At 37.4% G+C, this 115343-nt stretch carries 77 protein-coding genes (1 of these 77 only partly in view); 36 read left to right on the forward strand and 41 right to left on the reverse strand.

All coding sequences use genetic code 11. From position 1 onward, the window contains the following. On the forward strand, window positions 1–933 hold the 3' portion of the coding sequence (locus tag NDQ75_RS13715) for a hypothetical protein (protein ID WP_202029168.1). Its footprint begins 519 nt before the window's first position; only the last 933 of its 1452 coding nucleotides appear in the window; its start codon lies off the left edge, out of view; the stop codon is at window positions 931–933. A 15-nt stretch (window positions 934–948) separates the two neighbouring features. Beyond that, window positions 949–3819, forward strand: a complete 2871-nt coding sequence (locus NDQ75_RS13720; RefSeq protein WP_202029169.1) for a glycoside hydrolase family 2 protein — start codon at window positions 949–951, stop codon at window positions 3817–3819. A 147-nt stretch (window positions 3820–3966) separates the two neighbouring features. On the opposite strand, the gene NDQ75_RS13725 is transcribed toward NDQ75_RS13720, so the two are convergent. Beyond that, on the reverse strand, window positions 3967–5898 hold the full coding sequence (locus tag NDQ75_RS13725; RefSeq protein ID WP_202029170.1) for a sulfatase family protein: 1932 nt from the start codon (window positions 5896–5898) through the stop codon (window positions 3967–3969). A 757-nt stretch (window positions 5899–6655) separates the two neighbouring features. Here NDQ75_RS13725 and NDQ75_RS13730 point away from each other — a divergent pair. The 7 genes from NDQ75_RS13730 to NDQ75_RS13755 all read left to right on the forward strand — a co-directional run bounded on the left by NDQ75_RS13730 (window position 6656) and on the right by NDQ75_RS13755 (window position 17767). Continuing rightward, complete coding sequence (locus tag NDQ75_RS13730; RefSeq protein ID WP_202029171.1) at window positions 6656–9847, forward strand: SusC/RagA family TonB-linked outer membrane protein; 3192 nt, start codon at window positions 6656–6658, stop codon at window positions 9845–9847. A gap of 12 nt (window positions 9848–9859) precedes the next feature. Continuing rightward, window positions 9860–11611 (forward strand): RagB/SusD family nutrient uptake outer membrane protein, encoded by a 1752-nt coding sequence (locus NDQ75_RS13735; RefSeq protein WP_202029172.1) that lies wholly within the window; start codon window positions 9860–9862, stop codon window positions 11609–11611. Between the two features lie 56 nt (window positions 11612–11667). Continuing rightward, complete coding sequence (locus NDQ75_RS13740) at window positions 11668–14490, forward strand: SusC/RagA family TonB-linked outer membrane protein (protein ID WP_202029173.1); 2823 nt, start codon at window positions 11668–11670, stop codon at window positions 14488–14490. A gap of 125 nt (window positions 14491–14615) precedes the next feature. Further along, window positions 14616–16265: a RagB/SusD family nutrient uptake outer membrane protein gene (locus tag NDQ75_RS13745; RefSeq protein ID WP_202029174.1), complete on the forward strand. Its 1650-nt coding sequence runs from the start codon at window positions 14616–14618 to the stop codon at window positions 16263–16265. 388 nt (window positions 16266–16653) lie between these two features. Further along, window positions 16654–16911, forward strand: coding sequence for a Gfo/Idh/MocA family oxidoreductase (locus NDQ75_RS13750; RefSeq protein WP_242513702.1), 258 nt, complete (start codon window positions 16654–16656; stop codon window positions 16909–16911). 162 nt (window positions 16912–17073) lie between these two features. Next, on the forward strand, window positions 17074–17205 hold the full coding sequence (locus NDQ75_RS15935) for a hypothetical protein (RefSeq protein ID WP_262895555.1): 132 nt from the start codon (window positions 17074–17076) through the stop codon (window positions 17203–17205). A gap of 142 nt (window positions 17206–17347) precedes the next feature. Beyond that, a complete protein-coding gene (locus NDQ75_RS13755) occupies window positions 17348–17767 on the forward strand; it encodes a hypothetical protein (protein WP_242513703.1) in 420 nt (139 codons plus the stop codon). On the opposite strand, the gene NDQ75_RS13760 is transcribed toward NDQ75_RS13755, so the two are convergent. After that, complete coding sequence (locus NDQ75_RS13760; RefSeq protein ID WP_202029175.1) at window positions 17666–19255, reverse strand: sulfatase family protein; 1590 nt, start codon at window positions 19253–19255, stop codon at window positions 17666–17668. The genes NDQ75_RS13755 and NDQ75_RS13760 overlap by 102 nt on opposite strands. 329 nt (window positions 19256–19584) lie before the next feature. Here NDQ75_RS13760 and NDQ75_RS13765 point away from each other — a divergent pair, with 329 nt between their 5' ends. The 3 genes from NDQ75_RS13765 to NDQ75_RS13775 all read left to right on the forward strand — a co-directional run bounded on the left by NDQ75_RS13765 (window position 19585) and on the right by NDQ75_RS13775 (window position 27975). Then, window positions 19585–22227 (forward strand): discoidin domain-containing protein, encoded by a 2643-nt coding sequence (locus NDQ75_RS13765; protein ID WP_202029176.1) that lies wholly within the window; start codon window positions 19585–19587, stop codon window positions 22225–22227. A gap of 129 nt (window positions 22228–22356) precedes the next feature. Then, complete coding sequence (locus NDQ75_RS13770; RefSeq protein ID WP_251762033.1) at window positions 22357–24744, forward strand: GH92 family glycosyl hydrolase; 2388 nt, start codon at window positions 22357–22359, stop codon at window positions 24742–24744. A 447-nt stretch (window positions 24745–25191) separates the two neighbouring features. After that, complete coding sequence (locus tag NDQ75_RS13775) at window positions 25192–27975, forward strand: LamG-like jellyroll fold domain-containing protein (RefSeq protein ID WP_202029178.1); 2784 nt, start codon at window positions 25192–25194, stop codon at window positions 27973–27975. A gap of 60 nt (window positions 27976–28035) precedes the next feature. On the opposite strand, the gene tnpA is transcribed toward NDQ75_RS13775, so the two are convergent. From tnpA to NDQ75_RS13810, 7 genes are all read right to left on the reverse strand, one after another. Then, window positions 28036–28497 carry an IS200/IS605 family transposase gene (gene tnpA / locus NDQ75_RS13780; protein WP_202029179.1) on the reverse strand — a complete coding sequence of 154 codons (462 nt, stop codon included), beginning with the start codon at window positions 28495–28497 and terminating at the stop codon, window positions 28036–28038. A 120-nt stretch (window positions 28498–28617) separates the two neighbouring features. Further along, window positions 28618–30075, reverse strand: coding sequence for a sulfatase-like hydrolase/transferase (locus tag NDQ75_RS13785; RefSeq protein ID WP_202029180.1), 1458 nt, complete (start codon window positions 30073–30075; stop codon window positions 28618–28620). Window positions 30076–30097: 22 nt separating this feature from the next. Further along, window positions 30098–31552 (reverse strand): sulfatase, encoded by a 1455-nt coding sequence (locus NDQ75_RS13790; RefSeq protein WP_202029181.1) that lies wholly within the window; start codon window positions 31550–31552, stop codon window positions 30098–30100. 27 nt (window positions 31553–31579) lie between these two features. Then, complete coding sequence (locus NDQ75_RS13795; RefSeq protein ID WP_202029182.1) at window positions 31580–33112, reverse strand: sulfatase family protein; 1533 nt, start codon at window positions 33110–33112, stop codon at window positions 31580–31582. Window positions 33113–33121: 9 nt separating this feature from the next. Then, window positions 33122–34264 (reverse strand): glycoside hydrolase family 43 protein, encoded by a 1143-nt coding sequence (locus tag NDQ75_RS13800; RefSeq protein WP_242513704.1) that lies wholly within the window; start codon window positions 34262–34264, stop codon window positions 33122–33124. A 6-nt stretch (window positions 34265–34270) separates the two neighbouring features. Beyond that, complete coding sequence (locus NDQ75_RS13805) at window positions 34271–37480, reverse strand: glycoside hydrolase family 2 TIM barrel-domain containing protein (protein ID WP_202029183.1); 3210 nt, start codon at window positions 37478–37480, stop codon at window positions 34271–34273. A gap of 38 nt (window positions 37481–37518) precedes the next feature. Then, window positions 37519–39126, reverse strand: coding sequence for a sulfatase (locus NDQ75_RS13810; protein ID WP_242513705.1), 1608 nt, complete (start codon window positions 39124–39126; stop codon window positions 37519–37521). 537 nt (window positions 39127–39663) lie between these two features. Between NDQ75_RS13810 and NDQ75_RS13815 the strand changes: the two genes are divergently transcribed. Beyond that, on the forward strand, window positions 39664–41694 hold the full coding sequence (locus NDQ75_RS13815; RefSeq protein WP_202029184.1) for a sulfatase-like hydrolase/transferase: 2031 nt from the start codon (window positions 39664–39666) through the stop codon (window positions 41692–41694). Window positions 41695–41783: 89 nt separating this feature from the next. Here NDQ75_RS13815 and NDQ75_RS13820 read toward each other — a convergent pair whose 3' ends face one another. From NDQ75_RS13820 to NDQ75_RS13850, 7 genes are all read right to left on the reverse strand, one after another. Next, on the reverse strand, window positions 41784–44612 hold the full coding sequence (locus NDQ75_RS13820) for a sugar-binding domain-containing protein (RefSeq protein ID WP_202029185.1): 2829 nt from the start codon (window positions 44610–44612) through the stop codon (window positions 41784–41786). Window positions 44613–44652: 40 nt separating this feature from the next. Further along, window positions 44653–46650 carry a sulfatase family protein gene (locus NDQ75_RS13825; protein WP_202029186.1) on the reverse strand — a complete coding sequence of 666 codons (1998 nt, stop codon included), beginning with the start codon at window positions 46648–46650 and terminating at the stop codon, window positions 44653–44655. An 8-nt stretch (window positions 46651–46658) separates the two neighbouring features. Continuing rightward, the gene (locus NDQ75_RS13830; RefSeq protein ID WP_202029187.1) at window positions 46659–49973 is read right to left on the reverse strand and encodes a DUF5107 domain-containing protein; all 3315 of its coding nucleotides are present in this window, start codon (window positions 49971–49973) and stop codon (window positions 46659–46661) included. 69 nt (window positions 49974–50042) lie between these two features. Next, window positions 50043–52895 (reverse strand): sugar-binding domain-containing protein, encoded by a 2853-nt coding sequence (locus NDQ75_RS13835; RefSeq protein WP_202029188.1) that lies wholly within the window; start codon window positions 52893–52895, stop codon window positions 50043–50045. 31 nt (window positions 52896–52926) lie between these two features. Beyond that, window positions 52927–53676 carry an SGNH/GDSL hydrolase family protein gene (locus NDQ75_RS13840; protein ID WP_202029189.1) on the reverse strand — a complete coding sequence of 250 codons (750 nt, stop codon included), beginning with the start codon at window positions 53674–53676 and terminating at the stop codon, window positions 52927–52929. A 1-nt stretch (window position 53677) separates the two neighbouring features. After that, window positions 53678–55075, reverse strand: a complete 1398-nt coding sequence (locus NDQ75_RS13845) for a sugar porter family MFS transporter (protein WP_202029190.1) — start codon at window positions 55073–55075, stop codon at window positions 53678–53680. Window positions 55076–55093: 18 nt separating this feature from the next. Then, window positions 55094–56737, reverse strand: a complete 1644-nt coding sequence (locus NDQ75_RS13850) for a glycoside hydrolase (RefSeq protein ID WP_202029191.1) — start codon at window positions 56735–56737, stop codon at window positions 55094–55096. A 711-nt stretch (window positions 56738–57448) separates the two neighbouring features. Here NDQ75_RS13850 and NDQ75_RS13855 point away from each other — a divergent pair. Then, window positions 57449–58333: an AraC family transcriptional regulator gene (locus NDQ75_RS13855; protein WP_202029192.1), complete on the forward strand. Its 885-nt coding sequence runs from the start codon at window positions 57449–57451 to the stop codon at window positions 58331–58333. Between the two features lie 422 nt (window positions 58334–58755). Here the strand turns inward: NDQ75_RS13855 and NDQ75_RS13860 are convergent, their stop codons facing one another. Then, window positions 58756–60309, reverse strand: coding sequence for a RagB/SusD family nutrient uptake outer membrane protein (locus NDQ75_RS13860; protein ID WP_202029193.1), 1554 nt, complete (start codon window positions 60307–60309; stop codon window positions 58756–58758). Between the two features lie 15 nt (window positions 60310–60324). Further along, on the reverse strand, window positions 60325–63396 hold the full coding sequence (locus NDQ75_RS13865; RefSeq protein WP_202029194.1) for a SusC/RagA family TonB-linked outer membrane protein: 3072 nt from the start codon (window positions 63394–63396) through the stop codon (window positions 60325–60327). Between the two features lie 1165 nt (window positions 63397–64561). Here NDQ75_RS13865 and NDQ75_RS13870 point away from each other — a divergent pair. Beyond that, window positions 64562–64738 (forward strand): histone H1, encoded by a 177-nt coding sequence (locus NDQ75_RS13870; protein ID WP_202029157.1) that lies wholly within the window; start codon window positions 64562–64564, stop codon window positions 64736–64738. 241 nt (window positions 64739–64979) lie between these two features. Further along, on the forward strand, window positions 64980–65453 hold the full coding sequence (rlmH, locus tag NDQ75_RS13875; protein ID WP_202029195.1) for a 23S rRNA (pseudouridine(1915)-N(3))-methyltransferase RlmH: 474 nt from the start codon (window positions 64980–64982) through the stop codon (window positions 65451–65453). A 91-nt stretch (window positions 65454–65544) separates the two neighbouring features. Here the strand turns inward: rlmH and NDQ75_RS13880 are convergent, their stop codons facing one another. The 5 genes from NDQ75_RS13880 to NDQ75_RS13900 all read right to left on the reverse strand — a co-directional run bounded on the left by NDQ75_RS13880 (window position 65545) and on the right by NDQ75_RS13900 (window position 72037). After that, complete coding sequence (locus NDQ75_RS13880) at window positions 65545–66516, reverse strand: alpha/beta hydrolase (RefSeq protein WP_202029196.1); 972 nt, start codon at window positions 66514–66516, stop codon at window positions 65545–65547. Between the two features lie 22 nt (window positions 66517–66538). Further along, the gene (locus NDQ75_RS13885; protein WP_202029197.1) at window positions 66539–66943 is read right to left on the reverse strand and encodes an OsmC family protein; all 405 of its coding nucleotides are present in this window, start codon (window positions 66941–66943) and stop codon (window positions 66539–66541) included. Next, complete coding sequence (locus NDQ75_RS13890; RefSeq protein ID WP_202029198.1) at window positions 66900–68867, reverse strand: PBP1 and LysM peptidoglycan-binding domain-containing protein; 1968 nt, start codon at window positions 68865–68867, stop codon at window positions 66900–66902. The genes NDQ75_RS13885 and NDQ75_RS13890 overlap by 44 nt, the downstream gene beginning before the upstream one ends. Before the next feature lie 116 nt (window positions 68868–68983). Next, on the reverse strand, window positions 68984–70513 hold the full coding sequence (gene guaA, locus NDQ75_RS13895) for a glutamine-hydrolyzing GMP synthase (protein WP_202029199.1): 1530 nt from the start codon (window positions 70511–70513) through the stop codon (window positions 68984–68986). A gap of 153 nt (window positions 70514–70666) precedes the next feature. After that, window positions 70667–72037, reverse strand: a complete 1371-nt coding sequence (locus NDQ75_RS13900; protein ID WP_202029200.1) for a pyridoxal phosphate-dependent decarboxylase family protein — start codon at window positions 72035–72037, stop codon at window positions 70667–70669. 79 nt (window positions 72038–72116) lie between these two features. On the opposite strand from NDQ75_RS13900, the gene NDQ75_RS13905 reads away from it, so the two are divergent. The 5 genes from NDQ75_RS13905 (at window position 72117) to miaA (ending at window position 76224) form a co-directional block, all read left to right on the forward strand. Further along, the gene (locus NDQ75_RS13905; protein WP_202029201.1) at window positions 72117–72662 is read left to right on the forward strand and encodes a pyridoxamine 5'-phosphate oxidase family protein; all 546 of its coding nucleotides are present in this window, start codon (window positions 72117–72119) and stop codon (window positions 72660–72662) included. A gap of 105 nt (window positions 72663–72767) precedes the next feature. Continuing rightward, window positions 72768–73052: a 4a-hydroxytetrahydrobiopterin dehydratase gene (locus NDQ75_RS13910; RefSeq protein WP_202029202.1), complete on the forward strand. Its 285-nt coding sequence runs from the start codon at window positions 72768–72770 to the stop codon at window positions 73050–73052. Window positions 73053–73088: 36 nt separating this feature from the next. Then, window positions 73089–74450 carry an exonuclease domain-containing protein gene (locus NDQ75_RS13915; protein ID WP_202029203.1) on the forward strand — a complete coding sequence of 454 codons (1362 nt, stop codon included), beginning with the start codon at window positions 73089–73091 and terminating at the stop codon, window positions 74448–74450. Between the two features lie 78 nt (window positions 74451–74528). Continuing rightward, entirely contained in the window at window positions 74529–75320 is a 792-nt protein-coding gene (locus tag NDQ75_RS13920; RefSeq protein ID WP_202029322.1) for an ion transporter, read from the forward strand. Further along, window positions 75310–76224 (forward strand): tRNA (adenosine(37)-N6)-dimethylallyltransferase MiaA, encoded by a 915-nt coding sequence (gene miaA, locus NDQ75_RS13925; RefSeq protein WP_202029204.1) that lies wholly within the window; start codon window positions 75310–75312, stop codon window positions 76222–76224. The genes NDQ75_RS13920 and miaA overlap by 11 nt, the downstream gene beginning before the upstream one ends. A 54-nt stretch (window positions 76225–76278) precedes the next feature. On the opposite strand, the gene ychF is transcribed toward miaA, so the two are convergent. Further along, complete coding sequence (gene ychF, locus NDQ75_RS13930) at window positions 76279–77370, reverse strand: redox-regulated ATPase YchF (protein WP_202029205.1); 1092 nt, start codon at window positions 77368–77370, stop codon at window positions 76279–76281. Window positions 77371–77772: 402 nt separating this feature from the next. On the opposite strand from ychF, the gene NDQ75_RS13935 reads away from it, so the two are divergent. Then, window positions 77773–78759 carry a YitT family protein gene (locus tag NDQ75_RS13935; protein ID WP_202029206.1) on the forward strand — a complete coding sequence of 329 codons (987 nt, stop codon included), beginning with the start codon at window positions 77773–77775 and terminating at the stop codon, window positions 78757–78759. Window positions 78760–78809: 50 nt separating this feature from the next. Here NDQ75_RS13935 and NDQ75_RS13940 read toward each other — a convergent pair whose 3' ends face one another. From NDQ75_RS13940 to NDQ75_RS13950, 3 genes are all read right to left on the reverse strand, one after another. Continuing rightward, entirely contained in the window at window positions 78810–79232 is a 423-nt protein-coding gene (locus NDQ75_RS13940) for a GreA/GreB family elongation factor (RefSeq protein ID WP_202029207.1), read from the reverse strand. Between the two features lie 16 nt (window positions 79233–79248). Next, window positions 79249–80553 (reverse strand): Glu/Leu/Phe/Val family dehydrogenase, encoded by a 1305-nt coding sequence (locus NDQ75_RS13945; RefSeq protein WP_202029208.1) that lies wholly within the window; start codon window positions 80551–80553, stop codon window positions 79249–79251. Window positions 80554–81015: 462 nt separating this feature from the next. Continuing rightward, window positions 81016–81366 (reverse strand): hypothetical protein, encoded by a 351-nt coding sequence (locus tag NDQ75_RS13950; RefSeq protein WP_242513707.1) that lies wholly within the window; start codon window positions 81364–81366, stop codon window positions 81016–81018. Window positions 81367–82061: 695 nt separating this feature from the next. On the opposite strand from NDQ75_RS13950, the gene NDQ75_RS13955 reads away from it, so the two are divergent. Then, window positions 82062–82361, forward strand: a complete 300-nt coding sequence (locus tag NDQ75_RS13955) for a hypothetical protein (RefSeq protein WP_202029209.1) — start codon at window positions 82062–82064, stop codon at window positions 82359–82361. Window positions 82362–82588: 227 nt separating this feature from the next. On the opposite strand, the gene NDQ75_RS13960 is transcribed toward NDQ75_RS13955, so the two are convergent. The 5 genes from NDQ75_RS13960 to NDQ75_RS13980 all read right to left on the reverse strand — a co-directional run bounded on the left by NDQ75_RS13960 (window position 82589) and on the right by NDQ75_RS13980 (window position 87385). Continuing rightward, window positions 82589–83935, reverse strand: a complete 1347-nt coding sequence (locus tag NDQ75_RS13960; protein ID WP_202029210.1) for a sigma-54-dependent transcriptional regulator — start codon at window positions 83933–83935, stop codon at window positions 82589–82591. A gap of 1 nt (window position 83936) precedes the next feature. After that, the gene (locus tag NDQ75_RS13965; protein WP_202029211.1) at window positions 83937–85013 is read right to left on the reverse strand and encodes a sensor histidine kinase; all 1077 of its coding nucleotides are present in this window, start codon (window positions 85011–85013) and stop codon (window positions 83937–83939) included. 241 nt (window positions 85014–85254) lie between these two features. Beyond that, window positions 85255–85887, reverse strand: coding sequence for an MCP four helix bundle domain-containing protein (locus NDQ75_RS13970; protein WP_202029212.1), 633 nt, complete (start codon window positions 85885–85887; stop codon window positions 85255–85257). Between the two features lie 331 nt (window positions 85888–86218). Continuing rightward, window positions 86219–86767, reverse strand: a complete 549-nt coding sequence (locus tag NDQ75_RS13975; RefSeq protein WP_202029324.1) for a type 1 glutamine amidotransferase domain-containing protein — start codon at window positions 86765–86767, stop codon at window positions 86219–86221. An 87-nt stretch (window positions 86768–86854) separates the two neighbouring features. Further along, window positions 86855–87385, reverse strand: coding sequence for a DinB family protein (locus NDQ75_RS13980; RefSeq protein ID WP_202029213.1), 531 nt, complete (start codon window positions 87383–87385; stop codon window positions 86855–86857). 282 nt (window positions 87386–87667) lie between these two features. On the opposite strand from NDQ75_RS13980, the gene NDQ75_RS13985 reads away from it, so the two are divergent. The 4 genes from NDQ75_RS13985 (at window position 87668) to NDQ75_RS14000 (ending at window position 94571) form a co-directional block, all read left to right on the forward strand. After that, on the forward strand, window positions 87668–90487 hold the full coding sequence (locus NDQ75_RS13985) for a gluzincin family metallopeptidase (RefSeq protein ID WP_242513708.1): 2820 nt from the start codon (window positions 87668–87670) through the stop codon (window positions 90485–90487). 94 nt (window positions 90488–90581) lie between these two features. After that, window positions 90582–92657: a M1 family metallopeptidase gene (locus tag NDQ75_RS13990; protein ID WP_202029214.1), complete on the forward strand. Its 2076-nt coding sequence runs from the start codon at window positions 90582–90584 to the stop codon at window positions 92655–92657. Window positions 92658–92676: 19 nt separating this feature from the next. Further along, a complete protein-coding gene (locus NDQ75_RS13995; protein ID WP_202029215.1) occupies window positions 92677–93573 on the forward strand; it encodes a patatin-like phospholipase family protein in 897 nt (298 codons plus the stop codon). A gap of 80 nt (window positions 93574–93653) precedes the next feature. Further along, on the forward strand, window positions 93654–94571 hold the full coding sequence (locus NDQ75_RS14000; protein WP_202029216.1) for a patatin-like phospholipase family protein: 918 nt from the start codon (window positions 93654–93656) through the stop codon (window positions 94569–94571). A 778-nt stretch (window positions 94572–95349) separates the two neighbouring features. On the opposite strand, the gene NDQ75_RS14005 is transcribed toward NDQ75_RS14000, so the two are convergent. Continuing rightward, the gene (locus NDQ75_RS14005; protein ID WP_242513709.1) at window positions 95350–95781 is read right to left on the reverse strand and encodes a TerB family tellurite resistance protein; all 432 of its coding nucleotides are present in this window, start codon (window positions 95779–95781) and stop codon (window positions 95350–95352) included. Between the two features lie 130 nt (window positions 95782–95911). Between NDQ75_RS14005 and NDQ75_RS14010 the strand changes: the two genes are divergently transcribed. Next, window positions 95912–96598, forward strand: a complete 687-nt coding sequence (locus NDQ75_RS14010) for a phosphoadenylyl-sulfate reductase (protein ID WP_202029217.1) — start codon at window positions 95912–95914, stop codon at window positions 96596–96598. 2 nt (window positions 96599–96600) lie between these two features. Here NDQ75_RS14010 and NDQ75_RS14015 read toward each other — a convergent pair whose 3' ends face one another. Then, entirely contained in the window at window positions 96601–98202 is a 1602-nt protein-coding gene (locus NDQ75_RS14015; protein ID WP_202029218.1) for a DUF5060 domain-containing protein, read from the reverse strand. A 225-nt stretch (window positions 98203–98427) separates the two neighbouring features. On the opposite strand from NDQ75_RS14015, the gene NDQ75_RS14020 reads away from it, so the two are divergent. The 8 genes from NDQ75_RS14020 (at window position 98428) to NDQ75_RS14055 (ending at window position 106618) form a co-directional block, all read left to right on the forward strand. Continuing rightward, a complete protein-coding gene (locus NDQ75_RS14020; protein ID WP_202029219.1) occupies window positions 98428–98613 on the forward strand; it encodes a CsbD family protein in 186 nt (61 codons plus the stop codon). A gap of 297 nt (window positions 98614–98910) precedes the next feature. After that, window positions 98911–99567, forward strand: coding sequence for a TetR family transcriptional regulator C-terminal domain-containing protein (locus NDQ75_RS14025; RefSeq protein ID WP_202029220.1), 657 nt, complete (start codon window positions 98911–98913; stop codon window positions 99565–99567). Between the two features lie 11 nt (window positions 99568–99578). Then, on the forward strand, window positions 99579–100892 hold the full coding sequence (locus NDQ75_RS14030) for an ABC1 kinase family protein (protein ID WP_202029221.1): 1314 nt from the start codon (window positions 99579–99581) through the stop codon (window positions 100890–100892). A 15-nt stretch (window positions 100893–100907) separates the two neighbouring features. Then, entirely contained in the window at window positions 100908–102383 is a 1476-nt protein-coding gene (locus tag NDQ75_RS14035; RefSeq protein ID WP_202029222.1) for a cryptochrome/photolyase family protein, read from the forward strand. After that, window positions 102380–102658, forward strand: a complete 279-nt coding sequence (locus NDQ75_RS14040) for a TIGR03643 family protein (protein ID WP_202029223.1) — start codon at window positions 102380–102382, stop codon at window positions 102656–102658. Before NDQ75_RS14035 ends, NDQ75_RS14040 begins: the two co-directional genes overlap by 4 nt. A gap of 292 nt (window positions 102659–102950) precedes the next feature. Next, a complete protein-coding gene (locus NDQ75_RS14045) occupies window positions 102951–104903 on the forward strand; it encodes a hypothetical protein (protein WP_202029224.1) in 1953 nt (650 codons plus the stop codon). A 1-nt stretch (window position 104904) separates the two neighbouring features. Then, the gene (locus tag NDQ75_RS14050; protein WP_202029225.1) at window positions 104905–105735 is read left to right on the forward strand and encodes a DUF2490 domain-containing protein; all 831 of its coding nucleotides are present in this window, start codon (window positions 104905–104907) and stop codon (window positions 105733–105735) included. A gap of 40 nt (window positions 105736–105775) precedes the next feature. Next, on the forward strand, window positions 105776–106618 hold the full coding sequence (locus NDQ75_RS14055; RefSeq protein WP_202029226.1) for a hypothetical protein: 843 nt from the start codon (window positions 105776–105778) through the stop codon (window positions 106616–106618). Between the two features lie 84 nt (window positions 106619–106702). On the opposite strand, the gene NDQ75_RS14060 is transcribed toward NDQ75_RS14055, so the two are convergent. From NDQ75_RS14060 to NDQ75_RS14090, 7 genes are all read right to left on the reverse strand, one after another. After that, window positions 106703–108991, reverse strand: coding sequence for a xanthine dehydrogenase family protein molybdopterin-binding subunit (locus NDQ75_RS14060; protein ID WP_202029227.1), 2289 nt, complete (start codon window positions 108989–108991; stop codon window positions 106703–106705). Window positions 108992–109012: 21 nt separating this feature from the next. Beyond that, window positions 109013–109480: a (2Fe-2S)-binding protein gene (locus tag NDQ75_RS14065; protein ID WP_202029228.1), complete on the reverse strand. Its 468-nt coding sequence runs from the start codon at window positions 109478–109480 to the stop codon at window positions 109013–109015. 291 nt (window positions 109481–109771) lie between these two features. Further along, a complete protein-coding gene (locus NDQ75_RS14070; RefSeq protein ID WP_202029229.1) occupies window positions 109772–111076 on the reverse strand; it encodes a BatD family protein in 1305 nt (434 codons plus the stop codon). Further along, the gene (locus tag NDQ75_RS14075) at window positions 111060–112781 is read right to left on the reverse strand and encodes a vWA domain-containing protein (RefSeq protein ID WP_202029230.1); all 1722 of its coding nucleotides are present in this window, start codon (window positions 112779–112781) and stop codon (window positions 111060–111062) included. The genes NDQ75_RS14070 and NDQ75_RS14075 overlap by 17 nt, the downstream gene beginning before the upstream one ends. Then, window positions 112774–113781 (reverse strand): VWA domain-containing protein, encoded by a 1008-nt coding sequence (locus NDQ75_RS14080; protein WP_202029231.1) that lies wholly within the window; start codon window positions 113779–113781, stop codon window positions 112774–112776. The genes NDQ75_RS14075 and NDQ75_RS14080 overlap by 8 nt, the downstream gene beginning before the upstream one ends. After that, entirely contained in the window at window positions 113771–114265 is a 495-nt protein-coding gene (locus NDQ75_RS14085) for a DUF4381 domain-containing protein (RefSeq protein WP_202029232.1), read from the reverse strand. The genes NDQ75_RS14080 and NDQ75_RS14085 overlap by 11 nt, the downstream gene beginning before the upstream one ends. Window positions 114266–114345: 80 nt before the next feature. Continuing rightward, a complete protein-coding gene (locus NDQ75_RS14090; protein WP_202029233.1) occupies window positions 114346–115284 on the reverse strand; it encodes a DUF58 domain-containing protein in 939 nt (312 codons plus the stop codon). Window positions 115285–115343 lie beyond the last annotated feature (59 nt).

The raw sequence follows: 115343 nt of genomic DNA on the forward strand, positions 1-115343 counted from the left end.
TGGGTAAAATATGCCAAAAAGAAAAATTATAAGGTAGCCTATTGGCAAATAGGAAACGAGATAGACCACCATAAAGATTTGTTGAGCATGGATGCCTATGTGAATCTATATCAGGATTTTGCAAAGGCAATGAAAGAGGAAGATGCAACAATTAAGGTAGGGCCTGGAATACTTAGTAGCGTTGACTATTACAATACGATTGTACAAAAATACCCCGACTTAATAGACTTTACCTCTTGCCATCAATACGCATGGAAATACATTAAAAGCTGTTCCAATTATGAGGAATGGAAAAACCATGTCAATCTATATACCCCTAACGTATTGCCTATGCAGGAAGCGGTAAGCAATTCTACTAAACCCAATATGGATATTGTAATTACAGAAAACGGGGTAACACCTGTAGGTAAAGGGATGGGTGACTTTAGCAACACCTACAAAGCCCTATGGTTCTTTGAAATGTTAATGAACGAAGCTTCCTTACCCAATGTAGCCTACTCTTATTTTTGGGGCACACACTCTCCTTGGTCCGGTTTAAAAGATAGCGATAGGGATTTGGGGCTGCTCTTTAGGCTGGATGATAACTCCCGAAAACCCATTGCAGATGGCATAAAACTGGTTAACGACCACATTTTAGACCATTTGGTGGCTACCAAGCAAACCTCAGGATATATTAGAACCTATGCCAGTAAAAATAAGGCTAGTGACAAGTATAATATATTTTTGATGAACAGGAATGATAAAGCAGAAAAAGTAACGCTTCAGCTAGACAAGCTTCCCAAAAAAACAAAAACTTTTAAACGCACCGAGTTCAAAGGAAAATTTCCTGAGAGCAGAAAAGTGCAAATCACAAAACAAAAAGTAGTTGCTGTAGAGAACAACTCTATTGACATCATTTTACCGCCATTGTCAATTACCGTACTGCAAAATTAAAAAAAACATGAAGACATGGTTCAACTTAAAAAAAACAACATCACCCTAATAAAGTCCATATTTCTGCTTTTATTCTTTACAAGTTTCAATTCTTATTCGCAAGAAAGAATTTATCTATCTGGAAAAGATTCAGATGATGCCGTTTTATGGGATTTCAAGTGCAGTACGGGGCGAAACAGTGGGTATTGGACAACCATTCCGGTTCCTTCAAATTGGGAGACCAAAGGCTTTGGGAATTATACCTATTTTAAAGATGATAAGGGCTATAAAACCAATCCAGATATTGGTTACTATAAGCATACATTTACCTTGCCCACTATTTCCAAAAAACATTTTAGGCTGGTTTTTCAAGGGGCTATGACCGATACCCAGGTTAAAATCAACGGAAAGTTGGCCGGAAAAGAACACCAGGGAGGGTTTACGCAATTTTCATACAATATTTCAAACTTGGTTCAAGAAGGGGAAAACACCATTGAAGTAAAGGTGAGCAAACAATCTAAAAATGCTTCCGTACAGCGCGCAGAACGTTTTGCAGACTTTTGGTTGTTTGGAGGGATTTTTAGACCGGTTTATATAGATATTTTACCCACGACCCATATCAAACGCATGGCTTTAGATGCGAAGATGGACGGTTCGCTTAAAGTTGATGCTTTTCTGGAAAATGTTTCAGAAAACCAAACCATTTTAGCACAGGTCTACACCTCAAAAGGGGTACCCATTGGGAAACCATTTAGCGAAACGGTAAAACAGAATTCAGTAAAAATAAGACTTGAAAGTAAAATCCAAGAAGTACAACCCTGGTCACACGAAATTCCAAATTTGTACACCTTAAAAATGACTCTGAAACAAGGGAAAGTAACCGTGCATAGCCTAAACCAACGTTTTGGATTTAGAACTTTTGAAGTGCGGGACCATGATGGGTTTTACCTTAACGGAAAACGCATTCTTCTAAAGGGAGCCAGCATGCACAGCTTTAGACCGGGCAAAGGGCGAAGTCTAAGCAGAAAAGATAATTTGGCGGATTTAAAATTGATGAAAGATTTAAATTTTAATACAGTCCGTACTCCCTGTTACCCACCCGATGAATATTTCTTGGATTTATGCGACTCGCTCGGACTCCTAGTACTAAATGAGCTTCCTGGCTGGTCAAAACCCCTAAACACAGAAATTGGAAGCAAGTTGGTAAAAGAGCTTGTTGTTCGCGATGTTAACCACCCTTCTATCTTAATGTGGGGAAATGGAAACCATAAAGCTCATAATGCCGAGTTGGAAGATGCTTTTTTAAAATGGGATATACAGCAACGTAGACCTTATAAGAATGCTGCAAAAACCGAAGCTTGGCCCGGGAAAAACCCTGGAAGGTTTCCGCTAATCAACACTCAATATTATCCAACTTACGAAGAGTTGATACAACGGCTTAACGGCAATCAAATCGTTATGCCCAATGAAACCTTGCATGGTTTGTACGATGGTGGTGCAGGGGCAGGTCTTGAAGATTACTGGAACGCTATAGAAAAATCTAAAATAGGTGGTGGTTTAATTATTTGGGCTTTGTATGATGAAGGTTTAATACGCACGGATCAAGGTTATAGAATAGACAATCAACTTAACAAAGCGCCTGACGGTATTGTTGGTCCAAATCAAGAAAAAAAAGGTAGTTATAATGCCGTAAAAGAAATTTGGTCACCGGTACAAGTGGTGTCTAAAAACTTTTCTAAAAATTTTGATGGTCGTATTGAAGTTGAAAATAAATTTACATTCACGAATTTGAATCAATGCACTTTTCGGTGGAAATACATTCAATTTACATCTCCCATAGAAGCGTCCAGTGGTTATCATACTTTAAAACAAGGAGAACTAAAAGGGCCAAATATAATGCCGGAAGCAAAAGGCAACCTAAAGATCCCTACATTTTTAAACAACCTAAACGCCGATGCTATAGAGTTGACTGCTTTTGATCCTTATGGTCAATCTTTATGGACTTGGCGGATGGTAGATGAAAACAATTTAGGTTTTATGAAAAAGTTTTTGCCGCAAGGGAATTTCTTACCAGTAAACCAAGATACTTCAAACCCTTATTTATTTTATTCTGGAAATACAGTCTTTCATTTCGATAAAAATAAACCAGGTTTACAATCCATCCAAACAGATAGTATAAAAATGCCTATTTCTGGAATCCCAAGAATAGTAGCCAAAACAGCATCCGGACGTTATAATGCTTCAGAAAAGCGAGAAACAAAAGTGACTTTTCAGAAAAAGAAAAACGAATATATAATCCGCTATAAAAATACAAACGGATTTGAATATGTGGAATGGACCATTATGGCGAAAGGGGTTTTGAAAATGGATTACCAATACAAAATACCCAAAGGTGAATATTATTTTGCAGGAATAGGGTTTCACCTTTCTGCGGATAAAGTGTTGAACAAACGCTGGCTGGGAGAAGGGCCTTATCGAGTTTACAAGAATAGGCGAAAAGGAACAACCATGAATGTGTGGCAAGTGAACAAACAAGAGAATGTTCCCGGTGAAATCTATAATTTTCCCGAGTTTGAAGGGTATTTTGGCAAATGGCACTGGGCACAGCTTAACCTTAGCAACCATAAAACCATTGGTTTGGCTACTTTAGAAAATCTTTACTTAGGTTTACTGAAGCCAAATGCTGGCAAGGATCCTAAAAATGCGGCTATTTTTTACCCTGATCAAAGTGGAATCTACTTCTTTAACTACATATCTCCTATTGGGGAAAAATGGAAAATACCACAAGACATCGGTCCAGCAGCCCAACTTAATGAAATAAATAAACCACTTTCAGGTACCGTTTATTTCAACTTTTATGGTGGTATAGGTAGTGAAATAAAGTTTGAAAATATTGAGATTGAATGAACTCTTCAATGGTATTAAGAAATAAAAAAACATTTAGGTCATGAGAAATCGCCAAGTTTGTTTTGCTATGAAATGTTACTATAAAACTTAGATAGCCAATAGACCATCTAAGTTTTATTAAAATATCCTCTAACTTAATCCATAATATTATGGCGTATTTTGCATATAGTTGGAGACTCTATTTCGATAATTTTTGTATCTGGCTTCAATGGTTTTAGCTTCGTATAGCTCATCGATGCTCATCTCCCCTAATTTAATGAGTAAGCTTCTAGCATAGGTTCGGGCTTCTTCATTTTTTGCGTTGGCGGCCATCAATTCTAAATCCTCTTTTGCCGGGGCCGTTAAATCCCATAGATTTTCTAATGATGAATATACAAAAGGATTGTCTTCGAAATGATCCATAAGAAAATCCAATCCTTTTTTAGATTCGCCCATTCTAACCAAAATTTCTGCCGCTAGTGCGGAGATATCCTTGTCTTCATTTTCAGACATTTTTGAATAAACCTCTTTTGGAACCTCCTTCAAAGCATCGGTGCACGCTAAATTTAAAATTCCTGAAACAGCCCAAAACCGAAATGAAGATCTTTTATTTTCGAGATTTTCCAAGAATAACGGCAAGTATTCTCGATTTCCACTGGACGCTTTTTCTGCTAAAGAAATCAAATCTGTTAAGGGATAGTTTGTCTCCCGAACCCAACTGTATAGATCTATCCCCTTATCTGTTAATTCGGCACGTTTCTCCCATGATAAAAACCCTAAATCTTTTACCTCTCTAATATAAGTTGAATTTACTTCCCGAAGTTCTTCCAATTTATCCTTAAATTTTGGATCGGCGGCCAAATTCTTTGCTTCCCAAGGATCGGTTTTTAAATCGTATAAAGCCTCGACAGGATGTGGTTCGTAATACTGACTGTGAAACTCTGAAGCCTTCCCAGACATATAATACTCGTCCCAAGCCAGCTGCGAAGGCATTTGCCATTGAAAAGTTTGTGTTAAAGCATGTCTTTTGTGTGGAGTGTAGTATTTTATATACTGAAAACGTTTGTCGAATACACTTCTAGAGGCGTCAAAATGGCTTCCCGTATTGGTACGGAATGTTTCTACATATTCCCTTGGAGTCTCTTCATATTTGCCCATAAATGGCTTTCCGGTAACATAAGCTGGTTTCTTTAAACCGGCAATACTCATTACCGTAGGAATAAAATCATCAAAACTCACCATTCTATCCGTTCTTTCACCAGGTCTGGTTGGTAACATATTTTTATACTTTTCTGGAGCGTAAACCACAAGCGGAACCCTATAACCAGTATCAAAAGGAAATGCTTTTCCCCTAGGCAAACAGCCTCCGTGGTCTGAAAAGAAAAATATAATGGTATCCTCCAGCAGTGAACGGTCTTTTAAATCCTTTAAAAAAAAACCGACCCATTTATCTATATCTTGGACCCCTTCCAAATGCAATGCATAGTCTGCACGCATCTCTGGAAGGTCTGGAACATGGGGAGGTAGTTCTATAGTTTCAGGGTTTACCTTGCACTCCAAGCGTTTATCTATAGTTACCGTAGTTATTCTACTCATGTGGGTGGAAAGATTGTTAAATTGACCAAAAAATGGCTTTCCGTTTCGGGAAGCATCATTATAAGTTGCATCCTTACCGTTCATGGACCATGTTTTATCGACTAATTCCTTACTTTCTTTTCCTGTTATGTTGTAATCTGTTTTTGTTTTATTCACAGTAAAATATCCGGTATCCCTTAACTTCTTAACTAAAAAATACTGTTCTTTCTGTATGTGCTTTTGTCTATGAATATCGTTCCCATACACAGTAGCTTGTGTTCCACTTATTAAAGTTGATCGCGCAGGAGAACAATAGGGAGCATTAGCGAAAGCATTGTCAAAAACTACCCCGTTTTCTGCCAACCAATCTAAATTTGGAGTATGTATAGATTCATTACCATACATAGGAAATAGATAATTTGATGTATCCTCTATAACCAAAAATAACACATTTGGTTTTTTCTCCTGAGCACAGGAAAGTGAAACTTTTAAAAGAAATAAAAAAAATAGAGCGTTTTTCTTCATAATAATTTGATTTGATATTTTTAAGAGCAATAAAGGTGAAATTTACATTTTTTATGAAATTTTATGGATGTACCTAAAATTGAGAGTTTTTTAATACTTAAATCAACCATCGATTTCAAATACTTTTGAGTGAGGAATTAAATAGAATAACGAATCTATTTAACGCTTCTCCCAAAAAATACCATTATAAATTTTTCATTTTCAATCGATATAATCCAAAATTTCAAATCCCTTCAAAAGGAAATTTCTTTTCGATTGAAAATTCATAAAAAAGCAAAAATCTAACTTTTATTTTACCAAAAATATTTAAAGTATGCCAATATATTTTAAAATCATCAAAAGAAAAGCAAAATCATCCATATATATAGTTATTATATCCATTGATACCATATTCTCTAAACCATATATTTGGGAATAAATTAACATTACTAACCAAATTGCTTCCTTCGGATCAATCAACTGCTAATTAAATTATACTTAAAATGGACAGAAACAATTTAAAAATGACCACAACAAAAACATCTGCGAATCTCATTTTTTTAATGTAGAAACTATAACGTTTGCGTATCAAAAGAACTCATCCAATTTTTAAAATGTAAAATCAAAGAGTGAAACTAAATTGTTTAAAATGCTATTCTATAGATTTTTTTTGCAATAAAAAATAATAGTTAAAAGTACTTTTAATTTTTAATTGATTGAAGTTTTCAAAACGCGTAAACTCCGGAAATTAAACAATGATTATAATAAACTTAAACATATGAATATAAAGTATTACAAAAGACTTTCACCAGAAAGAAGTTTTTACATTGTAATAGGCTTATTGTTGTTATTTGGAACCAAAATGATTGCTAAACCTATAAGCAATTCAACAATTTCCAAAAAAACAAATTATTCCTTTTCCCTTGTAGAATTTCAAACTCAAGAATTAACAATTACTGGAACGGTAAAAGATGAGAACGGAGTGACCATCCCCGGGGTAAACGTGTACGAAGACGGAAATGGTGGAAATGGGGTTATGACGGATATGAACGGTAACTATTCCATTAAAATGAAAAACCGAGAGGGTGAACTGGTTTTTTCATTTATTGGTTTTGCTGAAGTTAAAGCATCAATAAATGGAAGGACCGAAATAAACATAACACTTCAAGAACAAACCACAGATCTCGAAGAGGTGGTTGTAGTAGGGTATGGTAAACAGAAAAAAGTTACCGTAACAGGAGCCATTTCTTCTGTAAGCACAGAGGAGTTAACAAGTTCCCCTAGTTCAAGCGTAGCCAATGCCCTTGCAGGTAAAGTCACTGGCTTAAGTTCCATTCAGTATTCAGGGCAACCGGGTGCAGACAACGCCAATCTATTAATACGCGGTGTGGGTACACTCTCGCAAGGCAACTCTTCCCCTCTCATTATGGTAGATGGTGTAGAACGGGATTTTACACAAATAGACCCTGAAGAAATTGATAATATAACCATTCTAAAAGATGCATCTGCTACAGCGGTTTATGGTATCCGTGGTGCAAATGGGGTGATTTTGGTAACTACTAAACGAGGTAAAATAGGCGAAGCCAGAATATCCGCCAGTTTTAATTACGGTATACAAGAACCAGTGAGGCTGCCCGATTTTGCAGATAGTTATACCTATGCTACTGCCTTTAACCGTGCTCAAATTAGTGATGGCGTACCAGAAGATCAGGTACGTTTTACGCCAGATGTGGTAGAAGCTTTTAGGACAGGTTCCGATCCGATCTTATTTCCAGATATTGATTGGATGGATTATCTCATTCGGTCATCCGCACCGCAGACCAGAGCCAACTTCAACGTTAATGGGGGTACAGAACGGATAAAGTACTTTTTGTCTTTCAGCCATTTAAATCAAGAAGGAATGTTTAAAACCTTTGATACGGGCACTGGTGAAAACTTTAACTACGAAAGGTATAACTACCGCTCGAATATAGATATTGACGTTACCAAATCTACACAACTTTCCATGACTCTAGGCGGTAGAAGCGAAATAAGACAAGAGCCAAATGTAAGGGAAACCCAAGATCAATTTTTCAGATTTTTATACCGAGCCACTCCCTTCGCATCTCCGGGTATTGTAGATGGTCGCTATATTGTAGACAATGGGGAGTATATTCCCGGCCCTGAGATAATAGATGGTTTGCGGCCGTATTATGGTCGCGGTGGTTTTGTTAGCACAAACACAGTTTATAATTTCGATGCCTCCCTAACACAAAAACTGGATGTAATTACAAAAGGATTGGAGTTTAGTGTAAAAGGGTCCTATAACCGTAATGCACGTCAAACCAAAATACGTAATGCATCGCCAGATACATATACCGCATTCTACCTAAAGGATTTTGACGATACTTTACCCGAAGACGATAAAACACTTGTTTTTCCACTGGTATCCAAAGGCGGTAGGTTAAACTACAACGAAACGTATGGAAAAAACAGAAGCTGGTATTTTGAAGCCGCTTTTAATTACAACCGCAGGTTTGGAAAACATGAGTTTAGTGGCCTTTTAATGTACAACCAACGTTCTAATTACTATCCTGGAGGAAGCTTTAATTATTTGCCAACTGGTTACGTTGGAACAGCTGCAAGGGTTACCTATAACTACGATCGTAGATATTTATTGGAGGCCAATTTTGGTTACAATGGTTCAGAGAATTTTGCTGAAGAAAACCGATATGGTTTATTCCCAGCTTTTTCCTTTGGTTGGGTAATCAGTGAAGAGCAATTCATGAAAAACAACCCGGTAATAGACTATTTTAAACTAAGGGGATCCTATGGTAAAGTGGGAAGCGATAGGCAGGGAAACAATAGGTTTTTGTATTTACCCGATGGCTACGGAAGAGGTGATGGTTACAGTTTTGGTATAGATGTACCGTCAGACCAACCTGGGTTCGTAGAAACAAAACTTGGAAACCCCAATGTAACTTGGGAAACCGCTATTAAGCAAAATTATGGTATGGATATAAGAATCCTTAATAATCAATTAGAGTTTAACGTAGATTATTTCTGGGATAAAAGGCGGGATATCTTAACCACTAGAAACACCGTTCCAGGTTATGTGGCAGCCGTACTGCCCGCAGTAAACATTGGTGCCGTAGACAATAGCGGTTATGAATTGAATGTTACCTGGACCCAAAACTTCACCAATTTCAACTATTGGATAAACCCTAATATCTCTTACGCCAAAAACGAAATTGTATTTATGGATGAAGTAAAACAGGAATACGATTATCAGTATAGAACCGGAGGAAGGGTAGGCCAGCCTTTTGGTTTTGTTTCTCAAGGTTTTTTTAGCAAAGACGATTTTAATGCCGACGGAACCCTTAAAGATGGTTTTCCAGAATACGCAGGTAATGTACAGCCCGGAGATGCCATGTATGAAGATATTAATGAAGATGGAGTAGTAAATGACCTCGATCAAAGAGCTATTGGATTTCCGGAATATCCAGAATACACCATAGGTATCAATGCCGGTTTTAAATATAAAAACTTCGACTTTAGGATGTCTTGGGCCGGAGCAAAAAACACATCGAGGATGCTGGAGGGAGAATTGAGGGTGCCGTTTGGATCCAAAGACGATTTTGGCTTATTAAGTTATTTTGCTGAAGACACCTGGACACCTGAAACAGCGGAAACTGCCCGATTCCCAAGACTGACCTTTTCCAACAAAGACAATAATTTTTCCAAAGCTTCCACTATTTATCAATTGGATGCTTCCTACTTGCGATTAAAGACCTTAGAAATGGGATATAACCTTAAATCCAAATTTATACGTAAAGCTGGTATTAAAACCCTAAGGTTTTTCTTCAGCGGTTACAATCTACTCACCTTCGATAAGTTAGATGGTATGGTAGACCCGGAATCGAAGATAGGTAACAGACCCACACATCCGGCCATGAAGATTTACAATTTTGGAGTGAAGTTTAATTTTTAAAAAATTAAGAAAATGAAAAAGTATACATTTTTATTAGGCACAATAGCATTCTTTTCTTTATTGATAGGATGTGAAGAAATGAGACTGGGTGATGAGTTTTTATCGAAACCTCCTGGAGGGGATATTACAATCGATACTGTTTATGCCAACATAGAAAATGCTCAAGATGCCTTAACAGCTGCCTACAATACGTTACCTTATGGATTACCTACGGGATGGGGCATCGAAGATTCCCAGATGAACATCGATATTCAAGAAAGCTTAACGGACCTTACCCAGAGTTATCTTGATTGGGGTGGGGCTGTTGCAGCCTATTACAATGGTACATACACCGCTTTTTTGGAGCAAGAAGGTGTTTTAGGGCAGAAACGACCTAAATATAAATTTATTGCTGAAAGAGCTTGGGAAGGTATTAGACGATCCTACTCTTTTATTAATAATATAGACCAGGTACCCGATGCAAACCAAGCTACCAAAGACCGTTTAAAAGGTGAAGCTATGATGGTCGTGGCAACACACTATTGCGAAATGTTCAGAAATTACGGAGGTATGCCATGGATCAATAAAACCTTCTCTCCTTCAGATGATACCAGCTCTCCCCGTTTAACTGCAGAAGCTACTATGGATTCTATTGTGGCGCTTTGCGATCGAGCTGCAAAATTGTTGCCTTGGCAAGTGCAGGATATTAGCAACAATGAAGGCCGTTTTTCCCGTGCAGCTGCCAAAGCTTTAAAAATAAGAGTACTGCTTTTTGGGGCAAGCCCCTTATTTAACTCCAGTGCTCCATACCGAGCTGGGGAGGCTTCCGATTTAAAAATGACGTGGTTCGGTGGATACGATGCCAGTATATGGAGGGACGTGGTAACGGCCTGTGAGGATTTTTTAAACGAACTAGCTGCCAATGGAGGGTATTCATTGGTAAATACGGGAAATCCCAGAACAGATTTTACCACCGCTTATTATGAAAGAGGTAGTAGCGAACTGCTTATTTCAACCCGAAAAAGGTACAGAACACATAACTTATTCTTTAGATTGGCAAATGAAGGGGCCGCAAGACCATCTCAAGAACTTGTGGATATGTACCCCATGGTAAACGGAATGCCCATTGACGATCCTTCCTCGGGATACGACCCCAACAATCCTTATGCCAATAGAGATCCTCGTCTATATGAAACAGCGATTGTGAATGGGGATGCCTACAGAGGGCGTACGGCAGAACTTTACTTAGGCGGACGTGAAAGAAGGGACAAAAACGTTAAAATCTCAGCAACAGGATACATGCAGCGTAAGTTTTATCTAGATGGAGATAATGCTACATCTAGGGGTTCTATCGTACAGTGGCCTTATTTACGTTTACCGGAAGTGTTTTTAAGTTATGCTGAAGCTTTGAATGAAGTTAATGGCGGGCCCACAGCCAAAGCCTACGAATACCTTAATAAAACACGTGAACGTGTGGGTGTGGGCGGTACACCAGAGGGAATGTCGCAAAAAGAATTTAGGGAAGAAGTTCTTACTGAACGCGCCCGTGAATTTGCTTACGAAGAAATACGCTGGTACGACCTAGTACGATGGAAAATACCTTTTATACAGCCGCACGGCACGAATATAATTGGTAATAAAAATCAAGTTACCGATCGTGAACTTTTTGAAACCACACCGAGAAGATATTGGATAGACAACTGGGACCCTAAATGGTATTTAAGTGCATTCCCTCCCAACGAGATCAATAAAGATTATGGTTTGGTTCAAAACCCAGGCTGGTAGCACTATAGCAGTGCTTAGAAATATAGAACTTTTAAGCTAATAGAAAAAAACACATAATGAATACGAATTCGAGAATAAAATACATCGCTTTTTGGTGTTTGTTCGTAGCGCTACCATGCCTTACATATAATTCTGTGGCGCAAACTACAAATACCGTTAAACAATACTTCTCAGAGGAAGGAAACAAGTTGATAGAACAATTATCTTCCGATACAATCTATTTGGGTAATAACAACCAATTAAAAAAACAGGAAGTAACAGGTGCTATAGATAAAGTTTCGGGTAAAGAGTTACAAAAAACCAACTCTTTTAATCCAGCCAATTCCTTGTACGGACTTTTACCGGGATTAACTGTTTTACAAAATCAGGGCGTTACCGGTTCTAGAAACCCATCTATTTTTATCAGGGGACTAAACACATTAAACAACAATGTCCCACTTGTTTTAGTAGATGGTGTCGAAACAGACATTACATACTTAAATACCCTCTCCATAGAAAGTGTAGAGGTTTTAAAAGATGCGGCAGCCTTAGCAATTTACGGTCAGAGAGGGGCCAATGGTGTTCTCCTTGTAACTACCAAAACTGGTATAAAGCAAAAAATGGATGTTAATATATGGTTTGAAAACGGCCTTACATCAGCCACCCAATTACCCGACTTTTTAAATGCAGGAGACTATGCCAATGCAGTAAACACGGCTAGAAAATACGATGGCCTACAGCCTTTATATTCCGCTGTAGATATACAAGGTTACAGAAACGGAGGGTCAAACGATTTTTACCCTAATGTAGACTGGCTTGGTGAAACCCTAAGAAGTACAGGCACCAAAACAAACTTTAACGCTTCTTTTCGTGGTGGTAGCGACAAATTATTGTACTATGCCGCCCTGGGATACCAAGCAGAAGATGGCTTGTTTGACGATAAAGGTATGGAACCCTATGCTACTAATGTTAAGTACGACAGGGTAAACTTTCGCACAAACTTAGATGTAGACCTTACCCCTACTACCCTACTTAAAATGGGTGTCTTTGGTGCTATTGATGAACTCTACACCCCCGGAAGTGGTGCCGGTGCTGTAATGAATGCTATTTACAATACTCCATCCAACGCATTTCCGGTTATAAACTCCAATGGAAATTGGGGAGGAACCAATATTTATGGCAATAATCCAGTAGCAATGGTAAACTCAACAGGATATTCTAAAGATCAAGGAACTATCATAGGGGTAAACGGTTTGTTGAATCAAAATTTAGATGGCATTTTAAAAGGCCTTTCGGCCGAGCTTAGCATTGGGCACAACAACCGAGCTACTTCTTTTGATGGGCAACGCAAAAGTTATCGTTATGAAGACCTTGATTATAATGAAATGACTATGGACACCATTTCCCAGATTTTTGATGAAGACTCAAACCTTGAACCATATTCTGGCAATGGCTATACGGCCAAATTTACACGCTTTTATGGAAAAGTAAAATACGATCGGCAAACTGATACGCATAGTTTTAACACTTTTGCAATGTACTCACAAGAAAAATTTGTAGGTCGTGGTCAATACACCACCTTTCTTCGACAAAATATAGCAGGGAATTTCCATTACGATTTTAAAGATAAATACATTGCAGAGGTTACTTTATCGTATGCCGGTTCCAGTGTGCTTCCAGAAGATCGTTTTGAATTCTATCCTGCAGTATCTGCTGGGTGGGTAATTTCAGAAGAAGACTTTGTAAAAAACGATGGATGGCTACAATACCTTAAGCTTCGTGGTTCCTTTGGTTATGCTGGGAGCGATCGTATTGTTTTAAACACAGAGGACCAAAGTTATAGTGGTGTAGGCGGTTACAACTTTACCGCTAACAATAACACGCAATGGAGCGTGGGTGAAGGCCGTTTGGCAGGAAACCCAAAAATGGAAAAAGCAATGATGGGAAATATTGGCTTAGACCTAAATTTGTTTAAAAAACTAAACCTTGTGGTTGATGGTTTTTACAACAAACGTACCAATATTTTGGTGTCTACAGACGGACAATTAACAAGCTTAATTGGTGTTGCCCCACCAATTCTTCCTAATGGAGAAGTGAGCAACAGAGGTGTTGAAGCTACCTTAACATGGCAGGATAATATTAAAGACTTTAATTACTCGGCAACGGGAATGTTCTCTTATGCCAAAAATACGATTGAAGAAATGGGCGAAGTGCAGCGCCCATACGATTACTTGGAAAGAACAGGAAATTCCATTGGGCAAGCCTTTGGATTGGTAACCGATGGCTTTTTTGACAGTCAAGAAGAAATAGACAATAGCAACCAACAATTGTTTTCTACAGTTTCCCCTGGGGATGTAAAATATGTAGATCAAAATGGAGACAACCTAATAGATGAATTTGATGAAGTAGCCCTTGGCCATAGCACTAGAATTCCAGAGATATACTATTCTTTTAACCTGCATGCAGAATATAAAGGCATAGGTGTTAATGCAATTTTTCAAGGAACAGCAAACCATACCGTTTATTTAAACACACAAAATGTGTATCGGCCGTTAATAAACAATAACAATATTACGAGCTTCTCTAATAATACGTGGACAGAAAACAATATGGATACCGCTACCCTACCAAGGCTCACTACGTTGGATAATGATAATAATTACAGAAGTAACGATATTTGGTTAAAAGACGGTGATTATTTAAAACTCCGTACACTCGAAGTTTATTACGCAATACCAACAGGAGTAACCAAGAAGTTTGGAATTGAATATTCCAGATTGTTTTTTAGAGGAACTAACCTTGCATCTTGGGATAGTTTGGATCAATTGGATCCAGAGGCACTTTCAAACAGTTATCCGCTTTTAAAAACCATGAGCTTGGGCCTTGAGTTTACATTTTAAGCCTATTTTATAACAATGAACAAAAAATTTACAATATGAAATGCCTATTAACAAATTGTAAACCCATCGATATAATTAACGGGGCATTCCATGTGACATATATAACAAACAATAAATAAAAACACATGAAATATTCAACAATATTAATTCTTATTATAACCCTGTCGCTAGGCTCTTGCGATTATACAGACTATAATGAGAAAGATTATCTTTTGAAAGATGATATCTATTCTGATTTAGACCGGGTTAAATCAGCTCTTACAGGAGTTTATACAGATCTTCCCGCCGGGTTTACCCAAGTGGGACAAGCAATGATTGCTTCCGCTAGTGATGATGCTGTTTTTGCCAACGATGCAGATCCAATACATAGATATTTTAATGGAGCTTGGAGTACGTCCAGACCATTGGATTCCAAATGGAATTTTTATTATCCCATAAGAAGGGCCAATCAACTCTTGGATGAGGTTGAAAACTACACCTACGAAGAGCGTTTGTATGATAAAGACCCAACCTATGAGGTATTAATGCAAGAACTGGAACGCTACAAATATGAAGCGAGGACATTGCGCGCTTTTTATTATTTTGAATTGGCAAAGCGTTACGGCGATATCCCTTTTTACACATCTGTTCTAACGGAGGAAGAAGCAAATACCATTGAAAGAACCCCTTTTGAAGAAATTATTGATTTTATTGTGCAGGAGTGTGATTCTGCCGCTGCAGTTCTACCAGATTCTTATATTGACCAACGTGACAAAGAAACCGGTAGGGTAACCAAAGGAGCGGCAATGGCCATAAAAGCCAAGGCATTGTTGTATGCCGCCAGCCCACTACACAACGAAAGCAGAAGCACAGAAGCTTGGGAAAAAGCGGCCGAAGCAGCTTATGATATTATCAACTCTGGAACATATTCACTACTAAATAACTATTCTGATGTTTTTAATAACTACAGCAATGGAAATTCAGAATTAATATTGGAGCGCAGACAGGGAAATAGTAATAATTTCGAACGCATCAATTTCCCCGTGGGTTATGTGGGAGGTAGCTCTGGAAACACTCCAACCCAAAACTTGGTAGACGCTTATGAAATGAAAGATTCTGGAATGAATATTAACGATGCAGGCTCTGGTTACGACGCCGCCAACCCCTACCAAGGAAGGGATCCCCGATTTGAAGCTTCCATACTCTATAATGGAGCAACTTTTAAAGGACAAACCATTGAAGTATTTAATGGTGGAACTAATGGTGCCCCACAGCGCTACGCAACTCCTACGGGGTACTACCTTAAAAAATATCTAATTGAAAGTATTAATTTAGAAGCTCCCAATGTTACCGAAAAAGAGCACACTTGGGTATTGTTCCGTTATGCGGAAGTATTGCTGAATTACGCAGAAGCGATGAATGAAGCTTATGGTCCTGAAAGCCCGGGTAGTTTTGGTATGACAGCGCTTCAGGCAGTAAATATGGTAAGAGCGAGGTCGGGTATGCCAGATTTTCCCTCAGGATTGTCTAAAGACGCTTTTCGAACTAAATTGAGAAACGAAAGACGTGTGGAGCTCGCTTTCGAAGGACACCGTTTTTGGGATATTCGCCGATGGGAAATTGGGGAACAAACCAACCAAATATACAAAATGGAAGTAACACAGGAAGGCAATAATTTTTCTTACAGCAAAGAATTATTGACCACGAGAAACTTTGAACCTAAAATGTACCTGTACCCAATTCCTTTCAACGAAACGGTAATTAATACCAACCTTACTCAAAATCCAGGTTGGTAAGTTTAATATTAACTTGACTACACCAAAACGCATCTAATTACCAACTATTAATTAGATGCGTTTTTTTATTAATTTAATCACACATTAACAATTTCCAAATAAATACATTATGGCAAAATCCAGAAGAAAATTTTTAACTTCCATTAGCCTACTGGGAGCAATTAAGACCATCCCTCTTTCTGTTTTAGCTTTAGCATCAAAAAAGAAAAGCTAAAAATTGTATTGTTAGGCACTGGTAATAGGGGAACCTGTTTTTGGGAAAAAGACTTGTAGATGAATATTCCAACATCCTAGAATTTGTTGGCTTATGCGAAATTAATCCTGGAAAATTGGCGTCCGGCAAAAAATATATTGAACCTCCTTCCCTACTTTTACCAATTTTGATAAAATGATTAACAAAACCAAGTCAGATCCTATAATTGATACTATAAAAGAATCCACACACCACGAATTTATTATTAAGGACTCGAATCACGGTAGTGATGTACTTACAGAAAAACTCCTAACGACAGATGAAAACAAATATCAAAAAATAATTGATGCAGAAAGAAGGTCCAAAAAAAACCTAATTACTGGGTTTAATTATAGATGGAGCCCATACATTAAAGAATTATTGGTAAATAACACTGTAGGGATAATCACCTAAGTAGATTCTCACTGGTACTTAAACACTTACCATGACGCTTCCTATTTTCGAACATCCCCTGGACTGAGCGAAACAGGAGAAACGTTTGGGTTTCATAAAGCTACCCATCATTTTGATTTGTTGAACTTGTGGGTAGACTCAGACCCCATTAAGTGTTTGCTTATGAAGCCTTGGAAAACGAATGTAAAAATGGACGTTTTCGAGGAAATAATTATCGTGATTGTAATTATAAGTCCGAGTGCGACTTCCACAATAGACAAAAGGTCTATGGATCTAATTGTTGCCTTTGAATAGTACGATGGTTAGATAAGGGACAATTGTTTGTTTAGAAAAGAAATCAAAATATACGATAAAATGTCTGCCCAAGTAAAATATAAGAACAACGTTTCCTTGAATTATTCCCTATGATAAAGATTTAGATATTAATCAAGCAGAAATGCACGCTAATGTAGCCCAAACCTCTAAAGATGCAGATAAACATAAACCCATTTATGTACACAATCTTTGGAAAGATTACCAAGTAATGAAGATTACCTTTTCCAATGCAGACCATGGAGGTGACAATGCCACCCTACACCATAAAATATTTAAAAATCCAGACGCTACCGATCCTTACGTCCATTTCGCAGGGATAAGGCAATGGGGTAATGCTTATTTTTATGGCATAGCAGCTAGAAAAAGCATTGAATCTGGAGACCCAATAAACATCGCTGAGTTAACCGATTGGAACCTAGGGAAAAAAGAATATAAGTTGTTATTTCGGTTTTGGAAAATATCGCATCTTACTATACCTAGGATATTCATCAAAGTTCTCAGGGTTCTCATCTCCTACTCTAGCATCCTTGGTTTGCTTTAATTCATTTACCAATTGTTCGTGCAATTGCTTTGAAATTTCAATATGCTCTTTATCTTCATATAGATTATCTATACAGTCTGGATCTTCCTTAACATTATACAGTTCGAATTCCGGTCTATAATCAAATGAGAAATCGAAAAATGGTACTATCGAAGGATTGGAATAGTTCTCTATTAAAAACGTCTTGGAAGGCGAATCGTCTACATCGGCAAAAATGGTTCCCTGTGTATATTTTCCATTTTCATCAAGGGAATACCTATTTAAAAGCGTGCCATCTTTTTTGTCATATCGTTGTGGTGCCCCTGCCGGCCACCGGTTGGGTTTTACGTTCCAAATAAGTAAATAGTCTCCTTCTATCACTGCCCGTTGCGGATATCCCCAATTTTTGTAGCGGGAGGAAGAGTGTCTTTCCCGGGAGGAAAAAACAGGTACTCTAGATACTTTTCCTTCCAGTTGGGAAACCAGAGAGCTATTAGATATGGGTAGCATCCCTTTTGAACTTACATTGGTAAGCTCCAAAACTGTTGGTGCTAGCTGAGCAAGACTCACATTTCCACGATACTCCATTTTATTAAGATTAGAATTTTTAGGGAACTTAATAGCCAAGGGAACATGTATTCCGTATTCATAACAATTGGCCTTGGTTCGGGGGAAAGGCATTCCGTTATCGGAAGTAACTATAATTATTGTATTGTCGTACTCGCCTATCTTTTTTAGATAAGAGACCATACGATCTAAATGACTATCAAACCATTCTATTTCTACGGCGTAATCCAATAAATCACCTTTAACCAAATCGTTATCCGGTAGAAACTTTGGCACCTTTGCATTTTTTAGGCTTTTATTATTTCTTTTCCAAGAGTCTAATTCATACCCTCTATGTGGTTCTCGTGCTCCATACCAAAAGAAAAATGGTTTTTCACTGGTTTTGTTTTTAGAAACAAACGCTTTAAATTCCTCCGCATAGTTGATACTACTTATTCCATACGCACTACGATCGTCCTTACTGTCATAATTGATCTTTGCAGTTACAGGCCCAGCCGGGTTATCCATCCTCAGGGAATCATTTTCACTATCTGCAAACTTAAATGGGTCTACTCCCTTTCCCGTTCTTCCAACGAGATATCCAGCATTTTTTAGAAGATCTACAAAGGAGATATATTTTTTTGGCCACCAAGAAGCGTGTTGCCCTGCCTGTTCGTTCTGCCAAGGATATCGTCCTGTTACTATAGCACTTCTGGAAGGTGCACAGCCAGGGGATGCCGCATAGGCCTTTGGGAAATAAACACCTTCTTTGGCAATCCTATCAAAAGCGGGGGTTTTTACAAAGCTACAGCCAGCATAAGAAGTATGCGCAAAAGACTGATCGTCGCTAATGGCAAATAAAATGTTGGGTTGTTTTTGTGCCGATAAAGAAACGTTGTATAGCAAGGCAAAGCATATCATTAAAACCTTGTATGTATGGTAGTATGGATTTACTTTTTTCATAAAGATGTTTAATTATGGCTACAAGATACTTACAAAAAAGATACTTTTCTCAACAGAGCTATTTATGCCATTTAAAAGAATTCACCTCTATTAAGTACATAAGAAATTAAAAACCAACAATATAAGATTTCTAAAAATAACCTTCAAAAGCTAAAAATATCCATATCAAAAGCAATAACATCCATTTTTTCAACCTCATTTCCATCGTAAATTTGATAGGCTCTATGAAATACGCTAACAATATATTTCATTGAAAACCAATTGAATTACACCGGACATAGCTAAACGGTCTGGTTCAGAAAAATATACAAACCAAAAACTCAAAATCCATGTTAAAAAAATTACTTTTTGTTGCAATATGCTTTTCGCTGTTACAACAATCCTATGCACAAAAACAATCCATACGAAATGGTATTCTGTGGAAAGACACTAATGGGCTTGATATACAAGCACATTCAGGGGACATCATGACGCACAATGGTCGTTTTTATTGGATTGGCCTTGACCGATCGCAAAACTTCAATTATGAAGGAATTAACCTTTACGTTTCAGATGATTTGACCAATTGGGAGTTCTTGAATAAAGTAGTTGATAAAAACACCAACGACCAAATGGGAAATCCGAACCTTCCTCGGGAAGAAAAACGCTTTACCGAACGACCAAATTTGGTATATAATGAAATGACAGGACTATTTGTAATTTGGGCCAAATACCAAAACCCTGGATACACTGCTGGGGAAGTGGCCATCTTTACAAGTCCTACTATAGATGGTGATTACACCTTTGTAAAAGCGTTTCAACCTGCCGGATTCGACTCAAATGATTGCAGCTTTTTTAAAGATGAAGATGGTAAAGTTTATTTTATCTCGAACCATAAAGGGGTAAACACCCCAGACGACCCTACCGATAATGAATCTTTAAACCTATATCAATTAACAGATGATTATATGGATGTGATAGGAGATCCGGTACATTTATTTGCTGGGCAGAAAAAGGAAGCTCCCGCCATTTTTAAACAAGATGGCACCTATTACCTTATTTCTTCCGGGAAAACAGGCTGGAGACCCAACCAATGTGCTTACACCTGGTCTAAATCCTTAACAGGAGGATGGGCCAATTGGAAAGCATTGGGTAATAAGGTTACATACGACACCCAGGCTAATGATGTAATTACCCTCACAGATGATGATGGGAACCCATCTTACTACTATGTCGGCGACAGACACAAAGATCCAGAACTCCCAGAATCCAAATACCTATTCTTGCCACTTACTTTAGGGACTAATAATAATCTGGATCTGGAATATGTGCACGAATTTAAAATTGACATGGAAACAGGGCGTTGGGAAGCTTTCGACGATAATATCTATGTTCCACAGAACGATTGGAGTTTGGTATCCGTTTCCAGTGAAGAGACCTCTGCCGCCGATAGACCAGCCACCAATGCGTTCGATAATGACATCAATACTTTTTGGCACACTAAATATAGTGACGGTAGCGATCCCTACCCACATGAAATTGTAATCAATTTAGGTGCCGAATACGAAGTGTCTGGCTTTACCTATATTCCCAGACTTGATAGAAGCAACAACGGTCTCGTTGCTGAATTTCAATTATTTCTTAGTTCAGATGGGGAGAATTGGGGCGCACCGACTGCTTCCGGTAATCTAGGGTATTGGACAGAGCTCTACTTCGAGACCACTTCTGCCCATTATATGAAATTCGTAGCAATTGCACCCATGGAAAAAACAGCCGAAAATCTCGCTACGGCTACAGAGTTAAGACTTATAAAAAGTTCAGAATACACAAAAACCGACGTTATTTTGCCTTACAACAACCCAGACCAAAGAGGATGGAACAGCAATACTTCCATTACAGTATCTAAAGGAGGAGAGATTTTTTTCGGCCCACAAACACAATACCACGAAGGGCAAACAAAGTTTTTTGGCTTTTACAGCTGGCATGGTCCCAACGATTTTTACGCTACGGGTAGATCGGTGAAAATCACCGACATTCAAGAGGAGCAATTAGGGGAGTACACCTTAAACTTTTTGGATGACAACTTTAATGTTCAAAAGCAAACCTTTCAAATTGCTTTTAATATGGAGGTTACTTCCGTGGAAAAATTGGACGAAGCTTGTAATGGTGCCAACAACGGAGAGGCCACCGTAACCGTTACCAACGGTATCCCTCCTTACTCCTATGCTTGGGATGATGGCCAAACCACACAAACCGCTACCAATTTAACTCCGGGAATCCATACTGTAACCATTAGCGATGCTGCCGGTTATTCCTTAACCCAAGAGATAACCATAGAAGAAGCCAGTGAAGTAACTGCAACACTAACCGAAAACCAAACCGTATTCCTTGGTTATGGCAAAGAAAATTGTACTGCTTTGGAGGTGTTAAGCGTTCAAGGAGGTTCAGGTGATTATACTTATAGCTGGAATACTGGTGATTCCACCCCAAAAATTGATATTTGCCCGGAAAGCACCACCGTTTATACCGTAACCATTACCGATACTGAAACTGGATGCAATATTGATAAAGAAGTTGTGGTGGAGGTAATAGACATTAACTGTGGGAACAGCAGCTGGATTGAAAAAGTGGAAGTATGCTTTAAAGGAAGAAGTTTGTGCGTGAGCAAACATGCCGTAGCTGCATTGCTTAGAAATGGAGGCGTATTGGGCAACTGCAACGATAACAATAGTATTGTATTTACTGAAGTTAAAGTGGCTCCAAACCCTGTTACCAATTATGCAAACGTATACATACAAAGCAAATCTCAGGCAACGGTAAACTTAGAACTATTTGATTTTAGAGCACAAAAAGTATTCTCCCAAGAAGCATCCATTAATGAAGGGGACAATCAAATACAGTTGGACCTCAGCAATTTGCCAAGGGGAATCTATATACTGAAGCCCCTCGTAAATGGCGTGGAACAAAAAACAAGACTGCTTATTAAAAAATAAGAGCTCTTGTAAAATACTGCTATATTTTGTGGTTTTATATAGCAAGCCCATGAGGCTGTTTTAAAAGTGTTTGCTTTTGAACAGCCTCATTTTAATAAAGCAGTCCCTTTATGTTATGCTAAATTTAAAATGATTTCAAGAACCCTAAATTTTAATATTTACGCTGTGATACAGTCTGAAGGAAAAAACATGTCTACTTTTATGTTCCCATTAATTTGGGCGCTAATGTTTGTGGCACTCCCTTTAAAAGCTCAACTTTCTAAAGAAACATTGGAAAATGCAGCAGAACGCTGTATCGTCACAAATGATCCTGTAAGTTTGGTATATCCTTTTTTAGACACCGAACATTCTCGATGGTTCTATTTTTCATCCGCTAGTAGGCCTTTTGGCATGGTAAATTTAAGTCCAGACACAGCAACAGATGGTGCTTGGAATAGTGGTTACCGCTACCAGATAGATACCATACAGGGATTTAGTCATGTACATGCATGGCAATTATCGGCGCTTTCTGTAATGCCGGTACAAGTATCAAAAAACAACGAGACAAATATATTTACCGACTATTATTCCCAATTTTCACATGAAAAAGAAATCGCTTCACCAGGCTTTCATTCTGTTTATTTAGAACGTTACGGTGTTCATACTGACTTAACAAGTACCAAGCGAGTGGGCTTCCACCGATACCGCTTCCCAAATGGCACTGTGCCAACGGTACTTTTCAATCTCAACAAACAATTGGGTCCATGTAAAAATATGGCAGGGCGTTTACAACAGTCTGGAGACAAAAGTCTTTCTGGAGAACTTACAATGTCGGCAACCTCACGTCGTCCTAAGCCTATAAAAGTTTATTTTCAAATTGACTTTAATGTGGAAATTGATTCTTTACATCGGGATAAAACTACAGGAAATTACCTTGCATTCACCAAGAAGGAAAGCCAAGAAACACTAATGAAAGTAGGAATTTCTTACACATCCCTTGACAATGCGCGAACCAATATATCCAAAGAACTTCCAGGGTGGGATTTTGAGGCTGCAGTGTGCCAATCCCTTCAAGATTGGAACAAAATGTTAAGCCGAATTAAAGTATTTGGAAACAGTAAAACACACCAACGTAGGTTTTATACTGACCTTTGGCACGCTTTACAAGGACGTAGAATTATTAGCGATGCCAATGGAGCATATCCAGACTATACAGGAACTGCTTTTAGAATTGGCCAAATTCCACTTGATAAATTCGGTACACCAACGTTTAACCACTACAACTCCGATGCTTTTTGGGGTGCGCAGTGGACTATTCAAACTTTATGGGGGCTCGTTTACCCTTCAATAATGAAAAATTTTTCACTTTCTTTGCTCCAATATCAAAAAGACGGAGGTTTGGTGCCCCGTGGGCCTTCTGGCGGAAACTACACAAATGTAATGACTGGAGCATCTTCTACCCCATTCATCGTGGGCGCAGTACAACGAGAAATCCTAAAAGAAAATCTAGATCAAGTTTATACAGCTCTTAAAAAAAACCATGTCATGAATGGAATGATGTCCAAAGCCGGTTATGAACATAACACTGCTATTGGAGGTGGATTAGAATATTATCTCGAAAAAGGATATGTACCATATCCTTTGCCCGAAAAAGTGAAGGCCCATCATAAAAATGGAGCATCCATGACGCTTGAATATTCTTATCAAGATTGGGCATTGGCACAATTCGCCAAAAAATTGAACTTACAAAAAGACTATCGTATTTATAAAAAACGTTCCGAAAATTGGAAAAATGTTTTTGACGCTTCCGTGGGTTGGATTCGACCTAAAAATAGAGATGGAGTTTGGAAAAAAGAGTACGACCTCTACCAAATAGGCCATGGTTTTACAGAAGCAAATGGTGCACAAAACACTTGGTTTGTACCCCACGATCTTCCAGAGCTGGCAAAACTTATGGGTGGTAACGAAAAAGCCAGTGAAAAACTCAATGAACAATTTAAAACAGCAGAAAAATCAGGTTTTACGGCAGGTGATTCCCATGGGCAAGAAAAAAACCCAAAATACAGCCGAATTCCCGTCAATTATGGAAACGAACCTTCTATGCAAACGGCTTTTATTTTCAATCATTTAGGCAGACCGGATCTTACACAATACTGGTCGCGAAAGGTCATAGACAGTGTTTTTAGTGGGTTGTCACCTGAAACCGGCTATAGTGGCGATGAAGATCAAGGTATTTTGGGAAGTCTAGCTGTATTAATGAAAATTGGACTTTTTCAAATGAACGGTGGTGTAGAATCGAATCCAAAGTATGAATTTGGAAGTCCGATTTTTGATAAAATTGTTATTACCCTTGAAAATAATAAAAAACTGATAATCAAAGCTCTTGGATCAGCGTCGGGAAAAAAATACATCGAAACCGTGAAATGGAACGGAAAACCTTTACAATCGGATTCGGAACAAAAACACATTCAGCATAAAGAAATTATACAGGGCGGAACCTTAGAATTTATAATGAAATCTTCTAATCCCGTAAAATAGCCAGTTTAATATGGTATTGTATTTCTACTACCCTATGCGAGGAAATACTTTTTTAATTTACATCGGCCGGCCTTCTGTCTGTTTAGAATCTTTGGGGTACCGCTCAGAGTTTTATTGTCGCTACTGACCATCGCTCCACTTTCTCGCTCTCAATATTCTTAAAATCCTACGTTTTGGGACTCCTGTCCATTTTATTGGCCTTGTTCCAGGCTTACTTCCCCAGCTCTTACTGTTGTTAAATCATTTTCTCCTCACTTATCTTGATGATACTTATCCAAAAGTTATTAATTCGATACTTTAATGAAACGAATGTAATTGAAGAAAATGTAGTTGTACTACCTGAGATACTTAAATAGCCCCTTGGGATGAATTATATAACCCCTCCCATTACGTTAAACCTAGCTAAATTTAAGTATTTAATAATTTATCAACTAAAACTTATCCATTATGAAGTACTATTTACGTAAAGTTATTTTTTCATTCATGGCCATATTATGGTTTATTACTGTTAAAGGACAAACAAATCCCTATACCGTCAGGGTAAATGCAGACGGCTACAAACACATCTTTGAAGGGGCTGGTGCTTCCTTTAGCAAATGGGTCGGCGACCATAATAATATGAGTGCAGCAGACCAAGATAGTGTTATGAGGTGGGCTGGAAAAGACTTGAATATGCAATATTTGCAAGATTATACAGGTATATATCCATCTGATGATCCTTCATACTACGATGCTAATGCTAATTATATAAAGACAATGAGAGCCTACAGGCCAGAGTTGAAAATGTCTTTGGTAGTTAACAATCTTCCCGATAACCTATGTACTACCATAGATGTAAACGGGACTCCAACGAAAGCATTGGATTATACTAGAACCGGTATTTATGATGAGGTAGCCGACTGGTACTTTAAGGCTTTAGAGGGGTATTTTGTTCGTGGAGTACCCGTAGATATTCTTAATATTGTAAATGAACCCGATCATAACAAAGACAATAAATTTTACTTGTACGGCCATGGTAACAATAAAGAAAAAGGTGTGGCTTTTTTGTTAAAGGAAGCCATACCCCGGCTCCGAACGATGGTCAACAATCCATCGATAAATGTTCATGGGATACCTATGCCAGAAATAATGGCCTTCAGTGCGTTGAGCGCAAGGAGAACCCCAGAATGGGTGGATGAGGTGAAGAACAATTATCCAGATGCTTGGAATGAAGTTGATATCTTAAGTACACACCAGTACGCTCAAGGATCAAATAACGCTTATTTCGATCAGATGAGAAACCAATTGGAAGGCAGAAGATTTATTCAGTCAGAAATGCATGCAGGTCGAGGGGAAGATATAGGCTACTTGGAAGATATTTTGGGACAGCGGCATTACACAGCTATGTCGGCAGCAAATCTAGTTATTTGTGGTGTCAATGCAGGGTTGAATTCATGGTGGTACTTTTTCGTAGCCGCATCGGGAAACTACAAAAAAAGTTCCTTAATAATTATGCCCGATGATGGTCAAAACCCATATAGAACTCATCAATATTACGCATTTAAGCAAGTGACTTCCTTACAGCCACCTAATTCGCATGTAATGGAACGTACAATCGATGGCAATGAAACAGATGATGAAGTTATTGTCTTTAGGAAACAAGGGGATAACCATGCTTACGTAACCATTGTGAATTATTCCGATCAGCCTTCTCCTGCGGAAGTGATCATCGAAAATGATAATGGAGACATATTAAAAATAAAATCCATAGAACTCCATACCACTGATGCCCAGTTGAAAGATGTAATTACGGATTCGCAAAATTTCACTAATCAGGTTGATGAATATACATTTACAATGCCTCCATACAGCGTAAATACGTTGAAAGTTGAATTTATGGAACTAAACAGTGCTTCTAAAATCCCTCAGTCTGCATGGAGTCTGCACTCGGTAGATAGTGAGGCCGGTAGTGATCCAGCAATAAATGCTTTTGATGGGAATCCCAATACGATTTGGCATACTCCATGGGGAGAGAATGAAACAACATTTCCTCATCAAATATCCATTAATTTAGGGGCGACCTATAATATTTCTGAGTTTCGTTATTTGCCACGGCAAAATGCTTCCCAAAATGGAACCATTTCGCAATATGAAATTTACCTTAGTACAGATGGTTCCAATTGGGGGAGTCCCGTAGCAAATGGAACTTGGGCCAATTCAAAAACTGAAAAATCCTTAAATTTTACAACCACAATAGCAAAATATGTTAGACTGGTCGCCCTCAGTGAAGTGAACAATAAAGCATGGGCTTCAGCCGCTGAAATTAATCTCTACGGAACAGCAACATCTGCTTTGGAAGCCAAATATCTGTTTAATGGCGATGCCAACGATGCAACTGGAAATGGATATGATGGAGCAATTAATGGTACAACTTTTACTACAGATGCCGTTCGTGGTCAGGTTGCTAGTTTTAATGATACCTATATACAAGTAAATAATCACGAAGGAGTTATCGGTACTAATTCCCGTACTATATCGGCATGGATAAAAACAACCGAAAATAATAGTGCTATAGTATGTTGGGGACCCAATACAAACGGAAACAAGTGGCTGTTTCGTATATATCAAGGGAAACTGCGAGTGGAAGTGAAAGGCGGACATACAATAGGTAGTACTACCATTAATGACGGTCAATGGCACCATGTGGCCTGCACTTTTGAAGATGATGGTACACCGAATGTAACCGATACCAAGCTATATGTAGATGGTCTATTTGATAATGTTTCATCATCCTCTGGACAAATTATCAACACTTTAGGAGGAAGGGCATTACAAATTGGACAAGATCATGATAACCGCAAGTTTAGTGGGTATATGGATAATGTACATATTTATGAAAGAGTTCTCAGTGCTTCTGAAATAGCAAATGAATTTCAACAAACGCTGAGCAGTTCTTCCCAACTAAAACAGTCAAATGAATTGAAACTATCCACCTCGAGCGCAGTTGACGAAATTGGTGATTTTGAAGTTTATCCTAACCCGACCAAATCTGAATTCAACTTAAATTTTAAGAATATAAATAATGCCAAAGTGTTCGTTTATGATTTTAACGGTAGGTTAGTTCACACTGCCAACACAAGTAAACAATCAATTCATTTATCAAACCCTTTCTTATTTAAATCTGGCATGTATGTAATTAAAGTTATTGATGATAAAAATAAAGTTTACTATAAAAAAATATTGATTGAATAGAAATAAGTTTTCAAACAAAAAAAAGTTAATAATCCTCGGGGCAAGCCCCGAGGCATTAGTTTAGAAAAGATTCAATTGAATGTCATTGTCTTTGTGTAAAATCTGATAATCCTTCTCGGTTCCTTGATTTTTTACATATGCAGCTATTACTTTCTCACTACTATGCCTTCCCACTGTATTAATGTAGAATCCACTGCCCCAAAAGGCTCCACCCCATAATGCTCGTTTAACACCAGGGGCTTGGGAAAAAATTTCCCTAGCAGTAATGCTTTTTATTGTTCTTGCAATCTTTGTGGGGCTATAGGTGGGAACACTTTGTAGCAGAAAATGAACGTGATTCCTGTCAGAACCTATTTCCAGAATGTGAATTTCATATCTTTTCTCGATTTCAATACAGGTCCTTTTTAGTATGCGATCAACTTTTCGACTCAATACAAATCGACGATACTTTGCAGAACATACCAAATGGTAAAGCAACAAAGATACATTATGACTTTTATGAAAATGCTTACTTGAGCTCACGCTCAAAGATTACTATTTTTTTCGTACGAGGCAAGCCTCGGGGTATTTACCCTCCTAGAATAAAAAAGCCTACTTAGCAATTTGCTAAGTAGGCTTTCTAACCTCAAAATAGTAAACAAATTATTTACGCACTCGGCGTTCGTTTTCGGGTCTGTTTTTAAAAGCAGGGTCCCAAACGCCTTTATAGCGTACTTTTTCATTTAACATAAGTTGCTTATGAATGTGGTAGGTAACATCCATCCATTGGTTTCCTTCGTCCCACAAAGGTTGTATTAATTCGGACTTCCAAGAATTATAAGTATTTAAAAGCTCTTCAAATTCCTCAGGTTTTTTCTTCGATAAGTCGGTAGTTTCCCCAAGGTCATCTTTTAAATTATACATTACCGAGCCAAAACCATCAAGGTTGATAAGTTTGTAATCCCCTATTCTAGCCGCAGAATTTTCAAGTTTTTTCCAAAATAATTTATCGTGCGGGTCACCTTGTTTTTTACCAGTGACATAGGGCAGTAAATTGGCTCCATCCAATTGTAAATCTGCTGAAGGTTCAATACCTGCCGCTGCTAAAGAGGTGGTAAAAATATCAAGGGAAGAAGATAATCCGTCAAAAGTTTGTCCACCTTTTATAGCCTTAGGCCAGCTAACCACAAAAGGTACCCGGTGCCCACCTTCAAATTCATTACCTTTCCATCCTTTTAGCGGGCCTTCTTTAGATTGATTGTTATGAGCACCACCGTTATCGCTTAAAAAATAAATAAGAGTATTATCCAATTCGTTCAATGCTTCCAACTTATCTACTAGCTTCCCCACATTCTCATCCAAAGACCATGTCATAGCCGCCAATTCCTTTCGGGGATGCTCTTTAAACTTCTCCAGATCCTCTTCTTTAGCATGCATAGGCGTATGAACCGCGTTATAGGCCAAATACATAAAGAATGGTTTATCGCCACTTTCTTCTGCAAATTTCACTGATTGATCCCCCAGAACATCGGTCATATATCCTTCAAAAACCACCCTCTCCCCATTGTGCTGTAGCATTTTATCTTCAGAAGGGTTTTTAATAGGAAAATAAGAACGGCTTCCAGTTAAAAAGCCATAAAACTCATCAAAACCTCTCTGGTTGGGTTGGTCGGATTTATCGTTCCCCAAATGCCATTTACCCAAAGCATAAGTATTATAACCATTATCTTTAAAAACATCTGCCATGGTTTGTACATCATCGCTTAAGCCTATCCCTCCAGTTCCGTTGGCCTCAAAACCAAAACGCTGTTGGTATTTCCCGGTCATTAATCCAGCCCTGGAAGGCGCGCATACCGTAGAACTCACGTGAGCGTCGGTAAATGTAACCCCACGAGCTGCCAAAGCATCTAAATTGGGGGTCTGCAAGTCTTCGCTACCCATAAAACCAAAATCAATATAGCCAGCATCATCTGCCAATATTATAATTATATTTGGTTGGTTGGATGATTCTATTATAGAAGTACTTTCCGCTACGTCTTTATCCTTTTTTGGATTCTCTTTACAAGAGAAAAGAATGCTCACTATGCAAGGTAAAACCCACTTAGTATATTTATTTTTCATCTTTTTAGTATTATTTAGTTTATTAATTATTTTTAATTTGCTTTCTATATTCTAAGCGTTTTTTGATGTCGAATTTTTCATCATACTCTGGATTTTTTTCCTTCGGAATAGGGGCATTCATTTCAATACGCCACTCATTAAGCTCCTGCAATAATTCTGAAGTTTTTTCGGGATGTTGTTGTACCAAATTATTTCGCTCCCCTATATCGTCATTAAGATTATACAACTCTACGGAATTATCTTCAAAATATTGATGAAGTTTCCAATTCCCGCGGATAATTACCGAACCCGGCCGCGTTCTAAACAAAGGGTCCCGACCATCATCTTTTACAGGATTATAGGCCTGAAGGTAAATGGGAAAGTGAAAAAATAACGGTCTCTTTGAAAGTTTCTCCCCATTAAAAATAGGCATTAGGGAAACTCCATCCAGCTTAAAATCCTTAACAGGAATTCCTGCTACTTCCAGTAAGGTAGGAAAAATATCTAAGTTGGAAATAGGGGTTTCATTTCTAGTATTTGGCGCAACCACCCCATCCCATCTTACGATATACGGCACCCTAATTCCACCTTCATAATAAGAACCTTTACCGCCTCGTAATGGTTTTTGACTACTGGTATCTGCAATACCTCCGTTGTCTGAAGTAAAAATTATTAGTGTATTTGCAAGCAATCCGCTTTCTTTGAGATAGTTTAATATCTTACAGATATTGGTATCTACGGTTTCTATCATCCCTGCATATACCGCATCATTCTGAAAAGGGTTACCTTTTTTACTGGTATATTTATCCTTTAACTCCGGAAATGTTGCTAATGGGTTGTGCACTGCATAGTACGGAAGGTAAACAAAGAAAGGTTCTCCAGAAGTGTTTTTCATAAAATTGATGGCTTCATCTGTTAACCTATTGGTAAGGTTTTCGCCTTTCGGGCCATATTCCATATTTGGCACATTGTAGGGAGAAAAATAACCATTTTTACCTGGTCCTCCATTTTTACCTCCTGCTACATTTACATCGAAACCCTGTGTTTTCGGATCTTCCCCCAAATGCCACTTTCCAAAAGTGGCCGTAGTATACCCTTTATTTTTCAAAGCTTCTGCAATGGTTATAATAGAATCTGGTAACACCGTTTTATTAGGTGTTGGAACAAGCTTTCGAAAACGCTTGTTCCCCCTATCTGAATTTCCTACAGTGTAAATTTCATGTCTAGGTGTATTTAAACCGCTCATTAAGCAAGCCCTGCTGGGGGCACAGTTAGCAGCCCCTGCATACCCTCTTGTAAGAGTGAGCCCATTGGCTGCGAGTTCTTTAATATGTGGAGTTTCATAAAACTCACTCCCATATGCTTCGGTGTCTTTATAGCCTAAATCGTCTACGTTAATAAAAACTATATTGGGCGTTTTTTCTTCCTGTGCCGATAATCCCGAAGAAAAAAAAAATACGATAATAAAACTACTAAACAGGCGGCTGGTTTTAATCATAATCCAAACAATTACAATATTTAAAATTTACTTTCTTGTAGGTTTCTCTAAAACTTTTTCTAAATATGCTGCCATCTCTTTGACCATTTCAGGGTGGGATTCTGCAATATTTTGAGTTTCCCCAGGATCTTTATCCAAATTAAAAAGCATGGGAACCGTACTATACCCAGGGTCTACAAACTTATTTTTAATCCATTCAGGTAGTTTGTCGGATTTCTTAGGGTGGATGTATTTGTAGTTTCCTTTTCGTATTCCGTAGGCATAGGCTTGCTCAAACAACATTTCCCTTCCTTTTTGAGATTTCCCCAACCACGCGTCTAGCAAGTTTTCACTGTCGGGGGCATCTGCCTTTTTCAGTTTTTGCCCTACCAATGCTGCTAGGGAGGCATACAAATCTACTTGCGATAAAAGCGCATTGCTTGTACCCGGTTGTATTCCTGCTGGCCAAGAGATCACCGTTGGCATTCGGGTACCAGCTTCGTATACCGAATATTTAGAACCTCTATATGGCCCGCCCGGATTGTGCTCCCCAAGCAATTCAATAGCATAATCTAGATATCCATCATCTAAAATAGGCCCATTATCACTACTGAAAATAATCATGGTGTTTTCTTTAATACCATTCTTATCTAATTGTTTCATAATCTCCCCAACACACCAATCCATTTGTGTAATAACATCGCCACGAGGTCCCATTTCACTGGACTCTACAAACTTTTTATTGGGTGTTCTTGGTTGATGAATGTCATGTAACGAGAAAAACAGGAAAAAAGGATTTTCTTTATGTTTATCTATAAAATGAGTAGCCTTATCCGTTAATACAAAAGGAATGTTTTCATCTATCCACAAGGCATTCTCTCCCCCTTTCATATACCCAATTCTACTAATTCCATTGGTAACCGAAGAAGCGTGTTGATCATCTGCATGCTGCTTTAACAATTCAGGATGCTCTCTCCCTACAGGATATCCTCCGGGAATATTTTTCTTATAATCTACCGTTATTGGGTCTTCCTTTTCCAAACCAACTACTTCTTGATTTTCCATAAATACCGTTGGCACCCTGTCTCCAGTGGCGGGTATTAAAAAGCTATAATCAAAACCTACTTCTTTTGGTCCTGGGGTTACTTTAGTGTTCCAGTTTACATTACCATCACCTAACCCCAAATGCCATTTTCCCACAACACCTGTTTTGTAGCCAGCATCTTTTAGCATATCTGGTAGCGTTCTCATTTCAGTATCTATAATTAGCGGGGCATCTCCTGCCAAAATAGCCGCTTTACCACGAAAAGCATAACTTCCTGTAAGCAACGAATAGCGTGAAGGTGTACAGGTAGCTGCTGAAGAATGTGCATCGGTAAAATTAATACCGTTGGCCGCCAGGGCATCTACATTTGGGGTCTTTACCCCTACAGCACCGTTTACCCCAAGATCGCCAAACCCTAAATCGTCTACGTAAATAATCACGATGTTTGGGTTCTTCTTCTTTTGAGCATTAACACTTGCAAAACATATCGTTATTAATAGTACCCATGCTATTTTATGCAGTATCGAATTTTTCATTCTGTTTACTTATTTATCAAAAAAATCCAGTTTCCACTCGTTGTACCATTTCAAAATAGGTTTGCCATCTTCAAATTGTACGGGTAACCAAATGTATCTTCCATCGATTGGGTTTTTAGGCGTCCATCTATCCGCCATAAAAATAAAAGCATCTTTTTTTCCTACAACGGGCAGCACATAAGTACTCTGACTTCTGAAAGTGGTTTCCTTTTCTTCTTCTGAACCCCGAACAGGATTCCCTAAGGATTTCCAAGGCCCCAACATACTATCTGCCATTGCAGATCTAGCTGGGTTGGGATCCCATCCTGTTAAACCAGAACTAAACATATAGTATTTGCCGTCCTTTTTAAAAATAGCTGGAGCCTCGTTGTTCCCTCCTGGAAACACTCTTACATATTCATTGGATAAGGAAAGGTAATCATCGGTTAATTTGGAAATAATCAGTGTCCCATTCTCTTCTGATGCCGTGATATGATAAGCTGATCCATCCTCGTCTTTGAACAAAGTCATATCCCTAGACATCTGTCCGCCTTCAAAATCCCTCAAGAAGTACACCCCGTGCTTAGACCTTTGTCCCCATTTTAAATCTTCTTTTTTTGCATACGTTTCTGCATGGGCTTTTTCTTCTTCTGAAAAGTTTTTGGGCCATACCCCTGGATGCATACGGAAGCTATCTATATATTCATAAGGCCCCGTAATGTTGTCTGAGACCGCAACACCCGTAAGTGCTGCTTTATAACCTTGCCCCTTCAGTTCATGATGAAACCATAGGACATACTTATTGGTTTTATCATTATAAATTACTTTTGGGCGCTCTAATACCGAGCCTTTTTGCAATTTAGACGAAGTGTCTTCCTTCATTTTAAGGGCTACACCTTCATCTTTCCAATTGTAAAGATCTTTAGAGGAATACACATGCACTCCCACAAGCGCTTGGTTGTTGTTTCCTTTGTGTTCACCAAACCAATAATAGGTATCGTTAACAACAGTAATCCCCCCACCGTGAGCGTTAATGTGTACTCCGTTATTGTCTTCCCAAATTTCCCCAGGTTGAAAACTTTTATAATCAGTTTGTGCGAAAGTTAAGGTTACACAACACATGGTAAGGAGTTGGAATAATCTTCTGCTTAGCTTCATTTGTTTTATATTCATCCTACCTTATTTTTTAGTCCCGATTGGCAAAATATAGTAAGAGTACTCTTTTTGCTCTGGTTTTATTTGATATTGTTCATGCGGCTGTGCACCCCAACTGGTATCGCCTCCAACGCCCATTTGCTCTGCATCTATATTTACATTTACCAATTCTCTTTTGGTAATATCAGACATGTGCCTTTGTTTCTTTTCCTTCCCTGCATCAAAATCAGAATTGTACTGATGGTGCGCACTAAAACCAAGTAAATCGGTACCTATTACTTTAATTCCATTCCCAGTTGCATCTGTAAAAGACACCCAGCGTACATCTGTTTTATAACCGTTTTCTTGTGGGCGCGCGTAGGCAAAGTACAAGTCTTCTACTTTGGACTTATATTTACCAACAAAGGCAGCTGTATTTCTATCTTGGTAATTTTCGTGCGGACCTCTACCGTACCAATTCACAATATTATATGAATTATTCAGGATGAAATTATTCCCGAATCGAGGCATATTAAACAGTCCGTCTTTCACATCTGTAAGTATATTATCTACTTTTACAATCCCAGTAGCGCTTAAGGTGTATATAACTTTAATTTTAGCCATCTCGTTTGGCAACTGATAAACCGTTTCTACGCTTACTTCTTTGCCTAAATCTTGCTTTGTAATATCTTCCAGCTTCCACTCTTTTTTTCCAGATTTAATTTGAAGCGAAAGTAAACTTTGATTATCCGATGCTTCTTTCCATGCTCCAAACTTCTTAGGCATATTAAACCCAAAATCGTTATCGGTAGTTGGTCTCCAGAAATTAGGCGTAATGCCTTGCTTAAGTACATTTCCGTTACCGTAGTTTACACTACTTAAAGTTCCTTTTTCAACATTAAAAGTAAATTCAGCAGCCTTGGATTTTAGCTTTAAGAGTCCGTCTTCCTGAGTTGCTGCAAGAATGTCATCAGAAGTTTTCTTAATGGAAGGTTTATATGTTCCAAATACAAATTCTTCACTAGCCAATTGCTCCCCTTTTTCAATTAATGGAAAAGTTTTATTGGTTGTAGCATACCACTGAATATTATATTCATTAGAAGCTGTTTCCAGCTTTGGCAGTTTAATGGTTACCATTTTTGATTCCTGTGGACCTAAGTTTATAGCGTCTAGCTTCCCTTTTGCCAAGGACTCGCCTTCTTTAAAGAGCTCCCAACTAAAATCAAACCCATCTAAACTGGTAAAGTAATAGCCATTTTTAATGGTTACTTTTCCTGTGGTAGGATTAAAGTCTTTAAACTTTATATGCTGGTACACTTTTTTAAGCTCTGCCAATGCCGGGTGTGGCGTACGATCTGGATTTATAACTCCATTCATACAGAAATTGGCATCGTTTTGAAGATTTTCAGCACCAAAATCACCTCCGTAACCCCAATATTCTTTGCCATCTTCGGTTTTCCCAAGCAATCCTTGGTCTACCCAATCCCAAATAAATCCACCTTGCATAATGTCATACTTCTCAATAACATCCCAATAATCCTGAAAGTTCCCCAAGCTATTTCCCATGGCATGTGCATATTCACATTGTATCAATGGACGCTTAGGATTGTTTTCAGCATAATTTATCATTTTAGGGATTTTCCAATACATGGGTGCCTGTATGTCTGTATTTTCATATTGGGTAGCTCCTTCGTATTGTGTAGGCCTTGTAGTATCTTGTTTCTTCAACCAATCGTATGTAGCGAAGAAATTTTCCCCGTTGCCAGCTTCATTCCCTAAAGACCAAGTTACAATAGATGGATGATTTTTATCCCTTTCAAACATACGCACTGTTCTATCCATATGCATCCCTTTCCATTCTGGAAGATATGCCGGATGTATTTTTTGCGCTTTTTTATTGTTGTTCAAACCTTGATTGGTAGTTCCCATTCCATGGGTTTCTATGTTTGCTTCATCAACTACATAAAAACCATATTGGTCGCACATGCTATAGAAAAATGGATTTTTAGGATAATGGCTGCAACGAATAGCATTTACATTGTTTGCCTTCATCAACTTTAAGTCTTTTAAAGTTAATTCCTCATTTATAACATGCCCAGTAGACTCGTCGTGATCGTGAAGGTTAACCCCTTTTATAAGTATAGGCTGCCCATTCACCAAAAATTGGTTGTTTTCTATTTTTATATTTCTAAATCCAACTTTTACAGCAGTTGCTTGTGTTTGCTCAGCTCCATCTAAACTTATGGTTGTCGTGTATAGGTTTGGCGTCTCTGCTGTCCACGGTTTAGCATTTTCTACAGTTCCTTCAAAAGAAATTTTTTCTTCGCCAGGCGATACCGTTACACTTTTGCTGAAATTAAGAATCGCTTCTTTTCCATCTAGCAATTGAACCTTTACGGTACGCTCTTCTTTTTTTTCTGAAGTATTTTTTAATACTACATCGATACTAAATGCACCGTCTTTATAATTGTTCACTAAGTCGCTACCAACCCGAAAATCATCGATGGAAGTTTTATTTTGGGCAATTAAATATACGTCGCGCTCTATACCGCTGAGTCTCCAAAAGTCTTGATCTTCCATATAACTGGCATCAGACCATCTTAATATCTGTACAGCCAATTGGTTTTCTCCTTTCTGTAGATATTCAGTAATATTGTATTCAGCTGGTGTTTTGCTTCCTTCGTTGTACCCCACTTTCTTTCCGTTTACATACACATAAGTTGCGCCACTTACCCCTGCAAAATGAAGGTAAATATCTTTTCCGTTCCATTCATTCGGCACATTAAAATTACGTTTATAGCTCCCTACATTATTCATGTTATGTGGAATAAAAGGAGGATTTTTAGGGAACACATATTTTACATTAGTATAAATTGGAACACCGAAACCTTGCATTTCCCAATTGGAGGGAACTTCTATTTTGTCCCATCCGCTAATATCGAAATCAGTTTTAAAGAAATCTGCCGGTCTTGCCTGTACACTATCGGCATAATAGAAATCCCATGTTCCATTTAATGATTTATAGAAAGGTGATTTCTTCCAATCTGCATTGCTTATTGCCTCTTGGACCGTAGGGTAATTATAAAAAGTAGCGGTAGGTTTCTCTCTATTTATTTGATAGATTTCTGGATTTTCCCACTCTGGATTTTCCCAAGTTTCGGCAACATATACCGGCTTAGTATTTTTTTGTTCATTACACCCTAAAGCAACCAAGGCAAGCGTCATTGCACAAAAACTTTTTGTTAGTAACTTCATTATATTTTCGTTTCGTTTAAAATAGATGTTAGTAAGTTTCAATCTTTGGTAATTTTACTATCCCACCAAGTTTCATTGGGTTGATAGTCTTTTGATAGCATTTCTTCGCGTTCTTTTTCAAGTCTTGGCATTAGCACCTCTTCTCTATTTTTTTGAATTTTCTTTGCCAATTCATTATCAAATTTTGGATCTTTTGAAGGCATATTGGCATTAACGCTTTTTAAATACTCCATGAGTTCTTTTTCAAGCTTCAGTAGAAGTTCTTTTTCCAAGCTGGAAATATCATTTTGCTCACTTGGGTCTTTCGCAAGGTTGTAAAGCTCATTTCTATCATCTTCATAATAATGAATCAATTTATAATCGCCTTTACGAATAATGGAAGAGGGTTCTCCTCCTTGATTTCCGTAGTGCGGATAATGCCAAAATAATGGCCTTTCTGCTATTTTACCATTTTCAATAAGAGGTTTTAAACTCACTCCATCTTGTGTTTGATTAGGCATAGGTGCTAAACCTGCAAAATCAATAAGTGTTGGGAAAAAATCTGCTCCAGTAACAGGTGTATCTATTGTTTTAGGAGCGTTGTTAACAAAAGGAACTTTTATAAAATAAGGCTCTCGAATACCGCCTTCCCACTGGTAACCTTTACCGCCACGTAAAGGAAGATTGGTTGTAGAAAATGCATCTCCAGAGGCTACACCTCCATTATCTGATGTAAATACCACAATGGTATTGTCTTCTAGCCCTAACTCTTTAAGCTTATTAAGAACTAAACCAACAGCGTCATCCATCTGCTCTATAAGTCCTGCATAAACTGGGTTGTCCTGTTGTGTACGAATGGGCAACACTCGCTCCATTTTAAAGCCAGACTCCTTAATTCCCTGTAATTCTGCTTTATCCCTATATTTTTTCCATTTTCCTTCAGAAGTTTGTATTGGGCCATGCACCGCATAAAATGAAAGCATTGCAAAGAAAGGCTTGCTTTTATTACTTTCAATAAACATATTGGTTTCTTCTGCTAAACGCATAGATAGGTTTTCACCGGCCTTTTTGTTAGGAAGCTTTGGATTGCTCCAAGGTGAAAAATACCCTCCTTTTGGACTGCCAACTTCCCAGCCTCCTTTATTAACATCATACCCGTTACTTTCAGGATTATTTGGCTCGTCTCCTAAATGCCATTTTCCTGCAAAAAAAGTTGCATACCCGCCTGCTTTTAAGGCTTCTGGTAATGTAGTATCGGTTTCGGGTAACGCATGAACATACGCTGCCGGCAACAGTTTATCATTTCTTTTATGCTTTCTCCAGTTCTCGCCAGAGGCGGCTCCAATCCAATCTGTAATACCATGCCTCGCCGTAGATTTCCCTAACATTATGGTAGCCCTGGAAGGACTGCACACCCTACTGCCAGCGTACCCCTGAGTAAAAACAGTGCCTTCTGTTGCTATTTTATCAATATTCGGTGTTTCATAATAATTACTTCCGGTAATTCCTAAATCGTGTGCCCCTAAATCATCGGCAAGTATAAAAACAATATTCGGCTTTTTTATTTCCTCTTTAACTTCTTCAGGAACTTTGTTTTTACAGCCACTCATAAGAATGGCCGTAAAACAAAGAAAGCTAACTAATCTAAACAAGTCCGGTTGATTCATTAATTTGTAATTTGTTGTTTAATTGAAGGGTGAATATAGTTTTTCTTTCGCAGTCATGATTTATTGTATACAAAAAGAACCGATTTCCACCCTAAGTAGAACTATATGCCCTATTCGGACATGGATCATCTAAAGACTTAAATAATGTTTTATAAAATGAACCATCTGGCTATAATTTGTATTTAGCATATCATTCATAGACTATATTTTAATACTTCCAATTAAGAACAAGTTTTAATGGGGTTTTTCAAATATATAGATTTGCCAATAGCCAAAAAATAGACAAAAGCTTTAAAAACATGGACAATAATCCTATCTGCATTTATTTCATAACTGTGTTAATTGAATCATATATTATTCAGTACATATCCATATAAAATAAAAACCTCCAATGCTATTAAATAACCTTAATTGTTTAAAAGTATATTTGACTTTTAATTTATTTTTGTACCTTTTGCCATCACTTAGACTTAACTATAAAAGTAAGATGCATTTACAATTAATAAAATTTAAATAGACTGAAACTCCAACTATATTATGAAAGAAATACTATTGAAATATAAGGTTGTATATATGATAACTTTAGCCTTTTTGATCAATCTAAACGTTACTATTGCCCAAGACCAGGAAATAGGAAAACCAAATATCCTTTTCATTTTAACGGATGATTTAGGATATGGAGATGTAGGCGTTTTCTATCAACAGTTAAGGGCAAAAACCCCCGGACTGCCCTCCATTTCTACACCGAATCTCGATGCTTTAGCTGGAGAGGGAGCCATGCTTACAAATCATTATGCGGGCGCTCCTGTTTGTGCACCTTCACGAGCCTCTTTGTTTTCTGGCAAAAATCAAGGGCAAGCCAATGTACGGGATAACCAGTTTGATAAAGCCATTGAGGAAAACTACACCTTGGGATCTGTACTACAACAAAATGGATATAAAACCGCACTCATTGGTAAATGGGGGTTACAAGGTCAAGGTAAAGGTCCCGATTGGCCTGCACATCCTTTAAAAAGGGGTTTTGATTATTACTTGGGTTATATAAGGCACGGCGATGGTCATGAACATTATCCAAAAGAAGGAATTTACCGTGGCACTAAAGAAGTTTATGAGAACAACAAAGTCATCACTCCTTCATTAGACAAAGCCTACACTGGCGATTTGTTTACTGCAAAAGCAAAAAATTGGATTATGGAACAAAATACTGAAAATAAAAACCAGCCTTTTTTCCTATTCCTTTCTCTTGACACTCCGCATGCTGTTTTGGAATTACCAACACAAGCCTACCCAAACGGGAAAGGTTTAAAAGGTGGCTTGCAATGGCTAGACACATCAGGAAAAATAATCAACACAGCATCTGGAAAACCAGACTCTTTTGTTAATCCGCTTTATAAAGACGCAACATACGATCATGACAAAAATCCAAATACAGCAGAAATTGCTTGGCCAGACACGTATAAGCGATATGCCACCGTTGTAACAAGAATTGATAATCAAGTTGGGGATTTAGTAGCATTATTAAAAGACCTTAATGTGTTTGAAGATACTATGATTGTTTTTACTTCTGATAATGGTCCTTCCAAAGAATCGTACCTACCAAAAGAATATGTTGAAAACAATCCAGAATTCTTTCAAAGCTTTGGTCCTTTTGAAGGAATTAAAAGAGACCTATGGGAAGGCGGCATGCGTGAACCCACATTAATAAGTTGGCCAGCCCGAATTAAAGAGAATTCTATAAATGAAACACCTAGTGCCTTTTACGATTGGCTGGCAACATTTTGTGACGCAATAGAGGTACTTCCTCCTGCTGGAACTAATGGAAAATCGATACTGCCTACATTTACAAATTCAGACTTGAATAACGAAAGAACCGTCTATTCTGAATATTTCCAAAAATGGAATACCCCCAATTATGATTCTTTTGCTGAAAATAAAAGAGGTAGCGCAAGAAAACAAATGCAATTAATACGTATTGGAGATACTTTGGGAGTTCGTTATAATATTCAAAATGCGAATGATGACTTTCTCATTTTTGATATAAAAAACGATCCCGCGCAACGAAATCCGCTTACGCTCACCGATATGGAGTCTCTTCAAAAAAAGCTAAAACAACAAGCTCTAAAAATGCGTTTTAGAAACACATCGGCCCCTCGACCTTATGATGATGTTGCTATTTCTTCAAGCACAATTAAAGAAGATAATTGGGCATTTTATGAAGGTGAATTCCCTTGGGTTGCTGATGTTTCTTCAATTTCTCCTTCTAAAAACGGAAAGAAATTCAGCTTTAAAAAACCAAACTCTTTCGAAGAAGGAATTGTAAAAATCACCAAAACCATTACCATTGAAAAAGCTGGAAGGTATGAGTTCTCACTTAATACTGATGCGCCAACGGTTCTAAAATTTTACGAAATAAACCTTATTGATGCAGATTACAACTTTGCCGCTTCCAAAGTATACACCAATAGCTTAGTACTAGACGAAGGAAAACACAGCTATACACTTTATTACAAAAATTCTGATACAAAAGCACCTAAAATAGATTTGTCATGGAAGCTTATTGAAAAATAACACTTCGGAATATTCCATTAAAAAACCGGTAGCGAGGTAAATTTCACTACCGGTTTTTAATTAAACAAATAATTATCAACTTACCTCTATCAATTATAAATATCTTCGGTAGAGAACCCATCACCTTTGGCGGCAAGCCTCAATCGTTTCAATTTTTCTAAATCTATTTCTTCTGAAGGGTTAAAATCTTTACTTTCCATATATTCCAACAAACTATGCCTAAGCTGTCTGGCTACAGGTCTATTTTCCATATCTGAAATAAGATCCATGGAAGAGAAAACCAGTTTTCCTTTTCCCACATTTGCTTCAAAAAGATTAGACAATTTATGATTGGTCACAAAATTATCAACAACCCTTACCAAAGGTGTAACATTTAATGAATCTATTACCACAGATTTTGAACGAATACACAAATCCCACCACTGCCAGTTGGTGTATCCGTCCGTTGGAAAACTTCGGAATACTTCGTGGTTTTCGTCCATTAACAATCCCATAGTAGCGGGTTGGTCTGGAAAATGCACAGGACTCCAAAATACGGGAACAAACCTTCCTTCAATACCTTTAAGCTCGGCATAATCTGGATTTAAAAGCACGTTCTTACCCTGCTCAAGTGCTTTACTAGCATCTGCAAAGGAACTGGTTATCAAAACATTTTCAGAATTTGTTTTAACCTCACTTGGATAAATCCAAATTGGCCAACTATTTTTGTATTTTGTGCCTCTTAATTTCACCGTAATAGCTAATTTTTGAGCAGTCTCGGTAGCAACAGAATATACAATCTCTCCAAGATCGTTATTATTACCAATTTGTAATTCTACATTATTTATAGTCCCTTTTTTAAGCTGTTCTCCATCACTGTTGGTAATTTCCCAATCAATGATTTGATCTTTTAACGGTTTATAGAAATTGGCGATTTCTATATTCGCATTCAATGTATCCCCATGTTCAAGAACTGCCTTTTCAAAACGAATGAGCGGCACCAATTCACTATTGAATTCCCTAAATTCTTCAGCAGAAACCACACCTTTAGATTCCCAAAAAGCGTTTAACAATCCTACCAATGCCGTTCCTTGTCCAGGAAAATCTTGTAATTGCAACAATTGGAATCCATCAAAACTCGGTGTTTTCAGGGCCCTTTCTATTTCTTCTTTATAAAGAATAGTAGCCAATTTTCCAGATGCATGTGTAAAATCATCTGCTAAGGACAGCATTCCTTTTTTCTCCAAATCATTTTTAATTGCTTTAAAATTTAATGGATCCAGAACACCTGTGTATTTTGAAATTTCACTCATATCGGGATACACAGAATATTGACCTATTTCATGGGAAATAAGCGGTGTATTTATATGGGCACTGTTTTTAGAATAATCTTTGTTAAAATTTGGATACTGGCTATTAAAAATCCCTTGTCCGCGTATCCAGCCTTTATCCGTCCATTGCGTCACAAAAAAATCATCTTGCGGTTCGGGCACAGTTCCAGTTGGCTTTTGAAATGAAAAAGCAGTTGTGGCATACAAATGTCTGTTGTCTTTTTCTTTTAAATCTTTCACCAAGGCATTCAATAATTCTATGTCGCCTTGAATTTCGTTACCCATTGCCATTAAAACAAACGAAGGATGGTTTCCGTAGTCTTTCAGCAGTTTATATGCTTCTTGCTTTAAAAACTGAACCGCTTCTTTATCTTTTCCGAAGTGCAAACTCCAATGTGGAAGTTCTACCTGAAAATAAAAACCTGCTTCATCGGCCGCTTCAAAAGCTGCTTTTGGAGGACACCAAGAATGGAAGCGAAGATGATTTAATCCATAATCTTTAGCTTGCTGAATGAGTTTTCCCCAAGCCTCTTTTTCCAAAGGAGGGTGACCGGTTAAAGGGAAAATAGAACACTCTAAATTTCCCCTTAAAAAAATACGGTTACCATTAAGCGTTAAAACTCCTTCGTTTTTAGCTATTTCCCGATAACCAAACCTCGTTTCTACAGCCCCTGCCGATGTGGTTACTTTTATAGTGTATAGGTTAGGATTAAATTCATCCCACAAAAATACATTAGTTGGTTTTTCCAAATGAAAGCTCACTTTACCTTCTTTTGAAGTAAATTCTGACATGGTACCTTGAAATACACTTTTTCCATCTTTATCGGTAATCTGGACTTGAAAATTCTCCGATGGTGAAACTGAAGCATCAAATTCCACGGCTATTCTATTCGCATCCAATTCTGGATAAACTTGAATGTTGTTGGGAGCTTTACTACTTGTTGCCTTTAATTCAATATTCCCCAAAATACCATTCCATTTTATTTGTGTATGGTTGGTGTATGCATGTGCCATATCTTGATTAATACTATCTGGATACCTTTTCCCTTTTACATTTATTCCAGCGAATTTATTGGCGTTATCGATAAGTATTGTTAATACATGTTTTCCTGGGCTTAAATAATTAGAAAGGTTATAGACATGCGCTCCTATTAAACTGTTTTGTGAGTTTACTTTCTCTCCGTCTACAAAAACAGTAGATTCCCAAATAACACGTTCTAGAGTAAGCTGAACTTCCTTATCTTTCCAATTAGAAGGAATTTCAACTGTTCTTTGGTACCATGCTTTGCCTATGTATTGATGCTTTCTTGTTAAGTTGGAAAGCACGTAGTTATTTAGTGCTGGCTTTAAAGTATTGGGTTTTCCTATTTGGGCATCATCCAACGTACCAGGTAACTTCACGGCAAACGGCTCAAAATTTTCATTGGCCCAATTTTCCTGTAAACCAAGGTTAAGGGAATCCAATTTCACATTCCAACCCCCCGCTAAGGAAATAGTATTATTTTGTTCTTCTGAACAACTACTAACTAAAATTATTAGGGCAAAAATATACCCAAACTTTAGTAACAGTTTTATTGTTGTAGAAAAATGGTGGTTAATCTTCGTCATTTTAATGTATTCTGATTTTTAGTTTGTTTGAGACGTTATACTAACTTTGTTTAAAATCTGAAACCAGTCCTTCCAAGTCCATAAAATCTACACAAGCTGCTTTTACTTTATAATCATTATCTTTTTCGTACGCCTTCTTTATCGTACTGGTAAAAGCCTCCCGATTCTTAAAATAAAGTGTGTAATTAATAGCACTCAACGCTAAACTAGGACTCGCATCCAGCATAAATTCTTTTAACACTATTTCTGCCTTTTTATTCTGATTGGAGGCATACAAAGTAGCTGCTAAATTAAGACGAACAGGCGCATAACTATCATCCAAGTTTTTCTGTATCGTTTTTAGTTCAGATGGGCTTAATTTATTGCTAATAGCATACAAACCGATAGAAGCCCAATAGCGTACAAATTTATTTGAAGACTCCAAGCTTTTAAACAACTCCTTTTTTGTGTCATCTTTGCCTACCAAATTTGCCACTTCAAAAATTTCATTCAAAGGATAATTTTCATCATTCAATCTATACTCATAAGGTGTTCCCGTTTTGGAAATCTGTTCCAGCTCATATTCTGGAGCAAAAAGAATGTCTTTATTCGCAAGTACTTTCTCTTCAAGTAATGCCCGCATTTTTTGAGCTATTGCAGAATAATCTTCCTTTTCAATAAGGTTTTCAGTCTCCCATGGATCGTTTTGCAGATTGTATAAAACTTCTGTAGGACGTGGCTCTAATAAAGATTTTTGTAACGAATCGAGTTTTCCTTCTTCATAGTCTTTATGCATTTGTTGTGTTATCTCCCCTATTTCTACATACCTTAAGTATTTAACTTCAGGAAAAAATGGTAAGAAATTTCTAGAATAAATAAATTCTCCATCTGTAATGGTTCGAACCAAATCAATTCCATTATCTGCCCGATCTGAAGATAACAACTTATATTCTGGTGCATTCTCCCTTTTATCTCCCAAGAATGGTCTTCCTTTTAGGTAATCGGGAATTTTTGTTGCTGTTAAACTTAGCATGGTTGGCGCAAGGTCTTCAAAATTAATTAACTCATCGGTAACTACGCCTGTTCCCCACGGAGATAAGTGTTTGTATTTTTCCGGAAACCAAACCATAAACGGAATTCTGTATCCAAGGCCAATTCCATTGGTTTTGGCTCGAGGTATTCCTTCACCGTGATCGGAAAAAATAAAAACAATGGTATTTTCCATAAGTCCGTCATTCTTTAACCGCTGAAGCAATCTACCCATTTTCATGTCGGCGAGTTTTAAAGAATTGTAGACCCTTGCCATCTGTTTGCGCATCTGCGGACTATCTTTATAAAATGGAGGCATTTTAAAAGCATCTTCAGAAATCCAATGTTTTTTATGCAATCCTATAAATCCCGATTTTTCGGGATCCAGTGTAGAAAGATTGGTGTTTTTATAATCGTAGACTTCATTGGAAATAGGTTGTGCGTTATTGGATTCTCTTGGTAAATAGGCAAGAACATTTTTTTCGTACCATTCGTATGTCATACTCATCGTTCGGGATTGGTGGGAGTCTTCCACATTAAACACCGAAAAGAATGGTCTATCCTCTTTTTTATTCCACCAACCAGCAGTTTTGGAGCTTTCATCCCAAGTATTTTTAATGAACTCCTGTGCATTTTCTACGTTGTAGTCAGTTTTTTTATTGTTGGTTGCGTAATATCCGTTTTCCTTCAAATACTTTGGAAATCCTTTTACAAAATCAGGAATTGCATAGTTGCTTCTATGGTTTCCCGTGCCTAATTTATAAGTAGGGATTCCAGTAATAATGGTACTTCTACTGGCGGAACATACAGTTCCTGTAGAAAATGCATTGGTAAAACGTACCCCTTCACTGGCCATTTTATCCATCACCGGAGTTTCTGCAACGGTGTTTCCGTAACAGCCGATAAATTGCGGTGAGGTATCTTCAAAAGTAATCCAAAGAATATTTGGTCGGTCTTGAGCTATAAGTAACTTTGAAAAAAATAATAACACAAAAACACCAATACATTTAATAATTGAAAGTCCTTTCATTTTACTTTTTATTTTTCTGCTTTAACTAGTGCTGATGCCATTTTTAAATGAATGGTAGCCGGTAAATGGTATAAATCTTTGTCCAGCACTTTTCGAAAACTATCACAGGCTTTTTCTATATTTTGAAGACCAAAATTACCTAACCCAATTAAGAATTCACAATGGATTTTATTACGCTCATTTAAATCCTCTTCCCAAATCAATAAATCGGGTAGGGAAACCGCAAAGTAATCCAGCTTTACTTCATCGTTTATATGGCTCTCTCCATAGTTCTTCAAGTTTTCAAAACGCTCATTGGCTTCGTTTTCTCTTCCCAATTTAACCAGCGCCAAACCTTGGTAAAAAATCTTGTCGGGCTGCTGATCATTATAAAAAATAGCTTGTACGGGCTCACTTAATCCTTCAGAAGCTCTTTCCCAATATTGTATAGCTTTTTCGGTATCCCCTAATTCATTATGAGCACAGCCTAACCAATATAAAATATCGTTTTCTTGGGCTCCATGAAGTTTTCCTTCACCTAAATTATGTGGATACTTTTGCGCTTCCTCCAAGCATTTAATAGCTTCTTTAAAGCTTCCAATTTTCATTAAATCTTTAGCCAACTCTACATTATTGGCAATATGTTGGGCGGGAACTTTACCTTCGCCACCTTCCCACGGATGAAATTGACGTTCACTCAACAATTCCAAAGCCTCTTTGTGCTTTCCTAGAAAACCATAAATACTAAGGCGTTCTAAGTATAAATCGTCTCGCTTTAAAACCAATGGCAAGTTTTTTTCTAAAATATGCAACCTTTTGGTTAATGAAACGTTTTCCTTTTTATTGAATTGATCCAACTCCATTAACAACCTCGGATTTTGACTGTCTATTAAAAAAGCCTTTTCTAAATGCTCTCGTGACAAGTCTTTCTGCGATTTTTTATTGTAATAATATAAGGCTAGATTACGGTGGCAAATAGCATTTTCAGTATCATGCTTTAATGCTTGTTTCCAGCAGTTTTCAGCCAATTCGTATTGTTTATGTGCATACCAAAAATTCCCTAAGAAGTAATTTGCATTGGCATCTGAAGGATTGAGTCGAATAGCTGATTGTAATACCACAACTTCTTCAAGCCTGTTAGGAAAACAATAATCCAACGGCATTTCTTGTGCCCTTCCATAATATTTCTTGGTTTGTGCAACATTTCCTTTCTGCTCGTAATACCACCCTATAAAATATGGAACCATAGGGTATGATTTCATTTTACCATCATCAAAAGCTTTTAGTAAAGCAATTGCTTCATCGTAAAAACCGGCCTGTGCATAATCTAATGAAAACTCAATATAATTATGCTCATAATCGCGAATTACCGCTTGGAAATTAGCAAGTTCTACCTCTTTTTTGTTCAACAGATATTTTTCAAACAAGATTCCAAAACTAAATCCATCTATAGCTAAGGATTCTTCTATTAACTGTTTGCAGGCTTCATTACGGTTTAATTTTCTTAACAGAATACACTTTAAGTGGCGTGCTTTATGGTTATGCCAGTTTTTAATAAGGGATTTATTCACCAACTCCAGTGCTTTTTCAAAATCGCCTCTTATGCAATCAATTTGTGCCAAATTAAAATATCCCGCGTCTTGCCAGGCGGCATTCCAACATCCTTTAAAAAAAGCATCATACGCTTCATCTATTCTACCGAGAAACTTTAAACTCAATCCTTTGTTGAAATAAGGTTCGCCATCGTACGGATTCGGATTGTGCTGTGTTAGAGTTTCTATGGCCGTTTCAAAATAAGGCAACGCTTTTTCAAACCTTCCTTTTCTCAAAAGCCAAAGCCCTAACGCATTGTTATTACGCACATCTTTGGGCTCTCTAGATAACGCTTCAAGGTAGTAAACTGTTGGGTCGTAAGTAGCATGCCTATATTGTTCTAAATGCAGGCCACGAAGGTATAATTGTTCTACTGTTTCTATTTCTTTGGGAGGTTTGGCTGCTTTTGCTGCCTCGGGTATTTCTTCAGAAACAACTTTGGTATTGCTCCACCAAACCAAAAGTTTTCCTTTTTGATTAAAAACCTTTACGGTAAGGTCGTACCTTTTTTCAGGTTCTATTGAAATCTCTTTTTCAAAAACAGTTGAAGGATCCATGTCTAAAGTCTCCTCAAAAACGGCACTCCCTTTTGTTTCCAAGACTATTTTTATGCCTTTAAAAATACCGGTAGTATAAACTTTTAATACCGCGCTTTCTTCAGAAGTTTCTAAATTTAGTAGTACATCTTTTGTAGCATTTTTTACCACCCCTACGTTGTAATACGGCATAAAATACTGTGTAAAACTTTTCTCTTCGTAAGGATGCATCCATGCAAAATCTGGTTGGTTATCGGTATAAACTCCACACATCAACTCTATGTAGGGACCATCTTTGTCGGTAAGGTTTCTATCCCAAGCTTGCCCAAAATCACCATTACCCCATGTCCATTGTTTCTTTCCGGGGGAAACATGATGATCGGCAACGTGAAGTAGCCCCCCTTTGCTATCATTTTCGTAACCCCCAACAAAGTCATATTCAGAAGTAATGGCCATGTAAGAAGTCGGTACAGGAATATTCTTATATCTTGAAATATCTGTTCCAGGGGAATAATCAACTTTGTAATATTCTCCTTTAGCGATGGGAAATTCTGAAACATCACGCTTTCCGTGGTCAAACACTGCATTCACATCGGGAGGAAAAACCGATTGGTAATGATCGTTTACCGCTACAGCTGGATTTGCCCACCATAAAAAGGTTTGTGGGTGCGGACTTCTATTGTACAATTGCGCTTTTATCTCTAAATAGGCTTTATCTGGATGAAGCGTAAAACCGGCCATTCCTTTGGTACGGAACATTCGCTCTACCTCACTTACCCAAACCGTAACGCTTCCATCTTTATTTTCTTGAATGATGGAATCTACAGGATCGTAAGTACTTGGTCTATGATGCTGCGGCCAATTAAACTCTATCCCCCCAGAAATCCATGGACCTGTTAAACCTACAAGTGCAGGTTTTATTACGTGGTTGTAATATACAAAATGACGTTCCCTTATTTTGTCGTAAGCCATTTGTATTCTTCCCCCTAGTGCCGGAAGAACCATTATTTTTATAAAGTCGTTTTCAATATAAATTACGTCCCACTCTTTATCGATTTTTGTGTCACTAATTTCTTCGATTACTGGATGGGGATAAACAGCTCCACTACTGGCTTGATAAACCCTTTTTTCTAGAAAAACTGGATATTTTTCCGGTTTACCAACCTCATATGTAGGAATTATTATACGTTCCCTCCAAGCTTTAACATTTGCCATATTGATACTTTTAAGAGAACTCATTGTAGAGTTCTTTTTATTATTTTTTTAGTTGATATTTTGCTGTCTCTATAGAAAAAGACCTTTTATTTTCTCCTCGCTCAAGGTCACTTTAGGGTTGAATTGACTTTTAGACATATATTTTTTTATGCTGTACAACAATTGCTGTGCCTCTAACCTATCTTCTAGATTGCTATGTAAATCTACTCCTGAAACAAAAAGCTTCCCTCCACCCACTTTGGCTTCAAAAAGTAGCGCAGCTCTTCTGTTTTCAAACCAATCGTCTATAATTCTCACCACAGGAGTTAACGCTGGGGAAAATTCATCTAAAACAATAGCATTGGCGTTGCTCATGGCATCCCACCATTGCCAATTGGAATGATATTCTGTAGGAAATTCTTTTAATGCGGGATGATTAGGATCACATAGGATTCCCAATGTATGAGGTTTCTGACCTTTTGTCCATGAAGTATTCCAGAAAATGCTTGAAAAACCTACCCCAATACTGCCTCCCTTTTCTGGTTTTACATCTCCTTTGTTAATGTTCAATAAAACACTACCACCATCACGTAAATATTTCAATGTTATGGGGTCGAGCTTATCCGTTACTTTTATTTTATCTTCATCTTCGATTTTACCTTTTTCTCTTGGATAAACCCAAACATCCCAAGTGTTTTTGGCATCTGCTACATTAACGGTTAAGGTTAATTTTTCCGCTTTTGTTATGTTGTTAAGGTCTACATTAATTTCTCCTAACGGAATTCCATTACCAATTGGAATATCTTTTTTATTAAATTTTCCTTCTGAAAAAATGCTGCCTTCTTTGTTGGTTAACTTCCAAGAAGGAGTTGTATTTTTTAGTGGAGCAGCCGCAAAGTGAGCAATTTCAATTGATGCTTTAAAACTTTCTGTATTATAAAAAACATGCTTTTTCAACCGAGCCAAAGGAACCGTTTCACTACAAAATTCTCGGTATTCTTCAGGAGAAACATACCCCTTTTCTTCCCAAAATGCATCTAAAACACCCACTAATGCTGTTCCTTGACCTGGAAAGTCATGTAAATCCAATAATTGAAATCCAGCGAAATTTTTTGTCCGTAATGCCGCTTCGATATCTGCTTTGTAGCATAATGTTTGTAATTTTCCAGAAGCGAATAGTAAGCTATCGGCTAAAGCACCCATTTGATTTTCTTCAAGGGTTTCTTTAAAAATCTCGAAGTTTTTCGGTTTTAAAACTCCAGTGTATTTTTTCATTTCCTTAAAGTTTGGATACACACACCATTGTCCTATTTCATGTGCTACGTGCGGCATAGGAGTTTTTTTAACTATTTCGCTGTAATCGAAAGTAGTTTGCGGGGGTTTGCTGTTAATGATACTTTTTAACTGTTGATTCCAATGCTGAATTCTAGGTGCGGCACTATTATAAAAATCTGCATTTTCAATATACGGCCACCCAGCCCCACTGGTGTATACTTTTGTGCTATCAACCGCTTTAAAATGATTTACGAAGTCTACCAAATACTCTTTATGGTGATCCCCGCTAGGCTCATTACCATAAGCCATCATAACAAAAGATGGATGGTTACCATATGTATCGATAATATGCTGTGCTTCTTTATACAACCATGTGTCAATTGGTTTTCCATCACCTATTTTAGCCCAAGCAGAAGCTTCCACCTGCAAATAAACTCCAGAGGCATCGGCAGCTTTAAATGCAGCTTCTGGCGGACAATAAGAATGAAAACGCATATGGTTTAACCCATGGTTTTTTATGGTTTTCATAATCTTCTGCCAAGAACCAACATCTGTAGGGACGTATCCTGTAAGGGGAAAAATAGCACACTCCAATGTCCCTCTTAAAAACACAGGTCTCCCATTAATAGTAAATTGGGTGCCTTCGGCTTTAAATTCCCGCATTCCAAATTCTACCTTTTTTACATCGGTGCCAGCTTCAGTTTCTAAAACCAATTCCATTTGGTATAGATTCGTATTAAACTCATCCCAAAGTGCAGGATCATCACCCATAGGATATACCAAACTGAAATCGTTTATCCCTTTTTCAAACTGAACCTTCTCCTTAAGGGAACTTATTTTATCAGTTAGATTTCCCATTCCTTTTGCGGTGATTAATAATTTTGCCGCTCCAGTCTTTTCAGAAGGATTATTTATTTTGCCTGTTACAGTAACTTGTTTGCCATTAATATCAGGGATAACTTTAATCTTTTCCAGATGAATTTTGGCCGTAGCTTCCAGCTTAATTTCCCCAACGACTCCGTTCCAATTGGTTTGGGTATTATCGGAAATACTGTGTGCGTCTTCCCCTACATTGATTTCTTTTATCCGGTTATCTATTCTTAAAGTAAGTGTGTGTTCCCCTGTTGTTAGTGGCTCACTAACGGTATAGATATGTGGCGTTCCTAATGTATTTTGCATCCCTACTTTTTTATCATCTACCCAGAGCGTAGTTTCCCAATGCGCCCTTTCAAGAGATAAAGTGATATGCTTATCTTGCCATTCTTCGGGTATGGTTATCTTTTTTTGATACCATGCAGCTCCTTTGTAAGTTTTATCAGGCTGAAGCCAAAAAGAAACTTTTAAATTATTTGGCTTCCGGTATTTGGCCATTTCAGGACTTTTGTACCACAAACTATCGTTCCACATATTTCCTGTCCAATGTGTTTGTAAGCTTATATCGTTGCCTTTGCCGTTTTCCGCCATTGAGCCTGGTAGGGATATCGAATCATTCAAATCCATAGAAAACCACTTTTCTTCCATTCCCTTGTCTAACGAGTCTATTTGAAAACTCCATTTTCCGGAAAGATCAATTACAGAAGTTTTACTTCCTCTCTCACAGGATAACAGTACGAATATCCAAGAAAAGTAAATGATAATTTTAAACAGTCTATCAGAAAAAAACTTCATAGCATTTTTAAATTTTAAAACTTCTTAATAACTAGTAATTGAAGTATGCGTCAAAAATGGCGTCTGCCACAAGTTGATGTCCTTTTTGATTGACATGATTGTTTTGAGCCATAAAACCAGGCAAATGTTCTGTCTTGGCCAATGATTTAAAAAGCGCATAACTGTCTACCAACCCAACTTTATACTTTGCAGATAATTCCCTTATTTGTTCACTATATTTTGCCAGGTCTGCTGTTTCAGAAGAAATATCTTCCCGCAAATCCGGTGTGGGTGTTAGTAAAATAACCTTTGTCCCGTAAGCCAATGCTTCCTCAATCATCTTTTCCCAAGCAACTTTTGCTCTATCTAATCCTATGGAGCGGTCGTTAAGTGCATAATCAATAAAAAGAACGTCTGGCTTATGCACAAAAACATCTTCCTGCATACGTTTAGCCCCTTGTTCAGACTGTTCTCCGCCAATTGAAGTAGTTATAGTGTTTACCACCGAATAAGGATAAGCATCATTAACTTTTTTTAGTGTTAGGTAAGGATAAGAATTTAGCCTATCCGTAACACCCTTGGTTAAAGAACCGGTAGGCACCGAGTGCCCATGAAAAACAAGGTTAATAGTTCTATGTTTGGGCCATGCTACCCGAAGTTCCTTTTTAAGGGAATCCAAATATTTTGAATTGGCTTTTTGGGCCTTTAATGTTGTGAGACTAGCAAATAACATTACGACCATTAAAATTGTAAAAGACTTCTTCATTATCATTTGCATAGTTTTCTTGATATTAATTTTCATATTATTTTAAATCATTGAGTTCCATTTCTATTTCTTCCAAACTTTTCCCTTTTGTCTCTGGGAGTTTATTTCTGATGAAAAAATATCCCAAAACACAAATCCCACTATAAACCCAAAACGTTCCGTAAGCCCCCAATAAATCGTTTAGTATGGGAAAAGTGAATGTAAGAATAAAGGATGCCACCCAGAGAGAAAAGGTTGCAATGGACATCGCCACCCCACGCAAACGGTTGGGAAAGATCTCTGAAAGTACCACCCAAGTAATGGGTGCCAAAGACATAGCATATATGGCTATCGCAACAATAACCAGTAACAACACAGGCCATCCGTTAAATTCAAAATAATATGCTCCACCTAAAATGGCATACACCACCGCCAAGCCAATAGCGCCAAAAAGCATTAGTTTTCTTCGACCCCAGCTATCAACTGTTCGCATTGCTACAAAAGTGAAAATAAGATTTACACTTCCAGTAATAATTATATTAAACAGCATATCCCCTACACTGTAACCTGCCGCAGTGAAAATTTCTTGGGCATAATTGAAAATTATGTTAATTCCACACCATTGTTGGAAAAATGCCAATACAACACCTATGATTAAAATGGGAAGAATAGATGGCTTGGTAAGTTCTGAAAGTTTCATCCTACCTGTATCTTTTTTCAAAGTTGCTTCCATACTGGCGTATTCCTCTACAGCATACTTATTTCCACCTATTTTTGAAAGCACATCTGTAGCCTTGTTTTTATCTTGTATTTTTGCTAAAAACCGCGGACTTTCGGGAACTGAAAACATCAGCATAAAAAATAGAATTGCTGGAATTAGTTCTCCCCAAAACATCCATCTCCACCCCCATTGTCCGTTCCAAGAATTTAGAATTTCTTGATTCCCAAAACTATCTGGGATAGGTTCCGCAATGGCATAATTCGCAATTTGGGCAGCCAAAATACCCACAACAATGGTCAATTGATTAATCGCCACAAACTGTCCGCGATACTTTGCCGGTGCAATTTCTGCTATGTACATTGGCGATAAAGTGGAAGCAAGCCCAATACCAAGTCCGCCAACCAGCCTGTACAAGATAAACGGAGTGAAGTTATCTACGTATCCTGTTCCGAAAGCCGAAACCGTAAAAAGAAATGCAGCCAACAATAACGGTTTTTTTCTGCCATATTTATCGGCTACCATTCCAGAAAGCACAGCTCCCAACACACACCCAACCAAGGCGCTACTCATTGCCCAGCCTTGTAAAGATGGTAACTCCGTAATATCAAAATACAATTCGTAAAATGGCTTGGCCCCTCCTATAACTACCCAATCGTAACCAAAGAGAAAACCGCCCATGGCAGATACAAGTGCTAAAAAAAGTAAGTAAGTAAAGTTGAAATTTTTGTTTTGCATAGAATAAGTATGTTTCGATTAGGGATTTATGGCACCAACAAGTGTAGTAATACTTCTTGGTTGAAGATAAATTTTTTGATTCTCCACAGCTTCAAATCCTAAATTCTTATCTTCTGAAGTAGTATAAGATTTCTCAATTGTAATATTTTCATTTTCAAGATCAATACTTTTCTCTTCATCAGAATAATTGATGGCAACTAATACGATTTGATTGTTTTTAGGATTTTTATAAGCCGATACCAATACATCTAAATATTGCTCCTTGAGTGATTTTTCAGTTAATAATACTGAGGGAACCCTCACCATACCGGGCCGTACAAACCTAGAGTAATTACCCAAAGCCCACAGTAGTTTAGAATCGTGGAATTCACCATCGTATTTAAGGGACTCTTTATTGTACATATTATTTTTGTCGCCCGTGTCCAAATAGATAAGTCCATCCTTAAAATCGGCAATTGTAATTGCTGTCCACCATTGCCATGACTTTGCGTTGGCCAAGGTTAAGTCTGCATGGATAACACGTGCTACATACAAAGCTGTTTTTATACCCAAATCCCTTTTTTGCCCTTTTCCAATATCCTCCGTATTTTCAAGGATGCAGAATTCACTCTGCCAAAAATCAATTTGATGCTTCCCTAAACTTTTATTCAATTCTTTTCTGATGGAAATTAAGCTATCCACCGGCCAGGTCGTAAAATAGCTGTGACCTGAAACTTTTCTAGGCACTTTCGCATAATTCCCTACATAAGATTTATCATCTTTGAATGATTCCCCAAAAAACGATTCTATTTGATTTGCTCTTGGAGCTCTGCCATGATTGGAATAAAGAAAACGTAAATCGGCGGCTTCAGGAATTACAATTTCTGTTGCTAAAGATTTGTTCTCGATTCCATCATTCAGCATTCCCACTAATTTTGCAATATTCTCGTTGGTAGCAGGAGTTCCTTCTTGACTTGGTTTTTGCCAATCCCATTGCGGCTCGTTAATAGGACTCAAATAATCGAATGCAATACCTTCGTTTTCAAAATGGTCCAAAATTTCAACCATAAAATCGGCATAGTCTTGATAATGTTCCTCCTTTAAATTCAAAAACTTTTTATTAGCCTTGTTATACCCCGTACCGGTATTTGACCAAAATGTTGGGACCGCAATCGAAAACGCTAAAAACTTCTCAACGCCAGCCGCTTTAGCTTTCTTTAAAAACCACTGTTGCCCAGCTTGCTTAGACCAATCATAAGTCTCATTGTTATCTATAAAAGATTCTGCCCTCCTCCACTCGTTCCTTATCTGGGAAGTATCGCCCTGCTCCGCAGTTCCCGCACCGATATAAAAACGCCATAAAGAAATTCCTATCCCTAAAGGATTTCCATCAGTATCAAAATCTTTACTGAAAAGCCATTTAGCCATCCTTTCTTTTTTGTGCTGAGGCCAATTTGCACCCACAAACTGGCAACGCCAAGCATCTGAAGCACCGAAACCATCAATGGTTTGCATATTTTTATCGGTATCTATTTTCAAAGAGATGGATTGGGAAAATACATTGCCCGTTAGAAACCAAAACGCTAATACCAAAAAGTAATTTATGCCACAAAGAATACTCCCTGAGCTATATCCTCTAGTAACCATAATTGATAGATTCTTTCTTAGTGTCTGAAAATCCATTATTTTTCGGTTTAATCTGTAATATTATTGCTGATAAACTTTGATAGCAACTTTGTTTTCAGCCACTTTAAAAAAGTGACTGAAAACAAAGTTGCTAACTAATCTAATTAAACTAAATTGGCAATTCCACTGTCTATAATAGGTTCAAATATCCTCTAATCTTTTTCTTTTCGATGAAAAATAACTAAACATTTAAAACATAGATTATTAAATTCATCTTTAGCTAAAACAGTCTATCACTTAAAGAATATTCAAAACAAAAGTTTATTGTCAAATTCACAATTTTAAATACTGTTTCTTACACAAGAAGAATATCTAAATATGATTTTTTCAAAAATATATATTTATAAATGTTAAAAAAATAGACATAAACTTCTTAAATATGGATGATATTACTTCAGTCAAAAAATAATTATTTAAATCTAATTTTTCGCGAAAATTTTAAAAGTCACAGTATTCATTAAATAGCAAAACAGGATGATTCTATGCCATTCAACAACCTCAAAATAACACTTGCTTTATTAACGACTGGTTGAAGACTCTACTTAATAGAAAGTAGTTTTATATAAAAAAATGATTTTTAATCAAAAAACACATTTAAAATTACTGATATTTGCAAACAAACATATATTTTTTTAAATATAATACAAGTGTAATATACTTTTAATATATTTACACTCTAAATCAAACTTATATCACCTAAGACATTATATGGATAATCTAGCTTTAAAAGAAGGTTTTTTAGGACAACGAATGATTGCTTTTCCCAAATCAATCGTTACCATGATGAAAACCAACCCTATTACGCGATACTTTTATGTGAGCGACTTAGGTTTCTATCCTCGAGCAAACCATCACCATCGAATCAGGAAAAAAGGTTCCAATGAATACATTTTTATTTATTGTACTAATGGCAAAGGTGAAGTTAAAGTAAATAATAAAAAAGTAACCATTCATCCCAATCATTTTTTTATTATTCCAAAAAACACCATGCACGAGTACAAAGCTGATGAGGAAGACCCTTGGAGTATATATTGGTTCCATTTTAAAGGCTTCCTAGCAGATGAGCTTTACGATAGATATATGCAACATGTAGAACGCTCTATAAACATACCATTCTCCGGTGATCGAATTGAAGAATTCAACAAAATATTCAATCTGTTCAATACCAACTATAGAGAAAAACAAATAGAACATGCCAATATATTAAGCCTTCATTTTATCAGTTCATTCCTTTATCAACATGCAGAAGATTATCTGGGGAATGAACAGGGGGAAACTGTTATAGAATCGGTAAAAGAGTTCTTACTTGAAAATCTAGACAAAAACTATATGCTGGATGATATTGCAGAAAAATTCAATTATTCTGCTTCTTACCTTCACAGCAAGTTTAAAAAAGAAACCGGCTATCCAATTTTAGTGTTTTTCAATCTAAAAAAAATTCAGAAATCTTGTGAATATCTTAACTATACAGATTTGAGTATTAAAGAGATAAGTTTTAAAATGGGATTTAAAGACCCATTGTATTTTTCAAGAATTTTTAAAAAATACATGGATTATTCCCCAAGACAATATAAAAAGACCCAACGTAAATAAACCCTGTTATTAAGAATACATAAAATATTATTCGTTTAATTTTCTACTATTCAACCCTTAAAAACTACCTTTTATAACTAATTAAAGCTATCTTAAAGACCTGGCAAGAAAGTATTTTGACACTTCCAAGATCTTAGAATATTGAAACCCATTACAGGTAACTATTAAAAAAACAAAAAAGAAGCCGTTTCAATTAGTTTGAAACAGCCTCTCTATTTACAAAATTCAATCTAAAACAAATAATTATATTACACTAAAAAAAGTAACTTAATCGAAGGTAAAAACCTCTGAGGGACTTTGTGCCCCTTTAAAATAAGCTCTATTTCTTTCACAGCTTCAAGGTTCCCTCCTACTACGTTCTCTATTTTCCCAAAATCTGTAGAAAAGTTTTTACTTGATTATCGGCCAATAGTTCTTCGATTCTAGCGATACCCATTGTTAGTAGGATCAGTATTCAACAGATTAGGGTTCAATTGAATTTCCTCTAAAGGAACTGGTAATAGCACATGGTACGGCTGAATATTGTCTGCCGGATTGTTCCAAGGCCTATGCTCTGTGTTTTTAACGACATCCAGTAAAATCCCCCATCGTATCAGATCCATTTTACGGTGCCCTTCGGCAGCTAATTCAAACTTACGCTCGTCGTACATCGCTTCCCTAAAAGAGGTTTGAGTCATTCCGCTCCACGGCTTGTCCGGTTCAAAAGCCCTCGCTCTTACCGAGTTCACATAGGTATATGCGGCTCCAGGACCATTGAGCTCATTCTCAGCTTCCGCAGCCATAAGATAAACATCCGCCAAACGGAATACTATATAATTCTCTGGGTGATTATTACGTGGTGAATTTTCTTGGTCGAGATTCCAGTTTTTCCTGTAGTATGGAAAATTTAATTCAAAACCTAAATGTTCTTTTACGATAGTGGCATCGTAACGTAAATCCCCTTCTTCCCAATTGGCTTGGTCTGCAATTTCCGGCAACGGTATTGCCCACCCAAAGCCTGTCATATCTTCATTTTGCTCGGCCATGGCTGCTTGTAAAAGTTGAAAATTTTGAGGTGTACCAGGTCCACCGGGACGCGCATTCCTGTTTTTTGGTTCATCGCGAATACGAGGATTATAATCATCTGTCCTAGAAGTGTTTCCATCCCCAAACACAGGATCTTTGGTGAAATCTACGGCAAAAATAATTTCATCGTTGTATTGATTTGCAGGATCAGCTTGGTTGAAAACCTCAGCATAATCATCCAACAAACGGTGCGGTGAGTCATCTATTACGGTTTTACATTCATCCAGCGCCAATTGCCATTCTTGATCGAACAAGTGGAGTTTTGCTTTTAAAGTAGCTGCCGCCCATTTACTGGCACGCCCTAAATCACTATTGGGATAAGAAGCAGGTAATAATGTAAAAGCTCTTTCCAAATCTTCTTTCATATCGGTGCGGATCAAGTTTTTATCCACCCTTTCCAAGTTACCCAGCTCCTCTAAAGAAAGTAACTCCCTAAAATAAGGCACATCCCCCCAAAGGTTTGTAAGATGATAATAGGCCAATGCCCTAATAAACAACGCCTCCCCTAAAGTTTGGTTTCTTGTACTCTCGCTCAACGTTTCGTTGCCCTCTATATTTTCTATATGGAGGTTAGCGTTTCTCACAATTTCGTACAGAGCTGCCCAAGTACCATTTCCATCGGCAACACCTTCCGCAATTAGATAATTGTGTATTTGACCATTAACATTCCTGCTTGGGCCTACTTCATCGGCCCCGCTCAGGTAATAGTCATCCAATCCACGAGTCCTGTACAAAGAACCTCTGTGCAAAATCCTGTAAAGTCCGTTTACAGCCAACAGTGCTTCTTCATCGTTTTGATAAAAATTATCGGTGGTTATTTGATTTCTTAAATCTTCTTCCAAAAAATCATCGCAACTTACTATAACTAGTAAAATCAGTAACAGCGGTAGTAATTTATTATATGTTTTCATTTTCATCGCTTTTAATTAAAAGTCCATTTTAATTCCTGCCGTGATGGTGGTTGCATACGGATATTGCCCTGAAGCAAATCCTTGTGAGACCGACCCAAAGCCACTTCCCGCAGTAAAATTATTAACTTCTGGGTCCCCCAATCTGAAATCGGAAAACAATAGGAGGTTGTTCCCTGACATGTACACGTTCAACCGTTTGAAAATATGGTCAATCCCAGCCTTCTCTACTGGGATATCATATCCCAAACTCACTTGTTTAAGCCTCAAAAAAGATCCATCTTCAATATTGACGGTACTGTTTGGGTTAAACAAACTCGTCGAGGTACCAGCCCTAGGAATATCTGAAGTCTCGTTAACCCCTTCCTGCCATCTATCCAGAACGATTGGGTCTAAATTTTGATCCCCTCTTCCGTAAAATGAAGTTTGCGATAGCACATTGAATATTTCACTACCATATTGACCTTGAAAGAAAATATCAAGGTTAATACCTTTGTACCTAAATGTATTCCTGAACCCTCCATAAAAATCCGGTTGTGGACTACCAAGTACTTGATAATCTTCTTGATTAATGGTGCCATTGCCATCTAGATCCTCAAACCTGGGACTTCCTATAAAAGATTGCCCAACACGGTCATCCTCTAAAATCTCTTCAGCGGTTTTATAAGTACCTAAATACTTTGCCCCAATAAACACCGGAACTGCCTCCCCAACAATCAACCTAGCAGAAGGACCGCCTTGGCTTCCTGTTGACTGTATGTTTATAAAAGGTTCTCCTCCAAGATCCAAAACTTTACTTTTGTTGGTCGTTAGATTCAGCGATGTTTCCCACGAAAAGTCCTTAGACCTAATATTGACCGTTGTTAAAGAAAATTCAAATCCTTTGTTTTCAATAGATCCTACATTCTTTAATTGTCTGCTCCCAGCGGTATTAGGCAAATCTGAGAACAACAGCAAATCTTCCGTTGTTTTGTTGTAGTAATCGGCTTCAAATATCACGCGGTTCTGGAACATGCCCAGTTCAAAACCAATATCCAATTGTTTGGTAGTTTCCCACTTTAAACCATCTGATCCAGGTCTGTCTAAAATAACTGCACCAACTAAATTTTCATTAAAATAGTTGTTCTGCGGATTAAATACATCGAAAGAATTATAAGGAGCAACCCCTTCTTCCCCAATAACACCATAGCTTGCCCTGAACTTTAAGGCATTAACAGCTTCCACATTGCCCATAAAACTTTCCTGATCAACATTCCAAGCACCACCGATGGATGGGAAAAAGGCGTATTTATTACCTTCTTCAAATACTGAAGAGCCATCCTTTCTTCCCACTAAGGTCAAAATATATCGATCGTCGAAACCGTAAGTAACTCTTCCCAAAAAGGAAACCAAAGTTCTTTGGCTATATCCTGAAGATATTTGATAGGTTGTAGCATCTGACCCCGTTTGTAGCGAATTGAATTTCACGGCATCATTGGGGAAACCCTGCGCCTCTGCACTTGATCCCTGGGAGGTAGATTTTTGCCATGTAAACCCTCCTAAGAATTTCAATGAATGTTTCCCAAGTTCTTTATCATAAGTAAACGTATTTTCATTCAGCAAGCTTTGCGACTGGTTTTGGTCAACACTGGCCAGACCTCCATTCGCACTATTTGCCAGCCTTTCGGGAGCGAATGCCGAAATATAAAAATTATTCTTAAAGTAATTCAGTTCTGCACCAAAGGTAGTTTTTAAAGTAAAGTCCTTGAATAATTCATACTCAAGGTACGCATTGGAAACAAAGTTGGTCACCAAGTCATGATCCTCCCTGAGCTCAATATCTGCAACGGGGTTTCTTTGTGCATTACCGCTTATCGGGTCTGTACCCGTATAATCACCTTCTTCATCGTAAACTGCCCTTACCGGCAAAACTTGGGAAATAATGTTGCCAAAAGCCACTTTATTATTTTCCCTTCTGAACCGGGCTAGGTTTAACCGTACTCCTGTCTTCAGTCTATCGGATATTTTTACATCTAGGTTATTACGAAATGATACCCTTTCCAGTCCGGAACCTTTTAGTATTCCTTTTTGGTTAAAATAGTTCATCGATATGTAATAGTTGGTGTTCTCCCCTCTACCGGTAACCGATAGATCAGTATTGTTGATGGTCCCAAGCTGTTCCACCAACCCTAACCAATCTGTATCCGGGGATTCCCCTTCATCGTATTGCAATGGTAAGGAAGGGTCTGTCATACCAATCGGTACGTTGACTCCGTTTACATCCACACCGGGTCCTGGGACGAATTGTCCCGCTTCATTTACATAATCGATATAGCCCTGTCCCCTTAAAATATTAATCTCGTTGGCAATATTCTGGGTACTGGCATATTGGTTTATTGAAATGGTAGGTTTACCGGGCGGTAGCTTTGTACCGCTTTTTGTAGTAATCAATATTACCCCTGCGGCACCTCGAGTACCATAAATAGCAAGGGCGGTGGCATCCTTTAAAACTTCCACCGATTCTATATCGTTCACGTTCAGATTATTCAAATTAAAATTGGTCCCAGCGATAAATCCATCCACCACGTAAAGCGGATTGTTGTTTCCCTGAATGGAACTTGCCCCCCTAATACGGATAGTGGAAGCAGCCCCTGGCGCACCATTGTTAGAGGTTACTTCTACCCCTGCGGCTCGACCCTGTAGGGCCTGGTCCAATCTCGCCACCGGTTGATTTTCCAAAACATCGGATTTTACCGAAGCAACCGATGAGACTAAATCCTTTTTGGTGGAAGTACCATAACCAATTACAACAACTTCATCCAGTTGTTGTGAATCTTCTTTAAGTTGAACATTGATTTGGGACTGATTGCCCACCAATACTTCCTGCGCCTGGAAGCCTAGATAGGTAAACTCCAGTACATCCTTTGGCGAAGCCTGTATGGAAAAATTGCCATCAAAATCTGTGGAAACACCTTGAGAGGTGCCTTTAACCACTACATTGACCCCGGGCAACGGCTGCCCAAGGTTGTCTGAAACCGTTCCTGTTATGGTACTTTGCGCAAAAGCTCCATAAAGAAAAAACATTAAAAAGGTTGTTAGCGTTAATTTCATTATTTTTTAATTAAAATTTAAAAAAACTATGTTTTAAAATTACTTTTTTAAAAAAACAATTAAAAAATTATTATATGGATGAAAAAAGTGATTATATGGACGAAAATTAATATCCTATTTAACTTTCTTACTTATCAGACAATTAATACAAATAGGCCTAGAGTATAAAGAAAAATAGGGCTTCAAGCTTTATTACAAAAATTGTTATATCTAGTTATTTGATTTTAGGCCAAACTGGTATATTAAATAAGCAGCACATAATTAATGGTCTCTTTTTTCTGCTTTAATTTTGTTGGTGACGTAAAGCTATACGTCCAGTGAACTAACATGCTTATTTTGAAACTTCAAAAATCGTAACACAAATTTTTAATTTATAATAACGATACTTTCTCCAGTTTAAAACTGCCGCTTTAATAGTTAATGCGTTCTAAGAATAGACTTTCTGATGGTTTACTGAAATCGCAGATAACGAAACCGCCACTTGAATCTAGAGCCATATGTAACAACATTCATTTATTTGGTCTGGCAAATCTTTTAGATCACTACAGAGGTTCATTCGCCCTTTCGGAAAACTGCTTTTTTAGGCTTGAACCATAGAGACATCTCTAAACCGATCTGTATATATTCTTCTTACACATAAACACCTATAAACTTACTAGAATAATTTCCTTTGGTCAAAATTCAGCGATCTTTCAAATTAAGTTTTGTAGATTGTCTTTGACCAAAAAGGTTTAAGGTCTTAACTCTGTTCAATCAATCGCATTTAACCCCATCCAAACCTTAAAAGTTAAAAAATGTTAAATGTTTTCTAATTCGGTGTCAGTGTTTTTTTGATTATCTGTGAGCTACTATAAACACTCAAAATATAAACTTAAAAATAGTTCCTCTTTCTCCGCTGAGAAAACCCATAACGAAAGTTGTGGGTTTTTTGTTTTTTGCAAATAACTATTTACTACATCAGAACTCGAATCATGGATTATAGCTAATTGCTACGTTTATAACAAGAATTGATTAGTTTATAAAAGAAAAATAGCTGTTTAACAATTCGTGAACTGACTAACCACTAAAAATCCAACCATTATCAAATAAAAAATCAAACACAACATATTTTTACTCCCGTACTTTAAAATTATTGGGTATCTTGCCCTTAAAATATATTCATCTTATGAAAGACTTAATCAATAAAATCGAAGCTGAATTTGAAGCTTTTCAAAAAGATTCCAATGCACAATTGGAAAGTGGAAACAAAGCGGCCGGAACTCGTGCCCGCAAATCCTCTTTAGAACTTACTAAACTTTTCAAAGAATTTAGAAAAGAATCTTTAGAAGCTTCTAAAAAGTAATTTGCAACAGGCTACTTCATAAGTAGCCTGCTGTTTTAAACCTATCCTTGTTTGCCTTTTCTTGGGAAATCGCAATACCTCTTCACAATCACACTTTCTCAAGATATTTAAGGTCTAAACCTATCTTGTTTTTATCTTCACTATTTTTTAGTATAAGTACTGAAAAGAGTTTCTTCTGTTTGATATTCAATTTGAAAGAATCAATCATGCTTAAGTAGTAATAAAACTTTATTTTTACAGCATGAACATCAAACTTATTGCGGTTGGCAAAACCGACGACAAAGATCTCGTTACTTTAATCGACAATTATGTAAAACGGTTAGGGTTCTATGTGAATTTTGATTTTGAAATCCTCCCAGACATTAAAAACGTTAAGAATCTTTCTGAAACACAACAGAAAGAGAAAGAGGGCGAATTAATCTTAAAAAAATTAAACCCCACCGATGTTTTAATTCTTTTGGATGAAAACGGAAAACAATTTTCTTCGGAAGGGTTTTCAGATTATCTTCAAAAGCACATGAATAGCGGAGTTAAGCAGTTGATTTTTGTAATTGGTGGTCCTTATGGTTTTTCTGATGGAGTCTATCAAAAATCAAGAGGAAAACTATCCTTATCTAAAATGACTTTTTCCCACCAAATGATACGGCTTTTCTTTGTGGAACAACTCTACCGCGGATTTACTATTCTTCGAAACGAGCCTTACCATCATAGGTGATTTACGAATTACGAGTTAGGAATTACGAGTTGTGAGTTAGGAGTATGTTTAAAAAATGTATTTATCCTTTGTTTTGAGGTCTAAAGCGAAATTACTTAATTGACTTGGCCATCAGTAAAATTTCTTCATTTATTTTTTCAGCATTTTCTCTTTTCGTAAGGATTGAGCCGTGATTTGCATCTATATAAAAATGCTTTCCTTCAGAAGAAAGTGCTTTCAATTCTTTTTGCATTTCAAACCATATTTTAGAGTCCCCAAACTGCTCGGTTGCCGTAAAGACCAAAACAGGTAATGAATCGAGTTTATTTACTTTAGCTGCCCGCAAAAGAATATTATCATTTATCTGGGATTCTTTTAACATTCTCCTATAAACCTCCCCAGAATATGTAAGCAGTTCCATTTTTCGTTTTTTACTATCCCCTGGTAAATTCTTGTCCATAGAATTTGGATTCATCATGGCATTATATATTCCCAACATTCCCATATCGGCCAGTATCGCCATAAACTTTATTGAACCAATTTGGCTTTCATTTAATAAGCCGTTCTCTTCTAATCTTTCCCATTGCTCTGGATGGCTAGAATCTAGAAAGACCATTCCACTAACTTCATTAGGGTAAAGATCTCTGTATATCAAATTATAAGGACCTCCCATGGAGTGTCCTCCTAGAATATAAGGCGGTTTTTCGCCACTTTTTTCAAGTAATTTATGTAACTGACGAGCATAAAGTTCAGGTGTAAAATTGTCTTTACTTGATTCACTAAACCATTTCCCTTCCCTATCATATCGAACAATCCTAAAATGTTCTTTCAACCCCGCTACCATCCAATGGAAAACATCTGTATCTCCACCTGCGCCAGATTCAAGAACAAGGGTCGGTAAATTATTTTTTTCACCATCTACCCTTATATGGAGTTTAGTTCCATCCACATCTACCAATTTACCGGGAGGAAATGGCTTTGAACTGAATAAACGGAAAAAAGCTCCTGAAATCAGTAATAAAACAAAAAGACCGGCGAAAATTATACCGATCCATTTAAATATTTTCAAAATTATTTTTAACATTCCTCTACTAATATTTCAAAAATCAGCCCCAATTAAAGGTTATGTTCTTTTCAATATCAGGGTGTAAGCTATAGTGAACTGGACAAGTATTTGCTGTGCGCTCCAAAATTTTCTTTGTTTTATCATCTACACTCACGGGTATATCAAAAATAATATCGATTTTGGAGATTCGCCTTGGTTCAGCAGCCATTGTTTTGGTTACAGTAGCAGTGGTTTCCGTAAGGTCTACTTCCAAATCCCTCGCTTTTATCCCCATAACTGTTAGCATACAACTTGCCAAAGCAGTGGCCACAGTATCTGTTGGAGAAAACGCCTCCCCTTTTCCATTGTTATCGGTTGGTGCGTCGGTAATAAAAGAATTGCTACTTTTTAAATGAACACATTTAGTTCTCAGTGCTCCCAAGTATGTTACTATCGAGGTTGGCATCGTTTTTTGCTTCTTTAATTTCTAGGTTATCGTATTTTACAATATAAAGTGCTTGGTTATAATAACCTCCTGTAAGCTCTTTCTTGTAATCGAATTTGTTTTCTATGTACTCGGTTTCACTCACATGAGCGGATACATAATCCATGTTTTTATTATATCCGAGCCTCAAAATCACATCCATAGTTAAGTCAAATCCTCGAATAGCGTACCTATTAGGTGTAGTACCGTATTTTGACTCGTATTTTTTACTGAAACTCGTTTTTACATCAGATAATTTATCGACCGTAGGAAAGTGAAAATTAAGGTTAGACAAATGCATGTTTGAGATGTTGTCGCTATCGTATGCACTGCCCTTCAGCGTTGTTAACATTGTTATTTGATGTTCTTTTGTTTTTGCTGAATTAACAACCCCCGTAATATTGGTTAACAAAGGGATGCTATTAGTTTCTACGATTACCCAATTGTCTTTTTCAGAAGAAAGAAACGGATTGATTTCATCCAAACGGATAAACTTATCATCAATAGGATTAATGACTTTTGCTCCTGGAAACAAAGATTGCAATCTCGATTTTATAGGCGCACTCTTTGCATCAGCTACAATAATGATATTCTTGTTTACGCCGTGTTTCTTTAAATAAACCAGCATTTTCTCCCTAAGCAGCTCGTCTGGAGGTAAGGTTTGAAAAACATTTCCATACAATTGCAGTCCTTTATTGGAAAAAGGCGCAAAAATAGGTGTATTTGATGATCGTACATCGCTAGCCATTCTGTTGAAAGTATTGGGCATTACCGGCCCAATGATGGCATTCACTCCATTTAATTTCCCGCTAGTGGTTAGCTGACTTACTTTACTTGGGTTCGCACCGCTATCAAAAACTTTAACATCTAAAGACAGACCTATTTGTTTGGCAGAATCGATAGCCATTAAGGCACCGGTATAAAAATCCAATGAAACACTTAAAAGCTTATCTTTTTCAATTTTTGTTTTATTGGTACTTAAATCGTTAAAATCCAGTTCGTCCAGTTTAAATGGCAGCACCAATGCCAACGTAGCCTTTTCGTTATAATTTAGACTATCCAACAACGAAATTTTTTCGATAAGCTGTCCGTTGCTCACCGCCATTTCCCCCATTTTATCCTTAGGAAGTTTCAGCACCATTCCCGCTTTAAGTCCACCGTCTTTTACCTCTGGGTTTAATGCTTCGATTTCCTCTTGCGTAACGCCTAACTTAACTTTAAGTCTATAAAACCCTTCTTTAGGAAGTACCGTGTAATAATTGTAATTATCTACTTCAACTGGTTTTTTGTTATTCCCGGCCACGAAAGGAACCCATAAGGTATCTCCTTCTTTAAGCACTTCTTGCATATCCGGATTTAGAACTTTCAAGGAATCTACCGTAATGCCGTGCTCGTAGGCTATACGCCAAGGTCCTTCTTTTGGAGCTACTTTGTGCGCAACCAAGCCATCTTTTACTGGCAATGAACCTACAGAAACTTTTTTATAAACTGGGATTTGAATAACTTCATTCTTATTCAGTTGTCTGCTATACAAATCTTTATTATACCGCTTTAAATCTTCAATTGAAACATCATATTCTTTTGAAATGCTGTATAACGTTTCTTTTCTTTTCACTTTATGTTCTTCAAAGCGCTCCACCTGATTCCGATCCACAACCATATTTTCTTGGCCGCTTTGCGGATCTGATCTCTGTTCCGAAAGCGGAATAACCACAATAGTATTTGCCTTAACCCCATTTTTCACCTCAGGATTCAACTTAAGTATTGCGTACGGTGTAACCTTGTACTTTCGTGCAATACTTTCTAAAGTTTCTCCCTGCTTTACGGCATGTGTTTCAAATTTTTGCGCTTGCAACGTAACACAAAACAAAAAGGCAAGGATTAAGACTATTTTATTGTGGTTCATATTTCTATTTGGTTTCAGGTTTTTGTTCAAAGCTAAAGGTAACCGATTATACCAATTCAAAAATAATTAAGATGATAAAGTTTACCGGAATGAGTAAGCTTATTTCACTTTACTATTTATTCCCACTCGATAGTTGCTGGTGGTTTTGAACTAATATCGTACACTACTCTATTAACGCCTTTAACTTTGTTTATTATATCATTAGACGTTTTTTGCAAAAATTCATATGGTAAATTCACCCAGTCGGCTGTCATCCCATCTGTACTTTCCACGGCACGTAAAGCTACACATTTTTCGTAAGTACGCTCATCTCCCATCACTCCTACAGAATTTACGGGCAATAAAATTGCTCCTGCCTGCCAAACTTTATTATAAAGTCCCCATTCTTTGAGTCCGTTAATAAAAATAGCATCTACTTCCTGTAAAATACGTACTTTCTCGGCGGTAATATCTCCTAAAATACGAATTGCCAATCCTGGTCCTGGGAAAGGATGTCTTCCCAACAATTCGGGATGAATTCCCATAGAAGCCCCTACTCTTCTTACTTCGTCTTTAAACAACATTTTAAGTGGCTCCACCACTTTCAATTTCATGAAATCTGGTAATCCGCCTACGTTATGGTGACTTTTAATTGTTGCTGAAGGTCCGTTTACCGAAATAGATTCAATAACATCTGGATAAATAGTTCCTTGTCCTAACCACTTTACATCATTAATTTCATGAGCTTCATCATCAAATACTTCAATAAAGACACGACCGATGGCTTTTCGTTTCAATTCAGGGTCGCTTACCCCAGCCAAAGCATCCAAGAAGCGTGCCGAAGAATCGACTCCTTTAACATTAAGTCCCATACCCTCGTATTGCTTCAATACACTTTCAAACTCATTCTTACGTAAGAGTCCGTTGTTCACGAAGATACAGTAAAGATTATCCCCAATTGCTTTGTTTAGAAGAACAGCAGCAACCGTAGAATCTACTCCTCCAGAAAGTCCTAACACTACACGGTCGTTTCCAAGCTTTTCTTTTAGCTCGGCAACCGTCATATCTACAAAATTATCTGGAGTCCATGATTGTTCTACACCCGCTATTTTTACCAAGAAGTTTTCCAAAAGCTGCTTTCCATCCGTAGAATGATATACCTCTGGATGAAACTGAATAGCATACGTTTCTTCACCATCAATTTTGTAAGCTGCATTTTGAACATCGTTAGTACTAGCCAAAACTTTTCCTGATGTAGGTAATTTTTTGATGGTATCACTATGACTCATCCAAACCTGACTTCCAACGGAAATATCTTCAAAAAAAGTTTCTCCTTCAGCAATAAAAGAAAGATTAGCACGGCCGTACTCCCTAGTGTTGGACGGTGCTACTTCCCCACCGCCGAAATGCGCCAAGTATTGGGCTCCGTAGCAAACGGCTAGCATTGGTACTTTACTACGAATTTGAGACAAATCAGGATGCGGTGCATCTTCTGCTCTCACTGAGAATGGACTTCCGGATAGAATAACCGCTTTGTAGCTGGAAAGGTCTTCCGGTGGATTGTTGTATGGAAATATTTCGCAGAAGATATTTAACTCTCTTACACGTCTCGCAATTAATTGCGTGTACTGCGAACCGAAATCTAAAATAAGTACGTTGTTTTGCATGCGCAAAAATACTATTTAATAAGAAAATGAAAAGGGTTGATGGAAGTTTTTTGTGAAGGAAATGTCACAGTTTATTCAAAACCAAAATTGGGAAAACCTACGAGGTTGTAAAAAACCTCGCAGGTTGGTATATTTCTCAATGAAAAATTAAGATTATTTCATTGAGTCCAAGATTGCAATAATATCTGCTTCCGTAGTATCTGGATTGATAAAACACATTCGGGAAACGGTTTCATAAGTATCTCCCGAGCGCCATTTGGTAGGTGTAACAAGCGCAAATCCGTCCCGATGGTTTTTATACGTCCAATTGCGGTAGTCATCTGGCGACCATCCTTTTCTTCGGAAAACCACACAAGAAAGACTAGGCGCACGCACCAGTTCTACATGCTCTGTTTCTGAAATAAGCCTTCCTGCCAAATTCGCTAAATTAATACCTTCTTCAACGGCCCATTTGTATTTATCGGTACCGTGCATCGCCAAAGAAAACCATAAAGGTAAACCACGAACGCGCCTTGTTAATTGTATTTGATAATCTGACGGATTGAAACCTTGCGCTCCTTCATCTTTAAAAATATCGAGATAAGAGCCTTCTTGTGCATGCGCTTCTTTTGCCAATTCCGGATTTTTATAAATAATCGCACCGCAATCGTACGGAGAAAACAACCATTTGTGCGGATCGATAGTTATACTATCTGCTCGCTCAATTCCATTAAAAAGATGTCTAACTGAGTCGGCTGCCAGCGCTCCACCGCCATAAGCTGCATCTACGTGAAACCAAAGGTTTTCTTTCTCACAAGCATCAGCAATTCCACTTAAATCGTCTATAATTCCAGCATTGGTAGTACCGCCTGTTGCTACTACGGCAAATAATCTTTTCCTTTCATGTGGGGTAAGTGAAATTATCTTTGCTTCCAAATCGGCTTTCGTCATGCAATCTTCGGTTTCGATAAGCAATACGTCGGCATCGATCACTTTAGCCATAGACTTCACAGAAGAATGCGCCCCAATAGACGTAATAATTAAACCTTTTTCACCTACGTTATTTTCATCTTTACGCCAATTCTCACGTGCAGTTACCATAGCAGAAAGGTTAGCAGCTGTTCCTCCACTGGTAAAAACTCCGAAAGCACCTTTTGGGAGTCCGGTTAGTGAAACCAACCATTTCATGGCTTCATTTTCGCAAAAAATACCGCCAGCACCTTCCATCCAATACGCCCCGTGAATACTGGAGGCCGAAGTAACCAAATCGAACATAATGGAAGCTCTTGTTGGTGAAGCAGGTACAAAAGCCAAATGTCTTGGGTGATCGATAGGAACAGTGGCTTTTATCAATACATCTTTGAAAAGTTGAAACGCTTTTTCGCCTCCAATACCTTTTGGTGTAACCGTTTCGCCAACCAAAGCTTTTAGTTCCTCTTCCTTTTTAGGTTTCCCCAGTTCCGGGGATATCATGGTGATTCTGTTTAAAGCGTATTTCATGACATCCAATGTCATTTCTACGGAATCCATGTCTATATTGTGCATAAGATTTTTAGTTTTTTGCAAAGGTAATCTTTTGTTCTGTTTTCCCTAGAAATTGCTATCTTTATACAAAGATGCAACCGTGACCAAAGAACTTTTTAATACTGCCAAAGAAGCCTTATTGGCCGCAAAAAAAGATGTAAAACACCCTTTTCGGTATTTTACAATGGCAACTATTGGTATCAATAATAGTCCGAGATTGAGAACGGTGGTTCTTAGGGATGTGAAAGAAGACCTTACTATTTCACTCTTCACCGACAGACGTTCTAAAAAGGTGACGCACTTGAAAGAAAACAACAATGTGTGTCTGCTATTTTTCAATCATAACGATATGCTTCAGCTTAAAGTTGACGGAAAAGCCTTTCTGGAAGAAGACGATAAAGTCTTGAAAAAAGCTTGGAAGAAGATGAAAGAAAGCGGGAAAAAGGACTATCGTTCTGCCCAAGATCCCGGAAGTAAAGTTAAAGATCCTGAAATGATAGAGTATTTAGACACTTCCCACCATTTTGCCATTATTCACATCATTCCATCAAAAATAGAATATTTGGAGCTGAAAAAAGAACAGCACGTTCGTGCCCTGTTTTCAAAAGAGGACGGCGTTTGGGAAGGAAGTTTTATTGTTCCTTAACTGCTGCCTTTTTGATTAAATAATCCCCTCCATTTAAATTAACGTAAAAGCATTGCCTTATTGCTTTTGAACTTCCTATCTTTACAATAATAAACAAAACAGTATATGAAAACATTCAACGAGACGGAAATAAAAGAGCGTATTGAAAAATTGGAATACTGGGATTATGAAGAAGGTTTTCTAGTTACTTCTCTTGATTTTAAAGATTTTGCTGATGCCTTTGCCATGATGACGCGTATTGCATTTGAAGCAGAAGCCTTAAACCATCACCCCGAATGGAGCAATGTTTATAATAATCTCACCATTCGACTAAATACTCACGATGCTGATGGTATTACCGAAAAAGATTTTAATTTGGCAACACGCATTGAAGAAATTATAAAGGGCTAAATTTGCGCCTTCCATTTTAAATATTGTGCTAAATTAATGTACGCAATACTCGATATAGAAACTACCGGCGGGAAATACAATGAAGAAGGGATTACGGAAATTGCTATCTATAGATTTGATGGGCACAAAGTTGTAGATCGTTTTATTAGCTTGGTAAATCCGGAAAAAGAAATTCAACCTTTTGTAGTAAAACTTACCGGTATTAATAACAGTATGTTGCAGACCGCTCCTAAGTTTCACGAAGTAGCTAAGCGGATTGTGGAAATTACAGAGGATGCGACTTTAGTGGCCCATAACGCCCAATTTGATTACAGGATTTTACAAACTGAATTTCGAAGATTAGGATACGATTATCAACGAAAATCGCTTTGCACAGTAGAACTGGCTAAAGAGCTAATGCCCGAACAGCCTTCTTACAGTTTAGGCAAACTTGTACGCTCTTTAGGCATCCCTGTTAGCGATAGACATCGAGCCAGCGGCGATGCGCAAGCAACGGTAAAGCTTTTTAAAATGCTTTTGGCTAAAGACACCACCAAAAAAATTGTGCAAAATAATGTGCGTGCAGAAAATCTGGGTCAGCTTAATCCCAAGTTAATTGATATTGTAGAACAACTGCCCACCACCGTTGGGGTTTTCTATATACACAATAGCGATGGGGAAATTGTTTACCTAGCTAAAAGTCAGAATATTAAAAAAAGGGTGAATAAAATTTTTGCCTCTTCATCAAAAAATAGTAAAAAGCTTCAAAAGGAAGTTAAAGCTGTAACTTATGAAGAAACTGGAAATGAACTTATAGCACAATTGAAAGAGTTTTCCGAAGTAAAAAAAAACAAGCCTCGATATAACGCGAAAACCAAACGTCTTTTCTCCCATGTTCTTTATACGAAAGAAAATAAAGACGGTTATTTGGCGCTGAAAATTGGAAAAGCAGACAATAGAAAAAGTTATATCACCTCCTTTTCAAGTTACGAACAAGCTTATAATTCGTTGCAAGCAATTACGGAGGAATTTACACTCTGCACTAAAGTTAACGGACTTTCAGAAGCGAAAAAAAACTGTTATAATTATAGCATTGAAAAGTGCAATGGCGCCTGCATTGAAAAAGAAGATGTGAAAACCTATAACAAAAGGGTGAAAAAGGCGATGTACAAGTATGGATTTGGCGATGAAAGCAGTTTTATAATTTCTGACCGCGGTAGAAATGTAAACGAAAGGAGCGGTATTTTTATAAAAAAGGGTGAAATAAAAGGTCTTGGTTTTTACGAACTCAATCATCAAATTCAAAATGAATCGATTTTACAAACCTTTTTAACGCCAATAGAAAACTCCCGAGACAACAAACATTTAATTCAGCTTTACCTCAGAAAGAAAAAAACTGTAAAAATTATACCTGTGTAAGTATTGAACGAGAAACAACAGAAATCAGCAGCTTGGAAACATAAACTTCATGAGATAATTTATGAGGCAGATACCCCTATGGGTAAATGGTTCGACATTCTTTTGTTCATCATTATTATTCTAAGTATCATCTTAGTGATGCTGGAGAGTATAAAATCTTTTGATGCTAAATACCACACCTATCTTTTAACTGCCGAATGGATTATCACCATCTTTTTCTCCATTGAATACATTGCACGAATCATTTCCATAAAAAAGCCTCATAAGTACATTTTCAGCTTTTATGGAATTGTAGATTTCCTTTCTACTATCCCACTTTATTTATCCTTTTTTCTTGCTGGTTCGCAAGTTTTATTGGCGGTAAGGGCACTACGTTTGTTACGTGTTTTCAGGATTTTAAAACTGGTTCGCTTTATGGGGGAAGCATCGCAACTTAAGGAGGCCATAAAATCCAGTCGCGCAAAAATTGCTGTATTTATTTACACTGTTCTAATTTTATCGGTTATAATGGGTACGGTAATGTATTTGATTGAAGGTGCCGAAGCTGGCTTTACGAGCATCCCAAGAAGTATTTATTGGACAATTGTAACGCTTACCACGGTTGGTTACGGAGACATTGCCCCTGTTACCGATGTTGGTCAGATTATCGCTGCGATTATTATGATTCTGGGTTATGGCATCATTGCCGTTCCTACTGGCATTGTAACCGTAGAATTTGCAAAACAAGGCGCCAAAAACACAGGAGAAAAAACAAACAGTATTCAGGAAATTCATACCAATACGCAAGTTTGTAGACATTGCAATGCCGATAGACATAAAGATGATGCAATATTTTGCTATAATTGTGGAAACCTTTTAAATGAACAATAAGTACCTTATAACCGTTGTTGGCCCTACAGCAATTGGAAAAACTGCCCTTGCCATAGATTTAGCGAATGCTTTTTCTACGGAAATAATTTCTTCTGATTCACGACAGTTTTTCAAAGAGATGAAAATAGGTACTGCCGTGCCCGATGAAGCGGAGTTGTCAGCGGCAAAACATCATTTCATTCAACATAAAAGCATTTTTGAGAATTATTCCGTTGGAGATTTTGAAAGGGAAGCTTTGGAATTGCTCAGCGAATTATTTAAAAAACACGATGTTGTCATCATGGCTGGTGGAAGTGGTCTATACAACAAGGCCGTAATGGATGGTTTGGATGATTTTCCCGAAGTGGATTCTTCAATTAGAGAAGGATTGAATAAAAGACTGCAAGAAGAGGGAATTGAAGGACTTCAACTGCAATTAAAGAATTTAGACCCTTCACATTATAAAAATATCGATTCCCAAAATCCGCACCGACTTATTCGAGCGTTGGAAATTTGTTTGGGCACCGGTAAACCGTATTCTTCTTTTCTTCAGCAAAAAAAATCAAATCGAGCTTTCAAATCTATACAAATTGGCCTAACGGCGGATCGTGATGTTATTTATGACAGGATAAACCGTCGCGTTGATATCATGATGGAAAACGGTTTGCTGGAAGAAGCGGAAAAACTTTACCCCAACCGCGAACTAAATGCATTACAAACTGTTGGTTACCGCGAACTTTTTGAATATTTTGATGGTAACTGGACACTTGATTTTGCCATTTCTGAAATCAAAAAAAATACCCGTCGATTTGCCAAAAGACAATTGACTTGGCTTCGGAAAGATGAGAGTGTATTGTGGTTTGATTATGAAACGGATACTGGGGAAATCATTGACAAGATCAATAGCATTCTTTCAAAAAAATAAAACCCTGGCAAAAGCCAAGGTTTTAAAAAAATTATGGAAATAATTTTTAGTTAGTTACACATTAAATCTAAAATGCATCACATCTCCATCTTTTACGATGTACTCCTTCCCTTCTACTCGCATTTTACCAGCCTCTTTCACTTTGGCTTCGCTTCCATAGTTTACGTAATCTTCGTATCCAATAACCTCAGCACGGATAAATCCTTTTTCGAAATCGGTATGGATTACACCAGCGGCCTGAGGAGCTGTTGATCCAACCGGGATTGTCCAAGCGCGTACTTCTTTTTCACCCGCCGTAAAATAAGTTTGTAAATCCAACAACTTATAGGCTGCACGAATTAGTTTGGAGGCACCTGGCTCATCCAAACCTATATCTTCCAAAAACATTCGGCGTTCTTCATAATCTTCCAACTCTGCGATATCCGCTTCAATAGCCACTGCCAATACAATTACTTCTGCATTTTCATCTTTTACAGCTTCCTTTACTTTCTCTACGTAAGCATTTCCTTCTTTGGCAGCACTTTCATCTACATTACAAACGTATAAAATTGGCTTTGCCGTAAGCAATTGAAAACTTTGCATAAATTCTTCTTCATCTTCATTCACTTCTACCGCACGTGCAGAAATACCACTTTCCAAAGCAGTTTTAAAACGAACTAATAATGCTTCCTCTTTTTGAGCATCTTTATCCCCTGTTTTAGAAGCTCTTTTTACTTTTTCCAGCCTTTTATCTACCGTTTCTAAGTCTTTCAGCTGTAACTCAATATCGATGGTCTCTTTATCGCGAATCGGATTTACACTTCCGTCAACATGGACGATATTATCGTTTTCAAAGCAACGCAGTACGTGTATAATGGCATTACATTCCCTAATATTCCCTAAAAACTGGTTCCCCAATCCTTCACCTTTACTGGCTCCTTTTACCAATCCAGCGATATCTACAATCTCCACGGTTGCAGGCATTACACGTTCTGGATTTACCAACGACTCCAACTTCCCAATACGGGTATCTGGTACGTTTACCACTCCTAAATTGGGTTCTATGGTACAAAAAGGAAAATTGGCACTTTGCGCTTTTGCATTCGACAAACAGTTAAACAAAGTTGATTTTCCTACGTTCGGTAACCCTACAATTCCAGCTTTCATTCGTTGTATTTTGAAAAAATTTGAGTGCAAATATAATTAATACCAGTTCTTGTTTGAAATTACTGAAAAAGAAAATGAACATTTTTTTCTTAATAGGAAGAAGAAAACTAAGACATAGCCATAGCTACGTTTTCTTTTTATTCTGAAATAGAAAGGAAAAAAGGGCGTTTTATTGCAGTTCATTTTAAATAGGAAATGGTATGATAACCGTAACCAAATAAAACCACAGCGTAAAATAGTTTAGAAGCTATTTATTTAAAGTGTTTAATAACATATGGTCGAAACTTTTCGATCCCTAGCTAGGACAAATATTGATATCAAAAGATAGCAAGCACAAGAACTGAGCAGCATCATATATTCCTATGGGAAAATGGTTATCTTTAGCCAAGTAATTAAATGCCTATGAATTCTTTTTTCAAGAAGATTATTGTCGACCGTGTTCGAAGAAAATACCGTCAATCCCTTGGTGAATCCAATAAAGACCAACGTAGCTTTAAAAAACAGGTGACTGACCTAGAAGTAGAAATATCCCATGAAATCCACGATGTTTTCTACATTTTTATTGGAGTACTTGCTGCTGCCTTCGGCCTAAACGGCTTTTTACTACCAAGTTCTTTTATAGATGGCGGAGTTACAGGTATTTCATTAATCGTAAGAGAGCTAACAAACATACCTCTTTCCATATTAATCTTTGTTCTAAATTTACCTTTTGTTATTTTGGCGTATTATGCCATTAGTAAAAAGTTTGCCATAAGCAGTGCCGTGGGTATTTTTTTACTGGCTTTAGCAGTACATTTTATTCCTTTCCCTACCATTACCAACGATAAAATCTTAATTGCTGCTTTTGGAGGTTTCTTTTTAGGACTCGGAATTGGAATGGCCATTCGCGGCGGTGCCATTATCGACGGAACAGAAGTACTCGCTATTTACATAAGTAGGAAATCCAGTTTAACGGTTGGAAATGTTATCCTTCTTTTTAACATCCTAATATTTTTAACCGCGGTCTATATTTTTTCTACTGAAATTGCGCTGTATGCCATCCTTACCTATTTTTCAGCTTCCAAAACGGTTGATTTCGTAATTGACGGTATTGAAGAGTTCATTGGGGTTACCATTATTTCTGAAAAAAATGAAGATGTACGAAAGGCTATCATCCACAAAATGGGACGGGGATGTACTATTCTTAAAGGGCAAAGAGGTTATAGCCCTGATAATTCACCTTTAAAAAATATTGATGTAGTTTATACGGTAATCACTCGTTTGGAAATGTCGGCTCTTAAAACCGAAATTGATAAGATTGATCAAACCGCATTTATAATAATGAATTCGGTAAAAGACACTAAAGGGGGAATGATAAAAAAGAAACCCTTAACCAAGATAAAATCTTGATAAAGGGTTCTTCAGACCGAACTCAAAATTAACATTTACATAGTTTTCTTTTAGTATATCGACAAATCCAGTCCTTTTTTAATGCCCTTTTGAAGCACTTTTTTAATGAATAATTTATGTCCACCAAGAAGGTATTCCCACTTAACTGCATCTCCTTCGGAATGACCAAAAATAGCCGCTCCCATGGGAGTTAAAATGGATATTTTATTTTGCTTACAATCTCTCTCCGATGGAATGACCAGTTGAACGTTTCGTTCCCAATTGTTATCAGAAGCTATGGAAACCAAACTGTTAAGACGAATAATACTTGGAGGCATGTCTTTTTCATCCAACACCACAGCGGTTGCCAACCCTGACTCTAAAATTTTTAAAGACTGCAGCACATCCTGATCTTCCGTATAACCGGAAATACTAAGCATCCGTTTCAAGAAAACATATTCCCGTTTCTCCACTGTTAAACATTTCCTTTCCATACTCGTTCTTTTTTCATTAAGGGAAAATACCTCTTTGAGTATACGCCATCTCAATTCTTTTTATGGCGATGCAAAAAGCCGCTTTACGCATCGAAATGGACTCTTCCTGTGAGTATTTGTATACCTTTTCAAAAGATTCGGTGAGCTTTTTAGTCAGCTTTTCCATAACCTCATCCAGTTGCCACAATTCACCATTGCGGTTTTGCAACCATTCAAAATAACTTGCCGTTACCCCTCCAGAATTACAAAGGATATCAGGAATAATGGTTACCCCTCTATTTTCCAATATTTTTTCTGCATCTCCATTCGTTGGTCCATTGGCTCCTTCAGCTATTACGAATGCTTTTATCTTATCTGCATTCTCTTGGGTTATTTGGTTCCCCAGTGCTGCAGGAATACATACCTCACAATCTACTCCAAAGAAATCTTCGGTAGCAATTTCATTCGCAGGTATAAAATTCGCAATAGCATTTGCGTTGGATTGTGTGTATTGGAATAAATCGGCAACAGAAATTCCGTCCTGATTTTCCAAAGTTGTTTGGGCATCTTGCACAGCAACCATTTTAGCACCCTCATTTTCCATAAAATGAGCCGCCCAATAACCTACATTACCAAATCCTTGCACGATAAAGCGTTTTCCTTCTAAAGTTTCGCCCCGCTTTTCCAGCTGAAGCTTCACCGTTAAAAACACTCCGTAACCCGTAGCACGGTCTCTTCCTTCCAAACCGCCACTTCCTGCTGGCTTTCCGGTAACCACATGTTGATTGGCCGAACGTTCCGCTGGTGGTCTGGTACTCATATAAGTATCGGACATCCAAGCCATGGTCTGACTGTTTGTGTTAACATCGGGTGCTGGAATATCGTGCTCCGGACCAATATTATCTGCCAAAGCGTAGGTGAACCTTCTAGTAATTCTTTCCAATTCATTCTTGGAGTATAACTTAGGGTTCAACTTTATACCTCCCTTTGCACCTCCATAAGGCAATCCAGCCAAGGATGTTTTCCACGTCATCCACATAGCCAGCGCTCTTGCGGCATCGATATCTACCGTTGGGTGATAACGAAGCCCCCCTTTGTAAGGACCAAGTGCATTATTGTGCTGAACACGGTAACCTGTGAAGATTTCTACTTCGCCATTGTCCATTCTTACAGGAAACTTCACCACAATCTCGTTATTGGTGATGGCCAAAATTTTTCGAATATTGTTATTTAAATCAATATAATCTGCAGCCGAATAGAATTGCTCCATTACATTTTCCATCATTCCCTGAACGGGAATTTTACTGCTTCGCGCATTGCTTTTTTTAACCGTTGCAATCATTCTTAAATATTGTTTTTGTTAGAATTTTTTCTTTTAAATTTTCAAGCTTGTGAAACTTTGTGCTAATTAAGTTGATTGCTGAAAATTTGATTTACATCTGGTGCGTGTTCGCTACACGACCAAACACTGTTTTTTTGCTTAGTGAGGACACAGGAAATCTGGTTAGCACACGAAGAACAAAGAGTAAACTGAATAGGTTTCATATTTATATTTTTTAATAAAAAGAGCAATCTACATGCCGCAAAACCTAAAAATCCAGCCATCGCGCATAGATTATTGATATACAGCGACTTGAATTACAAAATATATTTTAGGAAAATATTTCACTGGTAACAATATATCCACTTGGGAGAAAATGTTCCAGTCCTAGGTTGTGCTAAACTTCATTTATAGAACTAGGAAATCCCTCGAGCTAAATAGTGCCACAAGGGATTTCAATCTACCAACCAATTAAAAATAATCTTAACTTCTAAGTTCGCCTGTTTCCATAGCTTGTTCGTAATCTACAGAAACACTTGGGATAGCATTATAAAATCTACCACCATCTACAGGCTTTATTTGTATTTCAGTACTACCATCTTTTTTAGTACTTACTTTTGTTACTACTACTTTCTCTCCGTACACAAGCTTATCGCTAGCAACACCACCTCTTTTTATGATGAAGTTTTTCTTTGGAAAATTGATGTGTCTAAATTCTTGTCCAGACGGACTTGCAACTTCAAATACATCTCCTTCTTTAACTGTTGTTGCATCTTGTGCGTGTAAACCCATTGCACATAAAACAAATAATCCTGCTAGTATTACATTTTTCATTTTTAAATAATTTAAAATTAAACTTATGATTTGTGTTGTACTATTTAAATACACCATACCAAAGGCAATACCCTTGCCAAAAAAAATGAAAAAATGAAATAAATTTTTTAATTATTTGATTTTCAGTTGATTAAATTTAAATCTCATAATTCTTGTAAATAGCATATCGGGTAAAAAATAACCGATTCGAGTAAAAAGGGACCGGTGATTTTATTGAGTTGTTTGTTGATCGTTAATAGTTTTTCGTTAAACGTTGGTAATTTTTCGATGTGGAACCAGAAACTTCATACCAGAAATCTTTCAACCATCCAGCATCTAGCATCCAACTTCTATTCTTAATTTGTTGAGTCGTTGAGTCGCAAAGTGGCAAAGATTCAAAGTGGTAGAGTTATTAGTTAATCATTATTAGTTGTTCGTGGCTTGTTGGACGATAAAAAACCAGCAATAAGCTATTCGTCATATGCGTTAAGTGAGGTTCGGAATTTCCAGCGTAGAGCTTAAAGCTTAGGGCAATTTTCGTAAATCCGCTACGAAACCAGAAACTTCAAACTAGAAACGCTTTTAATAGACACTGGCAACTAAATACTAACCACGGACCACATCTTTTCAGTTTACGTCTTCGGACTTCGGTTCCCTCCTTTTTTAGTTATTTAATGAAATTTTTATCCTAAAGAACCTTCTTTTTAGGTTAAATCATGAACTTTTTGGGTATTACACCCAAACGTTTAGGTGGAATAGTTAAAGTTTTAGCTGTCTTAACTAAAGTTTTAGGTGTTTTACCTAAAGTTTTAGCCTCACAACCTAAAGTTTTAGGCTTACAACCTAAAGTTTTAGCCTCGAGACCTAAAATTTTAGCTTCAGGACCTAAAACTTTAGCTTCAAGACCTAAAAATTATCCGATTTCGCCTAAAAACTCTGATGTAAAGCTTAAGTGGAACATAATTGTACCTAAACAATTGGTTTATAGACCTAGAAGGAGGGTTGCCGAATCGTAAAGTTGTAAAGATGCAAAGGGACAAAGCGGCAGAGTTATTAGTTGTTCGTGGCTCGTTGGTTGATGAAAAACCAGTAATAAGCTATACGCCATATGCTTTAAGCGGGGTTCGTAATTTCCAAGCGTAGAGCTTAAAGCTTAGGGCAATTTTCGTGAATCCGCTACGAAACCAAAAACTTCAAGCCAAAAACCCTTCAAGCCTCTGGCATCTAGCCTCCAACAACATAGTTACTCCTCAAGCTTTTGCCGCAATGTTTTACGAGTAATTCCTAAAATTTCTGCGGCTTTGGTTTTGTTGTTCTGAGTGTAATTTAAAACTTTCCGTATATATTTTCTTTCCATTTCCCGAAGCGACATGAGGTCATCCTCTGGAAAGTCAATAGAATATTTGAGTGTGTCCGGTAAATGGTTAACTTCAATAGTTTTGTCGCACATTATTACGGCGCGCTGAACAATGTTTTCCAGTTCCCGTATATTTCCGGGCCAATCGTATCTCTGAAAAATCTGCATTGATTCCGGGGAAATTGTTACAAAACGGTCTTTGTATTCAATTCCGTATTTAAAAAGAAATTTGTCCACCAATTTAGGAATGTCTTCCTTTCGCTCCCTTAGAGGTGGTAGTTTAATTTCAACCACCGTCAACCTATAAAACAAATCTTCGCGGAAAGTCTGTTTGGAAATCATATCCTTTAAATCACTATTTGTTGCAGCGATTATCCGGACATCAATTTTTTCTGATTTCTGTGCCCCTACTTTCACAACTTCTTTTTCCTGAAGCACCCGTAAAAGTCGGTTTTGAACAGCCAAGGAAGCATTTCCTATTTCATCTAAAAAAATAGTACCTCCGTTAGCAGCTTGAAAAAACCCATTCCTATCTTTTTCGGCTCCCGTAAAGGCGCCCTTTACATACCCGAACAATTCGGCTTCCAAAAGGTTCTCTGGAATACCACCGCAATTCACGGCAATAAAAGGTGCTTTAGAAAACTTACCTTCGTAGTGCACAGCCCGTGCTACCAGCTCTTTACCAGTACCACTTTCCCCCTTAATAAAAACGGTTGCTTTATTATCTTTAATTCTATCGATAATCTGAAAAACATCATTCATTTTTTCAGAAATACCAATAATATTACCGTACGCTTCTTTCTCGTTTGAAGGAGCTGGATTGGTACTCTTCGTTGAAATGGGTGTAATTGGCTTTTCCAAATCATCACCTAATGATTTCTTAATGGCAGCCCCCAATTCGTCACGCGTAAAAGGTTTGGTTAAATAATCCACCACCCCAGATTGGATGGCTTTTAAAGAATCTTGAACAGAAGGGTACCCAGTTACTATTAAAGTTGGAAGCGAAGGATAATGCTCCGATGTGAATTTGATTAATTCAAATCCGTCCACTTCTGGCATATTCAAATCGGTAATCAACAAATCAATGCGGGTATCACGCAAAATAGACACCGCTTCTTTTACAGAAATAGCTTTGTACGTATGAAAATTCCATGATTTTAAATGGCGTTGTAGAAGCTCTAAAATGCTAACATCATCGTCTACAACCAATATGTTTTCTCTTCTTAATTGCATATTATTTTGGAATGGTAACCGTAAATATGGCTCCTTTATTTTTATTATTTTGAACCGTTAAACTTCCTTTGTGACTGGTAACAATACCGTGCACAACACTTAATCCCAGGCCCGAGCCTTCTCCTGTGGGTTTTGTAGTATAAAAGGGTTCAAAAACCTTGGAAAGCGCTTCCTTAGACAATCCGGGGCCTTCATCCTTCACCTTAATCGTAACGTTAGACGAAGTATCTTCTACTTGAATTGTCACTTTTCCGCCACTGGGCGTAAAATAAATGGCGTTTATCACCAAATTGAAAACAATCTGTGTTAATTGAATCGTATCTACCTTTAACCAAATTTCCTCCTTGTCAATTTCCAAAACATGTTTCACCCCTTCTTTTCGGAAAGTTGGAACCAATAATTCTATGGAATTGGTGAGATGGGGAACAATGTTTACCTCTTGCATTTCTTTGGGCATCTCGCAAGCAAAAAACATAAGTTTTTTTACCACTTCCCTAGAAAAAATAGCATTTTGAATAATCTTATCTACATCTCCCACCAAAGAACTATGCTCCTGTAAATCGGCTTTTAATAACTCTGCGAAACCGAGAATATTTGCCAAGGGCGTATTAAGTTCATGGGCAATTCCTGCAGTTATTTCGCCAACAATGGCCAAACGGTCTGCGTGTTGCATTTGTCGCTTTAAGGATTCTTCATTTCTCTTTAACTCCAGTCGCTCCAACAAATTTCCAATTTTTAAGGCAACACTATCCAATAACTGTTGCTCTTCGTCTAAAAATCCTTTGGTTTTATCGGTAAGTACTGCGCAAACGTTTCCATCTGGCTTGTTAAACACTTTTATTTCTGATTGAATAAGAAAATCTTTTTTTACCTTTTTGGTAGCCGCCGAACCTACAGAAGTTTTTATCATCATCTCTGTATCTTCCGGAAACTGAAAACCCTTTTTTAGACTTAAGGTGATGGCTCGTAGCACTTCCTCCATTTGTTCTTCATACGCATTATTGATGATGGATGAAACTTCATACAGACATGTAAGTTCCTTAATCCGCTCCCTTAGCGCTTCTTCTGTGCTACCCATAAAAAAGTTTTTATTCATTAAATCATACACAATATAATTCAAACTTTTTGAACAACTAAAACTTTATCGGCAGTTTCAATTTTTATCGTTCCATTATTAATTCTATTTCCATTTCAAATCATTGCTGTACAACGTTCTTTTTCCTTTACTTTTAAGCAAATTCAAATAAGGACGACCAAGGTAATTAGTCTTTTAGGAGTATTCTTCAATTAAATTAAAGCAACTCGCGTTTTCTCTAGAGTTAAGCCAAATGAAGCCCCATTTTCCCAGTTTTTTTATTCACTTTAAAAAAGATAATAAACTGGGCTATCACTCCAATGATTATTAGAAATCCTAATTCCAAATTAGATAACATGTTAGTTGTGTTGAGCGATTTCTGTGCGAACTGGGTTCTATTTTTACCTTCTTTTAGTTGAATTTCTGATAGGCCATTTAAATCGGTTTTTATATTTTGAAGCACATCTTTCGTCTGCATTTCGGAAACTTCCTTTCCTTTCTCAAAGTCTTTTTCAAGAACAGCAAGTTTGCTTAAATTTTCTTGAAGGGATTCAAATTTTCTTCTTTCTGAAGTAGTTAATTTAGTCTTCCCGTATTTGTCCAAAAGTCCTTCCAAAGAAGACTCATTCCCAGGTTTTACTGAATTCCCAGCGTCGTAGAGTAATTTCCTCTCCTTCTGATAAACAATATCGTTGATTTTATACAAGTAGTTCTGCGCTATCAATCTGTCTTCGTAAACCGACTTTAGTGCATCCTGTGCTGTGGTAAAATGATTTTTATCAATGAGATTGGTCGCCAATATCAATAATATTACGGTAACTAATATAAAAGCTAGATTGACTTTGTAATTTGACTTATTTTTCTTCTTGGAACCCATAATTGTAGTTTTCCTGTGTAATGCAAACAACGTTCCCCAATTTACCTAAAAAGCTAAATAAAAATATAATTATCTGATTAAAAGACACTTAATTAGTTGGCTTAATTTTAAAGGCCGGGTAATTACTACCCAATCGGGTAGTTACGCATCGATACTTGCTACGATAAATTACATGTATTTCCCCACGACAATTATTAAACCTAAGTGCAAGAAGTTAGATTCATTAAAATGTCATTCCAATATAAATCACGGGTAAGGAAACGGTATAAAAAAACTACCAGAAAACACGGAGTTTTCTGGTAGTCTTAATAAAATTATTAATTACTTACTATTAAGCATGTTGATGTTCATGCTTACCTTCTTTAATCTCTTCGATTAATTTGCTATTAAAAGCTGGTAAATCATCTGGTTTTCTGCTGGTAACCAAAGCTTGGTCTACAACAACTTCTTTATCTACCCAATTGGCTCCTGCATTTTCAAGGTCTTTTCGAATGGACGGAAACGAAGTTAGCGTTCTTCCTTCAACTACTTCTGCATTAATTAAACTCCAAGGTCCATGACATATCGCTGCTACGGGTTTTCCTTGTTTAAAAAAGTTTCTAATGAACTCTATGGCGGTTTCATCCGTTCTTAAATTATCTGGATTCATTACTCCTCCTGGTAAAACCAATGCATCGTAATTTTCAGAAAGTCCCTCTTTCACCGTTAAGGTTACATTGAAAGAATCTCCCCAATTGCCGTCTTTCCAAGATTTAATACTTCCTGGTTTTAAACCTACAATATCTACTCTCCAACCTTGTTTTTCCAAAGCTTCTTTTGGCGAAGTTAATTCTGATTCTTCAAAGCCGTTTGTGGCCAACATTGCTATCCTTTTCATAATATTATTTTTTTAATGGTTTAATATGAAGATAGCCATATTGTTGGCCGATTTGTGTTAGTGAAGTTATAAAACCTCCTTATTATTTTGTTAATCAGCTAAATGAGGCAGGTATTTTTCCATTAAAACAGTTTCATGATGTTTTTGGTGCCCGCATAAAATAAAACCGGCTGCTCTAACGGACAATTTGTGGCCTTCTACAAAACCAAAGCGATTATAAACTTCCGGACCAAAAGATGAAAATAAAGAGATGGAACTACCCCGTACAGATTTAAATTCTTCCAATAGACTTGATTTTGACCGCAGCGAAGAAAAAGAATTTTCCACGTACAAATCTTGGTCAAAACCTTCCAAACTACAACCGCTGTGGCGGGCAAAAGTAAATGCCCTGTACTGAAATACCCTTTCGGTGTCTATTATATGAAGCAGTAGTTCTTTAATTGTCCATTTACCCGAGGCATAGGAGAAATTAAAATCTTCATCCGAAAGTTTCTCTAAAATAGTCGTCAAAGCATTGCTTCTATTGACCATTTCCGGAACCAAAGCCACTTCTTCTAGGGTATTGATATAGGTTTGGTAAAAACTGTTGTATTCGTTCTTTTGTAATTCTGATATATGCATTTCCTTAAAACTTTGCTATTGCACGAATTTAATGATGCTTATCTACTTATGGGTGTAATTTTTCTTATTTTTTTTCATAATATTGCATGCAACGTGTAGAATCTATGCGTAAAAGTTTCAACTTTGACCAACCAAAAAAAATTAAAACCAACTACCGTCAATAAACCGTAAGTTATTAAAAGGAATTATCATTTAACCCAATCCAGCAAGAACGTTGGAAAACCTTTTTATCCAAGATAAGAAGGCTGCTAAAACCTCAGTAAGGAAACTGAATATCTGTTAATGTTGAAACCACTCTGTACATACTTTTCCCTACTCACTTTTCTATGCATCCAACTATTGGAAGCACAAAACAGTCAGAAAATAAGTGCCGAACTTTTACCGGATGACCACAGTATTCAAATTCAACAAGAGATAATCTTCAGAAATAACAGCCAAGACACACTTAATGCAATTTATTTGTACGATTGGAATCATGCTTATTCCAATAAAAGTACTGCTTTGGCTACTAGATTTGCTGAAGAATTCAATAAAAGTCTACACCTAGCGAAAGAAGAAGACCGCGGTAAAACCAGTGTTAATTCCATCACCAACGGAAATATGGAAAGCCTTCCTTGGGAAAGGATTCATGAAGGTGATATTATTAAACTTCAACCGAGTTCGTCTATTCTTCCCAACGAGGAATATCGAATAAATCTGACCTACGTAACGAAGCTTCCCAATGCGCAATTTACCGATTACGGATTTACTCCAGAAAATGACTTCAATCTAAGGTTTTGGTACATTACTCCCGCGCTCTATTACGACGGTTGGAAATTGTACAGCAATAAAAACCTGAATGATTTAAATGCGCCAAACACTTCTTTAGAAGTAAATTTCACCTATCCCGAAGCGTACTATTTCATAAGCGATTTAAATCAAGTGGCTACGGAAACTAAAAATGGTCTTAAAACAACTAAAATAACAGGGGAAAACAGAGGCGATGTAAGACTTTTTCTTAAAAAGGAAAACGATTTTACCATTTATAAAAATGAAAAGTTGGAGTTAATTTCCAATATCGAATCCAAATCCTTAAACGGAGTAACTAAAGCAACTTCGGTGGAACGGGTGGTTAATTTTATTGATAGCACACTTGGAGATTATCCACATAAAAAACTATTGATTAGTGAGCAAGACTACAAGCATAATCCGTTGTATGGGCTTAATCAACTGCCGAATTTCCTTCGACCTTTCCCTGAAGAGTTTCAATATGAACTAAAGGTTCTTAAAACGGCGTTGCACATCTATTTAAATAACACAATTTACCTAGACAATAGAACAGAAAACTGGGTGAAAGATGGTATTGAGACTTATTTGCTGATGAAATACGTGAATACGTTTTATAAAGACATGAAGCTACTTGGGAAGCTTTCTGATGTTTGGGGATTACGTTCGTTTCACTTGGCACAAATGACATTTAACGATCAATATCCATATTTGTATATGTTAATGGCAAGAACGTATTCAGATCAGCCTTTAACGACGCCTCGCGATTCTTTGATAAAATTCAACGAAAGAATTGCCAATAAGTACAAATCGGGTGTAGGACTTGCCTATTTGGACAGCTATTTAGGTGATGATTACATAGATAAGAAAATTAAAACCTTTTATGCTGATAATATTTCAAAAGTCACACATCCATCAGATTTTGAAGAACTTTTAAAGAAAGATGCACCGAAAGACATCGATTGGTTTTTCGAAACCTATGTATCTACCAATAAAAAAATCGACTTCAAAATTAAAAAGTTCGAGAAAACGGAAGATTCCATTGCGGTTACTATTAAAAATAAACGAAATACCAACGTGCCCATCACCATGTACGGAATCGATAAAAACGATTCGATACTTTTTAAAAATTGGTATTCAGACATTACCAAAACCGAAACCGTTACCGTTCCGCGTAAAGACGTAAAGCGACTGGTACTTAATTACGATCGCGTAATCCCAGAATTCAATGAGCGTGACAACTGGAAATCGGTCAATGGATTTCTTTCAACCAATAGAAAATTAAAATTTCAGTTTTTTAAAGATACCGAAGACCCGTATTACAATCAGGTGTTTTATGTGCCTGTTTTCCGCTTTAATATTTACGATGGTATTACGCCCGGATTGCGTTTGTACAACAAGACCTTTTTGGCAAAACCTTTTGTGTACGATTTACAACCCTCTTACGCCTTTGGGGAAAATGCTCTGGTGGGCTCTGGTTCTCTACGCTTTAGAAAGTACGTAAACCATGACAATATGTACCTTATCGATGCTTTTATCGCGGGGTCATCTTTTCATTACGCAGACGGACTGAGATACAGCACAATTACACCCTCGCTAACTTTTAGATTTAGAAACGACGATTTACGGTCTAACGAAAGGGAACTCTTAAATATTCGGTTTGTAAATGTTATTCGTGATTTTTCGCCAACCATAGACACCGATCCCGATTACAGCGTACTAGATATTCGTTACGCGTATGGAAATAACGGAATCATCGATTATAAATCGTGGTTCACCGATGTACAGATTGCGAGTGAATTTGCGAAAGTTTCCTTTAATTGGGAATACAGAAAACTCTTTCAGAGTAACCGACAGTTGAATTTGAGGTTTTTTGCCGGAAAGTTTATTTACAACCAAACTAACTCAGATTATTTCAGTTTTGCACTCGACAGACCTACGGATTATTTATTCGACTATGATTATCTCGGACGATCTGAAGATTCCGGAATTTTTAGTCAACAGCTTATTATTGCTGAAGGTGGTTTTAAATCGAAATTGAACAATCCCTTTGCCAACGATTGGATGATTACCAGTAATGCCAGTTTTAACCTTTGGCGATGGATAGAGCTTTACGGAGATGTGGGTATGATTCGAAATAAAAATGAAGATGCTCGCTTTGTTTATGATTCCGGAATACGTTTAAATCTTGTAACCGATTATTTTGAACTCTACTTCCCTATTTACTCCAACAATGGATGGGAAATTGCCCAACCGCAGTACGATGAAAAAATAAGATTTATTATTACGCTCAGTCCGAGAACGTTGACAGGGCTCTTTACGCGAAAGTGGTTCTAAGCTTAACTACGCTACATTTAGTACCAATCCAAGCACATCTCTATTCGGTAATTAATAAAGAAAATAGTACTTTGGCGGTATAATACAAAACCCCATGAAGTTAATTTCTTTTTTAAGTTTTTTCATCTTTTTTGCGGCAGGATTTGCGCAACAAACCACATTTATTGATGTAAAAAAAGGTGAGGTTTCCATTAGCGTAGCCCCTTCAAAAAAGCAAATTTCGGGAAGTGTTCTTTATACTTTCGATGTGCTGAAAGAAACAGATTCCATGGCTGTAGATGCAAAATCTATGGAGGTAGAAAGCGTAATGCTCGATAATGAAAAGGTAAACTTCTCCTATAACGACCAACGTATTCTTATTCAGAAAGAATTTAAAAGCAATGGTAAACACCAATTGCAGATTATTTATAATGCTTCTCCCAAAAAAGCGTTGTATTTTACTACGTTGCCCAATGGAAATACCCAAGTTTGGACGCAAGGACAAGGCAAGTACACTTCGAACTGGCTTCCCAGTTATGATGAAATGAGCGAAAAAATAGAATTCGACCTTACCATTACTGCTCCATCCCAATACGAAGTAATTGCGAATGGAGAACTTAAAAGCAAGAATAATATTAATACTCAAACCGTTTGGGAGTTCGATATGAAACAGCCCATGAGCAGTTATCTGGTGGCATTCGCTGTTGGGAAATACGCTGTTAAAGAAGAAAAGTCCGCAACGGGAATTGATTTAAAAATGTATTATTATCCTCAAAACGAAAACCTTGTTGAACCCACTTACAGACATTCAAAGCGCATTTTTGATTTTCTTGAAGATGAAATAGGCATGCCTTATCCATGGCAGGAATACAAACAAGTTCCAGTAAAGGATTTTTTATATGCAGGGATGGAAAACACATCTCTAACTATTTTTTCTGACACCTATTTTGTGGATTCCACAGGTTTTACAGACAAAAATTACATCAATGTAAATGCCCATGAATTAGCTCATCAATGGTTTGGAAATTTAGTTACGGAAGAAAGTAGCACGCACCATTGGCTTCATGAAGGATTTGCTACTTATTTTGCGTTACTTGCTGAAAGGAATATTTTTGGCGATGCTTATTTCTATGAACAGCTACATAAAACTGCCAAGCAATTATCGGCGTTAAATGAACAAGGGGGAGAAAGCTTGCTAGACCCCAAAGCCAGCAGTCTTACATTTTATCAGCGGGGCGCATGGGCGATTTTTGCACTGCATGAACTCATTGGAGACAGAGCCTTTGATAAAACTGTAAAAAAGTTTTTGAAGGATTACGCCTATAAAAACGCTAATACCAATGATTTCTTCAGCATAGCGGAAGCCAAAAGCATGATACAATTAGATAATTTTGTTGAAAAATGGATGGTAAGTGAAGAATTCCCCATTGAAGAAGCTCATCTGCTTTTAAATCAAAACGCACTCACCAAAATCTTATTAGATTTGGATAAAATGACCCCTGATGAAGTAATTTCCTTTGCCGGCGTCAACGAAGATTTTTTCAGAAAAAAAGAAAAGTCACCTATTGCCAACGCGATTCTACAACGTATCACAGTTTCTTCAGAAAAAGAATTAGCTATTTTTTCCAAGGCTTTGTCTTCCGAAGTACTAAAAACCAGACAGGCCGCTGCAATCCATTTAAATAATATTCCGGAGTCATTAAAAAAATCTTTTGAAGGGCTTTTGGTTGACAAAAGCTACCTAACCATAGAAAATGCTTTGTTTAAATTATGGTCGGCATTTCCTGCGGATAGAACTTCTTATTTAAACAAAACCAAAGGGATTGAAGGTTTTCAAGATAAAAACATAGAAACATTATGGCTTACGCTGGCTTTAATCACGGAAGGATACGAGGAAGCCTCAAAAATGGATTATTACCAAACGTTGGTATCCTATACAGAACCAAAGCAGCATTTTGAAGTCCGTCAACATGCTTTTCAATATCTTTACCAAATACAGGCACTCAACGAAATTGCCTTGAAGAATTTAATAGAAGCATGTCAGCATCCTGTTTGGCAATTTTCTAAATTTTCAAGAGGACTGCTCGACGAATTATTAAAAAACGAAGATTACACTATGATGTTAAAAGGAATAGCGAATCAATTGGATGCTAAGAATAAAGCGTATTTATCATCGAAATTAAATCAATAACTACTAAAAATATAAATTTTTGAAAGCACTTGTAATTTCCGGTGGAGGCAGTAAAGGAGCATTTGCTGGCGGTGTTGCTCAATATTTAATTGAGCAGCTTCACAGGGATTACGATATGTTTTTAGGAACTTCTACAGGAAGTCTTTTGGTAAATCATTTAGCGCTGGGAGAAGTAGAAAAGATTAAAGAAACCTATACTTCGGTAAATAATGAAAGTATATTTAATGTTTGTCCGTTTCGCATTAAAGAGCGTTATGGTGTTCAGCAAATATCCATTCACCATCTTAATGTATTACGCAATTTTTTAAGGGGCAGTAAAACGTTTGGTGAAAGTGAAAACCTAAGAACCCTTATAAAACAAACCTTAACGGAAGAAGAATTCCAGACCTTGAAAAACGGAAACAAAGATGTTATTATTACCGTTTCCAATTTATCGTTGAACCAAGTTGAATACAAATCGCTAAAAGATTTTGATTACGATGAATTCTGCGATTGGATATGGATTTCCAGCAACTACACCCCTTTTATGAGTTTGGCCCTTAAAGACGGCTGCGAATACGCCGATGGGGGTTTGGGGTCTATGGTGCCCATTGAAGAAGCAATAAAAAGAGGCGCCACAGAAATTGATGCTATTATTCTTCAAACAGAAGTCACTCAACTTAATCGCCTGCCTTCCAGAAACCCATTTTCATTGCTAACCAGCATGTTCGCATTTATGCTGGATAGAATTGAGCATCAAAATATTCGTATTGGAAAGTTTGTAGCCTCAAACAACGATGCGATTATTAATTTTTATTACACGCCAACGGTATTAACCACCAATTCTTTAATATTCAATAAAGAAAAAATGACGAAATGGTGGCAAAGTGGTTTCGATTTTGCCAAATTTAAAAATAAAGAAACGAGCCAATTGTAAGTTTGTATCAATATATTTTTTATTTTCATTCGAAATTGTATCATTTAGGAAAATGGCAATTAAACCACTAAATAACATTTATGCGCGCACTAGTCATAAGCGGAGGAGGTAGCAAAGGAGCATTTGCTGGAGGTGTAGCTCAATATTTAATTGAGAATGAAAAAAGGGACTACGATTTATATTTAGGTACTTCTACGGGAAGTCTGCTTATCCCACATTTAGCCAATAAAGAGATTGAAAAAATATACGAGGTGTACACCACCGTTACCCAGCGTAAGATTTTTAGTAACAATCCGTTTGTTACCAAGAAAAAGGGAGACGAGGAATATGTGGCCATTAATTATGTAAACGTTATTTGGCAGCTGCTAAAACGTAAAAGAACGTTTGGGGAAAGTAAAAACCTTCGGAAACATATAAAGAAACATTTTTCTGAAAGAGATTATAACCGACTTAAAGAATTGGGGAAAGAGGTCGTGGTTACCGTTTCCAACCTTTCTATGAATCGGGTGGAATACAAATCGATTATGGATTATGACTACGAAGATTTTTGTGATTGGATTTGGATGTCTTGCAATTACGTACCCTTTATGTCGCTGGCCAAAAAAAATGGTTTTGAATACGCCGATGGCGGACTAGGATGTGTGATCCCCATACGAGAAGCTATAAAAATGGGTGCTACGGAAGTAGATGCCATTATCTTGGAAACGGAAAATATGGAGCATAAAAAAGTACTTGGAAAAAATCCTTTTTCACTAATGGTGAATCTTTACAGTTTTGTACTCGATCAATTGGAATCACACGATGTCGTGGAAGGAAAATTGGCTGCTATAAATAAGAATGTACGGCTAAATACCTATTTCACACCTACCCGACTTACAGAAAACTCGTTGTATTTTAATAAAGACCTGATGGCAGAATGGTGGGAACAAGGCAAAGAATATGCTGCTGAACGGGTGAAAATGCAAAAAGAAGCGCATAGAGTTGAAATGACGGGGTGATTTTCTGGTTTCAGCTGTTTTAATCGTTGATTTGTTTAGTCGTTAAGGCGTTAAGTTACTGAGGGACAAAGGTGCGAAGTTATTTGCTATTCGTTGTAGTTGTTCATGCAGAGCTAGAAACTTCAAACAATAAACCCCTCTAAACTACTAGAGTCATATCGACCATCGGGAGATATCGCATCCAGCTATTCAAAAGAGTAATGTGATTTCTCTGTCCTCCCTGCGGGTCGGCTTCGAAATGACTTGAAACTTCAAACCAAAAACCCCTATAAACTACTAGAGTCATATCGACCATCGGGAGATATCGCATTCAGTTATTCAAAAAAATTATGTGATTTCTCTGTTCTCCCTGCGGTCGGCTTCGAAATGACTTGAAACTTCAAACTAAAAACCCCTCTAAACTACTAGAGTCATATCGGCCATCGGGAGATATCGCATTCAGTTATTCAAAAAAATTATGTGATTTCTCTGTTCTCCCTACGGTCGGCTTCGAAATGATTTGAAACTTCGAACTAAAAACCTTTTAAACCTCAAACCTATATTATTAATTTTTTAAGTTGTTGAGGCGTTAAGGTGCAAAGTTATTAGTTAATCGTTATTTGTTATTCGTTGTAGTTTTTCGATGCTTATTAGTCGATGAGAAAACAGCAATAAGCGATACGCTATATGCATTAAGCCGGGTTCGGAAACTATCCAAGCGTAGAGCTTAAAGCTTAGGGCAACCTTAATCACGCAAGGTCACACTATTAACTTTTAACTGTTCACTCTCAACTAATCCTTAATTATAATAAGTCTTAAATATATCCACTAAAATCTCTGGTGGGACAACCCTGTTTGGGTAATTTTCCATGGTATCCAACACACGATCCATAGCGAACGGACTCAGCCCCATTCGTAGACCAAATTCTTTTAAGCGTTTTATTTCATTGGGATGCTGCTGCTGGTCGATATTCATAAGTAAAACCAGTCGGTGAAATTGTAAAATACGCTCAGATTCTGGAGTTGGCGGGATGTATTTGGCATGTCCCGTCTCAAATAAAGCATCGAGTTCTCTTTTTGGGACATTCATACGTTGGGCAATGGCATAAATAAAGTTATACTCTTCTTCTTTAACCAAATGGTCCGCTTGTATGAGCGCTATCATTTCTGAAAGCAGGCTCAGCTTTTGTTCTTTTTCACTCATAAGATGGGGCATTGACAATAACTTCATCTAAAATATGTTTTTTTTTCGCAAATTACTTGAGCTTGAAACAATTTTTCGATGAGAAACACCACTACTACAAATAAATAAGCTATCTTGCACAATCAAAATAATTACTCTATAGAATAAATAGATTATTATGATTGCCACGGAAAAAAGAGTTCTCACGAACGAAGAGATAGCCCTACTCAATAAAAAGTATAAACCACTAAGTATTCATGAAAGAATTGCTGCGCTTTATACGGATTTTGCTGAAGAGGAAATTATGCTTACCAGCTCTTTTGCTGCTACTTCGGCTTTTTTATTACATCTTTTTTCAGAAACCAATAAAAAACAACGTGTTTATTTTATAGATACCGGCTTTCACTTTCCAGAGACATTAGATTACAAAAAGGAACTTACCAAACTATACGGCCTTAATGTAGAATCTATTAGCGCAGTACAATCGGAACATGATTTTACGGTTAAGGATAAAACCTATAAAAAAAATCCTGAATTCTGTTGTTCCATCAATAAAGTAAAACCATTGGATGCTATTAAGAAAAAATATAGCGTTTGGGTTTCTGGATTAATGGAGTGGCAAAGCGATCACAGAGCAACTTTGGATATATTTGAGATGCGTGGGGAAATTCTAAAATTCTACCCCCTACTCGACCTTTCCAAAGAGCAAAGGGACGAATTTATTAAAGAACATCAATTACCCTTTCACCCGTTGGTTGCCAAAGGTTATAATTCCATTGGTTGTAAGCACTGTACCGTTCCCGGTGAAGACCGAAGCGGAAGATGGAATAACAGTCCGAAAACCGAATGCGGTTTACATTTATAGACCTACAACTTCTTGAAAATAACAACGGCATTTTTATTTTTAAGCTCTTGCGGAATTTCCAAGTGTAACCACACCTTGTCTTCAAAACTGTAAGTCTCTGCTTCTTCATACGTCCCCGTTAACGGATTGAACCACGTAACGCTTACTTGATGACCGTTTAACACAGAATCTGTCATGTGTCCGTTTACCGAAGTCATTCCCCCTGTAACGTACAGCAAGCAAGTGTCGGTTTCATTGGTTAACGCATACGGTGTAAAGGAATATTGATCGGGCACCAACTCCCCGAAGTTTTGAGCCTCCATAAATTCTGCCAAATATTTATAATACCTAAAATTAGGCTGCTGTTCTTCCGGCAAGGAAAACGGATTGGTAATAACATTGTACCACGAAGTATTTTGCCAATAATAAGTGGAATAAGCACCCGCAAAAATACATTGGTAGTTTCTGTCCAGGCACACAATTGGGTCGGTATATTGCCCATCAAAAATGGAATGCATGGTTTTTTCATATCCGCCGTGTTCAATATTCATAACAGGTTGGTCCGGGTAACGCGTCCATTTGTCCAAAGTCAACGCATGCAAATTCGGACTCCATTGCTGGATGGCAATAAAATCAACTTTGTCTGGATGCATTTTACAGTAGTTATAATCGTGTACAGTAACCAATCGGTTGTAGGCATCCAGTTTTCTTAGGCGCTCGATTCGTTCTGTAATGTAGCTCATGTCGTCCATCCCGTAATCCAGGGCTTCTTTAGAAACATCCCAAATTAAATTAGGAAATCCTTGATAACGCTTTACCACATACTCGTAAAACATATTGTCTTCTTCGGAAAAAGGCTTTGGCCAATTCACTTTCTTATTCCAAACGTAAATCATTAAATGGGATATAATACCCTGTTCATTTAAGTGATTAATAACTCGATCCAAACGTTTAAAAAACTCAATATTAAGTTTGGAATGGTCTGGTTTTTCGTTCGTTCCACCAAATGGAAAAACCACTGGCTTTGCATAGTTATTTTCTGGCTTTACCTTATCCTTTTCACCCCAACCGGCATCAAATGCGTACACATTCATCACCACTTGATTGAAATTGTAATCTTTTATATGAGAAACTAATTCTTTGGTTTTTGGAATATCTTTTTCATTTTCTGCATCCAAGGCAAACAACCAATCCGCTTCAAAAGCGAGTGCATTGTAAGGAGTTCCGTCTTCGTAAACAAACTTCTTTTTATTTTTTTCTGAAACCATAATGGCTCCATGGGAATTTGTTTCTCCAGCTGAAACATCAATAGTACCACGAGCAGGTTTTAAGGCAACATTCTTTGCTTCAACTTTATATTTCCATTTCCCTGTGTCTGAAGGATTAAAACGAACTAACCATTCTTTTCCGCCATTGTAAAAAGCGGGAACCTTTAAAATATTACCATTCTCGTTTTCAAAAGCTACCCAAACTTCCTCTTTAAGTGGGGCCTCAACCATTTTTTTAGCTTTAAAAGAAAGCGTAATCACATCCCATTTTTTAGGAGAAGCAACTGCATGCAATTCATTAAAAGCAATACAGCAAAATAAAACAGTAAACAGAAAGGAAATTTGGTTGATTCTCATTATAAACTAATTTAAGCTTCAAAATTAATCCAAATACATAAACCATCTTAGCATATTTAGTCAATTCCTTCAAGGAAAGTATCAGCATTATAATCGGATTTAAGAGAAATTAACGAAACAGACTTCAGAATAACACTCCCTTAAGAGTATTTTGGCGGTCGATTGGCATAATAAACGGTTTTAAATAAGGAACTTAGTATTATTAATCATTAAAAAAATCATATTATGACCAATGAAGAGTTAAAAGGAAAATGGAATCAAATAAAAGGAAAAGTAAAACAGAAATACGGTAGCGTTACCGATGATGATTTAACTTTTGCCGAAGGTAAATTTGATGAAATGTTAGGCCGAGTTCAAGAGAAAACTGGGAAAACAAAAGAGCAATTACGTAAAGAGTTTGGTGAACTATAAAAGTTCCCAAAAGTAGAACACTAAATGATGGGTGTTCAAAAAAGTATTGAATAGTGTAGATAAACAGAGGGTTGTGTCAAACTCAAAAAATTGAGTCTTCGGCAAGCTCAGACTGACAACCTACATTATTTTAAACCTTTTTTGAACACCCTTTTTATGTCATAACATTTCAGCAAAAAGACTTCGTTTATTACTTAATCAATTAACTGATTTTTAACCTACTCCATATTTTGTTTAACTTTAACACAATTAAGTTAAACATTTTGTATTTTTAACCTGTTGAAAAAACGATAAATCATGGCAAATAAGAAAGCTACAGCAGATAGATTAATTGCGTATTACATGGATTACGTGCTCTCTCACGGTGAAAATCCAAAAAGCGTGTATTTGTTCGCGAAAGAGAATAATTTGAAAGAGGAGGATTTTTATGATTTCTACGCCAATTTCGAAGAACTTGAAAAAGACATCTTTAATACCTTTTTTCACAACACTTTAGGTTTATTAAAAAAGAGTGAAGAATACCAATTGTTCGACTCGAAAAACAAATTAATTAGTTTTTACTTTACTTTTTTTGAAATGTTAACCGCCAATAGAAGTTATGTTGTCCATGCATTGCAGGGAAAAAAGGATAAGCTTAAGTCTCTAGAGACCTTAAAGAAATTAAGGCTATCTTTCAAAGAATATGTAAAAGAGCTACAACTTGATAGGCTTAAAATTGAAAATGAACGCTTAAGCAAAATTCAAGATCGTTCCATTGAAGAAACCGCGTGGATTCAACTCTTAATTACCGTGAAGTTTTGGTTGGATGACACGTCTCCTTCCTTTGAAAAAACCGACATTTTTATCGAAAAATCTTTGCAAACTAGTTTTGAACTAATGGATTACAAACCTTTGGAAAAACTCATCGATTTTGGAAAATTCATTTTAAAGGAAAAAGTAAATATGCGAGTTTAAAAAATTAATTGATGAAGACATTAGATAAAATTCCTACAGGGAAAATTCAAAGGGCAGGTAAATTCTTGCAAACGGGCGCTAAAGTAGGCGCTAACTACCTAAAATATTACGGTGACAAAATAACAACTTCTGAAGAAATAGCGCGCGGGCGTCTCAATAAAAATAACGCTGAAGATATCTACGACGGTTTAAAAACCCTTAAAGGCAGTGCTCTTAAAGTAGCCCAAATGCTAAGTATGGAAAAAAGTATTTTGCCTAGGGATTACGTCGAGAAATTTTCATTGGCACAGTTTTCGGTGCCTCCTCTCTCCCCTCCTTTGGTGATTAAAACATTTAAAAAGTACTTCGGAAAACACCCTGAAGAAATATTTGATACTTTTAATGCTTCTTCGGTAAACGCCGCCAGTATTGGCCAAGTACACATCGCCGAAAAGGATGGCAAGAAATACGCGATAAAAATACAATATCCAGGCGTTGCCGAAAGCATTGCCACTGATTTAGCTTTGGTAAAACCCATCGCCATTAAAATGTTCAACATTAAGGGAAAAGATTCTGATAAATACTTTAAAGAGGTAGAACATAAACTTATTGAAGAAACCAATTATATTTTGGAAGTACAGCAAAGCAAAGCTATTGCCGATGCCTGCAAGCATATTCCTAATTTAATTTTCCCTGAATATTACGAAGATTTATCTTCCGAGCGCATCATTACCATGGATTACATGGAAGGGAAACACCTGTCGGAGTTTGTTGAGGAGAACAACGACCAAGCCTTGGCTAACTCAATCGGACAAGCATTGTGGGACTTCTACATGTATCAAATCCATGTGCTGAAAAAAGTACATGCCGATCCGCATCCTGGAAACTTTTTAATTGGGAGCAACAGAAAGCTCATTGCTTTGGATTTTGGCTGCATGAAAGAAGTTCCGGAGGATTTTTATATTCCTTATTTTGAATTGGCAAATAAAGAAACCATTAACAATCCTGTCCTTTTCGAAAAGAAACTGTACGAATTGGAAATTCTAAAACGGGAAGACACCGCAGAAGAACTTAGCTTTTTTAAAGCCTTATTTCACGAAATGCTAAGTGTATTCACCAAACCCTTTAACGAAGAGGTTTTTGATTTCTCCAATCCTGAATTCTTTCAAAATATTGCTCGTTTAGGAGAGAAGTACAACAACAATTCTCAACTGCGAAAAATGAACGGGAACAGAGGTTCAAAACATTTCATTTACATAAACAGAACCTTTTTTGGACTATACAATTTAATGTTCGACTCAAAAGCGGAGGACATCAAAATCAACAATTTTATTCAATACCAATAATTAGGAGATTTTTTTATGTCTGAAATCGCTATTGCTTTTCCGCATCACTTATTCAAAAATTCGCCCATATTTGAAAAGGTTGATGTGGTTTATTTAATTGAGGAAAGCCTGTTTTTTAATCAGTATAAATTTCACAAACAGAAAATAGCGTTTCATCGTGCGAGCATGAAAGCGTACGAAAAATACTTACAATCCAAAGATATCGAAGTAAAATATATTGAAGCTGCTAGCGAACTTTCTGATATTCGGAAACTTCTGAAAAAATTAAAGGACAATTCGGTAAAATCGCTTCACATTACAGACCCCACGGATGATTGGTTAAGTAAAAGAATAAAGAGATTTAAAGACGATTTTGACATTCAATGGTACGAAAATCCTATTTTTCTAAATTCAAAAGAAGATTTACAAGGCTTTTTTAAGTCCTCCAAAAAGAAGTTCCATCAAACAACATTTTACAAAAACCAGCGCCAGGACCGTAATATTTTAATGAAAAGCGGCAATCCGGAAGGCGGTAAATGGACGTTTGACACGGAAAACCGAAAAAAATACCCGAAAGGCAAAACGCCACCAAGCATTCATTTTCCAGAAGAAACTGAATTTCACAAAGAAAGTTATTCTTACACCGAAAAACATTTTAAAGACAACTATGGGAAATTGGACAAATCCATTCAATATCCCATAACTTTTGAAGCCTCTGAAGCATGGTTAGATCAGTTTTTAGAAGTACGCTTTCATGAATTTGGTGCTTACGAAGACGCCATTGTAAAAGAGCATCTTATTTTACATCATTCCGTTTTATCACCCATGATGAATGTTGGTCTTTTATTACCTTCAGAAATATTGGAAAAAGCTTTGGAATATGCCAAAAAAAATGAAGTGGCGATCAACTCTACAGAAGGATTTGTGCGACAAATAATGGGATGGCGTGAATTTTTGCGCGGTATGTACGAATGCAAAGGTGTTGAACAAAGAACTAAAAACTTTTGGGGATTCTCCAGAAAAATTCCAAAGAGCTTTTATACTGGAAACACGGGTATAGCACCGATTGACACAACCATAAAAAAAGTTCTAAAAACGGGCTACACCCATCATATTGAACGTTTGATGCTACTCGGAAACTTTATGGTTTTGTGCGAATTTGACCCCGATGAAGTTTATAAATGGTTTATGGAATTATTTATTGATGCTTACGATTGGGTAATGGTTCCCAATGTTTATGGCATGAGTCAATTTGCTGACGGCGGTCTTATGGCAACCAAGCCTTATATAAGTGGCAGTAATTACGTGATGAAGATGGGAAACTACAAAACAGGTGATTGGCAAGAGGTTTGGGATGGTTTATTTTGGAGATTTATGCATGAACATCGTGATTTTTTTGAATCCAATCCCCGTTTAAAAATGCTATTGGGCACATTGGATAAAATGAATAAGGCAACAAGGCAACAGCACCTTGAAATTGCCGAAAAATTTTTAGAAAAGTTAGATTCATGAAAAGAGAATTAACAGATAGGGAAGTAGACAGAATAATAGAAATGGCATGGGAAGACCGTACCCCATTTGATGCTATTACTTTTCAGTTCGGATATACCGAAAAAGATGTCATTGAAGTTATGCGAAGGGAGTTAAAGCCCAGTAGTTTTAGACTTTGGCGTGAACGGGTTCAAGGCAGAAGTACCAAACATTTAAAAAAGCGAAATTTTCAAGAAGGGCGTTTTAAATGTAGCCGACAGAAACAAATCACCCATAACAAAATCTCCAAACGGTAAATTTAACACGTAAAACGATGACGTAATCTCCAAAAGGAGAAGAAAAAAGCTTATTGAATTAAAACGTTTGTTTACATTTTAACAAGAATTTCTGTTTATTTTTAATGATTACGTATTAATTACCATTCAAGAAGTTTTAATATAATTTGATACAACAGTTTTTGTGATATTTTAATAACTTTGAATCGCTAAACAACCAACTAAACGTTTCCTACACTACATTTTTTTAATCACTGTAAATGCAATTGCGGTGATTTTATTTTTATAAATGCCATCGAGATTTTTATACCATATGATGAAATCACATACATTTAATTACCATCAATTAATTGCTCTGTTTCTATTCACTTTTGTCATTAGCTCAGTTCAAGGGCAAACAAAAGAGTTTAATGGAGATTATCAAATTGGAAAGCTCAAAGGTAATGCCACCTTCAGCTATAAATTAAGGGCGAACGACACCATTTTAGATGGTCCTTTCCTATTTAACGATAAAGGCATACAATCTTTAGAAGAATCGGTTTACCAGTCTTTTTCTGTGGAAGGAGACTTCTCCAACAATCAGCCAAATGGGGATTGGACGCTAAGCTTTGGAAATTATATTAGGGACAAGCAGCCAAAACTAGTAGATTACAGCTATGTTATCAATGTAAATGGATTACTCAAAAAAGTAAAAGGTTCTTTCAATGACGGCATCCCGAAAGGTGAATTCATAATTACCATAGATAGTATTAAAAATTCTGAAGTTGCTAAGAATTTATTTAAAAGCACTATCAACTTTCAAAACGGTGTGCCGCAAAAAAGCTTTACCATGGAATCTGACTCTCACGCTATGGTGGGAAGATTGCTTAGAAATGGAGTTGCTCACGACAAATGGACTCTTTTTGAAAATGAAAATTTAGGAGAAGTAGAAAACTGGTTTTTCAAGGAAGGAATTTTAACTAAGATTTCTATCCAAAAAGACGGCATTGCCAAAGAAATCAATGTTTTTGAAAATAAGGATGACAACTACAAATTATACCCCTTAAACCGTAATTATCTTACTGTAGTTGAACTCACTCACAATTCTTCGGATACAAATAAAATTGTAAAAAACGGCATAGGAGGATTATTGGAAAAAAACCTGAACACTTACGGTAAAGTAAAAGGATTTATGAATCAATTAGGTGATTCCGTTTCATTTCCTAATTTTCAAGTTAAACTGCCTTTTTATCCTCTGGATGAAAACAATGCAGCCATTTTAAAAAATGTTGTTGACAGCATCCAAAAGGCAGAACAGTTAAGCAACGCGCTGTTAACCAATGCACAGCTATCTATCCAAAAGCTATCCAATGAAAACACCAAGTTTCATTATAGTGTTACGGAAGTAATTTCCAAGGATTACCTGTCCCCGCTTTCCCGATTAAAAAATTATTCCGAAGAAAATATAGTTATTCATTTCAATCCTAAAAGACTTCTAGAAAAATTATGGCCTAATGGACTGCCGAGCGGGAAGATAGAAATTGAAAGAGAGAACAATCAATCTCGGGTGTATCAGGCTAAAAATGCATCGAATTATAATCCAAAGGATGTAAACCTTCAAGAAATCGAAAAGCTTACATATTTTACGCTTGCCAATCTTGAGTATCTCCACGAGAAGTTAATCGGGGAGATTACCAGCCAACAACGGGAAGAAGCTTTTCTTGTTCAGGAAAAAGAATTGATTGCCCAGCTAGACCACTTAAAAAAGCATATTGACTCCCTCAAAAAGAGTAAACCAAAAGAAATCCAGACCACCTTGGAAAGCATGAAAGGTTTTGCAGATAATTTACTGAATGAATATTCTGCCATGGATGAAAATTCTGAAAAATTGGACTATGCCAAGGAATTAACGAATTGTTTTTCTAGAACAGAAGAATTTGCAACCTCTATTTCCAAGCTTCCCGTTCAAATGAAGGAAATCAAAGAATTATACCAAGATCCCGTTTGGAATCCGTTCACAGCCACCGTGATGAATGAAGATATAAAAAAGAAAATTACAAAAGCATACGAAAACATTTTAATCCCTTATCAATTAAAAAACATCCAAACCGATTTAAAATGTTCAAACATGGATTCCATTGAAGCTTTTTTTGAAAGGCTAAATAACCGGATGGTTGAATTGTTTGAAGAAGATACATCCCGTTTGGAGCGAAAACTTAGAAAAGAAAAAAATCCACAAGAAATAATTGAACTCTTTGGTTTAAACGATAATGAAATTGAAAAGTAAGATGCAGAAAAATCTCAAAACCCTCAACCTTCTCATTTTTCTTATTTGTGGTTGCTTTTCTTACATGGCAAACGCGCAAGAAGATCCTCAGGTCCTACCGGAAGAATCGGAATTTAAACCTGCCATTACCAAATATTGGCTTAATACGTATGGGAATATCCGTATATCCAAACGCATGTTCTGGGTAGCCCAAACACACTTTAGATTCGAGGAAACCGAAGATACCCCTTTTGTGGGACAGCTTGGACAGATTTACAACAGGCATGCCATTGGATACATTGTTTCCAAAAAGTTCGATGTAGCGCTTGGTGGTGTTGTTCGATTTAATTTCAATACCGACCCCGATTCAGATGGTAAAACAATGGTTCCCGAATGGCGTATTTGGCAACAGTATCGTTTTGCCATGCCCGTATCCCGACTTATGTTTTATCATAGAATACGAATTGAAAACCGTTGGTCTAAAGGTTTCGAAGAGGGAGATGATTATATTTACAGAACTCGTTGGAGATATATGTTCCGTGTAAAAATTCCTGTAAACAGACCTAAATTGGAGCCCAAAGCTTTTTATATCGGTCCGGAAGCAGAGGTTATCATGCAAAGCGGTAAAGAAGTGGTAGACAGCCCTTTAGAAGATTTACGTTTACACACCTCTTTTGGTTATATTTTAACACCTCGATTAACCGTAGCGGCAGGAATAATGTATAATTTTGGTCAGAATTTAGATAACGGAGGGATTTATAAACAAGGTTGGACCATAAGAACTCACTTGTATTTCTCTCCAGATTTTAGAAAAGTTAGAAACAAATTACCGTCAATTCACACGGAGGATTAATACCCATACTGAAGGCTGATTAATTATAAAATTTAAACTTGTGAAAAAAAAGTATCTGTTCTATATTTCATTTATCGTGTTGGCTGTTTTTGCCGTATTTAGTTTCATTAAAAATGTTTCGCTGGAAAAGAAATTAAATGAAACGCAGCAATCCCTAAATACAACCAGACAATTTTTGGAAGATGACCCTATTTTGAAGGCGGATTCGTTATTGACTTCTGGAAATTATAGCGATGTGCAAAAAGTATATCGTTCTATGGACAGTCTAAAAACCATAAATGATGATCACGCAATAAATACCCGATTAAAAATAGCGGAAAACCTTTTAAAAATGCATAAAAGGGTCAATCAAGTGAATGGAAGCTACAGTTCTAATACTGCTGAAGATTCCGAAGCTACTTCAAGCGAATCTGTATCCCTTAATAAATACGATTCCCTCACATTTGCCCTTGAAAAAAATAAATTACAATTATCCCGTCTTAAAAAACAATTGCGGGAAAAATCCTTTGGGGAATATCTCACTTTTAAAAGCAAAAAAGGAAACCGTCTATTTTACGTTGGAAAAGTGGAAAACCATAAAGCAAACGGCTTTGGTATTGCCATTTTAGACACTGGGAGTAGATATGAAGGCGAATGGAAAGATAATATGCGCCACGGAGAAGGTAGTTTTTATTGGATAGATGGCGAACGCTACGAAGGCGAATACAAAAATGATGAGCGCTCTGGAATGGGAGTTTACTACTGGCCCAATGGAGATAAGTACGTTGGAGAGTGGAAAGAAGATGTTCGTGACGGTCAAGGTACTTTCTACAATGCTGAAGGAGAAGTGTATGCTAAAGGAATCTGGAAAGATGACAAATTAGTGAAAAAGGACAAATCCTAATTTAGAATTTGTCCTTTTTTAATTGATAAACAGTACTTATGTAAATCCCTGTAGTAATTCTAGTGGTACATACTACTACCTCAACTACGACTTTAAAACTTTATTCTCATTGTATTCATTCAGTTCTTTTATAAAAGGCTGACTATAAAAACGTTTTCCAGTTGCTTTATACAAGGCATTTGCCAGCGCCCCCATTACGGGCGGAAAAGGAGGTTCTCCCATTCCGGTAGGGTCTGTATCGTTTTGTACAAAGGCTACATCTATGTTTTTAGGCGCTTCGCTATGGCGTATCATACGATAATTATCGAAGTTATTCTGTTGAGGAACTCCTTTATCAAAAGAAATTTCGCCGTACATAGCAGACCCAATTCCGTCTATAGAACCACCTTCCGCCATATTAGTAGCGGCATCAGGGTTCACTACAATTCCACAATCGATGGCGCAATACACATTTTCAATAGAAACACCTTCATTCTTTAATGATAAATCCAATACATGCGCCACGTAGGAATTATGACAATAATAAGCTGCTACACCTCTATTTTTACCAGTTGACCCTGTATCCCAATTAGAGCGCTTCCGCACCAATTCCAATACACCTGCATATCTTTCCGGTTCGTAGTCGTTCTTTTCGCCCACTGGGTTTTCTTTGGCTTTTTTCAGTAAGTCCAATCTAAAATCTATCGGGTCTTTACCAGCGGCTTCTGCTACTTCATCTAAAAAAGATTGTTCAGCGCCTGCTATAAAATTAGAACGTGGCGCCCGAAAGGCACCTGTGGTGATATTGGAATCGATAGTCCAACTTTCAGCTAAATAATTATCCACCGCTCCGGCTGGAAAACGGTTGGAAAAAAGCGGACTCTCAGGAATTCCTCCAGCTCGCACATGAAATCCAACCAAATTGTTATTCTCGTCTAATGCCGCTTTATAATGCACATGATAAGAAGGTCTATATGTCCCGAAAGCCATGTCATCTTCTCGTGTATACACCAATTTAACCGGCGCTTTTAACTTTTGAGATAGCGCAGCAGCCTCGGTAACAAAATGACCGTACAATCTGCGGCCAAAACCACCGCCCATACGTGTCATTTGTATATCTATCTTCTCTTTAGGCATCCCTAATCTTTCAGAAACACTTCGCTCCATAAATTCTGGAGTTTGAATAGGACCTATTAAAGTAGCTTTTTCGTCGGTTACATCGGCAAAAAAGTTCATGGGTTCCATGCAGTTGTGTGCCAAAAATGGCGCATAGTAACTCCTTTCAACGGTTTTAGCTGCATTCTTGAAAGCTTTTTTAGGACTACCATCTTCACGAACTACTTCTATTTTTGTTCCTTTGGAAGCAATTTGCTCCATCATTTTCTTGTGCCCATCCGTATTTTCCAGTCCTTTAGGATGATTTACCGTCATTTCCCTTCCGAAGATTTCCATGTCATGGATAATATCAGGAGACTCCTCCCATTCCACTTTTAATGCTTTTTTGGCATTCATCACTTCCCAAGTAGATTTTCCTACTACAACGACGAGCTTATCAAAAGCATCGATATCGAAAGCGCTTCGCTTATAATCTTCTTTAAAAGTTTCCAATTCTACCACATCCACAATACCTGGCATGTCTTTAATGGATTCAGCATCAAAAGACTTTAACCGCTTTCCAAATGCCGGCGGCTGTACAATCATGGCAATTAACATTCCGTCCTCGTAGGTATCTAATCCATACAATGGTTTTCCCGTAACGATTTTTTTGGCATCCACATTTTTTCGGGATGTACCAATAATGGAAAAATCTTTTTTATCTTTCAACTGAACTTCTTCCGGAACTTCCAATTTAGAAGCTGCGGCTGCAACCTCGCCAAAGCCAATCGATTTATCACTATTTTTATGTGAAATAATTCCTTTTTCTACGGAAAGTTCTTCGATGGGAACTTGTAATTGATCCGCAGCGGCCATCAACAACATTTGTCTGGCAGTGGCTCCTGCCATTCGAAGAGTTTCCCAACCTTGACGTATGGATTGGCTCCCTCCCGCTAATTGGCGTGAAAAAACATCGGTGTTTAGCGGAGCCTGTTCCACCACCACATTTTTCCAATCTACATCCAGTTCTTCTGCCACGATCATAGGCATGGATGTTTTTACATTTTGTCCTATTTCTGGATTTGGCGAATATATAGTCACCACTCCGTTGTCACCAACTTTCAAATAGCCATTCAGCTCAAACCATTCCTCTGGCATTTCTAGGGCAACATTTTTATTTTCAGCTTCCACGGCACGTTTACATGCCATCCAGTTAAACCCAATTACCAATCCACCTCCGGCAAGGGAAACGCTCTTTATAAAAGATCTTCTTCCTATTCCTGTTTTAATTGTCTTCATTTTCTTCGGATTTTATTGTGGTTAGGCTGATTGTGTTTTGGAGGCAGCTGTCTTAATAGCCGCTTTAATTCTCGTATAAGTTCCGCAACGGCAGATATTACCGTTCATGGCTGTTTCAATATCTTCATCATTGGGATTCGGATTTTCCTTCAGTAATGCACTTGCTGTCATTATTTGTCCCGCTTGGCAATAACCGCACTGTGGAACATCTACCTCCAGCCAAGCCTGCTGTACGGGGTGGTCACCGTTTTCTGACAATCCTTCTATTGTTGTTACCTGATTTTCTTGCACCGCAGAAATGGGCAGTTGGCAAGACCGAACGGCCGAACCATTTAAATGCACGGTACAGGCGCCGCATTGCGCAATTCCACAACCGTATTTAGTCCCAACCAATTTTAAATGATCCCGCAACACCCAAAGCAAAGGAGTTTGCGGATCTACATCTACCGTTTCGGTTTTTCCGTTAATGTTGATTTTGAATGCTGCCATGATTATTTTTTTCTGAAGTTACTAAAATAACTTAAAATCAAGTGTTAAAGAGCTCAAATTTAGAGTGGTTTTTAATTGAAGAAATATAGATTGTAGAAAGTAATATTTAAATCTAAATCAGTTGATGAGTCGAAAAATTTTAAATTGGCAAAGGCTTAGAGGAACAAAGTCTTCCCTGCCAACTGAAAACTGAATACTTGAAAGACAAAGTTGCTCTTGGGTTTTGGCTCTTGGCTCTCTTTCTTCATTTTTCACTCTTCACTTTTCACTTTTCGCTCTTCAAACATCCCATCAAGGATTTATCCATCCTACTCGGGCGACTTCCGTAGTTCTTTTTAAATAATTCTTCCGAAGGGTTTTTAGCTTTGGTTTGGTTGCTGTAGCTTTTAGGTTTTCAGCATCAATTTGTAAGCCTTTTCCATATTTATTTATCAGAAATTGAATGCTTGGTTCTTCCAACGCCAATTCATCAATCCAACGATAAAAGTTATTTTTAATAGTGTGCTCGTTAGAAGATAAAGACGACAACAAATGATTGAAATAATACTTTTCGGAAGCTAAATAGGCTTTTCTCTTTTCCGTAAAGTAATGAACCAGCCACTTCAGCATTTTAAAAACAATGATAAGCGCGAGCAAACACAACAATAGTGCTATCACAAACTCCTTTGGTGATAGTCCTAGAATAGTTAACTCTTTTTCTTCATCTTCTGTGGCTGCTACCTGCTGTTGTTGTTGCAATCGTAAAGAGTCACGCACACTTTCCAACATCCCCAAATCGGGATTGGGTTTTACGGTTATGGTTCGCTCTGCCAGCGTACGCTTAAACAGTTTTTTAGAATACGGATTAAACCAAGTGTACACCTTTTCGGGAATGGTAATTTCGCCCTCCTCTTCAAAAAGATAGCGAATGGTTTCGGTTCTTTGCGCGCTAATGGCGGTTTTACTCTTGCTATTGTTTACATCGCTCCTACCGGGATACATACTCACGTTCGGCACACTGTCCCAAACCGTTGGCGGAATTAATTCTGCCACGGTCCACCCAGCGTTTCGGGTAATAGTACGCTCCAACACATCCCCTACTTTTACTTCGGAAATATTTCCCGACCAATTTTCATTTACTGATAAGCTTGAAGCCACCAACCATTCCGAAGCTTTAAATGTATTTGGAATAGGTTTAACGGTAATAGCTACAGGTTTACTTTTCACGGTACGTTTTATGCCTTTGTATCCACCTGGTGACGGAGTTTCTACTTCAATATCCAAGGCTGGGAATTCTATATCGTCATCACTGAAAGGAAATACATGATAAATGAGTCTTACTCCAGCATAATTTTGCCCACCACGCTGAAAAGAAGTACTTACAGGTCTAAAATACGTGCTAAAAGCACCTTCCACTTTGATATTCCCTAAATCCAACCCTTTAGTAAACCACGTAGAGGTGTAAACCGTTACCGTTACCTGAACAGGTTCTCCCACGAAAACACTCTTTTTATTGGCCGTCACGGTACTCCATACACTTTGGGCTACTCCAAATTGCGAACAGAGCAGTATGCAAACCAATACCAAAAACGATATGTACTTACCAGCTCTCCTCATTCCCATTGGGTTTAATGTTGTATTTCTTTACTTGGTACCTAAATTTCTTCTGAAGGAAAAGAGACGGATCATCGTTTACTTTTCTCATGAGTATATTTTGGTTGGGCTGTTGAATCTGCGATTGAATGTCGTCTGGAACCTCATTAAGCTCTTTTCCTTTACGGATGTTGGTTCCTACCTCTTCCTCCAAACGCTCTTTTTCCATATCCTTTTTGGTAGCCTCTTGTCCGCCTCCACCCAAGTCTTCCATACTATTATTCTGTTTGTTCTGCGCCTGTTTCCCGCCTTCCCCGGGATCCTCTTCGGCCGCTTGGGGCGTAAAATTATCGGTTCCACGCAGCATTCTATTCAATTCTTTACTGTTTTGGGCAGCAATTTGCAAGGACGGGTCTTTCTCTACCGCCTGATTAAAGGCGAATGAAGCCGCCTCATAATCGCCGTTTTTAAAATAGGCCAATCCAAGATTGTATTCACCCATGGCGGTAGTATCTTCAGAAAAAGCATTGATAGCATCTTCATATTCCCCGGCTTTAAAATAAGCCACTCCTTTTCTCATGGGGTCTGAGTAGGCTTCCGCAGCATCTTTAAAGTCACCTTTATCACTCAAACGTTGCCCTTGATAATCGGGTGTAAACCATAAATCTTCAAAAGAACTTTCCCCAGAACATGAGGTAAAGAAAATAAATAAAAGGCCGTACAGCACCCATCCTTTTCGGAACCAAATGAGCATTAAAAAAGCCATTGGGATTACGGCCAGTAGTCCAAGGTCACGCCATTCGTTTTCCTTTTCCTGGTCTTTTTCAGTAAAAATTAAATTCTTCTCAATAGATTTCGCAATTACTTCCACATCACTATCATCCAACGTAAGTGATTGTACGGAAATACTATCAATTGCATTTAAACTTGCCATTATTTGCGGGTCCAGATACGAACGTATCGCCTCACCGTCTTTATCCTTTATTATTCTTCCGCGGAAATCTTTAACCTCAGCACCGCTTGGGGTATTCATAGGAAGAATCATCAAACGGTTTTTGTGGTTTCTTACATATTCATTTAAAATAACCCTTTCTTTTTCTGAAAAATCATCAGAGAGAAGCACCAAAGTTCCCGGCGCTTTGGTCACTTGGGTTAGCGAATCCCCCAAAGTTAGAGCAGCCTCCAAATCCGATCCCGGAAACGGCATTACCGAAGGTTTTAAATTTTCAATATGACTATTAATGATTTCATAGTCTTTGGTAAGCGGTACTATGGTATGTGCTGTTCCGGCAAAGCCCACCAGTGCCATGCGCGCCCGCGGATTGTATTTTATAAGGTCTTTTATTTTGAATTTTGCACGCTCTAAACGGTTGGGCTGAATATCTTCTGCCATCATACTCTGCGATAAATCCAATAACAGCACCATGGGCGTTTCCAGTTTTTGTCCTGGTAACTCTATTTTCTTCCAAGTAGGTCCCGCCAAGGCAACCGTTCCAAAAATAAATGCCAATAGTAAAATCACATGCATCCAAATTTTTGCTGCATTGCTCCCTTTTTGTATGACATACGGACGTAAATGGGGTGCAATCACTTTTTTCCATTTCAACTCCTGTCGCATGCTCAATAAACTCAATAGCAACAATACCAAAACGGGAACCAGCAGCCACAAAAACTGCGGACGTAAAAAGTGGAAATCGTTCCATGCTATGGGTAACAAATCTTTATACATAGACCTCCCGTTTTTGTTTAAACTGTTTTATAAAGTTTACAATGGTTTGTACAATCATCATAAAAATTAACACTGCCAACGCGGCGCCCAAAGGATAGTAATACAGTAATGTAAGTGGTTTGTTCTGTTCTTCCTCATATTCTATCGGCTCCAACGTATCGAGTTCGGCATAAATCTCTTCCAACATTTTTTTATCCTTGGCATTAAAATACTTCCCTCCCGTAGCTTCGGCTATTTCTTTTAAAGTTCTTTCATCCAGATCCACCCCCGCTTTGCTCGGATCTCCAATTCCAATGGTGTAAATTCTTACGGAATCCCTTTTGGCGACATCGGCGGCGTCCATGGGGAGAATATCTATCCCAGCATCTACGCCGTCGGTGAGAAGTAACATCACTTTGGTTTCTATGGTGTCACGTTGAAACATTTCCACACCTTTGGTAATGGCTTTTCCAATATACGTAAGCTGTCCGGCCATTCCCACATCTGCCTCTTCCAACATTTGATCTACCACCTCTAAATCGGGTGTAAAGGGCGCCTGAATATACGCACTGGAGGCAAAGAAAATGAGGCCCATTCTATCGCCCTGTCTTTTCTCAATGAAATCGTGCATTACATCTTTTACAGCATCCCAACGTCTCGCTTTCTTACCGTCAATTACCCAATCCCGTTGTGCCATACTAAAAGAGATATCTGCATTTACCAAGAAATTCCGTGATGTTTTCACTTTCATTTCAGGTTCTCCCACCAATTGAGGCGATGAAAGCGCTGCCAAAAGCAATATCCAACATAACAATAAACCTATCCACACCAATAAATTTCTTCGCTTTATCAATGCCGATTTTTTGGGTTTCTGCCGTGTATATTCAACCGCATTGTTAAACACCGGATAAAATAGTGAAGCACTTTTAATGCGCAGCGCCGGCCATAAAAAGTACACCAAAAACGGTAATGGAATTAGGAAGAAAACCCACGGATATGCTATTTCAAAATTATCTGGCATGTGTCTTGATCCATTTTTTGGAGTTCGTAATTATTTTTCTTTTGGTTTCTTCGGAAGGTTCATTTTCCTGATACACCACAGCGGCGATTGATTCTTTATGTGGCGCGAAAAGAGGCGTTTTTACTTTCTCATCTAAAAAAGTAATCCAGCTCTCTCCGTACAAAGCGCCTGTTTGTTCCCTTCCGAAAGCTTTCATAGCCGCTATTTTTAAAATCACCAATATTTCTGAAACGGAATGCACTTGCTCCAGTTCCTTTAGCGCTTCCCTACGGTAGGCATTCTTTTTATGGTGTTTAATAACAAAATACAAAATGGTAAGTCCCAATAGCACCAAAAAAATAGCCAACAACTTCCAGCCAATAGTTTCCACGGTAAAAGGAACGTCAGCTGGCTCGTAGAGTGGTTTTAGCTGAAGATCTTCCGGCCGCACCGTTGTCGTGTCTTTGGCGGCTATGGTATCTTGTATGTTTTGAATGTATTTCATTTATTCATTTCATAAAAAATTATAGTATCTGAAATGGGCTTCGACAAGCTCAGCCTGACATCCATTTATAAATAACTTTTTTATTTTGCATTAACCCTTCCGAAAACTTCTTTTAATTGATCCTCTACCGGCGAAACGGTATCTACCTTAAAAACCGGAATTCGATATTTCTTCATTGTATTTTCAAATTCAGCAAACTTGGTATCGAAACCCGACTGAAACTCTTTCTGAATCTTGTTGTTTTTGCCATCCACGGTAATTTGCTTTTCGGTATTCCCTGCTACGAATTTAGTATTAGGTATTTCCCGCTCCATGGGATCAAAAACTTTGGCTAGGACAACATCATTATGCCTGGAAATTCCTGCAATGGCCCTGATAACACTCGCATCATACCGGACAAAATCGCTTATGATTACTACTAAATAATCGTGTGTAACAATATTGAATACCCGCTGAATAATCTTCTTTAACGTATCATCAAAATTGGTTGGTTTGGCGTCTTTTAATTGGTGGTTGCGGTCCACAATCTTTTCAAGGATATGAATAATATTTTTTCGACTTCTTTTGGGGGCAATCACGTCGTAACTGTCATCAGAAAAGACAAGACCTCCTACCCGATCGCCTTCTTTAAATACCCGAAAGGCAGCTATGGCCGCCAATTCTGCCGCGACAGTGGATTTCGTTTTATTAACCGATCCAAAAAACATGGAATACGACTGATCGACTACAATCAGTACAGGTTTTTCTTTCTCCTCAGTGTATACCCGCGTATGTGTTTTTTGCGTTCGTGCCGTAACTTTCCAATCGATATTACGTATGTCGTCTCCCTTTACATAATTACGAACCTCTTCAAAATCCAATCCACGTCCACGCAATTTGGAAGCGTGTTTTCCCGCAAGAATACTATTTACTTTCTGCTTTCGCGCTAACAAACTAAAATGTTGCGCCAAATGCTCCTTTTTAAGCAATTCGCCCAGTGAAGTAAAAACGTTTTCTGGATATGTTTGGTTTTTAGACATTTATATGAGGTATGTTTCGATACTTTTCATAGGAACAAATTCAAGTTCTTAAAGGGCTT

This window comes from Galbibacter mesophilus (assembly GCF_023721415.1).
Taxonomy (GTDB): domain Bacteria; phylum Bacteroidota; class Bacteroidia; order Flavobacteriales; family Flavobacteriaceae; genus Galbibacter; species Galbibacter mesophilus.

Excerpts from the sequence above, each read along its gene's own strand:
- NDQ75_RS13720 (WP_202029169.1), top strand. The coding sequence starts at position 949 with ATGGTTCAACTTAAAAAAAACAACATCACCCTAATAAAGTCCATATTT.
- NDQ75_RS13725 (WP_202029170.1), bottom strand. The coding sequence starts at position 5,898 with ATGAAGAAAAACGCTCTATTTTTTTTATTTCTTTTAAAAGTTTCACTT.
- NDQ75_RS13730 (WP_202029171.1), top strand. The coding sequence starts at position 6,656 with ATGAATATAAAGTATTACAAAAGACTTTCACCAGAAAGAAGTTTTTAC.
- NDQ75_RS13735 (WP_202029172.1), top strand. The coding sequence starts at position 9,860 with ATGAAAAAGTATACATTTTTATTAGGCACAATAGCATTCTTTTCTTTA.
- NDQ75_RS13740 (WP_202029173.1), top strand. The coding sequence starts at position 11,668 with ATGAATACGAATTCGAGAATAAAATACATCGCTTTTTGGTGTTTGTTC.
- NDQ75_RS13745 (WP_202029174.1), top strand. The coding sequence starts at position 14,616 with ATGAAATATTCAACAATATTAATTCTTATTATAACCCTGTCGCTAGGC.
- NDQ75_RS13750 (WP_242513702.1), top strand. The coding sequence starts at position 16,654 with ATGATTAACAAAACCAAGTCAGATCCTATAATTGATACTATAAAAGAA.
- NDQ75_RS15935 (WP_262895555.1), top strand. The coding sequence starts at position 17,074 with ATGAAGCCTTGGAAAACGAATGTAAAAATGGACGTTTTCGAGGAAATA.
- NDQ75_RS13755 (WP_242513703.1), top strand. The coding sequence starts at position 17,348 with ATGCACGCTAATGTAGCCCAAACCTCTAAAGATGCAGATAAACATAAA.
- NDQ75_RS13760 (WP_202029175.1), bottom strand. The coding sequence starts at position 19,255 with ATGAAAAAAGTAAATCCATACTACCATACATACAAGGTTTTAATGATA.
- NDQ75_RS13765 (WP_202029176.1), top strand. The coding sequence starts at position 19,585 with ATGTTAAAAAAATTACTTTTTGTTGCAATATGCTTTTCGCTGTTACAA.
- NDQ75_RS13770 (WP_251762033.1), top strand. The coding sequence starts at position 22,357 with ATGATTTCAAGAACCCTAAATTTTAATATTTACGCTGTGATACAGTCT.
- NDQ75_RS13775 (WP_202029178.1), top strand. The coding sequence starts at position 25,192 with ATGAAGTACTATTTACGTAAAGTTATTTTTTCATTCATGGCCATATTA.
- NDQ75_RS13785 (WP_202029180.1), bottom strand. The coding sequence starts at position 30,075 with ATGAAAAATAAATATACTAAGTGGGTTTTACCTTGCATAGTGAGCATT.
- NDQ75_RS13790 (WP_202029181.1), bottom strand. The coding sequence starts at position 31,552 with ATGATTAAAACCAGCCGCCTGTTTAGTAGTTTTATTATCGTATTTTTT.
- NDQ75_RS13795 (WP_202029182.1), bottom strand. The coding sequence starts at position 33,112 with ATGAAAAATTCGATACTGCATAAAATAGCATGGGTACTATTAATAACG.
- NDQ75_RS13800 (WP_242513704.1), bottom strand. The coding sequence starts at position 34,264 with ATGAATATAAAACAAATGAAGCTAAGCAGAAGATTATTCCAACTCCTT.
- NDQ75_RS13805 (WP_202029183.1), bottom strand. The coding sequence starts at position 37,480 with ATGAAGTTACTAACAAAAAGTTTTTGTGCAATGACGCTTGCCTTGGTT.
- NDQ75_RS13810 (WP_242513705.1), bottom strand. The coding sequence starts at position 39,126 with ATGAATCAACCGGACTTGTTTAGATTAGTTAGCTTTCTTTGTTTTACG.
- NDQ75_RS13815 (WP_202029184.1), top strand. The coding sequence starts at position 39,664 with ATGAAAGAAATACTATTGAAATATAAGGTTGTATATATGATAACTTTA.
- NDQ75_RS13820 (WP_202029185.1), bottom strand. The coding sequence starts at position 44,612 with ATGACGAAGATTAACCACCATTTTTCTACAACAATAAAACTGTTACTA.
- NDQ75_RS13825 (WP_202029186.1), bottom strand. The coding sequence starts at position 46,650 with ATGAAAGGACTTTCAATTATTAAATGTATTGGTGTTTTTGTGTTATTA.
- NDQ75_RS13830 (WP_202029187.1), bottom strand. The coding sequence starts at position 49,973 with ATGGCAAATGTTAAAGCTTGGAGGGAACGTATAATAATTCCTACATAT.
- NDQ75_RS13835 (WP_202029188.1), bottom strand. The coding sequence starts at position 52,895 with ATGAAGTTTTTTTCTGATAGACTGTTTAAAATTATCATTTACTTTTCT.
- NDQ75_RS13840 (WP_202029189.1), bottom strand. The coding sequence starts at position 53,676 with ATGAAAATTAATATCAAGAAAACTATGCAAATGATAATGAAGAAGTCT.
- NDQ75_RS13845 (WP_202029190.1), bottom strand. The coding sequence starts at position 55,075 with ATGCAAAACAAAAATTTCAACTTTACTTACTTACTTTTTTTAGCACTT.
- NDQ75_RS13850 (WP_202029191.1), bottom strand. The coding sequence starts at position 56,737 with ATGGATTTTCAGACACTAAGAAAGAATCTATCAATTATGGTTACTAGA.
- NDQ75_RS13855 (WP_202029192.1), top strand. The coding sequence starts at position 57,449 with ATGGATAATCTAGCTTTAAAAGAAGGTTTTTTAGGACAACGAATGATT.
- NDQ75_RS13860 (WP_202029193.1), bottom strand. The coding sequence starts at position 60,309 with ATGAAAACATATAATAAATTACTACCGCTGTTACTGATTTTACTAGTT.
- NDQ75_RS13865 (WP_202029194.1), bottom strand. The coding sequence starts at position 63,396 with ATGAAATTAACGCTAACAACCTTTTTAATGTTTTTTCTTTATGGAGCT.
- NDQ75_RS13870 (WP_202029157.1), top strand. The coding sequence starts at position 64,562 with ATGAAAGACTTAATCAATAAAATCGAAGCTGAATTTGAAGCTTTTCAA.
- rlmH (WP_202029195.1), top strand. The coding sequence starts at position 64,980 with ATGAACATCAAACTTATTGCGGTTGGCAAAACCGACGACAAAGATCTC.
- NDQ75_RS13880 (WP_202029196.1), bottom strand. The coding sequence starts at position 66,516 with ATGTTAAAAATAATTTTGAAAATATTTAAATGGATCGGTATAATTTTC.
- NDQ75_RS13885 (WP_202029197.1), bottom strand. The coding sequence starts at position 66,943 with ATGCCAACCTCGATAGTAACATACTTGGGAGCACTGAGAACTAAATGT.
- NDQ75_RS13890 (WP_202029198.1), bottom strand. The coding sequence starts at position 68,867 with ATGAACCACAATAAAATAGTCTTAATCCTTGCCTTTTTGTTTTGTGTT.
- guaA (WP_202029199.1), bottom strand. The coding sequence starts at position 70,513 with ATGCAAAACAACGTACTTATTTTAGATTTCGGTTCGCAGTACACGCAA.
- NDQ75_RS13900 (WP_202029200.1), bottom strand. The coding sequence starts at position 72,037 with ATGCACAATATAGACATGGATTCCGTAGAAATGACATTGGATGTCATG.
- NDQ75_RS13910 (WP_202029202.1), top strand. The coding sequence starts at position 72,768 with ATGAAAACATTCAACGAGACGGAAATAAAAGAGCGTATTGAAAAATTG.
- NDQ75_RS13915 (WP_202029203.1), top strand. The coding sequence starts at position 73,089 with ATGTACGCAATACTCGATATAGAAACTACCGGCGGGAAATACAATGAA.
- NDQ75_RS13920 (WP_202029322.1), top strand. The coding sequence starts at position 74,529 with ATGGGTAAATGGTTCGACATTCTTTTGTTCATCATTATTATTCTAAGT.
- miaA (WP_202029204.1), top strand. The coding sequence starts at position 75,310 with ATGAACAATAAGTACCTTATAACCGTTGTTGGCCCTACAGCAATTGGA.
- ychF (WP_202029205.1), bottom strand. The coding sequence starts at position 77,370 with ATGAAAGCTGGAATTGTAGGGTTACCGAACGTAGGAAAATCAACTTTG.
- NDQ75_RS13935 (WP_202029206.1), top strand. The coding sequence starts at position 77,773 with ATGAATTCTTTTTTCAAGAAGATTATTGTCGACCGTGTTCGAAGAAAA.
- NDQ75_RS13940 (WP_202029207.1), bottom strand. The coding sequence starts at position 79,232 with ATGGAAAGGAAATGTTTAACAGTGGAGAAACGGGAATATGTTTTCTTG.
- NDQ75_RS13945 (WP_202029208.1), bottom strand. The coding sequence starts at position 80,553 with ATGATTGCAACGGTTAAAAAAAGCAATGCGCGAAGCAGTAAAATTCCC.
- NDQ75_RS13950 (WP_242513707.1), bottom strand. The coding sequence starts at position 81,366 with ATGAAAAATGTAATACTAGCAGGATTATTTGTTTTATGTGCAATGGGT.
- NDQ75_RS13955 (WP_202029209.1), top strand. The coding sequence starts at position 82,062 with ATGAACTTTTTGGGTATTACACCCAAACGTTTAGGTGGAATAGTTAAA.
- NDQ75_RS13960 (WP_202029210.1), bottom strand. The coding sequence starts at position 83,935 with ATGCAATTAAGAAGAGAAAACATATTGGTTGTAGACGATGATGTTAGC.
- NDQ75_RS13965 (WP_202029211.1), bottom strand. The coding sequence starts at position 85,013 with ATGGGTAGCACAGAAGAAGCGCTAAGGGAGCGGATTAAGGAACTTACA.
- NDQ75_RS13970 (WP_202029212.1), bottom strand. The coding sequence starts at position 85,887 with ATGGGTTCCAAGAAGAAAAATAAGTCAAATTACAAAGTCAATCTAGCT.
- NDQ75_RS13980 (WP_202029213.1), bottom strand. The coding sequence starts at position 87,385 with ATGCATATATCAGAATTACAAAAGAACGAATACAACAGTTTTTACCAA.
- NDQ75_RS13985 (WP_242513708.1), top strand. The coding sequence starts at position 87,668 with ATGTTGAAACCACTCTGTACATACTTTTCCCTACTCACTTTTCTATGC.
- NDQ75_RS13990 (WP_202029214.1), top strand. The coding sequence starts at position 90,582 with ATGAAGTTAATTTCTTTTTTAAGTTTTTTCATCTTTTTTGCGGCAGGA.
- NDQ75_RS14000 (WP_202029216.1), top strand. The coding sequence starts at position 93,654 with ATGCGCGCACTAGTCATAAGCGGAGGAGGTAGCAAAGGAGCATTTGCT.
- NDQ75_RS14005 (WP_242513709.1), bottom strand. The coding sequence starts at position 95,781 with ATGAAGTTATTGTCAATGCCCCATCTTATGAGTGAAAAAGAACAAAAG.
- NDQ75_RS14010 (WP_202029217.1), top strand. The coding sequence starts at position 95,912 with ATGATTGCCACGGAAAAAAGAGTTCTCACGAACGAAGAGATAGCCCTA.
- NDQ75_RS14015 (WP_202029218.1), bottom strand. The coding sequence starts at position 98,202 with ATGAGAATCAACCAAATTTCCTTTCTGTTTACTGTTTTATTTTGCTGT.
- NDQ75_RS14020 (WP_202029219.1), top strand. The coding sequence starts at position 98,428 with ATGACCAATGAAGAGTTAAAAGGAAAATGGAATCAAATAAAAGGAAAA.
- NDQ75_RS14025 (WP_202029220.1), top strand. The coding sequence starts at position 98,911 with ATGGCAAATAAGAAAGCTACAGCAGATAGATTAATTGCGTATTACATG.
- NDQ75_RS14030 (WP_202029221.1), top strand. The coding sequence starts at position 99,579 with ATGAAGACATTAGATAAAATTCCTACAGGGAAAATTCAAAGGGCAGGT.
- NDQ75_RS14035 (WP_202029222.1), top strand. The coding sequence starts at position 100,908 with ATGTCTGAAATCGCTATTGCTTTTCCGCATCACTTATTCAAAAATTCG.
- NDQ75_RS14040 (WP_202029223.1), top strand. The coding sequence starts at position 102,380 with ATGAAAAGAGAATTAACAGATAGGGAAGTAGACAGAATAATAGAAATG.
- NDQ75_RS14045 (WP_202029224.1), top strand. The coding sequence starts at position 102,951 with ATGATGAAATCACATACATTTAATTACCATCAATTAATTGCTCTGTTT.
- NDQ75_RS14050 (WP_202029225.1), top strand. The coding sequence starts at position 104,905 with ATGCAGAAAAATCTCAAAACCCTCAACCTTCTCATTTTTCTTATTTGT.
- NDQ75_RS14060 (WP_202029227.1), bottom strand. The coding sequence starts at position 108,991 with ATGAAGACAATTAAAACAGGAATAGGAAGAAGATCTTTTATAAAGAGC.
- NDQ75_RS14065 (WP_202029228.1), bottom strand. The coding sequence starts at position 109,480 with ATGGCAGCATTCAAAATCAACATTAACGGAAAAACCGAAACGGTAGAT.
- NDQ75_RS14070 (WP_202029229.1), bottom strand. The coding sequence starts at position 111,076 with ATGAGGAGAGCTGGTAAGTACATATCGTTTTTGGTATTGGTTTGCATA.
- NDQ75_RS14075 (WP_202029230.1), bottom strand. The coding sequence starts at position 112,781 with ATGTATAAAGATTTGTTACCCATAGCATGGAACGATTTCCACTTTTTA.
- NDQ75_RS14080 (WP_202029231.1), bottom strand. The coding sequence starts at position 113,781 with ATGCCAGATAATTTTGAAATAGCATATCCGTGGGTTTTCTTCCTAATT.
- NDQ75_RS14085 (WP_202029232.1), bottom strand. The coding sequence starts at position 114,265 with ATGAAATACATTCAAAACATACAAGATACCATAGCCGCCAAAGACACG.
- NDQ75_RS14090 (WP_202029233.1), bottom strand. The coding sequence starts at position 115,284 with ATGTCTAAAAACCAAACATATCCAGAAAACGTTTTTACTTCACTGGGC.